Source organism: Thermus hydrothermalis, assembly GCF_022760925.1.
GTDB lineage: Bacteria > Deinococcota > Deinococci > Deinococcales > Thermaceae > Thermus > Thermus hydrothermalis.
Map to the genome: position 1 here is coordinate 1 of NZ_JAKTNT010000011.1, position 87,617 is coordinate 87,617.

At 67.5% G+C, this 87,617-nt stretch carries 86 protein-coding genes, 4 tRNA genes and 1 riboswitch; of the genes, 42 read left to right on the top strand and 48 right to left on the bottom strand.

Annotation, left to right across the window (positions count from 1 at the left end; translation table 11 throughout):
* From rpsO to L0C60_RS07885, 4 genes are all read left to right on the top strand, one after another.
* Positions 1-225: 30S ribosomal protein S15 (rpsO, locus tag L0C60_RS07870; RefSeq protein WP_243092648.1), on the top strand; the 225-nt coding region annotated here is incomplete at its 5' end.
* Between the two features lie 58 nt (positions 226-283).
* The gene (pnp, locus tag L0C60_RS07875; RefSeq protein ID WP_243092649.1) at positions 284-2,428 is read left to right on the top strand and encodes a polyribonucleotide nucleotidyltransferase; all 2,145 of its coding nucleotides are present in this window, start codon (positions 284-286) and stop codon (positions 2,426-2,428) included.
* Between the two features lie 57 nt (positions 2,429-2,485).
* Positions 2,486-4,216 (top strand): ribonuclease J, encoded by a 1,731-nt coding sequence (locus tag L0C60_RS07880; protein WP_243092650.1) that lies wholly within the window; start codon positions 2,486-2,488, stop codon positions 4,214-4,216.
* Between the two features lie 3 nt (positions 4,217-4,219).
* Positions 4,220-4,660, top strand: coding sequence for a universal stress protein (locus L0C60_RS07885; protein ID WP_243092651.1), 441 nt, complete (start codon positions 4,220-4,222; stop codon positions 4,658-4,660).
* Here L0C60_RS07885 and L0C60_RS07890 read toward each other — a convergent pair.
* Genes L0C60_RS07890 through L0C60_RS07900 form a run of 3 tightly spaced genes read right to left on the bottom strand, consistent with a single transcriptional unit; the run spans position 4,645 to position 8,485 of the window.
* Positions 4,645-5,622 carry a sodium:calcium antiporter gene (locus L0C60_RS07890; protein ID WP_234505051.1) on the bottom strand — a complete coding sequence of 326 codons (978 nt, stop codon included), beginning with the start codon at positions 5,620-5,622 and terminating at the stop codon, positions 4,645-4,647. The two genes, L0C60_RS07885 and L0C60_RS07890, sit on opposite strands and share 16 nt — an antisense overlap.
* A complete protein-coding gene (locus tag L0C60_RS07895) occupies positions 5,619-6,068 on the bottom strand; it encodes a CBS domain-containing protein (protein WP_234505049.1) in 450 nt (149 codons plus the stop codon). Before L0C60_RS07895 ends, L0C60_RS07890 begins: the two co-directional genes overlap by 4 nt.
* The gene (locus L0C60_RS07900) at positions 6,065-8,485 is read right to left on the bottom strand and encodes a cation-translocating P-type ATPase (protein ID WP_234505047.1); all 2,421 of its coding nucleotides are present in this window, start codon (positions 8,483-8,485) and stop codon (positions 6,065-6,067) included. The genes L0C60_RS07895 and L0C60_RS07900 overlap by 4 nt, the downstream gene beginning before the upstream one ends.
* 66 nt (positions 8,486-8,551) lie before the next feature.
* Between L0C60_RS07900 and L0C60_RS07905 the strand changes: the two genes are divergently transcribed.
* Complete coding sequence (locus L0C60_RS07905) at positions 8,552-9,118, top strand: thioredoxin family protein (RefSeq protein WP_234505014.1); 567 nt, start codon at positions 8,552-8,554, stop codon at positions 9,116-9,118.
* A gap of 47 nt (positions 9,119-9,165) precedes the next feature.
* Here L0C60_RS07905 and L0C60_RS07910 read toward each other — a convergent pair.
* The 3 genes from L0C60_RS07910 to L0C60_RS07920 all read right to left on the bottom strand — a co-directional run bounded on the left by L0C60_RS07910 (position 9,166) and on the right by L0C60_RS07920 (position 9,432).
* Positions 9,166-9,241, bottom strand: a tRNA-Arg gene (locus L0C60_RS07910).
* Between the two features lie 37 nt (positions 9,242-9,278).
* Positions 9,279-9,354 (bottom strand) — tRNA-Gly (locus tag L0C60_RS07915).
* Position 9,355: 1 nt separating this feature from the next.
* Positions 9,356-9,432: transfer RNA gene (locus L0C60_RS07920), tRNA-Pro, on the bottom strand.
* A 69-nt stretch (positions 9,433-9,501) separates the two neighbouring features.
* Here L0C60_RS07920 and tatA point away from each other — a divergent pair.
* On the top strand, positions 9,502-9,666 hold the full coding sequence (tatA, locus tag L0C60_RS07925) for a twin-arginine translocase TatA/TatE family subunit (RefSeq protein ID WP_018112255.1): 165 nt from the start codon (positions 9,502-9,504) through the stop codon (positions 9,664-9,666).
* Here the strand turns inward: tatA and L0C60_RS07930 are convergent.
* The 6 genes from L0C60_RS07930 to L0C60_RS07955 all read right to left on the bottom strand — a co-directional run bounded on the left by L0C60_RS07930 (position 9,663) and on the right by L0C60_RS07955 (position 14,142).
* A complete protein-coding gene (locus L0C60_RS07930) occupies positions 9,663-10,394 on the bottom strand; it encodes a formate dehydrogenase accessory sulfurtransferase FdhD (RefSeq protein WP_234505011.1) in 732 nt (243 codons plus the stop codon). The two genes, tatA and L0C60_RS07930, sit on opposite strands and share 4 nt — an antisense overlap.
* Before the next feature lie 77 nt (positions 10,395-10,471).
* Positions 10,472-11,539 carry a tetratricopeptide repeat protein gene (locus tag L0C60_RS07935; protein ID WP_234505009.1) on the bottom strand — a complete coding sequence of 356 codons (1,068 nt, stop codon included), beginning with the start codon at positions 11,537-11,539 and terminating at the stop codon, positions 10,472-10,474.
* 9 nt (positions 11,540-11,548) lie between these two features.
* Positions 11,549-12,799, bottom strand: coding sequence for an ATP-dependent protease ATPase subunit HslU (locus L0C60_RS07940; protein ID WP_234505006.1), 1,251 nt, complete (start codon positions 12,797-12,799; stop codon positions 11,549-11,551).
* Entirely contained in the window at positions 12,796-13,362 is a 567-nt protein-coding gene (hslV, locus tag L0C60_RS07945) for an ATP-dependent protease subunit HslV (protein WP_234505003.1), read from the bottom strand. The genes L0C60_RS07940 and hslV overlap by 4 nt, the downstream gene beginning before the upstream one ends.
* A 10-nt stretch (positions 13,363-13,372) precedes the next feature.
* On the bottom strand, positions 13,373-13,762 hold the full coding sequence (locus L0C60_RS07950; RefSeq protein ID WP_234505000.1) for a nucleotidyltransferase domain-containing protein: 390 nt from the start codon (positions 13,760-13,762) through the stop codon (positions 13,373-13,375).
* On the bottom strand, positions 13,759-14,142 hold the full coding sequence (locus L0C60_RS07955; protein ID WP_234504997.1) for a HEPN domain-containing protein: 384 nt from the start codon (positions 14,140-14,142) through the stop codon (positions 13,759-13,761). Before L0C60_RS07955 ends, L0C60_RS07950 begins: the two co-directional genes overlap by 4 nt.
* 66 nt (positions 14,143-14,208) lie before the next feature.
* Here L0C60_RS07955 and L0C60_RS07960 point away from each other — a divergent pair, with 66 nt between their 5' ends.
* The 6 genes from L0C60_RS07960 (at position 14,209) to L0C60_RS07985 (ending at position 20,215) form a co-directional block, all read left to right on the top strand.
* Positions 14,209-15,603, top strand: coding sequence for a sigma 54-interacting transcriptional regulator (locus L0C60_RS07960; RefSeq protein ID WP_234504995.1), 1,395 nt, complete (start codon positions 14,209-14,211; stop codon positions 15,601-15,603).
* A 73-nt stretch (positions 15,604-15,676) separates the two neighbouring features.
* Positions 15,677-16,900 (top strand): vWA domain-containing protein, encoded by a 1,224-nt coding sequence (locus tag L0C60_RS07965; RefSeq protein ID WP_234504985.1) that lies wholly within the window; start codon positions 15,677-15,679, stop codon positions 16,898-16,900.
* 19 nt (positions 16,901-16,919) lie between these two features.
* The gene (gene pyrF, locus L0C60_RS07970; protein ID WP_234504981.1) at positions 16,920-17,693 is read left to right on the top strand and encodes an orotidine-5'-phosphate decarboxylase; all 774 of its coding nucleotides are present in this window, start codon (positions 16,920-16,922) and stop codon (positions 17,691-17,693) included.
* A 5-nt stretch (positions 17,694-17,698) separates the two neighbouring features.
* Positions 17,699-18,250, top strand: coding sequence for an orotate phosphoribosyltransferase (gene pyrE, locus L0C60_RS07975; protein ID WP_234504978.1), 552 nt, complete (start codon positions 17,699-17,701; stop codon positions 18,248-18,250).
* Between the two features lies 1 nt (position 18,251).
* On the top strand, positions 18,252-19,250 hold the full coding sequence (locus tag L0C60_RS07980; RefSeq protein WP_243092652.1) for a hypothetical protein: 999 nt from the start codon (positions 18,252-18,254) through the stop codon (positions 19,248-19,250).
* Positions 19,247-20,215, top strand: a complete 969-nt coding sequence (locus L0C60_RS07985) for an NAD(P)H-dependent glycerol-3-phosphate dehydrogenase (RefSeq protein WP_234504973.1) — start codon at positions 19,247-19,249, stop codon at positions 20,213-20,215. The genes L0C60_RS07980 and L0C60_RS07985 overlap by 4 nt, the downstream gene beginning before the upstream one ends.
* Here the strand turns inward: L0C60_RS07985 and L0C60_RS07990 are convergent.
* The 10 genes from L0C60_RS07990 to gyrA all read right to left on the bottom strand — a co-directional run bounded on the left by L0C60_RS07990 (position 20,212) and on the right by gyrA (position 28,233).
* The gene (locus L0C60_RS07990) at positions 20,212-20,922 is read right to left on the bottom strand and encodes an alpha/beta fold hydrolase (protein WP_234504969.1); all 711 of its coding nucleotides are present in this window, start codon (positions 20,920-20,922) and stop codon (positions 20,212-20,214) included. The genes L0C60_RS07985 and L0C60_RS07990 overlap by 4 nt on opposite strands.
* A 10-nt stretch (positions 20,923-20,932) precedes the next feature.
* Positions 20,933-21,139 (bottom strand): hypothetical protein, encoded by a 207-nt coding sequence (locus L0C60_RS07995; RefSeq protein ID WP_234504952.1) that lies wholly within the window; start codon positions 21,137-21,139, stop codon positions 20,933-20,935.
* Positions 21,136-21,552 carry a Fe-S cluster assembly sulfur transfer protein SufU gene (sufU, locus tag L0C60_RS08000; protein WP_234504950.1) on the bottom strand — a complete coding sequence of 139 codons (417 nt, stop codon included), beginning with the start codon at positions 21,550-21,552 and terminating at the stop codon, positions 21,136-21,138. The genes L0C60_RS07995 and sufU overlap by 4 nt, the downstream gene beginning before the upstream one ends.
* A 10-nt stretch (positions 21,553-21,562) precedes the next feature.
* Positions 21,563-22,828, bottom strand: a complete 1,266-nt coding sequence (locus L0C60_RS08005) for a sensor histidine kinase (RefSeq protein WP_243092653.1) — start codon at positions 22,826-22,828, stop codon at positions 21,563-21,565.
* A gap of 6 nt (positions 22,829-22,834) precedes the next feature.
* Entirely contained in the window at positions 22,835-23,518 is a 684-nt protein-coding gene (locus L0C60_RS08010; protein WP_234504935.1) for a response regulator transcription factor, read from the bottom strand.
* Positions 23,515-23,874, bottom strand: a complete 360-nt coding sequence (locus L0C60_RS08015; protein ID WP_234504932.1) for a hypothetical protein — start codon at positions 23,872-23,874, stop codon at positions 23,515-23,517. The genes L0C60_RS08010 and L0C60_RS08015 overlap by 4 nt, the downstream gene beginning before the upstream one ends.
* A gap of 11 nt (positions 23,875-23,885) precedes the next feature.
* Positions 23,886-24,533, bottom strand: coding sequence for a DUF502 domain-containing protein (locus L0C60_RS08020; protein ID WP_234504929.1), 648 nt, complete (start codon positions 24,531-24,533; stop codon positions 23,886-23,888).
* A gap of 57 nt (positions 24,534-24,590) precedes the next feature.
* Positions 24,591-25,199, bottom strand: a complete 609-nt coding sequence (locus tag L0C60_RS08025) for a helix-turn-helix domain-containing protein (RefSeq protein ID WP_234504927.1) — start codon at positions 25,197-25,199, stop codon at positions 24,591-24,593.
* Positions 25,200-25,503: 304 nt separating this feature from the next.
* Positions 25,504-25,815 carry a divalent-cation tolerance protein CutA gene (gene cutA, locus L0C60_RS08030; RefSeq protein WP_234504925.1) on the bottom strand — a complete coding sequence of 104 codons (312 nt, stop codon included), beginning with the start codon at positions 25,813-25,815 and terminating at the stop codon, positions 25,504-25,506.
* Positions 25,816-28,233, bottom strand: a complete 2,418-nt coding sequence (gene gyrA / locus L0C60_RS08035) for a DNA gyrase subunit A (protein ID WP_234504923.1) — start codon at positions 28,231-28,233, stop codon at positions 25,816-25,818.
* Positions 28,234-28,324: 91 nt separating this feature from the next.
* Here gyrA and lepA point away from each other — a divergent pair, with 91 nt between their 5' ends.
* Both lepA and L0C60_RS08045 read left to right on the top strand, forming a co-directional pair.
* The gene (gene lepA / locus L0C60_RS08040) at positions 28,325-30,148 is read left to right on the top strand and encodes a translation elongation factor 4 (protein WP_234504920.1); all 1,824 of its coding nucleotides are present in this window, start codon (positions 28,325-28,327) and stop codon (positions 30,146-30,148) included.
* Positions 30,138-31,109, top strand: a complete 972-nt coding sequence (locus tag L0C60_RS08045) for a sensor histidine kinase (protein ID WP_234504916.1) — start codon at positions 30,138-30,140, stop codon at positions 31,107-31,109. The genes lepA and L0C60_RS08045 overlap by 11 nt, the downstream gene beginning before the upstream one ends.
* Here the strand turns inward: L0C60_RS08045 and sdaAB are convergent.
* Entirely contained in the window at positions 31,106-31,768 is a 663-nt protein-coding gene (gene sdaAB / locus L0C60_RS08050) for an L-serine ammonia-lyase, iron-sulfur-dependent subunit beta (protein ID WP_234504914.1), read from the bottom strand. The genes L0C60_RS08045 and sdaAB overlap by 4 nt on opposite strands.
* 17 nt (positions 31,769-31,785) lie before the next feature.
* On the opposite strand from sdaAB, the gene L0C60_RS08055 reads away from it, so the two are divergent.
* Genes L0C60_RS08055 through L0C60_RS08065 form a run of 3 tightly spaced genes read left to right on the top strand, consistent with a single transcriptional unit; the run spans position 31,786 to position 35,203 of the window.
* A complete protein-coding gene (locus L0C60_RS08055; protein WP_234504912.1) occupies positions 31,786-33,702 on the top strand; it encodes a hypothetical protein in 1,917 nt (638 codons plus the stop codon).
* A complete protein-coding gene (locus L0C60_RS08060; RefSeq protein ID WP_234504909.1) occupies positions 33,702-34,553 on the top strand; it encodes a dihydrodipicolinate synthase family protein in 852 nt (283 codons plus the stop codon). Before L0C60_RS08055 ends, L0C60_RS08060 begins: the two co-directional genes overlap by 1 nt.
* A complete protein-coding gene (locus L0C60_RS08065; RefSeq protein WP_243092654.1) occupies positions 34,541-35,203 on the top strand; it encodes a hypothetical protein in 663 nt (220 codons plus the stop codon). The genes L0C60_RS08060 and L0C60_RS08065 overlap by 13 nt, the downstream gene beginning before the upstream one ends.
* On the opposite strand, the gene cdd is transcribed toward L0C60_RS08065, so the two are convergent.
* On the bottom strand, positions 35,200-35,568 hold the full coding sequence (gene cdd / locus L0C60_RS08070; protein ID WP_234504905.1) for a cytidine deaminase: 369 nt from the start codon (positions 35,566-35,568) through the stop codon (positions 35,200-35,202). The two genes, L0C60_RS08065 and cdd, sit on opposite strands and share 4 nt — an antisense overlap.
* A complete protein-coding gene (locus tag L0C60_RS08075; RefSeq protein ID WP_234504903.1) occupies positions 35,555-36,880 on the bottom strand; it encodes a hemolysin family protein in 1,326 nt (441 codons plus the stop codon). The genes cdd and L0C60_RS08075 overlap by 14 nt, the downstream gene beginning before the upstream one ends.
* Before the next feature lie 82 nt (positions 36,881-36,962).
* Here L0C60_RS08075 and L0C60_RS08080 point away from each other — a divergent pair, with 82 nt between their 5' ends.
* The 8 genes from L0C60_RS08080 (at position 36,963) to acnA (ending at position 48,001) form a co-directional block, all read left to right on the top strand.
* Positions 36,963-37,397: a MarR family winged helix-turn-helix transcriptional regulator gene (locus L0C60_RS08080; RefSeq protein ID WP_234504901.1), complete on the top strand. Its 435-nt coding sequence runs from the start codon at positions 36,963-36,965 to the stop codon at positions 37,395-37,397.
* Positions 37,390-38,655 carry a TolC family protein gene (locus L0C60_RS08085; protein WP_234504899.1) on the top strand — a complete coding sequence of 422 codons (1,266 nt, stop codon included), beginning with the start codon at positions 37,390-37,392 and terminating at the stop codon, positions 38,653-38,655. The genes L0C60_RS08080 and L0C60_RS08085 overlap by 8 nt, the downstream gene beginning before the upstream one ends.
* On the top strand, positions 38,652-39,617 hold the full coding sequence (locus L0C60_RS08090; protein ID WP_234504897.1) for a TolC family protein: 966 nt from the start codon (positions 38,652-38,654) through the stop codon (positions 39,615-39,617). The genes L0C60_RS08085 and L0C60_RS08090 overlap by 4 nt, the downstream gene beginning before the upstream one ends.
* Before the next feature lie 2 nt (positions 39,618-39,619).
* Positions 39,620-40,801: an efflux RND transporter periplasmic adaptor subunit gene (locus L0C60_RS08095; RefSeq protein WP_234504894.1), complete on the top strand. Its 1,182-nt coding sequence runs from the start codon at positions 39,620-39,622 to the stop codon at positions 40,799-40,801.
* The gene (locus tag L0C60_RS08100; RefSeq protein WP_243092655.1) at positions 40,798-44,097 is read left to right on the top strand and encodes an efflux RND transporter permease subunit; all 3,300 of its coding nucleotides are present in this window, start codon (positions 40,798-40,800) and stop codon (positions 44,095-44,097) included. The genes L0C60_RS08095 and L0C60_RS08100 overlap by 4 nt, the downstream gene beginning before the upstream one ends.
* Positions 44,098-44,100: 3 nt before the next feature.
* A complete protein-coding gene (locus L0C60_RS08105; RefSeq protein ID WP_234504888.1) occupies positions 44,101-44,853 on the top strand; it encodes an alpha/beta hydrolase in 753 nt (250 codons plus the stop codon).
* 217 nt (positions 44,854-45,070) lie between these two features.
* Positions 45,071-45,196: a hypothetical protein gene (locus L0C60_RS12805; RefSeq protein ID WP_267962564.1), complete on the top strand. Its 126-nt coding sequence runs from the start codon at positions 45,071-45,073 to the stop codon at positions 45,194-45,196.
* 99 nt (positions 45,197-45,295) lie between these two features.
* On the top strand, positions 45,296-48,001 hold the full coding sequence (gene acnA / locus L0C60_RS08110; protein WP_234504885.1) for an aconitate hydratase AcnA: 2,706 nt from the start codon (positions 45,296-45,298) through the stop codon (positions 47,999-48,001).
* A 46-nt stretch (positions 48,002-48,047) separates the two neighbouring features.
* Here acnA and atpD read toward each other — a convergent pair whose 3' ends face one another.
* Genes atpD through L0C60_RS08155 form a run of 9 tightly spaced genes read right to left on the bottom strand, consistent with a single transcriptional unit; the run spans position 48,048 to position 56,420 of the window.
* Positions 48,048-48,719 (bottom strand): V-type ATP synthase subunit D, encoded by a 672-nt coding sequence (gene atpD, locus L0C60_RS08115; RefSeq protein WP_234504882.1) that lies wholly within the window; start codon positions 48,717-48,719, stop codon positions 48,048-48,050.
* A 9-nt stretch (positions 48,720-48,728) separates the two neighbouring features.
* Positions 48,729-50,165 (bottom strand): V-type ATP synthase subunit B, encoded by a 1,437-nt coding sequence (locus L0C60_RS08120; RefSeq protein ID WP_234504880.1) that lies wholly within the window; start codon positions 50,163-50,165, stop codon positions 48,729-48,731.
* 9 nt (positions 50,166-50,174) lie between these two features.
* Positions 50,175-51,911 (bottom strand): V-type ATP synthase subunit A, encoded by a 1,737-nt coding sequence (locus L0C60_RS08125; RefSeq protein ID WP_234504877.1) that lies wholly within the window; start codon positions 51,909-51,911, stop codon positions 50,175-50,177.
* 12 nt (positions 51,912-51,923) lie between these two features.
* A complete protein-coding gene (gene atpF / locus L0C60_RS08130) occupies positions 51,924-52,238 on the bottom strand; it encodes a V-type ATP synthase subunit F (RefSeq protein ID WP_234505167.1) in 315 nt (104 codons plus the stop codon).
* A gap of 2 nt (positions 52,239-52,240) precedes the next feature.
* Complete coding sequence (locus L0C60_RS08135; RefSeq protein ID WP_234504866.1) at positions 52,241-53,212, bottom strand: V-type ATPase subunit; 972 nt, start codon at positions 53,210-53,212, stop codon at positions 52,241-52,243.
* Positions 53,213-53,215: 3 nt separating this feature from the next.
* Complete coding sequence (locus L0C60_RS08140) at positions 53,216-53,782, bottom strand: V-type ATP synthase subunit E (RefSeq protein ID WP_234504864.1); 567 nt, start codon at positions 53,780-53,782, stop codon at positions 53,216-53,218.
* Between the two features lie 55 nt (positions 53,783-53,837).
* Positions 53,838-54,137 carry a F0F1 ATP synthase subunit C gene (locus L0C60_RS08145; protein ID WP_003046223.1) on the bottom strand — a complete coding sequence of 100 codons (300 nt, stop codon included), beginning with the start codon at positions 54,135-54,137 and terminating at the stop codon, positions 53,838-53,840.
* 13 nt (positions 54,138-54,150) lie between these two features.
* Positions 54,151-56,109 carry a V-type ATP synthase subunit I gene (locus L0C60_RS08150; protein WP_243092656.1) on the bottom strand — a complete coding sequence of 653 codons (1,959 nt, stop codon included), beginning with the start codon at positions 56,107-56,109 and terminating at the stop codon, positions 54,151-54,153.
* Entirely contained in the window at positions 56,106-56,420 is a 315-nt protein-coding gene (locus L0C60_RS08155) for a V-type ATPase subunit subunit G family protein (protein WP_234504857.1), read from the bottom strand. The genes L0C60_RS08150 and L0C60_RS08155 overlap by 4 nt, the downstream gene beginning before the upstream one ends.
* A 101-nt stretch (positions 56,421-56,521) precedes the next feature.
* Between L0C60_RS08155 and L0C60_RS08160 the strand changes: the two genes are divergently transcribed.
* Positions 56,522-57,667 carry a 23S rRNA (cytosine(1962)-C(5))-methyltransferase gene (locus tag L0C60_RS08160; RefSeq protein WP_234504855.1) on the top strand — a complete coding sequence of 382 codons (1,146 nt, stop codon included), beginning with the start codon at positions 56,522-56,524 and terminating at the stop codon, positions 57,665-57,667.
* Here the strand turns inward: L0C60_RS08160 and L0C60_RS08165 are convergent.
* Entirely contained in the window at positions 57,615-58,034 is a 420-nt protein-coding gene (locus L0C60_RS08165; RefSeq protein ID WP_243092657.1) for a hypothetical protein, read from the bottom strand. The genes L0C60_RS08160 and L0C60_RS08165 overlap by 53 nt on opposite strands.
* A gap of 3 nt (positions 58,035-58,037) precedes the next feature.
* On the bottom strand, positions 58,038-59,750 hold the full coding sequence (locus L0C60_RS08170) for an aldehyde ferredoxin oxidoreductase C-terminal domain-containing protein (protein WP_234504849.1): 1,713 nt from the start codon (positions 59,748-59,750) through the stop codon (positions 58,038-58,040).
* A 115-nt stretch (positions 59,751-59,865) separates the two neighbouring features.
* Here L0C60_RS08170 and L0C60_RS08175 point away from each other — a divergent pair, with 115 nt between their 5' ends.
* From L0C60_RS08175 to L0C60_RS08200, 6 genes are read left to right on the top strand one after another with little or no spacing between them, the layout of a single operon-like run.
* Positions 59,866-60,075 carry a DUF3248 domain-containing protein gene (locus L0C60_RS08175; RefSeq protein WP_234504846.1) on the top strand — a complete coding sequence of 70 codons (210 nt, stop codon included), beginning with the start codon at positions 59,866-59,868 and terminating at the stop codon, positions 60,073-60,075.
* Positions 60,072-60,443, top strand: a complete 372-nt coding sequence (locus tag L0C60_RS08180; RefSeq protein ID WP_234504843.1) for a DUF3809 family protein — start codon at positions 60,072-60,074, stop codon at positions 60,441-60,443. Before L0C60_RS08175 ends, L0C60_RS08180 begins: the two co-directional genes overlap by 4 nt.
* Before the next feature lie 20 nt (positions 60,444-60,463).
* The gene (locus tag L0C60_RS08185) at positions 60,464-61,138 is read left to right on the top strand and encodes a metal-dependent hydrolase (protein ID WP_234504840.1); all 675 of its coding nucleotides are present in this window, start codon (positions 60,464-60,466) and stop codon (positions 61,136-61,138) included.
* Positions 61,131-61,961, top strand: a complete 831-nt coding sequence (locus L0C60_RS08190; RefSeq protein ID WP_234504838.1) for a serine/threonine-protein kinase — start codon at positions 61,131-61,133, stop codon at positions 61,959-61,961. The genes L0C60_RS08185 and L0C60_RS08190 overlap by 8 nt, the downstream gene beginning before the upstream one ends.
* Complete coding sequence (locus tag L0C60_RS08195; RefSeq protein WP_234504835.1) at positions 61,961-63,859, top strand: AMP-binding protein; 1,899 nt, start codon at positions 61,961-61,963, stop codon at positions 63,857-63,859. The genes L0C60_RS08190 and L0C60_RS08195 overlap by 1 nt, the downstream gene beginning before the upstream one ends.
* Positions 63,840-66,233: a tetratricopeptide repeat protein gene (locus tag L0C60_RS08200; protein WP_234504824.1), complete on the top strand. Its 2,394-nt coding sequence runs from the start codon at positions 63,840-63,842 to the stop codon at positions 66,231-66,233. Before L0C60_RS08195 ends, L0C60_RS08200 begins: the two co-directional genes overlap by 20 nt.
* On the opposite strand, the gene murJ is transcribed toward L0C60_RS08200, so the two are convergent.
* The 9 genes from murJ to L0C60_RS08245 form a co-directional block, all read right to left on the bottom strand.
* Positions 66,181-67,668 (bottom strand): murein biosynthesis integral membrane protein MurJ, encoded by a 1,488-nt coding sequence (murJ, locus tag L0C60_RS08205; protein ID WP_234504820.1) that lies wholly within the window; start codon positions 67,666-67,668, stop codon positions 66,181-66,183. The two genes, L0C60_RS08200 and murJ, sit on opposite strands and share 53 nt — an antisense overlap.
* Positions 67,658-68,740, bottom strand: coding sequence for a PDDEXK family nuclease (locus tag L0C60_RS08210; RefSeq protein ID WP_234504818.1), 1,083 nt, complete (start codon positions 68,738-68,740; stop codon positions 67,658-67,660). The genes murJ and L0C60_RS08210 overlap by 11 nt, the downstream gene beginning before the upstream one ends.
* A gap of 30 nt (positions 68,741-68,770) precedes the next feature.
* A tRNA-Leu gene (locus tag L0C60_RS08215) sits at positions 68,771-68,858 on the bottom strand.
* Between the two features lie 18 nt (positions 68,859-68,876).
* Entirely contained in the window at positions 68,877-70,028 is a 1,152-nt protein-coding gene (locus L0C60_RS08220; protein WP_234504816.1) for an LCP family protein, read from the bottom strand.
* A gap of 35 nt (positions 70,029-70,063) precedes the next feature.
* Positions 70,064-71,410 carry a S8 family serine peptidase gene (locus L0C60_RS08225; RefSeq protein WP_341474659.1) on the bottom strand — a complete coding sequence of 449 codons (1,347 nt, stop codon included), beginning with the start codon at positions 71,408-71,410 and terminating at the stop codon, positions 70,064-70,066.
* Positions 71,411-71,436: 26 nt separating this feature from the next.
* Complete coding sequence (locus L0C60_RS08230; RefSeq protein WP_234504812.1) at positions 71,437-72,234, bottom strand: helical backbone metal receptor; 798 nt, start codon at positions 72,232-72,234, stop codon at positions 71,437-71,439.
* A complete protein-coding gene (gene hisD, locus L0C60_RS08235; RefSeq protein ID WP_234504810.1) occupies positions 72,231-73,469 on the bottom strand; it encodes a histidinol dehydrogenase in 1,239 nt (412 codons plus the stop codon). The genes L0C60_RS08230 and hisD overlap by 4 nt, the downstream gene beginning before the upstream one ends.
* 7 nt (positions 73,470-73,476) lie before the next feature.
* The gene (locus tag L0C60_RS08240; protein WP_234504808.1) at positions 73,477-74,073 is read right to left on the bottom strand and encodes a DUF3108 domain-containing protein; all 597 of its coding nucleotides are present in this window, start codon (positions 74,071-74,073) and stop codon (positions 73,477-73,479) included.
* A gap of 4 nt (positions 74,074-74,077) precedes the next feature.
* A complete protein-coding gene (locus L0C60_RS08245; RefSeq protein WP_234504806.1) occupies positions 74,078-75,136 on the bottom strand; it encodes a hypothetical protein in 1,059 nt (352 codons plus the stop codon).
* An 82-nt stretch (positions 75,137-75,218) separates the two neighbouring features.
* Here L0C60_RS08245 and L0C60_RS08250 point away from each other — a divergent pair, with 82 nt between their 5' ends.
* From L0C60_RS08250 to L0C60_RS08270, 5 genes are all read left to right on the top strand, one after another.
* On the top strand, positions 75,219-75,587 hold the full coding sequence (locus L0C60_RS08250) for a hypothetical protein (RefSeq protein WP_039458950.1): 369 nt from the start codon (positions 75,219-75,221) through the stop codon (positions 75,585-75,587).
* Positions 75,584-76,201: a uracil-DNA glycosylase gene (locus L0C60_RS08255; protein ID WP_234504805.1), complete on the top strand. Its 618-nt coding sequence runs from the start codon at positions 75,584-75,586 to the stop codon at positions 76,199-76,201. The genes L0C60_RS08250 and L0C60_RS08255 overlap by 4 nt, the downstream gene beginning before the upstream one ends.
* Positions 76,202-76,326: riboswitch (molybdenum cofactor riboswitch) on the top strand.
* Positions 76,318-77,184, top strand: a complete 867-nt coding sequence (gene modA, locus L0C60_RS08260; RefSeq protein WP_234504802.1) for a molybdate ABC transporter substrate-binding protein — start codon at positions 76,318-76,320, stop codon at positions 77,182-77,184. It overlaps the preceding riboswitch by 9 nt.
* Positions 77,185-77,862 carry a molybdate ABC transporter permease subunit gene (gene modB, locus L0C60_RS08265; protein WP_234504797.1) on the top strand — a complete coding sequence of 226 codons (678 nt, stop codon included), beginning with the start codon at positions 77,185-77,187 and terminating at the stop codon, positions 77,860-77,862. It begins immediately after the preceding gene.
* A complete protein-coding gene (locus tag L0C60_RS08270) occupies positions 77,832-78,857 on the top strand; it encodes an ABC transporter ATP-binding protein (RefSeq protein WP_234504785.1) in 1,026 nt (341 codons plus the stop codon). The genes modB and L0C60_RS08270 overlap by 31 nt, the downstream gene beginning before the upstream one ends.
* Before the next feature lie 445 nt (positions 78,858-79,302).
* Here the strand turns inward: L0C60_RS08270 and L0C60_RS08275 are convergent, their stop codons facing one another.
* A complete protein-coding gene (locus tag L0C60_RS08275) occupies positions 79,303-79,632 on the bottom strand; it encodes a hypothetical protein (RefSeq protein WP_234504770.1) in 330 nt (109 codons plus the stop codon).
* A 47-nt stretch (positions 79,633-79,679) separates the two neighbouring features.
* On the opposite strand from L0C60_RS08275, the gene hisS reads away from it, so the two are divergent.
* From hisS to asnS, 5 genes are read left to right on the top strand one after another with little or no spacing between them, the layout of a single operon-like run.
* Complete coding sequence (hisS, locus tag L0C60_RS08280) at positions 79,680-80,936, top strand: histidine--tRNA ligase (RefSeq protein ID WP_234504769.1); 1,257 nt, start codon at positions 79,680-79,682, stop codon at positions 80,934-80,936.
* 24 nt (positions 80,937-80,960) lie between these two features.
* Entirely contained in the window at positions 80,961-82,706 is a 1,746-nt protein-coding gene (aspS, locus tag L0C60_RS08285; RefSeq protein WP_243092658.1) for an aspartate--tRNA ligase, read from the top strand.
* Positions 82,699-83,592, top strand: a complete 894-nt coding sequence (locus tag L0C60_RS08290; protein WP_234504761.1) for a PhzF family phenazine biosynthesis protein — start codon at positions 82,699-82,701, stop codon at positions 83,590-83,592. The genes aspS and L0C60_RS08290 overlap by 8 nt, the downstream gene beginning before the upstream one ends.
* Complete coding sequence (locus L0C60_RS08295; protein WP_234504759.1) at positions 83,592-84,404, top strand: HAD family hydrolase; 813 nt, start codon at positions 83,592-83,594, stop codon at positions 84,402-84,404. The genes L0C60_RS08290 and L0C60_RS08295 overlap by 1 nt, the downstream gene beginning before the upstream one ends.
* Before the next feature lie 12 nt (positions 84,405-84,416).
* The gene (asnS, locus tag L0C60_RS08300; protein ID WP_234504757.1) at positions 84,417-85,733 is read left to right on the top strand and encodes an asparagine--tRNA ligase; all 1,317 of its coding nucleotides are present in this window, start codon (positions 84,417-84,419) and stop codon (positions 85,731-85,733) included.
* Here asnS and pdxT read toward each other — a convergent pair.
* Positions 85,730-86,308: a pyridoxal 5'-phosphate synthase glutaminase subunit PdxT gene (pdxT, locus tag L0C60_RS08305; protein ID WP_234504755.1), complete on the bottom strand. Its 579-nt coding sequence runs from the start codon at positions 86,306-86,308 to the stop codon at positions 85,730-85,732. The two genes, asnS and pdxT, sit on opposite strands and share 4 nt — an antisense overlap.
* A 7-nt stretch (positions 86,309-86,315) precedes the next feature.
* Positions 86,316-87,554 carry a Na+/H+ antiporter NhaA gene (gene nhaA / locus L0C60_RS08310; RefSeq protein WP_234504752.1) on the bottom strand — a complete coding sequence of 413 codons (1,239 nt, stop codon included), beginning with the start codon at positions 87,552-87,554 and terminating at the stop codon, positions 86,316-86,318.
* Between the last annotated feature and the right edge of the window lie 63 nt (positions 87,555-87,617).

The window sequence follows — 87,617 nt, forward strand, 5'->3', positions numbered from 1 at the left end:
GCCCGTTTCCCCGGGGACACGGGGAGCACCGAGGTGCAGGTGGCCCTCCTCACCCTGCGCATCAACAAGCTCTCCGAGCACCTCAAGGTGCACAAGCACGACCACCACTCCCACCGGGGCCTCCTCATGCTGGTGGGGCAACGCCGGAGGCTTCTCCGCTACCTGGAGCGGGAAGACCCCGAGCGCTATCGGGCGCTGGTTGAGAAACTGGGCTTGAGGAACTAAACTGGGGTTTAGGTCGGGGGCGGGGCCTTAGGGCTCCGCCTTTCGCTTAGAGGAACGTATGCCGCAAGCCACAGCCAACACACCCCAAGCCTTCCGTTACGAAACCCAGGTGGCGGGGCGCCCCCTGGTTCTAGAGACGGGCAAGTACGCCAAGCAGGTTTCCGGCTCCGTTTTGGTGCGCTACGGGGACACCGTGGTCCTGGCCACGGCCCAAGCCTCGGAAGAGCCCGTCCAGGCGGACTTCCTACCCCTCACCGTGGAGTTTGAGGAGCGCCACTACGCCGTGGGCAAGATCCCGGGAAGCTTCATGCGCCGGGAGGGGCGCCCCGGGGAAAAGGCCATCCTCTCCGCCCGCATGACCGATAGGCCCATCAGGCCCCTTTTCCCCAAGGGCTTCCGCCACGAGGTGCAGGTCATCCTCACGGTGCTCTCGGCGGACCAGAAGAACCCCCCGGACATCCTGGGGCCCATCGGGGCCAGCGCCGCCCTGATGCTTTCCGACATTCCCTGGGAAGGCCCCGTGGCGGCGGTGCGGGTGGGGCTCATCGGCGGGCAGTTCGTCCTAAACCCCACCCTCCAGGAGATGGAGGCAAGCCAGCTGGACCTGGTGGTGGCGGGAAGCCGGGACGCCATCCTCATGGTGGAGGCTGGGGCAGGAGAGGTGGACGAGGAAACCCTGGTCCAGGCCCTGGAGTTCGCCCATCGGGAGATGCAGCCCATCCTGGAACTCCAAGAAAGGATGGCCCAAGCGCTCGGCAAGCCCAAGATGGCCTGGACGCCCCCGGAAACCCTTTCCGAGGAGGAGAAGGAGGCCCTTTACCGCCTGGCCCTGGAGCGGGGGCTTTCCCAGGTCTTGCAGACGGCGAGCAAAGGGGAAAGGAGCCGGGCCCTCTCCGCCTTCGCCGAGGCCCTCGTGGCCGAACTCCTCCCCAAGAGGGAAGACGGCACCCCGGACGAGAGCCGAAAGCCCCTTTACGAGAGCGCCTTTGACGAGGTGGTGCGGCGGGAGCTAAGGCGCCTTGTCCTGGAGGAGGGCAAGCGGGCGGACGGCCGTGGCCCCAAGGACCTAAGGCCCATCTGGGTGGAGGTGGACGTCCTGCCTCGGGCCCACGGCTCGGCCATCTTCACCCGGGGGGAGACCCAGGTTTTGGGCACCGTGACCCTGGGCACGGGCCGGGACGAGCAGATCATTGACGACCTGGGCATTGACGAAACCGACCCCTTCCTGGTCCACTACAACTTCCCCCCCTACTCCACCGGGGAGGTCAAGCGGCTAAGGGGGGTTTCCCGCCGGGAGGTGGGCCACGGCAACCTGGCCAAGCGGGCCCTGAAGGCGGTGCTCCCGCCGCAGGAGAGCTTCCCCTACACCATCCGGGTGGTGGGGGACGTGCTGGAGTCCAACGGCTCCAGCTCCATGGCCACGGTCTGCGCCGGGTGCCTCGCCCTCATGGACGCCGGGGTGCCCATCAAGAAGCCCGTGGCCGGGGTGGCCATGGGCCTGGTGTGGGAGGGGGAGAAGGCGGTGATCCTCACGGACATCCTGGGCCTCGAGGACGCTCTTGGGGACATGGACTTCAAGGTGGCGGGCACCCGGGACGGGGTCACCGCCTTGCAGATGGACAACAAGGTGGGCGGCCTGCCCCGGGAGGTGCTCAAGGAGGCCCTGATGCAGGCCCGGGAAGCCCGGCTTCAGATCCTCTCCATCATGGAAAGCGTCCTCCCCGCCCCGCGGCCCGAGCTCAAGCCCTTCGCTCCCAGAATCCTCAGCCTCAAGGTGCCCGTGGAGAAGATCGGCCTGGTCATCGGGCCCGGCGGGAAGAACGTGCGGGCCTTGGAGGAGCTTGGGGTGGAGGTGGACATTGAGGAGGACGGGACGGTGCGCATCTACTCCGCTGACCTCGAGGCGGCGGAGAAGGCCAAGAAGCGCATAGAGGACCTCACCCGCGAGGCCAAGGTGGGCGAGGTGTACGAGGGCACCGTCACCAAGATTACCCCCTTCGGGGCCTTCATCAGCCTCTTCCCGGGCACGGAAGGCCTCCTGCACATCAGCCAGATCGCCCCGGGCCGGGTGGAGCGGGTGGAGGACCACCTCAAGGTGGGGGACGTGATCAAGGTCAAGGTCCACCGCATTGACGAGCGGGGCAAGATTGACCTGATCCGGCCCGAGCTGGAAGGCAAGATCCCCCCCAGGCGGCGGAGCTAGCCCCTGGGGGTTTCCCCCAAGCCGCAATCCCGGCCTAGCCGGGAAGATAGGAGGTTTATGGAAACGCAAGAACGCAAGCCCAGGAGAAGGCGCAAGAAGCGCCCGCAAGAGGCCCCCATAGCCCCAACGGGAAGCGCCCAGGACGCCGTGGAGATCATCCCCCTAGGGGGGATGGGGGAGATTGGCAAGAACATCACCGCCTTTCGCTTCCGCGACGAGATCTTCGTCCTGGACGGGGGGCTAGCCTTCCCCGACGAGGGGATGCCCGGGGTGGACCTCCTCATCCCCCGGGTGGACTACCTGGTGGAGAACCGGCACCGCATCAAGGCCTGGGTCCTTACCCACGGCCACGAGGACCACATCGGGGGCCTTCCCTTCATCCTGCCCATGGTCTTCGGCAAGGAGAGCCCCGTGCCCATCTACGGGGCCAAGCTCACCCTGGGGCTTTTGAAGGGCAAGCTGGAGGAGTTCGGCCTCAAACCCGGGGCCTTCAACCTGAAGGAAATCTCCCCCGACGACCGCATCCAGGTGGGGCGGTACTTCACCCTGGACCTCTTCCGGATGACCCACTCCATCCCCGACAACTCCGGGGTGGTGATCCGCACCCCCATCGGCACCATCGTGCACACCGGGGACTTCAAGCTGGACGCCACGCCCATAGACGGCAAGGTCTCCCACCTGGCCAAGGTGGCCCAAGCGGGAGCGGAGGGGGTCTTGCTCCTCATCGCCGACGCCACCAACGCCGAGCGGCCCGGCTACACCCCGAGCGAGATGGAGATCGCCAAGGAGCTGGACCGGGTGATCGGCCGGGCCCCGGGCAGGGTCTTCGTCACCACCTTCGCCAGCCACATCCACCGCATCCAGTCGGTGATCTGGGCGGCGGAGAAGTACGGGCGCAAGGTGGCCATGGAGGGGCGGAGCATGCTGAAGTTCAGCCGCATCGCCATGGAGCTGGGCTACCTGAAGGTGAAGGACCGCCTCTATACCCTGGAGGAGGTGAAGGACCTCCCCGACCACCAGGTCCTCATCCTGGCCACGGGAAGCCAAGGCCAGCCCATGTCCGTCCTCCACCGCCTGGCCTTTGAAGGCCACGCCAAAATGGCCATCAAGCCCGGGGACACGGTGATCCTCTCCTCTAGCCCCATCCCGGGGAACGAGGAGGCGGTGAACCGGGTCATCAACCGCCTTTACGCTCTGGGGGCCTACGTCCTCTACCCCCCCACCTACAAGGTCCACGCCTCGGGCCACGCCTCCCAGGAGGAGCTCAAGCTCATCCTGAACCTGACCACCCCCCGCTTCTTCCTCCCCTGGCACGGGGAGGTGCGCCACCAGGTGAACTTCAAGTGGCTGGCGGAGGGGATGAGCCGCCCCCCGGAGAAGACCCTCATCGGGGAAAACGGGGCCATCTACCGCCTCACCCGGGACTCCTTTGAGAAGGTGGGGTCGGTGCCCCACGGGGTGCTCTACGTGGACGGCCTGGGCGTGGGGGACATCACCGACGAGATTTTGGCGGACCGGCGGCACATGGCGGAGGAGGGTTTGGTGGTCATCACCGCCCTGGCGGGGGAGGACCCCGTGGTGGAGGTGGTGTCCCGGGGTTTTGTAAAGGCGGGGGAAAGGCTTCTTGGGGAGGTGCGGCGCATGGCCTTGGAAGCCCTGCAAAACGGGGTGCGGGAGAAGAAGCCCTTAGAGCGCATCCGGGACGACATCTACTACCCGGTGAAGAAGTTCTTGAAAAAGGCCACGGGCCGCGACCCCGTGATCCTGCCCGTGGTCATTGAGGGGTAGGCCGTGTACAAAAGCCTGCTTTTGCCCACGGACGGAAGCGAAGCGGCGGAGGTGGGCCTAAAGGAGGGGCTCCGCCTAGCCAAGGCCTTGGGGGCGCGGGTGAGCTTTCTCCACGCCCTGGAGCCCTTAGGGCCCAGGCTCCTTTTGGGCCCGGAGAACCTCCCCTACTACCAGGCCCTCTTGGAGGACCTGCGCCGGGCAGGGCTTAAGGCCCTGGACCAGGCCACCCGTCTAGCCGAGGAGATGGGCGTACCCTTTGCGGCCCCTCTCCTCGAGGGCCGGGCGGCGGAGGTGATCCTCAAGGAGGCGGCCCACCACGACCTCATCGTCATGGGAAGCCACGGGCGCACCGGGCTTGACCGGGCCCTCCTCGGAAGCGTGACCCTGGAAGTGGTGCGCAAAAGCCCCAAGCCCGTCCTGGTGGTGCCCTACCGCAGGGCGTAAAGCCAAGAAAGCCCGAGGAGGTAAAGGCCAAGAAGGGCCAGGGTGTCCCAGGACAGGACGGCCAGCTTCCGAAGGGCCTGGTAGCTCATCCCCACCAGGACCACGCCGTACATGGCGAAGGCCACCAAAACCGCCGCCAGGTGGCTCCCGTGGGCCTCCTGGAAGAAGTCCCCGGGGTAGAGGAGGTCATCCCAGGCCAGGATGAGGGCGTTGAAGAGGTTGGACCCCAGGACGTTCCCCACCGCCAGGTCAAAGGCCCCTAACCGGGCGGCGCTTAGCGTCACCACCACCTCAGGGAGGGAGGTGGTGGCCCCCACCAAGGCCGTGCCCACGAAGCTCGCCCCAAGACCCGTTTCCTCCGCAAGCCGTTCCGCCAAGGGGGGCAGGAGGATGGCCGCCCCCACCACCAAAGCGCCGAAGCCCACGTACCCCCGCACCACTTGGACCAGGGAAAGGTGCTCGTAATAGAGCTCCAGGCGCTCCAGCTCCGCCTGGGGCCGCCTCCTTTCGTAGAGGAAGGTGAGGCGGGTGGCCAGGAGGTAAAGCGCCAGAACGGCGGGGGCGTACCAGGAAACGGGGCCGAGGGTCGGTCCTCCCCCGAAAAGGGCAGCGCCTTGGAAGGCCAAAAGGAGAAGGGCAAACCCCACGGCCAGGGCGTGCCCCGCATGGAGGCGCCCAAGAAGAGGGACCCGTCCCCCCACAGCGTCCAGCAGGGAAAGGATCACCAGGTTGAAAAGCGTACTGCCCAACACGTCCCCCACGGCGATGTCCACAAGCCCCTGGAGGGCAGCGCTGGTACCCGTGAAGAGCTCGGGCAAGGAGGTGGTGGCCGCCACCAGGATGAGCCCCACCCAGGCCCGGCCCCAGCCCCGCTTCTCCGCCAGGGCGTCCCCGTAGTAGGCCACCCGGGCCCCGGCGAAGACCACCACCATGGCCACGCCAAGGAAGGCGAACCAGGTCATAGGCGGTCCCGAAGGAGCCGCAGGAGGTCAAAGCGGGAGATGATGCCCACAGGCCTCCCCTCCCCATCCACCACGGGCACGTGGTTGATGTCGTAGGTGAGCATGAGTTCCAAAACCCGGGCCAGGGGCTCCTCGAGGCCCACGGCGTGCACCGGGGCGGTCATGATCTCCTCCACCCGGGTCGTGCGGGCCTCCTCGAGGATCCGCTCAAGCCCGGCCCCGTCCAGGTAACGCCCAAGAAGCATGGGGGCCCGGTAGGTGGAGAAGGGAATCCCCCGCTCCTTGAGGAAGTCCGTCTCCGTGACGATGCCCCGAAGCCTCCCCTCCCCATCCACCACCAGCACGCTCCCGATGCGCCGCTCCACCATAAGCCGCGCCACCTCGTCCAAGGTAGCGCCCAAGGGCACGCTCACCACGGGGCTCACCATCACCTCTTTCGCCTTCACCGCCGCACCTCCTTTCGCCATACTAGCCGGTCCACCGCCTCCGCCAGGCCCCAGGCCAAAAGGGCCAGGGCGAGCACCAAAGCCCAAAGCCACGGGACGAGGGGCGCCGCCTCCACAAGCCCTGGGGCCAGGCTGCCCAAGGCCACCTGGAGGGCAATCCCCAAGCCCACGGCCCCGTGCAGGTAGGGGTTGGGCAGGGGGTGGAGTTGGGTGTGCCGGGCAGCGTAGGCGAAGAAGAGTTGCCCCACGGCCATGAAGTGAAAGGTGGCGCTCCGCGCCGCCTCCACCCCCACCCCCAGGGGAAGGAAGGCCAGCAGGAGAAGGGCAAGCCCCGCCTTGATCCCCCCCGTGAGGAGGACGAAGCGCAGGGAAGGCCCATCCAGAAGAGGGCTATCCTTGGGCCTGGGGGGACGCCTGAGCACCCCGGGGTTCTGGTCCAAGGCCAAGGCCAAGGCGGGGAGGCCGTCCGTTACCAGGTTGATCCAGAGGATCTGCACCGCGGTGAGGGGCAAAAGGAGGTGCCCGGCGGCGTCCCTCAGGTCCAGGGAGGCGGCGAGGACCATGCCCACCGCCACCACCAGGATCTCCGACAGGTTGGTGGAAAAGAGGAAGCGGAGAAACTTCTGGATGTTCTCGTAAATGCTCCGCCCCTCCTCAATGGCCGCCACCAAGGTGGCGAAGTTGTCGTCCAAAAGCACCAGGTCCGCCACCTCCCGGGAGACGTCCGAACCCCGCTGGCCCATGGCCACCCCCACGTCCGCCCGCTTTAGGGCCGGGGCATCGTTCACCCCGTCCCCGGTCATGGCCACCACCTCCCCCGCTTTTTGCAGGGCCTCCACAATCCGGAGCTTCTGCTCCGGCTTCACCCGGGCGAAGACGTCCACCTCCAGAAGCTCCTCATCGGTCAGGGCCTCGAGGTCCTCCCCCGTGGCCACCGTTTCCACCGGAAGGCCGATGCGCCGGGCGATGGCCAGGGCGGTGGCGGGGTGGTCCCCCGTGACCATCACCACCCGCACCCCCGCCCCCAGGATGCGCCGCACGGCCTCCGGCACCTCGGGCCGGGGCGGGTCCAGGAGCAGGACGAACCCGAGGAAAAGGAGGCCTTCCTCCCGCTCCCCTTCCCCAAAGGCCAGGGCCAGCACCCTGTACCCTTGGGCGGCGTGGGCCTCCGCCTCCTGCAAAAGGCGCTCCTTTTCCTCCTCGGTAAGCCCAAGCCTAGGGATGAGGGCCTCGGGGGCCCCTTTGAGGTAGCTCCCTTTGGGGGTGGTCACCCGCATGTACTTCCAGGCGCTGTCAAAGGGGCGCTCGGAAAGGCGGGGGTATTCCTTCCTAAGCCGCTCCACGTCCAAGCCCGCCTTCTGGGCGTAACGGAGGAGGCCAAGCTCCAAGGGGTCCCCCGCCCCCGTGGCCAGGTCGGCGTCGTTGCAGAGGACCATGGCGAGAAGCGCCCCTTCCGGGTCGGGCCCCACCACGCCCTCCACCTCCATGCGGTTTTCCGTGAGGGTGCCGGTTTTGTCCGTGGCGATCACGGTCACGCTTCCCAGGGCCTCCACCGCCGCGAGCCGCCGCACCACCGCCTTGCGGCGCGCCATCCGCTCCACCCCCAGGCTCAAGGCCAGGGTGAGGATGGCGGGAAGCCCCTCGGGCACGGCGGCCACCGCCAAGGCCACGGCGAAGAGGACCACCTTGGCGGAAAACCCCTCCACCCAAAAGCCCAGGAGGACCAGGGCCAGGGCCAGGAGAAGCACCCAGCGCGCCACCCGGTTGCCGAAGGCGTGGAGGCGGCGCTCCAAGGGGGTCTTCTCCTCCTCCATCCCGGCAAGAAGGGCGGCGATGCGCCCCATGGCGCTCTTGAGCCCGGTGCGGGTCACCTCCATAAGGGCCCGTCCCCGCACGAGGAGGGTCCCGGCGTAGACCTCCTCCCCTTCCCCCCTCTCCACGGGCACGCTTTCCCCCGTGAGGACGCTTTCGTCCACCAAGACCCCGCTCGCCTCCAGCAAGCGCCCATCGGCGGGGATGCGGTCCCCGGCCTCGAGGCGCACCACGTCCCCGGGGACCAGCTCCCGGCTCGGCAGGCGCACAAAGCGGCCGTCGCGGAGGACATAGACCATGGGCTCCGCCAGGGCCTTAAGCCGCTTTAGGGCCTCCTCCGAACGCTTTTCCTGAAAGGTACCAAGCCCAGCGTTCAGGAGGAGGATGGCCAAGATGCTCAAAGACTCTAGAGGAACCCCTCGCGCCCCCTCGGAAAGCCAAAAGAAGAGGTCAATCAGGAGGGCAAAAAGGAGGATGTAGATGAGAGGGCTTTGGAACTGGCGCAAGAACTTCCGCCAAAGGGGCTCCTCCGGCTTCTCCGGAAGGGCGTTGGGGCCGAATTCCTCTAATCGTTTCCTCGCTTCCTCCGCGGAAAGCCCTCGCATGGGCTTCAGGATACATAAGAAGCCGGGGACTTGTTGTCCCTAGCGGCCGCGGATTAGCATGAAAGCATGCTCCAGTATCCCGAGCTACCCCTAGGAAGCCCCCTTATTGATGCCGAGCTTCCCGACCCCCGGGGAGGGCGCTACCGGCTTTCCCAGTTCCAAGAGCCCCTTCTGGCCGTGGTCTTCATGTGCAACCACTGCCCTTATGTGAAGGGGTCCATCGGCGAGCTCGTGGCCCTGGCGGAAAAGTACCGAGGGAAGGTGGCCTTTGTGGGCATCAACGCCAACGATTACGAAAAGTACCCCGAGGATAGCCCCGAGGGCATGGTGGCCTTCGCCAAGGAGCACGGCATCTTCTTCCCCTACCTTCTGGACGAAAGCCAGGAGGTGGCCAAGGCCTACAAGGCCCTAAGGACCCCCGAGGTCTTCCTCTTTGACGAAAGGAGGCTTCTCCGCTACCACGGCCGGGTGAACGATAGCCCCAAGGACCCCACCCAGGTGAAAAGCCGCAACCTCGAGGCGGCCATAGAAGCCCTCCTCCAAGGCCAAGACCCCCCCCTCGCCGAGGCCCCCGCCATCGGCTGCACCATCAAGTGGAAGCCGGGCAACGAGCCCGAGGTGCGGGTGGGCTAGCGTTCTTGAGGAAAAGGCCCCGCAAGGATGCGGGGCCCAGATGGCCTTGGCGGGCCCGGAGGGATTTGAACCCCCGACCTACCGCTTAGAAGGCGGCTGCTCTGTCCCCTGAGCTACGGGCCCATAGGAGAAAGCCGGGGTGGCCTTCACCCCGGCCGCTTGGAGCGGGAGACGGGACTCGAACCCGCGACCCTCGGCTTGGAAGGCCGATGCTCTACCAACTGAGCTACTCCCGCATGGTCGGGGCGGCCCGATTTGAACGGGCGACCCCCTGCTCCCAAAGCAGGTGCGCTACCGGCCTGCGCTACGCCCCGGGGCGCGCCACCCCACAGGCCACGATAACACCTGCTCCCCAGAGGGTCAAGGCGTGCTAAGATGGGCCCATGCGCTTAGGTCCGGTGGAAATCCTCCTCATCCTCCTGGTCATCCTCCTCCTCTTCGGCGCCAAGAAGCTTCCCGAGCTCGCTCGGGGCATCGGCCAGTCGGCCCGGGAGTTCAAGAAGGGCCTACAGGAGGGCGAGGAAAAGAAGGAAGAGCCCAAGGCCTAAAGGGCCTTCTCCTCCACGGGCATCCCCCCCGGGGCGTAGAGCCGGTAGCCCGTGGGGCGCACGTAGGCCGCTAAGGCTAGACCATACTGCTTCGCCAAGGCCACGGCAGGGGCCGTGGCCCCGGTGCGGCTTGCCAGGAGCACCGCCCCCATGCCCACCGCCTTGGCCGCCATCTCCAGACTCACCCGCCCCGTGGAGGCCACGAGCACGGGCGGGGGGATGCCCTCCCTTAGCATGAACCCCGCCAGGCGGTCCACGGCGTTGTGGCGGCCGATGTCCTCGTTCAGGTAGAGGAGGCGCCCTTCCCGGTCAAAGAGGGCCGCCCCGTGGATGCCCCGGGTGCGGGCGTACGCCTGAGTGCGGGCCCGGAGCTCAGAGAGGAGGGCCAAGGGGAGCTTGGGGTCCAAAGGGACCCGGGGCAAGGGGGCTAGCCTGGGCTCCCCGTAGCGAAGCCCGGCGGCGCACCCGCTATCCCGCACCCCCAGGCCCCGCTCGGGCGCACGGGGCAGGTCCACCAAGACCATCCCCTCGGCCACACGGACCTTAACCCCTTCCAGGTCCTGGAGAACCCCGCTCAGGTAGAGGTGGCCCAGGGCCAAGTAGGCCTCGTCCCCTGGGGTGTAGCTCAAAGAGGTCCAGGGCTCGCCGTTCACCACCAGGAGGAGGCGGGCCTCCTCGGGCAGGGGGAAGGCTTCCTCGGTGAAGCGCCCCCTTTCGTACCGCCACATAGACCTCCTCACCATAGCCCTCCCTCGGCGAATAAAAAAGCCCTAGGGGCACAAACCCCCTAGGGCGCAAGGCCTGGCTAGAGCCGGCGCAGGACCTCCTCCGCTTCCTTGTAGCCCGGCTTCAGCTTGAGGGCTTCCTGGCACTGGTAGCGGGCCCCTTCCTTGTCCCCGAGCTTCTCGTTGGCCAGGCAGAGCTGGTAGCGGTACTCGGGCCGCTTGGGCTCGAGGCGCACCGCCACCGTGAGGCGGCTCTTGGCTTTTGCCGCATCCCCCAGGACCAAGTAGACCTGCCCCAGGTAGTAATAGGCGGCGGGGAAGCGCAAGGGGGCCAGAGCAATGGCGTTTTCCAAGGCCACCCCCGCCTCCTTCCAGCGGCCCAAAGCCACGTAGGCCTGGCCCAGGGTGTACCACCCCTCGGCGTCCAGGGGCTTGAGCCTGTGCCCCTCCTCCAGGACCCTCGCCGCCTCCTCCGCCCGGCCCTTGAGGAGGAGGGCCGAGGCGTAGTGGAGGCGCACGTTGCCGTCCTTGGGCGCAAGCTGCAGGGCGCGGGCGTACTCCGCAAGGGCCTCGTCCAGCCGCCCCGCCGCCAGGTAAAGCTCCGCCAGAGCCACCCGCACCTCGGGGGTATCTTGCAAGGCAAGGGCCTTCTTAAAAGCCTCTTCAGCCTTGTCCACCTGGCCCAAAAAAGCATAGACGAGGCCCCGCTGGGCAAAGAGGGGGGCGTAGCGGGGGTTCACCCGCTCCCCGTCCCGCAGGACGCTTAAGGCCTGGTCCAGGTAGGCCTTGGCCTTCTCCCGGTCTTCGCTCGCCCGGTAGAGGGCAACGTAAGCTTCGGAGAGGACCATGTACCCCCCGATGTACCGGGGGTTTTTCGCTACCAAGCCCTTGGCGTTCTCCAGGGCGGGGTTCAGGAGGCCCACCTTAAGCTGGGCCCGGGCCAGCCAGTAAAGGACATCGGGGTCCTGGGGCTTCTCCTTGGCCGCCCGTTCAAAGGCCTCGAGGGCCGCCTCGTACCGGCCCAGGGCGTAGAGCTGCACCCCTAGCCTAAGGGCATCCTGGGTGGCCGTCTGCGCCGCTGGGGGCGGAGGGGTCTGGGCCAAGGCCGGAACCGCCAGCAAGCCTAAGGTCAAAAGAAACCAGCGCATACCATCCTCCTAGAGCACGAACCGCGTCAGATCGGGCGAGGCGAAGACCTCCTCTAGCCGCTTTTCCACGTAGGCCCGGGTGATCTCCACCCGACCGAGATCCGTTTGAAAGCTTACCTCATCCAGTACCCTTTCCAAAACTGTGGCGAGCCTCCGGGCCCCGATGTCCTCGAGCTCCTGGTTGGCCCGGTGGGCTGCCTCCGCGATGGCCCAAAGGGCGTCCTCGTGGAAGACGAGCTCGGTGCCGTCTGCCTTGAGGAGCTCGGTGTACTGGCGGATAAGGGAGTTTTCCGGTTCCTTCAGGATGCGGAAAAATTCCTCCGGCCCCAAGGGGGAAAGCTCCACCCGGATGGGAAACCGCCCCTGGAGCTCGGGGATTAGGTCCGAGGGCTTGGCCACGTGGAAGGCCCCGGCGGCAATGAAGAGCACGTGCTCTGTTGAAATGGGGCCGATGCGGGTGGAAACCACCGTACCCTCCACGATGGGCAGAAGGTCCCGCTGTACCCCCTCCCCCGAAATGTCCGGGCCCACAGCGCCTTCCCGCCGCGCCACCTTGTCTATCTCGTCAATGAAGACGATGCCGTCCTCCTGGGCCCGGCGCCTGGCCTCCTCCTTGAGCTCTTCCTTGTCAATGAGGCGCTCGGCGTGCTGGTTCTTAAGCACCTCCCGGGCCTCCCGCACCGTCATGCGCTTGCGCACGGGCCGCTTGGGGAGAAGCCCTTTAAGCATCTCCCCCATGCCCCCAAACCCCTCGCCCCCCAGGACCCCCATGAAGGGCAGGGTAGCCTCCTCCTCCACCTGTACCTCCACCACGTGGGAATCCCAGCGCCCCGAGCGGACCTCGGCGAGGGAAACCCTAAGGAGGGTGGCGAGCTCTTCCTCGGCGAAGGCCAAGGCCCTTTCCTCCACCTTCTTCTTCATCTCCTCCAGCACGAGCTGGTAGCTGGCCTCCGCCAGGTCCCGCACGATGGAGTCCACGTCCCGGCCCACGTAGCCCACCTCGGTGAACTTGGTGGCCTCCACCTTGACGAAGGGAGCCCCCGCCAGGCGGGCGAGGCGGCGGGCGATCTCCGTCTTCCCCACCCCGGTGGGCCCGATCATGAGGATGTTTTTGGGCGTCACCTCCCGGGCGATCTCCGGGGGGAGCTTTTTCCTGCGGTACCGGTTCCTCAGGGCCACGGCCACCGCCCGCTTGGCCGCTTCCTGGCCCACGATGTGCTTGGAAAGCTCCCTGACGATTTCCGCCGGCGTGAGGTTCATGCTTCCCCCAACGTAAGCACCGTCACCTGGCCCGAGGTGTAGAGGTCCACCTCGGCGGCGATTTTGAGCGCCTCCTCAGCGATCTCCCTAGCGGAAAGGCCCGAGTGGCGGTAAAGGGCCTTGGCGGCGGCCAGGGCGTAGGGCCCCCCTGAGCCCACCGCCAAAAGGGGCTCCTCTGGGGTGATGACCTCGCCGCTTCCCGAAAGGAGGACCATGGTCTCCCGGTCGGCGGCCACGATCATGGCCTGGAGGTGACGGAGGACCCGGTCCGTGCGCCAAAGCTTGGCGGTTTCCACCGCCCCCTTCAGGAGGGACCCCTTGGCCTCCCTGAGCTTCTCCTCAAAGCGCTCCAAGAGGGCCAAGGCGTCCGCCACCCCGCCAGCGAAGCCCACCAGGACGCCTTCCCCCACCTCGAGCCGCCGCACCTTCACCGCAGCGCGCTTGAGCACGGTCTGGCCGAAGGTCACCTGGCCGTCCCCGGCCAAGGCGGTGATCCCGTCCTTCCGGACAGCTAGGATGGTGGTGCCGTGGATCTCCACGCCGCCAAGATACCCCTCGGCCATGAGAAGGGCGTTAGGCAAAGGGGGAAAGGGCCTTGGCCGCCTCCCCAAATCGCCTCCAAGCCCCCTCCCGCTCCCAAAGGGGCTTTCCCTCCCTAAGCGCAGCCAACACCGGCCCGTACCCTTCCCGGGCGCCCCGCAGGGCCTCCTCCCAGGTGTAGGGGAAGACCTCCACGCCCCTAAGCCCTTCTGGGCGGTAGCGCACCAGGCGCTCCGGGAAAGGGAGGGGACTTTGGGACAGGAGGAGGAAAAGGTCGGCATCGCTCATGGCGGTGGCCTCGCCCCGGGCCAGGGAACCGAAAAGGACCACCGCCAGAACCTCGGGCCGCTCCCCCAAGGCTTGGGCGGCCCTTTTCAAGGCTTCCATGCGGGCCTCTCGGTCAAAGGGAAAGATCCGCGTCACAGGTGCGCCTCCACAAACGCCAAAAAATCCTCCGCAAGCCGAACCGCTTCCACCGCTTCCGAAAGGGTGTAGTGCCTGGCCGCAGGCCCGGCCGGGTGGGCGTCGGGATAGCGCGTGGGAATGTAGTACTTGTCCAGAATCTTGGCGGCCTCCCACAAGCCCTCGGGCACACGGATGCCGGAGGGGAGGTCCGCCAAGAGGTCTAGGATAGCGTGCCCCCAGGCCACCTGGCCCCGGGAGAGATGGAGCCCTTTGAGGGCCGCCTCCGCTGCCTGTTGCGCAGCGAAGCAAGCCCAGGCATAATCCCCTAGGTCCAGGCTCCCCCGGGCGTGGCGCAGGTTGTAGCGGGCCTGCTCCAGCCCTTCCCTGGCCCGGTTCACCCCTCCATTATGGCATGGCAAGGAAGGGCACATATCCCGCCCCCCTTTCCCCCTAAACTGGGAAGGGTGAAGGCCAAGACCCTAGGCGAGCTGAAGCGCACCTACCCCCTGGAAAAGCTCAGGCGCACGGTGAAGGAGGAGGCCCGGGAAAACCTCCGGGAAAAGCTTAGGCGTGGGGAGAGGCTCTTCCCCGGCATCCACGGCTACGAGGACACGGTGATCCCCGCCCTGGTCCAGGCCATCCTGGCCAAGCAGAACTTCATCCTCCTGGGCACCCGGGGCCAGGCGAAAAGCCGCATCCTGCGAAGCCTGATTTCCCTCCTAGACGAGGAGATCCCCGCCCTGCCCACCGAGCTAAGGGATAACCCCCTTTCCCCCATCTCCCCCGAGGGGAAGAGGCTTTTGGAGGAGGCGGGGGACGAGGCCCCCATCGTCTGGGTCACTCGGGAGGAAAGGTACGTGGAAAAGCTCGCCACCCCCGACACCACCGTGGCCGACCTCCTGGGGGACATGGACCCCATCAAGGCGGCGAGGCGGGGCACGGGGATGGCGGACCTGGAGAGCATCCACTATGGCCTCCTTCCCCGGGCCAACCGGGGTATCTTCGCCGTGAACGAGCTGGCCGACCTGGCGCCCAAGGTGCAGGTGGCCCTTTTTAACATCCTCGAGGAGGGCGACATCCAGATCCGGGGCTACCCCATCCGCCTCCCCCTGGACGTCTGGCTCGTCTTCACCGCCAACCCCCAGGACTACACCGCCCGGGGCCGCATCGTCACGCCCCTTAAAGACCGCATTGGGAGCGAGATCCGCACCCACTACCCCAAGAGCCTGGAGGAAGGGGCGAGGATCAGCGCCCAGGAGGCCTACGTCCCCGAGGAGGTGGAGGTGCCCGAGTGGGTGCGGCTTTCCGTGGAGGCGGTGGCCTTCGCCGCCCGGGAGGACCGCCGGGTGGACCAGACGGCGGGGGTTTCCCAGCGCCTTTCCATCAGCCTCCTGGAGGTGGTGGCGGCCAGCGCCGAAAGGCGGGCCCTCCTCCAGGGCATCCGGCCCGTGGCCCGGCCTTTAGACCTCTACCAGGGGCTTCCCGCCATCACGGGGAAGCTGGAGTTGGAGTACGAGGGGGAGCTCCAGGGGGCGGAACGGGTGGCCAAGGAGATCGTCCAAAGGGCCTTCGGCCTTGTGCTCCCCCGCTACCGCCTGAAGACCGATGCCATCGTGGCCTATTTTGAAGAGGGCAACCTCCTCACCCTGCCCGAAGGGGACCTGGAAGGGGCCTTGGCCGCCTTAGCCGGGGTGCCGGGGCTATGGGAGGCGGCCCGGACCCTGGCGGGAGGGGACACCCCCGAGCTCCTCCTTTCCGCCGGGGAGTTCATCCTGGAGGGCCTTGTGGGCCGCAGGAAGCTCGCCCGGGGAGAGGCGAGCTACCAAGCGGCGGAAAGGGCGCGAAGCTATGGCAACTGAGCCCGCCCGGGAGAAGGGAGCGTACCCGGAAGGGAGGAGCCGAAACCCCACCAGCCCACGGGGAGGAGGCTAGATGAAGGCCATCCGGTATAGCCGCTACGAGGGGAGCCTGGACGAGCTCTCCCCCGAGGAGATCCTGGGCCTCCTGGAAGACTTCCTCCTGGACTCGGGCTTCTCCGACCCCTTCCAGCGCTACGACCCCGACCCGAACCGGAAGCCCACCCTGGAGGACCTTTACGATGCCCTCCTCGAGGCCCTCCTCAAAAACGAGCTCGTCCCCGAGGACTGGCTAAGGGAGGCCCGCTTCGCAAACCGCAAGGAGGAAACCCGGCTTTACCAGGCCATCCAAAGGATGATCCAGCGCCTCCAGGAAGCGGGCTACCTCCGCCTACCCAGCCAGGACCCCACCAACCCCGCCCAGGGAGGCCATTTGGGGGAAGCAGGGGAAACCCGCCTGGAGCTCACGGAAAAGGCCTCGGACTTCCTGGGGCTCAAAAGCCTCCGGGAACTCCTCGGGGCCCTGGGCCGCAACCCCCCAGGCCTCCACCCCACCCCCCACCACGCCCCCGGGGTGGAAAAGACCGGGGAAACCAAGCCCTGGGCCTGGGGCGACCCCCTGGAGCTCAACGTCCCGGAAACCCTGAAGAAAGTGGCCGCTAAGGGACTAGAAGCCCTGAGCCACGAGGACCTGGTGATAGACCTGGCAGAGTACACCGCCAGCATGAGCACCGTGGTCCTCCTGGACTGCTCCCACTCCATGATCCTCTACGGCGAGGACCGCTTCACCCCCGCCAAGAAGGTGGCCCTGGCCCTGGCCCACCTCATCCGCACCCAGTACCCCGGGGACCGGGTGCGCTTCGTCCTCTTCCACGACACCGCCGAAGAAATCCCCCTGGCCAAGCTCCCCCTGGCCCAGGTGGGCCCCTACCACACCAACACCAAGGCGGGGCTAGAGCTCGCCCGCACCCTCCTCCGGAAGATGGGCGGGGAGATGAAGCAAATCATCCTCATCACCGACGGCAAGCCCTCAGCCCTCACCCTCCCCAGCGGGGAGATCTACAAAAACGCCTGGGGCCTGGACCCCCTGATCCTGGCGGAAACCCTCAAGGAGGCCACCCTGGCCCGGCGGGAAGGCATCCCCATCCACACCTTCATGCTGGCCCGGGAGCCCGAGCTTCTCGCCTTCGTGAAAAAGCTTTCCCAGATCACCCGGGGCAAGGCCTACCTCACAAGCCCCAGAAACATCGGCAAATACCTGCTCCTGGACTTCCTGAACAAAAAGGTGCGGGCAAACTAAGGCCTGTATATTGAGGGGCGTGGACTTCCTCTCGGCCTTAGAGCGCCCTCCCTTGGTCCTGGGCGTGGACCCCAGGCCAAACCTTCACGGGCCCAAGCCCCTTGTCCACCTGCGGCGCTACGCCCTGGAGCTCTTTGAGGCCCTGGCGGAAAGCCTTGCCGCGGTGAAGTTCCAGCTGGCCTTCTTTGAGGCCTTGGGCCCTGAGGGGATGGCGCTCCTCTTTGAGCTGGCCAGCGCCGCCCGGGTCATGGGCCTGCCCGTCCTCTTTGACGGGAAGCGGGGGGATATCGGCTCCACGGCGGAGGCCTATGCGGAGGCGTACCTGGGCCGCTTTCCCGGTAGCGCCCTCACCGTAAACCCCTACCTGGGCCTGGACGCCCTCACCCCCTTTTTCCGGGAAGCTAAACAAAGCGGCGGTGCGGTGTTCGTCCTGGTGAAGACCTCCAACCCAGGCTCGGGCTTCCTCCAGGACCTTCCCGTGGAGGGAAAGCCCCTTTACCTCCACCTGGCGGAGGCTTTGGCCCGGGAAGGGGAGGCCCTGCGGGAAGGCCCTTGGAGCCGCGTGGGGATGGTGGTGGGGGCCACCTATCCCGAGGCCGTGCGGGCGGTGCGGGAAGTGGCCCCTTCCGCCCCCTTGCTCCTCCCCGGGGTGGGGGTCCAAGGGGGAAGGCCCCTAAAGGGGAAGGGCCTCCTCCTCGCCGCAAGCCGGGCCCTCTTTTATCCCGGGGGGAGGCCAGACCTGGAAGGAGCCAAGGAGGCGGCCAAGGAGCTCCTTTCCGCTTTGGTAGAGTAGGGGGGATGGACGTCCTGGACCTTTACCGGAGGACAGGGGCCCTTCTGGAAGGGCACTTCCTCCTGCGCTCAGGGGTACACTCCCCTCGGTTCCTGCAGTCGGCGGCCCTCCTCCAGCACCCCCTCTACGCCGAAGCGGTGGGGGAGGCCTTGGGCCGGCTCTTTGAGGACGAGAAGGTGGACTTCGTCATCGGCCCGGCCATCGGTGGGGTGATCCTCTCCTTCGTGGTGGCGCGGGCCTTGGGGGCCCGGGCCCTTTTCGCCGAGAAGGACGGCCAAGGGGGTATGACCATCCGCAAGGGGCTTACCCTGAACCCTGGGGAGCGCTTCCTGGCGGTGGAGGACGTGGTGACCACGGGGGAGAGCGTGCGGAAGGCCATCCGGGCGGCGGAGGCCCGGGGGGCGGTGTGCGTGGGGGTGGGAGCCATCGTGGACCGAAGCGGCGGCCAGGCGGCCTTTGGCGTCCCCTTCCGCGCCCTGGTCCGCCTCGAGGTGCCCCAGTACCCCCCCGAGGCCTGCCCCCTGTGCCGGGAGGGCGTTCCCCTAGAGGAGGTCTAGGTTGGTCCGCCTTTTGGCTCTTGGACTCCTCCTTTCCCTGGCCTGGGCCAAGACGGAGGTGGCCCAAAAAGCGTTGGCCGACTGGCTTGAGGGGAAGCTTTCCCCGAGGCTAGAAGAGGTCCTCCGCGCCCCTCCCGAAGAGGCGCCGAGGCTTTTGGAGCGCTACGCCCTCTTCCCCCCGCCCCCCAAAGGGCTTTCCGTGAACCGGGAAAGCCCGAAGGTGGAGGGCAACCGGGTCCTCTTCCCCGCCGCCTTGGGGGAGGAGGTGGGGGAGGTGGTGGTGGTCTTGGAGGGGGATGAGGTGCGGCGGATCTACTTCCGCCCGGAAGGGCTTGCCCTTCCCGCCTACCTCCTCACCCCCGTGGCGGGGTGGGGGTTTTTGCTCCTGAGCCTCTTCTGGGGCTTCCTCCTCCTGCAACCCTCCCCCTTCCGCGCCTGGTTCTTGGAGGCCTTGGCCCTCCTCCGGGCGCAGAAGGGGCTTTACCTCTTCACCAACCTCCTCCTCTACGGGCTTTTCGCCCTGGGAAGCCTCCTCGCCTACGGGATGCCCGAGCTCGCCCGGGCGGTGCAGGTGCTCTTCGGGGGGGCCCTCGAGACCATCGGGCTAGAGGAGGCCCTGGGGAAGGGGGTTCTGGTCCTTGCCGGGGTCATCTTCCACTGGAACTTCACCCAGGGCCTCCTCCTCACGGGGCTCCTCCCCGCCCTCTTCCTGGGCCTGCCCGTGTTGCTCCTCAACGTCCTCCGCTACTTCGCCTTCGGCTTCGCCCTCTCCCCCGCCGTGCTTGGCCCTGCCTTCCTCCCCCACCTGCCCACCCTCCTGCTGGAGCTCCAGGCCTACATCCTGGTGACCTTCGGCGGCCTCTACCTCCTCGCCAAGACCGCCCGGGGGGAGGGGTACCGGCGGGGGCTTAGGGGGCTTTTCTTGAGCCTCTACTTGGGGGCCTGGTTCCTCCTCCTCGCCGCCTGGTACGAGGCCTGGGAGGTGAGCGTTCTCCTATGAAGGTGGCCATCCTGGGCGCTGGGGCCTGGGGCACGGCTTTGGGGGTTCTCCTGGCCAGCAAGGGCATCCCCACGGCCCTCCTCGCCCGCAGAAAGGAGCATGCCGAGGCCCTTCGGGCAGGGAGGGAGAACAAGGACCACCTCCCCGGGGTGGCCCTTCCCGCCTACCTCCACCCCACCCACGACCCGGAGGAGGCCCTCTCGGGGGCGGAGTTCGCCGTGGTGGCCCTTCCCTCCAAGGCCCTGGACACCCTAAAGGACCTGCCCCGGGCCCCCTGGTACCTCTCCGCCACCAAGGGGCTTTTCTTCCGGGAAGGGGCGCTCCTCACCCCAAGCCAGGTGGTGGCCGCCCTCACGGGCCGGCCCGTGGCCGCCCTCTCCGGGCCCAACCACGCGGAGGAGGTGGCCCGCTTCCTGCCCACGGCCAGCGTGGTGGCGGGGCCCGAGGCCCTGGCCCGGCGGGCGCAGGAGGTCTTCCATAGCCCCACCTTCCGCATCTACACGAGCTCCGACCTCCGGGGGGTGGAGCTTGGCGGCGGGCTCAAGAACGTGCTCGCCCTGGCGGCGGGGATGGTGGACGGGTTAAGGCTTGGGGACAACGCCAAGGCGGCCCTCCTCACCCGGGGCCTCAGGGAGATGGTGCGCTTCGGCACCGCCCAGGGGGGGGAGGAGGCCACCTTTTACGGGCTTGCGGGCCTGGGGGACCTCCTCGCCACCGCCTATAGCCTCCACTCCCGCAACCGGGGGGCAGGGGAGAGGCTGGTGCGGGGGGAGGCCCTGGAGCGCCTCGAGGACCGGGGGGTGGTGGAGGGGCTCTATGCGGTGCAGGCCCTCATGGCCTGGCGCCGGGAGGCGGGGGTGGAGCTCCCCATCGCCGAGGCGGTCTACCGGGTGGCCTACGAGGGGCTAGACCCCCTGAAGGCCCTTTCCGAGCTCATGTCCCGGGAGCCCAAGGCGGAAGGCTAGAAGATTTCCGCCAAGAAGCCCAAGAGGGCGGTGCGGAAGGCCTTGGGGTTTTCCAGGTTGGCCAGATGCCCCGCCTCGGGCAGGATGAGGGCCCGGGCATCGGGGAGGGCCTTGGCCAGGCGCTTGGCCTCCTCCGGGGGGGTGAGCGTATCCTCCTCCCCCACCAGGACCAAGGCGGGGCGGCGCATCCCGGGGAGGAGGGGCGTGGCGTCGGGGCGCTCGGCCAAGGCCCTTAGGCTTTCCGCCACCGCCTCAGGGGCGGCCTGGAGGATGAGCTCCCTGGCCTTGGCCACCACCTCGGGCCGCTCCGCCTGGGTGGTGCGGCCCAGGTGGCTTGGGAGGAGGGCCTCGGGCAAAAAGCCCACCCCCTCTTTGAGGACCCTTTCCCTCAAGGCGTAGCGGTTCTTTTTGGCCTCCTCGGTGTCGGGCCCGGAGCGGGTGTCCGCCAGGACCAAGCCTAGAAAGCGCTCGGGGGCCTTCCGCCAAAGCTCAAAGATGAGGTAGCCCCCCATGGAAAGCCCCACGAAGACCGCCTCCTCTAGCCCCGCCTCGTCCATCTCCTTAAGGACCTTCTCCGCTGCCTGGGGGAGGCTTAGGCCCAGGTAATGGGGGGCGAGGACGGGAAGCCGTCCCCGGAAGTGGGCCACCTCCCCTTCCCACATCTGGGGGTTGTAGGGGAAGGCATGGAGGAAAACCAAGCCCCTCATGGCCCTTAGCTTATCCCGAAGCCTCCACGGGCTCCCCCTCTAGCCCCAAGGCCTTGAGCCGGGCCACCAGGGCGGGGTCCTCCACCACCACGAGGTTCTCCTTGCCCCGGGTTTCCGCCCGAAGCCTCCCTTCCCGGGCGGCCTCCTTCCAGGCCTCCATGAGGTCGGGGTGCTGGAGGAGAAGGGGCGTCACCTTGTGGGCGGGGTAGCGCCTCACCGCAAGGCCTCCTCGAGGGCGTGCCAGGCCAGGGTGGCGCACTTTACCCGGGCGGGGAGCTTGGCCACCCCCTGGAGGGCCAAAAGATCCCCCAGGGCGGGGTCGGGGGGCGCCCCCTCCACCACCATGGCCTGGAACTTCCGGGAAAGCTCCAAGGCCTCCGCCACCCTTTTCCCCTTTACCGCCTCCGTCATCATGGAGGCGCTGGCGGTGCTGATGGCGCACCCCTGGCCCTGGAAGCGAATGTCGGCGATGGTGTCCCCTTCCAGGAGGACCATCACCTCCACCTGGTCCCCGCAGGAGGGGTTCATCCCCCCTGCCCGCTTGCTGGCCTGGGGCAGGACCCCGAAGTTCTTGGGGTTCTGGTAGTGCTTCAGGATGGTCTCCCGGTAGAGCTCGTCAAGAACGCTCATTGACCCTACTTTACTCCGCCCCTCCCTCCTCCAAAAGGGGGAGGCGCACCCGGAAGACCGTGCGTCCAGGCCGGCTTTCCACGGCGATCTCCCCCCCGTGGGCCCTGGCGATGGCCTGGGCAATGGCGAGGCCCAACCCCACCCCTCCCCCAGGCCCCCGGGCGAAACGCTGGAAGAGCCTAGGAAGGAGGTCTTCGGGGATGCCGGGCCCGGAGTCCTCCACCTCCAAAAGGGCCAGGCCCCCGTCCCGCCGCAGGCGCACCCTCACCCCCTCCTTCCCGGCGGCCCGCACCCCGTTGGCGAGGAGGTTCCTGAGCATCTGCAGGAGGCGGTCGGGGTCCCCGAGGACCTCGGCCGCCTCGCCCTGGAAGGCCACCCCGTGCTCCTCCGCCGCCTCCTTGGCCAGGGCTTTTAGGTCCACGATGTGGAGGTTGAGATTCCACCCCGCCTCCCCCCTCGCCAAGGCCAGGAGGTCCTCCACCAGGCGGCGCATCCTTTCCGCCGTGGCCCTCGCCGTCCTTAGGGCCTCCTCGTCCTGGGGGTTTCGGGAAAGGCGGTCCAGGTGGCCCAGGAGGACGGTGAGGGGGGTTCTGAGTTCGTGGCTCGCCTCGGCGAGGAAGGCCCTCTCTCGCTCCTTGGCCTCCTTTAGGGCGGCCAGGAGGCCGTTCACCGCCTCCACCATGCGGCCCACCTCGTCCTTGGGGAGGTGGAGGGGGATGGGCTCCAGGCGCTCGGGGTTCCTTTGGGCGATCTCCCGGGCCGCCTCCTCCAGGGGCCGGGCTGCCAAGCGGGCCGTCAGGTAGACGAGCCCCACCCCCAGGGGGAAAAGGAAGAAGAAGGCTTCCAAAAGCGAGCGCCTGAGGGCCGCCAGGGCCAGGTCAATGGGGGCCGTGTCCTGGGTGAGGACCAGGATGCCCAAGGGGGTGCGCACCCAGGCGGCGGCGAAGCCTTCCCGGAAGGCAACCCGGGGGGCTTCCCCCGCACCCCGGAGCGCCTCCGGCCCCAGGCGGTGTTCCCGCCGGGTGAGGAGGAGGGGTTCCCCGTCTTCCGTATAGAGGTGGAGGTACACGCCCCCCGTGGCGATCAAGCTTCCCGAAAGGCCCTTCTGGTAGGCCTCTGCCGCCCTCCTTGCGTCCTCGAGGAGGCTCCTTTCCAGGTGGCCCCTCAGGGCCCGCTCCACCCCCCGGCCCGCCAGGTAGAGGGCCCCCACCAGGAAGAGGAGCCATAGGAGGCTAAAGGAGAGGAAAAGGCGCAGGCGGAAGGAAAGGGGCGGCATGGGGGTCTAGGTTTCCTCGTCCCCTTTGCCCGGGCGCACGGCGTAGCCGAGGCCCCGCACCGTGCGCAGGTACCCGTAGGCCCCTACCTCCCGGAGCTTGGCCCGCAGGTTGGCCACGTGCACGTCCAGAACGTTGGACTCCCGGCCCAAGGGACGGCCCCAGATCCTCTCCTCAATCTCCTCCCGGGGAAAGACCCTCCCGGGGCGGCTCATGAGGAGGTGGAGGAGGTCAAACTCCTTGGGGGATAGCCGCACCTCGGCCTCCCCAAAGAAGACCTGGCGGCGCTTGGGGTAAAGCTCAAGCCGGCCCACGGCGAGGACCTCGCTTCCCCCCTTGTGGCGGAGCTGCACCTGGATGCGGGCGAGGAGCTCGGCGGGGTGGAAGGGCTTCACCAGGTAGTCGTCCGCTCCCTCGGAAAGGAGGCCCACCTTGCGCTCCACGGCGTCCTGGGCGGTGAGGACCAGGATGGGGGTGTCGTCCGTGGCCCGGATGCGCCGGGCCACCTCCGCCCCGTCCAGGTCGGGAAGGCCCAGGTCCAAGACCACCAGGTCAGGCTTCCTCTCCCGGTGGCGCACCAGGCCCTCCATGCCGCTTTTGGCCCACTCCACCTGGAAGCCCGCTTCTTTGAGCTCCAGCTCCACCAACCGGGCCACCTCGGGGTCGTCCTCAATGACCAGGATGCGCTTCATGGCCAAAGCCTTTCCGGGGGGGTGAGGCCATAGGCCTCCTTGAGAAGCCTGAGAAGGCTCACCCGCTCCCTTTCCCAAACGAGGAGGACATCCCCCCGCTCCGCCACGCCGGGGAAGGCCCTAGGCTTTTCCCCGGGAAGGACGAGGAGGAGCTGCACCTCCTGCCCGGGCTTAGGGGGCACGGGGGAAGAAAGGGGGAGGAGGCGCTTCCCCTCCACCCGCCAGGCCCCGTGGAGGGTGCGCAGGTCCTGGGAAAGAAGCCTAAGCTCCGTCCCCGGGGGCAGGGCGGGGCCAAAAAGGGGGGGAAGAGCGGCCAGGGCCGCGCCGAGGAGGAGAAGCCAAGCCCAAAGGCGCATCTTCCTCCATTTTAGGGAGAGGGCTCCGCCCTTTGTGGGAGGGAGGTTAAGGGGCCTGAAGGTTTCTCGGGCAGGAGGAAGCCGGCGGAAACCACGTACTTCAGGGCGTCCTCCACGCTGATCTCCAAGGGGATCACCTCCTCCGTGGGCACCAGGATCACCATGCCGCTGGCGGGCACGGGGCTGGTGGGCACGAGGACGGCGGTGTACCCCTCGGGCAAGGGGGGCAGGCGGCTTCCCACGGGCTGGACCACGAAGCATAGGGTGTATAGCCCCCGCCTGGGGTACTCTATGACCGCCGCCCGGCTGAACTTCACCTCCTTCTGCCCGAAGAGGGTGTGGGCGATCTGCTGCACCGCCTTGTAGATGTCCCGCACCAGAGGGATGAGGAGGAGGGAGCGCTCCAGGGAAACGATGAGGCGCCGGCCTAGGTAGTTTTCCGCCAGGGTGCCCACCAGGTAGATGAGGAGGGCGGCCAGGAAGAGGCCCACGAAGGGGAGCGCCGGCTGGTACGCCCGGGGCACCTCCAGGTCCAGGAGGCGGAGAAACCCTTGGATGTAGCCCCCCGAGTAGGTGTAGACCCAGCCCAGGAAGTACAGGGTGACGAGGAGGGGCAAGAGGGTGACGAGGCCCGTGAGAAAACGTTGGCGGAGGCGCATGGCTACCAGTTTACGAAAAAGGCCCCCTGGGCTTGGGGGCCCCAGGGGCCTTCGGGTTTAGCGGCCCTCTCCCCGGCTTTGGGCGAGCTCCTTTAGGCCCTTCACGTCCTTCAGGATGATCTTGCCGTAGCCCGAGCGGATGTACCCTTCCCGGGCCAACTCGCCGATGACCTTGGTCACCGTCTCCCGGACGCTTCCCACAGCGGCGGCCAGCTCGTCGTGGGTGGCCCGTAGGACCAATCCCTCCTCCTCTTCCCGGGCCAAGGGGGTTTCGGCGAGCTCCAGAAGGGCCGCCGCCATGCGGTTTTTAAGCCTTTGCGTGGCCAGGCGCTCAATGCGGCGGTAGGACTCGGAAAGGGCCTGGGCGAGATGGGCCACCAGGTCCAAAAGCTCCTCGGGCCGGGGTTCCTTGGACAGGGCCTCCACCGCCACCTCGGTGACCGCCTCGGCGAAGTAGGTGCGCTCGGTGCCGGAGAGGGCCTCTTCCCCGAAGTATCCCCCCGGGCGCACCAGGCGCAGGGTGAGGGCGTTGCCCTCCTCGTCCACCGCCTCCAGGCGCACCAGGCCCTCGAGGACCCGGTAGACCCGGTCCCTGGGTCCCGGCACCCCGGGGTAGAGGATGACCTCCCCGGGCTTGAAGCTGAGGGTTTCGCGGGTCTGGGTCATGGCTGCCTCCTTAGCCCCAGGCTAGCACGCCCCAGGGATTTTGTAAACCTTAGGGTTGCAAAAATCCCCTGGACCACCGGGGGCCCAGGGAGCGCTTGCGGGTTATGGGCAAAGGGCGGTCCGTGGCGCCCCCGCCCCCCTGCCGCTCGTCCGGAGGGGCGTTTAGGGGAAGCCTCAGGGCGCAAGGCCCTCCCTATCCCCAAGGTCTACGGGGCGGCCAAAGGCTTGAGGCGCCTGCAACCCTCAGGGTGGACAGCGCACCCGCCCCTTCAAAGGCCTCGTGGGAAGGAAAGCGTGCCGGGGGTCATCCCGTGTTCTCCCTAAGCCACGCCAGGTAGGGCCCGTGCCCTTCGGCGATGGGCAGGGCGATGATCTCGGGCACCGTGTAGGGGTGGAGGGAGAGCACCCTTTCCTTGAGCTTGGGGAAGGCGAAGGTGGTGGTCTTGACGATAAGGAGGAGCTCCCGGTCCTCCACCACCTCCCCCTGCCAGCGGTAGACGGAGGTGAGGCCGGGGACGATGTTCACGCAGGCGGCCAAGCGCTCCTCCACCAGGGTGCGGGCCAGGATCTTCGCCACCTCCTCCGTGGGCACGGTGATGAGGACCACCTCTTCCATCTACTTCTCCTCCTCCACGGCGAAGGCGCTCGCCACCTCGTCGTCCTCGGGCAGGTTCATCACCTTGACCCCGGCGGTGGGGCGGGAGTACTGGGGGATCTCCTTCACCGGGGTGCGGATGGCCAGGCCCTTCTTGGAGAGGACCAGGAGGTCCTCCGTGCCCCGCACCTTGAGGAGAGCGGCAAGCCGCCCGGTGCGCACGCTCACCCCGTAGGTGATGACCCCCACCCCGCCCCGGCCCTGCAGCGGGTACTCGGAAAGGGGCGTGCGCTTGCCATAGCCCCGGGTGCTCACCGCCAGGAGGTCCACCATCTCGCCGGGCTTCACCGTCACCAGGGAAACCACCCGGTCCCCGGGCTTCTTAAAGCGGATGCCCGTGACGCCTTGGCTGTCCCGGCCCGTGGCCCGCACCTCCTCTAGGGGGAAGCGGATGGCCTGGCCCGCCTCCGTGGCCAGGATGGCCTCGTCCTCGGGGTCGGAGAGGGCCACGCCGATGAGCCGGTCCCCTTCCTGGAGCCTTAGGGCGATGAGGCCCGCCGAGCCCAGGTTCTGGTACTCCCTTAGGGCGGTGCGCTTCACCAGCCCCCGCTCCGTGGCGAAGACCAAGAAGCCCTCCCCGTCCAGGCCCCGCACGGAAAGGAGGGCGGCCACCTCCTCCTCTTCCGCCAGGGGCAGGAGGGTTTTCACGTGCACCCCCCGGGCCTGGCGCCCCAGCTCGGGCAGGTCGTAGACCTTGAGGCGGTAGACGCGGCCCCGGTTGGTGAAGAGGAGGAGGTCGTCGTGGGCCCCGGCCACGAAGACCTGGGTGGCCTCGTCCTCCTCCTTGGTCTTGCCCGCCAAAAGGCCCTTGCCGCCCCGCCCCTGGGCCCGGTAGGCCTCCAAGGGGAGGCGCTTGAGGAAGCCCTGGGCGGTGAGGGTGATGACCATGGGCTCGTCCTCAATGAGGTCCTCGGGGTTGAAGCTCTCCTCAAACTCGGTGATGAGGGTGCGGCGGGCGTCCCCGTACTTCTCTTTGATGCGGAGGAGGTCCTGTTTCACCTCGCCCCAAAGCCGGGTTTCGTCCTCGAGGATGGCCCTAAGCCGGGCGATCTCCTCCATGAGCCCCCGGTACTCCTCCAGGAGCTTTTCCCTTTCCAGGGCCACCAGGCGCTGGAGGCGCATGTCCAGGATGGCCTGGGCCTGGACCTCGGTGAGGCCGAAGCGCTCCATGAGGGCGGCGCGGGCCTTTTGGGCGTCCTCCGAGGCCCGGATGAGGGCGATGACCTCGTCAATGTGGTCCAGGGCAATGAGGAGCCCCTCCAGGACGTGGGCCCGCTCCTCCGCCTTCTTCAGGTCAAAGAGGCTTTTCCGCCTCAGGACCTCCTTGCGGTGGTCCAGGTAGTGGCGCATGAGGTCCAGGAGGGAGAGGACCTTGGGCTCCCCCTGGACGATGGCGAGGAGGTTCACCGTGAAGGAGGTCTGCAGGGCAGTGTGTTTGTAGAGTTGGTTGAGGACCACCTGGGGGTTCGCCCCCCGCTTGAGCTCAATGGCGATCCTCAGGCCCTGGCGGTCGGACTCATCCCGGAGGGCCACGATGTCCTCCAGTTTCTTGGCCTTGACCAGGGCGGCGATCTGGGCGATGAGGCTCGCCTTGTTCACCTGGTAGGGGATTTCCGTGACCACCAGCATGGGCCTTTGCCCCTTCTCCTCCACCCGTACCTTGGCCCGGACTTTTAGGCTTCCCCGGCCGGTGGCATAGGCCTCCTTGATCCCCTTCTTGGAAAGTTTTCCCCCTGTGGGGAAGTCGGGGCCAGGGATATAGCGCATTACCTCCTCGAGGGTGATCCCCGGGTTGTCAATCATGGCCACCAGGGCGTCCACCACCTCGGAAAGGTTGTGGGGCGGGAGGCTTGTGGCCATGCCCACGGCGATGCCGCTCGCCCCGTTCACCAGGAGGTTGGGGATGGCGGCGGGCAGGACCTCGGGCTCCTTGAGGGAGCCGTCGTAGTTGGGGCGGAAGTCCACCGTTTCCTTGTCAATCTCGGCGAGCATCTCCGCCCCAAGGTGGGAAAGTCGGGCCTCGGTGTAGCGCTGGGCGGCCGGAGGGTCCCCGTCTATGGAGCCGAAGTTGCCCTGGCCGTCCATGAGGGGGTAGCGCAGGTTCCAGGGCTGGGCCAGGCGCACCAAGGCCTCGTAGATGGCGGCGTCCCCGTGGGGGTGGTACTTGCCCATGACCTCGCCCACGATTTTGGCGCTTTTCACGTGCTTGCGCGTGGGCAAGACCCCTTCCTGGTAGGCGCCGAAGAGGATGCGCCGCTGGACCGGCTTAAGCCCGTCCCGCACGTCGGGCAGGGCCCGGTCCACGATCACGGACATGGCGTAGTTGATGAAGCTTTGCTTGAGCTCCTCGGTGATTTCTACAGGCAGGACCTGGGACATAGCGCTCCTAAGGCGTGCAGACGCCAAGTTTCATCTTACCAGGACTTGGGGTTTTACGCCTGGCTTGACTTCGCCCCCGCTACCCCGGACGATGGAAAGGATGGTAAGCCGCATCCGCAACTTCTCCATCATCGCCCACGTGGACCACGGGAAGTCCACCTTAGCCGACCGCATCCTGCAGATGACCCACGCCGTGAGCGAGCGGGAGATGCGGGAACAGTTTCTGGACTCCCTAGAGCTAGAAAGGGAGCGGGGCATCACCATCAAGGCCAGTGCGGTGCGGGTCAACTACCAGGCCAAGGACGGCCAGACCTACGTCTTCCACCTCATTGACACCCCGGGGCACGTGGACTTCACCTACGAGGTGTCCCGGGCCCTGGCGGCGGTGGAAGGGGTGCTCTTGGTGGTGGACGCAAGCCAGGGGGTGGAGGCCCAGACCATCGCCAACTTCTACCTGGCCCTAGAGCACAACCACGTGATCATCCCGGTCATTAACAAGATTGACCTGCCCAACGCCCGGCCCCTGGAGGTGGCCCTCGAGGTGGAGGAGGTCCTGGGCATCCCCGCCGACGAGGCCATCTTCGCCTCGGGCAAGACGGGGGAAGGGGTGGAGGAGATCCTCGAGGCCATCGTGAAGCGCATCCCCCCGCCCCAAGGGGACCCCGAAGCCCCCCTCAAGGCCCTCATCTTTGACTCCCTCTACGATGCCTACCAGGGCGTCATCCCCTACCTGCGCATCTTTGAGGGTACGGTGCGCCCCGGGGACAGGATCCGCATCTTCTCCACGGGGAAGGAGTTCACCGTGGACAAGGTGGGGGTCTTCACCCCGCAAGGCCTCGTGCCCACGGAAAGCCTCTCCGTGGGGGAGGTGGGCTGGCTCACCGCCGCCATCCGGGACATCCACGACGTCCAGGTGGGGGACACCATCACCCTGGCCCACCACCCCACCCCCGCCCCCTACCCCGGGTTCCGCCCCGCCAAGCCCGTGGTCTTCGCCGGGCTTTACCCGGTGGACTCCGGGGACTACAACAAGCTAAGGGACGCCCTGGAGAAGCTTAAGCTCAACGATGCCGCCCTCTCCTTTGAGCCGGAAACCTCCACCGCCTTGGGCTTTGGCTTCCGCTGCGGCTTCTTGGGCCTCCTCCACGCCGAGATCGTTCAAGAGCGGCTTGAGCGGGAGTTCGGCCTAGAACTCATCGCCACCGCCCCCAGCGTGGTCTACAAGGTGCGGCTCAAAAGCGGGGAGGAAGTGGAGATCCACAACCCCGCCGACCTTCCCGACCCCACCAAGATAGAGGAGATCCTCGAGCCTTACGTGAAGCTCACCATCTTTACCCCGGAGGAATACGTGGGGAGCATCATGCAGCTCGTGCAGGAAAAGCGGGGACGCCTCCTGAGCATGAACTACCTGCCCGGGGCCCAGAAGCGGGTGGAGCTCGTCTACGAGGCCCCCTTCGCCGAGATCCTCTACGATTTCCACGACCGCCTGAAAAGCCTCTCCCGGGGCTACGCCTCCATGGACTACGAGCAGGCGGGCTACCAGCCGGGGGACCTGGTGAAGGTGAACGTGCTGGTCCACGGGGAGGTGGTGGACGCCCTCACCTTCATCGCCCACCGGGAAAAGGCCTACAGCCTGGCCCGGGCCATCGTGGACAAGCTGGCCGAGGTGATCCCCAGGCAGCTCTTTGAGGTGCCCATCCAGGCGGCCATCGGGGGCAAGATCATCGCCCGGGCCACGGTGAAGGCCCTCAGAAAGGACGTTTTGGCCAAGTGCTACGGCGGGGACGTGACCCGGAAGAAGAAGCTCTTGGAAAAGCAAAAGGAGGGGAAGAAGCGGCTCAAGGCCATCGGCAAGGTGGAGGTGCCGCAGGAAGCCTTCCTGGCGGTGCTTTCGGCGGGAAGGGATGAGCCTTAGGGCTAGGCTAGCCCTGGTCATCGGCCTCCTGGCCTTCTTGCCCAACCTGGTCCTGGCCCTCACCCTGGGCCTCCTGGGGGAGGGTCCATGGCTTCCCCTCTTGCTTTGGCTCGCCTTTTTGGCCTTGGTTTCGGCGGGGGTGGGCTACTTCTTGGCGCAAGGGCTTTTGCGGCCTCTGGAGGAGCTCACCCGGGCCCTGGCCTACCTCTCCCTCAAGGGGGAGCTTAAGGGGCTTCGCCTTCCCGCCCCCAAAGAGCCCCCGCCGGGGGAGATTGCCCTTTTGCGCGCCCGCTTCACGGAACTCCTGGAGCGCCTCGCCGAGCTTTTGGAGGCTAGGGAGGCCTTCTACGCCGCCTTGGCCCACGACCTGAAGACGCCCTTGATCTCCGCCATCCGCGCCCTGGAATACCTGGAGAAGGCGGACGATCTTGGCAAGGAAAGGCGGCTTGCGCTCCTAAGAAACCTTAAGGAGGAGCTTTCCCGCGCCTACCGCCTCGTGGAAAACCTCCTCGCCCTCTCCCGCCTCGAGGCCCGCCCGCCCCAGGTGGAAACCCTCAACCTGAGGGCCCTGGCGGAGGACCTCCTCTTCCGCTACCAGGAGGAGGCCAAGGGGCGGGGCCTCCGCCTCTTTCTGGAAGGGGCGGGGCTTGGGCGGGGGGAGAGGCTTCTCGTGGAGCGGGCCCTCGCCAACCTCTTGGAAAACGCCCTCCGCCACGCCAAGAAGGAGGTGCGGGTGCGGGTGGAGGATGGGGCCCTATGGGTGGAGGACGACGGCCCCGGGCTTCCCCTTCCCCTCGAGGCCCTGGCCCAGCCCTTCCGCCAAGGCCCAGGCAGGCGGGGAAGCGCCGGCCTTGGCCTCTACACGGCCAAGAAGGTGGCGGAGGCCCACGGGGGGAAGCTTAGCGCTTTCCCAAGCCCCTTAGGGGGCGCCTCCTTGCGCCTGGAGCTTCCCAAGGGCTAGTCCATCACCGGGGGGATCTGCCGCACCCAGAGGATGTAGGAGAGGTAGGCCAGGTACTCCAAGGGCTTTTCCGAAAGGGGCCGGTCCATCTCCAGGCTCATCATGGCCTCCCCTCCCCGTTTTTTGCGGCTCACGGTGAGGTGGGCGATGTTCACCTCGTCGTCCGCCAGGATGCGGGCCACCCGGGCCACCACCCCCGGGGTATCCACGTTGCGGATCACCAGGGTGGGGGCGCTCCCCGTGATGCGCACCTCAAACCCGTCCAGGTCAAAGATGCGCACGAGCCCCCCGCCCAGGGAGCTTCCCGTCACCACAAGCCGCCCTCCCTCCCCTTCCAGGACCATGCGCACGGTGTTGGGGTGGACGTCCCCAAGCTCCACCTCCTTGAAGACCACCTCCACCCCTTCCGCCTCCGCCAGGGCCAGGCTCTCCTTAAGCCGCTCGTCGTCTGGCCGCAAGCCCAAGACCCCGGCCACTAGCGCGAGGTGGGTCCCGTGCCCCTTCCCGGTCTTGGCGAAGGAGCCGTGGAGGCCGAACTCCACCCGCTTGGGCTTCTCCCCGAGGAGGTGGCGGGCAAGGAGGGCCAAGCGGCAGGCCCCCGCCGTGTGGCTAGAGGAAGGCCCCACCATCACCGGCCCGATCATGTCCAATAGACCCATGCCTGTAGAATAACGCCATGCGCCTTCGCTTGGCGGCTTTGGCCCTCCTTTTGCCTTGGGCCCTGGCCCAAAGCCTCCTGGTACCCCCGGAAGCCTCCCTAGGCCAGCCCTTAACCCTGGAAGGACGGGACCTTCCCGAAGGGCGCTTCCCCTTAGAGGTGGAAGGCCCTAAGGGAACCCAGACCCAAACGGTGGAGGTGCAGGGGGGTAGTTTCCGCCTAAGCCTCACCCCGGAAGCCCCGGGGGAGTACCGGGTGCGCCTCGTCCTGCCCTCGGGGGCCTTGGAGGGGCGCTTCACCGTCCATGGCCAACCCACCCCCACCCTCACGGAAGAGGGCCTACACCTGCCCTGGGGGCTCCTTCCCTTGCCCCAAGGCCCTTGGCTCGGGCCCTTGGTCCAGGGGGAAAGGGTGTACGTGGCCCAGGGGCTTCTGGTCCTGGAGGCGGGCCTGAAGGAGCCCGGGGTGCGCTACCACTTCGCCCCCGCCAAGGTGGTGGCCCTAAGGCCAGGCCCCGAGGCCCTTCTGCAGGGGGAGAGGGTCCTGCCCGTACCCTTCCCCCCCCTTCCCTTTGAGGGGAGCGGGGAGGACCTGCGGGCGCTCGCCCCTCTCCTCCAGGCCCTAAATCCCCCCAGGCCCTGGCCCTACTTCGCCTACTGGGCCCTGGACCCCGAAAGCCTGGGCCCAGAAGACCTCGAGGCCTACCGCCAAGACCTCCTCGCCCGGGGGCACCGCCCCGAGCTCCCCTACGCCTTCCCCCCCGTCTTGGCCCTGGCGGAGGCGGCCAAGCGCCTGGAGGAGAAGGACCCCGAAAGGGCCCGCCTCCTCACGGAAACCCTCCTCCGCACAAGCCCCCTCTTCCCCGGCTCCTTGGCCTTTTTCCAGGAGCGGGCGGAGGCCCTCGAGGCCCAAGGCCTCCCCGCCCAGGCCCTGCGCCTCCGGGTAGCGGTGGAAACCCTAAGGGCCTGGTTGCCGCCTAGCCTAGAGGGGCTCTCCCTCGCCCTCGCCGTCCTGGCCGTGGCCTATCTGGTCCTCCTCCTTTACCTCGTCCTCTTCTACCTCCCCCCCCAACTCCGGGACCTGCGGAACCTGGGCGGCTTCCTGGGCGGGTTCTTCCGGCACCCCCTCCTGCGCCTGAGGCACCTTTCCCTGGCCTACGCCAGCTTTGGGGAAAGGCTCCTTGCCCTCCTCCTCCTCCTCGCCCTAGGGGCCGCCACCCTCCTCCACGGCCTGGACCAGGAAGCCCGGAAAGCCCTCTTCGCTCCCCCCCTAGACCGGGGCTCCTTGCGCACCCAAGCCGCTTTGGACTGGCTCCGCTCCCTCCCCCCCACCCCGGAAACCCAAGCCCTTCTGGGCTACGCCCTCCTGCCGGAGGCGCCCAAGGAAGCCAAGGGGCTCTTGGAGGGGAGCGGCCTGCCCTTCGCCCTGGCCCTCACGGGGGAGGAGAAGGCCCTTGCGGAGGCCTACCGGAAAGCCCCCTTAGAGGGCCCCATCCGCACCGCTTTGGGCCTGGGCACCGATCCCTGGGGGGCGAGGGAGGCGGGGCCCAGCGCCCGTACCCTTTACCTCGCCCTCTTGCAGACGGAATGGATCCGGTTTCTGCAGGACCCCTGGCGCACCTTCCTGGCCCTGCCCCTTCCCCTACCCGAGCGGGCCCGCCCCTGGGCCTTCCTGGGCTACTTCCTCCTCCTCCTCTACCACTTCTTCGCCTTCCTCCTTCCCCGGCGCAAGGGCACCGTACCCCCCACCTACGCCCTCCTCGTGCGCCTCTTCGTGCCGGGAAGCCTCGGCTTCGCCGCAGGGCTTGGCGTCCTCCTCCTCTTCCTCGCCGCTTGGGGCTTGGTGCGCCTGGGGCAAGGGGAAGGCCCCGGCCTTCTCCTTGGGGCCTACGCCCTGCACCTTTTGGGGTTAGCCTTAGGCCTGAGGAGGTCGTGATGATCCTGCCCCCCATCCCCACCCCCTTTGACCGGAAAGGAAGGCTAGACCTCGAGGCCTTCCGCGCCCTGGCCGAGGCCCTGGAACCCTTGGTGGACGGGCTTCTCATCTACGGCTCCAACGGGGAAGGGGTCCACCTCACCCCCGAGGAGCGGGGCCAAGGCCTCCGGGCCCTCCGCCCCAAGAAGCCCTTCCTGGTGGGCCTCATGGAGGAAACCCTGCCCCAGGCGGAAAGGGCCCTGGAGGAGGCCAAGGAGGTGGGGGCCATGGCCCTTTTGGCCACCCCGCCCCGCTACTACCACACAAGCCTTGGGGAAGGGCTTTCCCGCTACTACGAGGCCCTGGCGGAGCGGATGCCCCTTTTCCTCTACCACGTGCCCCAAAACACCCGGGTGGACCTCCCCTTGGGTGCGGTGGAGGCCTTGGCCCAGCACCCGGGCATCCAGGGCATCAAGGACTCCAGCGGCGACCTCTCCCGCCTCGCCTTCTACCAGGCCAAGCTCCCCGGCTTCCGCGTCTTCACCGGGCACGCCCCCACCTTCCTGGGCGCCTTGGCCCTGGGGGCGGAAGGGGGCATCCTGGCGGCGGCCAACCTGGCCCCCAGGGCCTACCGGGCCCTCCTCGCCCACTTCCGGGCAGGGCGGCTCGCCGAGGCGGAGGCCTTGCAGAAAAAACTTTTCCCCTTGGGCCACCTGCTCGCCCAAGGCGGGGTGCCCCTCCTCAAACAGGCCCTGAGGCACCTGGGTCTCCCTGCGGGCTACCCCAGGCCCCCCTACACGGCGGAAAGCCCCCTTTGGGGAAGCTTCCTTCCCGTTTTGGAAGCGCTGAAGGAGGAGGGATGGCTCCTTTGAGGTTCCTCCTGGCCCTTATCCTTTTCCTCGCCGCCTGCGCCCCCAGGCCCACCCCGCCCGCGGCCACCCTGCTTGGGGCGGAACTCCTGGGCCTGGAGCTCGCCCCCGAGCCCACCCTGGTCCTCGGCCTAAGGGTGGCCTTCCAAAACCCCAACCCCTTCCCCCTCCCCCTTGCCGCCTTCGGCACCCGGCTTAGGGTGGGGGAGGTGGTGGTCCCCCTGGACCTGAACCTGCCCCCCGGGAGGAGGGAGGAAACCCTCACCGTGCGCCTCACCCCCCGCCAGGCCCGGGCCACGGGGCAGGCCCTCCTCTCCCGGGAGGGGGTGGAGGTGGCCCTGGAAGGGAAAACCTTGGGCCAGGACCTCACCTTCTTCCGCACCCGCCTCGCCTTCCCCTTGGAGCCCCTACGGGTGCGGCGGGCCGGGGTGAACTTCTTCCTGGAAAACCCCAACCCCCTCCCCTTGCGGGTGGAGGGGCGGCTTGTGCTCCTCGGGCAAAGCCTAAGGGTGGAGGCGGACCTTCCCGCCCGGGGCGAGGGGCGGCTTCAGGTGGTGGGCTTCCGCCCGGGCCTGGAAAGGGGCTCAGGCCGGCTGGAACTCACCCTCCAGGTCCCGGGCTTCTTCCAGACCACCCTGGTGCTTTCCCTCTAGAGGCGGAAGGCCAGGGGAAGGAGCTCGCCTAGGGTCTTCTCCACGTACCCCTCGGGGCCGTGGAGAAGGACCGGGGTGTCGGGGGCCCCGAACTCCATGAGCACCTGCCGGCACCCCCCACAAGGGGGGATGGGGCCTTTGGGGCTATAGATGTGCACCCGGTCTATGCGCCTTTTCCCCGCCAGGACCATGGCCGCCACGGCGTTCCGCTCGGCGCACTGGGAAAGGGGGAAGGAGGCGTTCTCCACGTTGACCCCTAGGAAGGCCTCCCCTTCCGCCTCCACCAAGGCCACCACGGGAAAGCCCGAGTAGGGGGCGTAGGCCCGGGCCACGTGGGCCTGCAAAAGTTTCCTAACCCCCTCCATGCTCCACCAGCCTTTCCACCCGTACCCGCTCTATCCGCCTCTGGTCGGCGCTTTCCACCACGAAGCGGAAGCCCTGCCACTCCACGCTCTCCCCCACCCCGGGAATGCGGCCAAAGCGCTCGTAGAGGAAGCCGGAAAGCGTATCGTACTCCCCCTCGGGAAGCTCCACCCCCAAGGCCTCGGAAACCTCGTCCACGGGGGTCTGGGCCTGGATGGAGTAGGAGCCATCGGGCAGGCGGCGGATGGGGGCGTCCTCGGGCTCGTCGGTTTCGTCGTAGATCTCGCCCACGATCTCCTCCATCACGTCCTCCAGGGTGACGAGGCCCGCCGTGCCCCCGAACTCGTCCACCACGATGGCCAGGTGCACCTTGCGGCGGCGGAGCTCCCTAAGCAGGGTCCAGGCGTCCATGTTCTCCGGGACAAAGTAGGGAGGGTGGGCGATGGAGGCCACGGTCCTCCCCTTCAGGTCCTCCTCGCAGTAGTAGTCCAAGAGGTCCTTGGCGTAGGCCACCCCCACGATGTGGTCCACGCTTTCCCGGTAGACGGGGATGCGGCTATAGCGGTGCTCGCGGAAGAGCTGGAGGAGGTCTTCCAAGGTGGCCTCCGCCTCTATGGCCACCATCTCCACCCGGGGGGTCATGATCTCCCGCACCGGGGTTTCCTCCAACTCCAGGATGGAGTGGATCATCTCCTCCTCCTGGGCCTCAATGGTCCCCGACTCCTCTGCGCCCGCCAGAATGAGCCGAAGTTCCTCTTCCGAAACCAAGGGGGTGTTCCGGGGCTCGAGGCCCAGAAGCCGCAAAATGCCTCCCGAAACCCAGCTGAAAAACCGCCCCAGGGGGTAAAAGAGGACGGAGAGGAAGTAGATGGGCCACGCCGCCACCCGGGCCAGGGCCTCGGCGTGGTGCACGGCGATGGACTTGGGGGTGATCTCGCCGAAGAAGAGGATCAAAAAGGTCATGACCCCGGTGGCGAGCCCCACCCCCCAAGAGCCAAAGGCCCGGGTGGCCAGGTCCGTCACCAAGGCGGTGGCGGCGATGTTCACCAGGTTGTTGCCCACCAGGATGGTGGTGAGAAACCGGGTGATGTCCCGGGCAAGGAGGGTATAGGGGCCGTTCTTCGCCTCCGCCAGCTCCTTGAGTTTCCACGGGTAAAGGGCGGTGAAGGCGGTCTCGCTGGCGGAGAAAAAGGCGGAAAGGCCCAGGAAGAGGACCAGAAGAAAAAGGTCCCCAGGGCTTGGGGCTTGGGTTTGGGCCAGGGCTAGGGAACCGAAGGGGAGAAAGAAGAGCCACCGACTGGGAGGTCTGTCCATATCACCTGGGCCCATTGTACACCATGGGGGCGTGTGGCCCCGCTTGCCCTTTTTTATTGACGGCCTTATATAGTTGAAGGGTATGAATGGTCCCCCGGCATCCCTGGTGGAGGAACTCTCCCAACTGGGCTACGCCCTGATGCGCCTCCTCTTTTCCCGGGCCAAGGAGGTCTTCGCCCAGGAAGGGCTTTCCCTCCTGCAGGCGGAGGTGCTCCGCCTGGTGAAGGAAGGGGTGCGCCTTCCCTCCCGCCTGGCGGAGCATTTGGAGATCCTTCCCTCCCAGGTTTCCCACCTCCTCGCCTCCCTGGAGGAAACGGGCCTCCTCCGCCGGCATCCGGACCCTTCGGACCGGAGGCGGGTCCAGCTAGAGCTCACCCCGGAAGGGGAGGCGGTGGCCCTGCGGCTCAAGGAGGCCTGGCTCCGCGTCTTCGGCCAAACTCTGGCCCGGCTAAGCCCGGAGGAGCTTGGCACCTTCCGAACGCTCCTTGCCAAGCTTACGGAGGTGGAACGTGGCTAGGCTATGGGCGCTTGCCCTTCTCCTCGCACCAGCCCTGGCCCAGGGGGCCCTAAGCCCCCTCAAGGAGCACCCCTTAAAGCGGCAGGCCGAGGCTTACCTCCTGGCGGCGGCCAAGGCCTTGGAGGCGCAAAGCGCTCCCGTGGCCCTAAGCCTCCAAGGAAACTACGGCCGCCTGGGCTACGAGTGCACCCCCCAGGCCCTTTGCGCAAGCCTTCCCCAGGACGCCAAGGCCCTCACCCTGGCCCTGGTCCTCACCCCCTTCCCCTTTGGCGAGGCCGCCGACGGGATAGAACGGGCGCGCATCGGCCTCAGGCGGGCCGAACTTGCCTACCGCAAGACCCTCACCGCCCTCCAGGCCCAGGCGGTGGCCGCCCATGGACGCTACCGGGAAGCCCTTTTGGGGGTACGGCTGGCGGAGAAGGGCCTGGAGCTTGCCCAGCTCGCCCTGGAAGCCGCCAAAAAGCGCCAAGCGAGCCCCAAGGAGCTAAGGGAGGCGGAGCTATCCCTAAGGGAGGCGCAAAACCGGCTAGCGGAGGCGGAGCTTGGCCAAAAGCTTGCGGAGGAGGCGGCGGAGGGGCTTGTGGACCTGAAAGCCCCCCTGCCCGAAATCCCCCCGCCCCAAGGCACCACGCCCTTGAGCCTCGAGGAGGCCCGGCTGGCCTTAGCCGAGGCGAAAATCGGGGAAAGGGCCGCCTGGCGCAACCTCCTCCCCACCCTCCAGGGAAGCCTCAACCTCTACCCTTCGGGGAACGACACCCTTTCCCTAAGCCTCTCCAGCAAGGACCTGAGGCCCACCCTGGCCTACACCCGCCAGGACCCCGCCCGCCCCCCCACCACCCTCCCCGCCGGCCAGTACCGGACCACGGAGGAGCTTAGGCTTACCCTCTCCCTCACCCTCTCCCCGGGCCTCCTCTCCGCCTACGAGGCAGCCCAGGCCCAGGTGCGGGGAGCGGAGGAGGCGCTAAGGGCGGCGGAGATCCAGGCCAATCTGGACAAAGCCCGTTTGGAAAACGCCCTGAAAACCGCCGAGGCTAGCCTCACCCTCGCCCGCCTCCGCCAAGAGGCGGCGCAGAAAGCCCTGGAAGAAGCGCAAAAGCGGCTCGCCCTGGGCTTAGAAAGCCCCTTGGGCGTCCTGCAAGCGGAGCTAGGCCTACTGCAAGCGGAGCTTGGCCTACTCCAGGCGGAAAACAACCTGAGGAACCGGCGTATGGAGCTTTACCAGTTTTACGGCGAAATCCTTCCGGAGGTGGCGCAATGAAGAGGCTTCTTTGGACCCTGGCCTTGTTGGTCCCCGTCCTGGCCCAACCCCTCCCCGAGGCCCTCAAGAAGGCCCCGGAGGTGGCGGCCGTGGTCACGGCCCGGTGGGAATACGAGATGCGGCAAAAGGACCTCGCCCGCACCCTGCAAGACCCCTTGCGCACCCCCCTGGCCGAGCTCCAGGCGCGCCAGGCGGAGGCCCTGGCCAAGGCCAAGCTGGAAAGGGCCCTGGCCCAAGCGGAAAGCGATATCGTTTCCGCCTACGCCCAGGCGCGGGAGGCAAGCCTCCAGGCGGCCCTGGCGGCCAAGGCCTTGGAGGTGGCGGAGCTTGGGCTGAGGGCGGCGGAGGTGCGGGTTAAGGGCGGTGGGGCCACTAGCCTGGACCTCCTGGAGGCGCAAAACCGCGTCCTCGAGGCCCGCAAGAACCTGGAAGCCGCCAAGCGCGGGGAGGAAAGCGCCCTGGCCGCCCTCGCCAACCTGGTGGGCCCCTGGAAGCCCGAGGCCGTGGCCGAGCTTCCCCCCCTGCCCCAGGCGGGCCTGGTGGAGGCGCTTTTGGGGGCCCATGCCGACCTCTTGAACCTAAGGCAGTCCCTAGAGCTTCTCCGCTTCCAGCGGGGCCTTCTGGACGAAAGCTTCGCCCCGAGGAAGGACATGGAGGCCCTGGAGGACCAGGCGAAAACCCTGGAGGAAAACCTTAAGATCCTGGAGCGTTCCCTCCGGGTGGGCCTCGAGGCCCGCTTCGCCCAGCTCTCCCCCCTCCTCCAAGGGGTAAAGACGGCGGAAGAAGCCTACCGGGCGGCCAAGGAGCGGTACCAGGCGGAAGAAAAACGCTTCCAGGCCGGGCTTACCAGCCGCCTAGGCCTCCTGCAACAGGAGCTCGCCCTCCTCCAGGCGGAACTCGCCCTGGAGCAGGCCAAGCACGCCTACCTGAAGGCCTACTACGGCCTTCTGGCCTCGAGGTGAGCATGAAGCGCCTTTGGCTCCTCCTTCCCCTCTTCCTCGCCGCCTGCGCCCCCAAAAAGGCCGAGGCCCCCGCCCCTGAGGCCCAAGGCCCCTTGCGGGTGGAGGTGCGGGTGGTGGTGGCCGCGCCCGGGGTCCTGGAGCGGGAGAGCAAAGCCTCCGCCAGCCTCCAGGCGGAACGGGATAGCCTGGTGGCCGCCGGGGCCTCGGGCCGGGTGGTGCGCACCCTTCCGGCGGGAACCCGGGTCCAGGCGGGGGAAGGCGTGGTCTATCTGGACCCCGCCCCCTTCCAAGAAGCCCTAGAGGCGGCGCGGCTAAACCTCAAGCAGGCCGAGGCCAACCTGGAAAGGGCCAGGAACCAGCTTGCGGGAAACCGCACGGCCCTCGCCGCCCAGCTCCAGGCGGCGGAAGCCCAGCTCCAGGCGGCAAAGCGCCGCTACGAGGAGGGCAAAGCCCTCCTGGAGGCGGGCGCCCTCGCCCCCTTGGACCTCAAGGCCCTGGAGGCCAACCTCCACCAGGCGAAAAGCGCCTACGAGAACGCCAAGGAGGCCCTGGCCCGCCTGGAGCGGGCCGAGGACATCCGCCTTCTGGAACTGCAGGTGGAGGCGGCCAGGCTCCAGGTGCGCCAAGCGGAGCGGAACCTGAAAGAGAGCGTGGTCCGGGCTCCCTTTAGCGGGGAGGTGGTGGAGGTCTTCGTGAAGGAGGGCGAGTTCCTGGGGGTGGGAAGCCGCGCCTTCCGCCTGGCCACCACAGACCGGCTCCTCGCCAAGCTCTACCTGCCCCCGGAAAAGGCCCAGGCCCTCACCCCGGAAACCCCCTTCACCCTCCGGCAAAACGGCAAGGCGGTGGGGGCAAGGCTCTTGCGCAAGACCGACCTCCCCGGCCAGACCCGGCTCGTGGAGGTGGTGCTCACGCCCCTTGCCCCCCTCCTTCCCGGGCCCGCCGAGGTGCGCTACCGGGAAAGGGTGGCGGAGGGTATCCTCATCCCCGCAGGGGCGGTGCGGGCCGAGGAAGGGCAAGGGGTGGTGTACCTCCTGGAGGGCGAGCGGGCGAAGAAGCAGCCCGTGCGCCTGGTGGCCCAAGAAGGGGACAAGGCGGTGGTGGAAGGCCTTCCCGAAGGCGCTAAGGTCATCTACCCCGTCCCCGAAGGGCTAAGGGACGGGGACCCCGTGGAGGTGGTGCCGTGAGGGAAAACCCCCTGGTGGCCTTCTTCGTGGAGCGCTTCGTCTTCGCCACGGCCATCTTCGTGGGGCTCGTGCTGGTGGGGCTCCTTTTGGGCCTGGGCCTTGGGGTGGAGCTCCTTCCCCGCTTCAGCGTGCCGGTGGTGGCGGTTTCCACCAGCTACCCCGGGGCCGGCCCCGAGGAGGTGGCGGAGCAGGTTTCCAAGCCCTTAGAGGACGCCCTTTCCACCCTAAGCGGGGTGGACACCATCGGTTCCAGCTCCACGGAAGGGTTCAGCCTGGTCTTCGTCCAGTTCCAGCAGGGGGTGGACGTGGACCGGGCGGCGGTGGAGGTGAGCCAAAAGGTGGCCGCCGCCCGGGGGCAACTCCCCCGGGACGCCTCCGCCCCCGTGGTGCAGAAGTTTGACCCCTCGGCGAGCCCCATCCTTTACATCGCCCTCGAGGCCCCCGGGGAGGACCTCTCCCAGGTCCTCCGCTACGCCGAGCGCACCCTGAAGCCCAAGCTCCAGCTCGTCCAGGGGGTGGCGGACATCCGCCTCACCGGGGCCCCCAAACGGGCCATCCGCATCTACCTGGACCCCGACCGCCTCCAGGCCCTGGGCGTCTCCCCCCTCCAGGTGGTCCAAGCCCTCTCCCAGTCGGCCCTGAACCTCCCCTTGGGAAGCCTCACGGAGGGGGAAAGGCGCCTCGTCTACACCCTTAGGAACACCCCCGCCACGGCGGAGGAGGTGGCGAACCTCCTGCTGGACGCAAACCGGGGCCTACGGGTGAGGGACGTGGCCCGGGTGGCGGAGGAAAGCGATAGCCCCACCACCCTCAACCGCCTAAACGGCCGCCCCGCCGTCCTCATGGCCGTGGTGAAGACCCCAGACGCCAACGCCGTGGCCGTGGCGGACGGGGTGCGGAAGGCCCTTCAGGAAACCCCCTTACCCAAGGGGTACAAGGCGGAGGTGGCCCTGGACACCACCCGCTTCATCCGGGCGGCGGTGCAGGACACGGTGCGGGAGGCCTTCTTGGCCGCCTTGGCCGTATCCCTGGTGGTCCTCGTCTTCTTGGGAAAGCTCAACTCCGTCTTCTCCGTGATCCTGGCCATCCCCATCACCCTTTCCGGGGCCATCCTCCTCTTCGGGGTCCTGGGCTTCACCTATAACCTCATCAGCCTCCTCGCCCTCACCGTGGCGGTGGGCATCGTGGTGGACGACTCCATCGTGGTGGCGGAAAACATTGACCGCTACCGCAGGATGGGCTACGGCCTCAAGGAGGCGGTGCTGAAGGGGGCCAGCGAGGTGAGCGTGGCGGTGGCGGCGGCCACCCTAAGCCTCCTCGCCGTTTTCCTCCCCATCAGCTTCCTCCCGGGGATCATCGGCCAGATCTTCCAGCAGTTCGGCCTGGGCATGGCGGCGGCCATCGCCGTGAGCTGGTTGGAAGCCCTCCTCTTCCTCACCGTCCGCCTGGCCTACTTCCCCGACCCCGAGCCCCCGAGCCTTAAGGAGGCCCTCTTGGCCCTGCGGAAACTCCCTTCCGACCTCCGCTGGGCCTACCGAAGGGGCTACCGAGGCCCCACGGGGCTCCTTTTGGGCCTCCTCTCCGCCTTCCTCCTTTACCGGCAAGGGCTTCCCTACCTCCTTCTCCTCCCCCTCTACCCCGCCCTCCTCGCCCTCCTGCGCTACCTGGGCCGCTTCCTCTTGGACCTGGCGGGGGCCGTGGCCCGAGGCCTCCACGCCGCCGCTGAAAGTAGCCTAGAACGGCTCACGGAGGCCTACGCCCGGGCCCTAAAAGGGACCTTAGCCCGCCCAGGCTTCGTCCTAGGGCTTGCCGCCTTGGCTTTCCTTTCCATCTTTCCCATCCTGCCCCGCATCCCCTTCAACTTCACCCCCCGCTCGGACACCGGGGTCCTCACCGCCACCCTCCTCCTCCCCAAGGACACCCCCCTCTCCGTCTCCGACCGGGCGGCCAGGACCCTGGAGGCCTACTTCCTCGCCCACCCCGCCGTGGCCCAGGTGGTGACCACCGTGGGGGCAAGCGCCACGGGGGGCGCCCAGGTGGGGGACCCTTCAAGGGTGCAACTCCAGATCGTCCTCAAGCCCAAGCACGAGCGGGAGGACATCTTCACCCTCACGGAGGCCTTTAACCGCGAGGGCAAGGACCTCCTAAAAGGGTTTCCCGGGGCCGACCTCAGGGTCTTGGCCCAGACGGGGCCCGAGGCGGGGGACGCCGATCTGCAGTTCTTCCTGGTGAGCCCGGACCGGAAGCTCCTGGAGGAGCGCACGGGGGCCATCGTGGACCTCATCGCCCAAAAGCCCTACGTGCTGAACGTGAAGAGCACCCTCGAGGCCACCCAACGGGAGCGGGTCTTCGTCCCCGATCCCGCCCGGCTTTCCGGCACCGGCCTCACCCCCCAGGACGTGGCCCAGGTTTTGCGGCTATACCTTTCGGGAACCCAGGCGGCCACGGCCCGCCGGGGCGGGGAGGAGTTCCCCATCGTGGTCCAAATGGACCCCTTGCGCCTGGGGAGGGAGGGCGACCTCCTCTCCCTGCCCGTCTACGCCCCCGCCCTCCAGGCCTTCCTGCCCCTTTCCAGCCTGGGGAGTTTCCAGGAGCGTCCCGGCCCCACCCTCATCTCCCGCCGCAACCAGGCCTACGCCGCCGGAGTGAACATCAACCTACGCCCCGACGCCCCAGGAAGCTTCCAGATCCAACAGGAACTCACCCAAGAGCTCCGGGAGAAGGGGCTTTTGGGCGATGGGGTGGAGCTCGTGGCCACGGGCCTGGGGAGCTTCACCGGGGAGCTCGCCCGCCTGGCCCCTCTGGCCTTCCTCCTGGCCTTGGTCCTCAACTACCTGGTCATCGCCAGCCAGTTCAACGCCTGGCGCTACCCCCTTTACCTCCTCCTCCCCGTTCCCCTGGCCCTGGTGGGGGCCTTTTGGCTCACCTACCTCCTGGGTACGGGCCTGGACGTGATCAGCGTGCTGGGGGTGGTGATGCTCATCGGCCTCGTGACCAAGAACGCCATCCTGCTCCTGGACTTTGCCGTGAAGCGGATGCGGGAGATGCCCTTGAAGGAGGCCCTGGTGGAGGCGGCCAGGCTCAGGCTCAGGCCCATCCTCATGACCACCCTTACCGTGCTCATCATCAGCCTCCCCCTCCTCCTGGGCACGGGGGAAGGGGCGGAATACCGCAGGCCCCTTGGGGTCATCATCCTGGGCGGGCTCCTCTCCTCCACCCTCCTCACCCTCTTCGTGGTGCCCGCCGCCTTCTACGCCTTTGAGGGCCGAAGGGCCAAGGTGCCCGTCCTGAGGTGAAGCGTGGACGCCCGCAAGCTCCTCCTCCTCTTCCTCCTCGCCGCCACCCTCCTGGCCCTGGGGGTCGTGGGGGTGAGCCTCTACTTTTTGCGGCCCCTCAAGGCCGAGCCCTGGGTGAAAGAGGCCCTTAGGGGCACGGGCCTGGAGGTGAAGGAGGCCCCCTACGGGCTAGAGCTTTCCCCCAAAAGCCCCAAGGCCCTCCTCGCCTTCTACCCTGGGGCCCGGGTGGAGCCCTTGGCCTACGCCCCCGTTTTGGCCCCCGTGGCCAAGGCGGGGTACCTGGTGGTCCTCCTAAAGGTCCCCTCGGGCATCGCCCTCCTGGCCAAGGAGGCGGCCCTGAAGGCCAAGGCCGCCCACCCGGGCCTTCCCCTGTCGGTGGGGGGGCATAGCCTGGGCGGGGTGGTGGCGGCGGAGCTCGCCGCCCGGGAGAAGCTCCCCCTGGTCCTCTTCGCCAGCTACCCGGAGGGCGACCTCTCCGGGGAAAGCTTCCCCACCCTGGCCCTTTTCGGCACGGAGGATGGCCTCCTCCCTCCGGAAGAAGCCCGGGGGAAGGCAAAACTACTTCCAAAGAACGCCCGCATCGTCTTCATCCCAGGGCTCAACCATGCGGGCTTCGGCGCCTACGGCCCGCAGAAAGGCGACCGCCCGGCCCAAAGGCCCCGGGAAGCGCTTTGGCGGGAGATCCAGGAGGAGGTGCTTCTCTTCCTGGAAAGCCTAGGGTGGGACACCCCTCCCCCACCCCAGGCCCTACGCTAAGGGTATAGATCGCACCCACGAAAAGGCGCCAAGGGCCATGCGGGAAAACCTGGGAGAGGGCCTCCCCGAAGCCATTCCCCTCCTAACGGAAAAGGCCCCAGGGCTTCTTCTGGTACACGGCCGTAGCCGGAAAAGGGGGCGCTGGACGAGAGGACCCGCACCCGCATCCTTACTAGGCACCACCCTAGCCACGGGTTCATCTGCGTGCGTGAAGGCCATGGCCCACCGGGCCAAGGGCCTCGGCATTTCCAAGGAGGAGCTCCTGGAAACCCTAAAAATCGCCTGCCAGGCCCAGGCCAACGCCGTCCTAGGGCACGCCACGTCCCTTTTGGAGGTGTTATAGTGGGGAAAGCCGGGGTGGGCGCCCCCCCTCGGGAACACTTCCCCCCACAAACCGACTGCTCAAGCCCTTTGCCCCATGGGGGAAGGGAAAGGAGCCCGCATGAAGGATAGCTTCAAGACCCTGAAGACGCTAAAGACCGCAAGCGGCACCTACGGCTACTACGACCTGACCGAGCTGGAGAAGCAAGGCCTGGCGGAGGTGAGCCGCCTGCCCTTCTCCATCCGGGTCATGCTGGAAAGCCTCCTGCGGAACGAGGACGGCTACCAGGTGACGCGGGAGGACATAGAGGCCTTGGCCCGCTGGCAACCCGAACCCGGGGAGATCAACGTGCCCCTCAAGCTCGCCCGGGTGATCCTCCAGGACTTCACTGGGGTGCCGGCGGTGGTGGACCTGGCGGCCATGCGGGACGCCGTGGCCAAGCGGGGCGGGGACCCCAAGCGCATCAACCCCGTGGTGCCCGCCGACCTGGTCATTGACCACTCGGTGCAGGTGGACGCCTTCGGCACCGCCTACGCCTTCTTCTACAACGTGGAGAAGGAGTACGAGCGGAACCGGGAGCGCTACCTCCTCCTCAAGTGGGGCCAGGAAGCCCTGGAAAACTTCCGGGTGGTGCCCCCCGGCACGGGCATCGTCCACCAGGTGAACCTGGAGTACCTGGCCAAGGTGGTGATGACGGAGAAGCGGGACGGCCTCACCCTGGCCTTCCCCGATAGCCTGGTGGGCACGGACAGCCACACCACCATGGTGAACGGCCTGGGCGTCCTGGGCTGGGGCGTGGGGGGCATTGAGGCCGAGGCGGTGATGCTGGGGCAGCCCTACTACATGCTGGCCCCCAAGGTGGTGGGCTTCAAGCTTTACGGGGAGCTTCCCGAGGGGGCCACGGCCACGGACCTGGTCCTCACCATCACCGAGATCCTGCGCAAGCACGGGGTGGTGGGCAAGTTCGTGGAGTTCTACGGCCCCGGCGTGGCCAAGCTCTCCTTGGCGGACCGGGCCACCATCGCCAACATGGCCCCCGAGTACGGGGCCACCATGGGCTTCTTCCCCGTGGACGAGGAAACCCTCAACTACCTCCGCCTCACCGGCCGCCCCGAGGAGCTCGTGGCGCTGGTGGAGGCCTACACCAAGGCGGTGGGCCTCTTCCGCACCCCCGAGGCGGAGGAAAGGGTCCGGTACTCCGAGTACCTGGAGCTGGACCTCTCCACGGTGGAGCCTTCCCTGGCAGGCCCCAAGCGGCCCCAGGACCGGGTGCCCCTCAAGGAGGTGAAGAAGAGCTTCCTCGCCCACCTCACCAAGCCGGTGAAGGAGCGGGGCTTTGGCCTAAGCCCGGAGGCCCTGGGCAAGAAGGTCGTGGTCAAGCGGCAGGACGAGGAGTTTGAGCTCACCCACGGCTCCGTGGTCATCGCCGCCATCACGAGCTGCACCAACACCTCCAACCCCTCCGTCATGCTGGGGGCGGGGCTTCTTGCCAAGAAGGCGGTGGAGGCGGGGCTGGACACCAAGCCCTGGGTCAAGACCTCCCTGGCCCCCGGCTCCAAGGTGGTGACGGACTACCTGGAGAATAGCGGGCTAATGCCCTTCCTCGAGGCCCTCCGCTTCCACGTGGTGGGCTACGGGTGCACCACCTGCATCGGCAACTCCGGCCCCCTGCCCGAGGACATCGCCAAGGCGGTGGAGGAAGGGGACCTGGTGGTGGCCGCCGTCCTCTCCGGCAACCGCAACTTTGAGGGCCGCATCAACCCCCACGTGAAGGCCAACTACCTGGCGAGCCCCATGCTGGTGGTGGCCTACGCCCTGGCGGGGCGCATGGACATTGATTTCACCACCGAGCCCCTAGGCCACGACCCCAACGGCAAGCCCATTTACCTAAAGGACATCTGGCCCTCCATGGAGGAGATCCGGGAGGCCATCCAGAAGACCCTGGACCCCGAGCTCTTCAAGAAGGAGTACAGCAAGGTCTTTGAAGGGGACGAGCGCTGGCAGGCCCTCCCCGCCCCCACGGGGGAGCTCTACCAATGGGACCCCGAGAGCACCTACATCCAGAACCCGCCCTTCTTTGAGGAGCTGGGCAAGGGGCAGGTGGGGGATATCCGGGGGGCCCGGGTGCTCCTGGTCCTCGGGGACTCCGTGACCACGGACCACATCTCCCCCGCCGGGGCCATCCCCGTGAAGAGCCCCGCCGGGCAGTACCTCCTGAGCAAAGGGGTGAAGCCCGAGGACTTCAACTCCTACGGCGCCCGCCGCGGCAACCACGAGGTCATGATGCGGGGCACCTTCGCCAACATCCGCATCAAGAACCTCATGTTGGACGGGATTGAGGGGGGGTACGCCAAGAAGCTCCCCGAGGGGGATGTGGACTTCGTCTACAACGTGGCCATGCGCTACAAGGCGGAGGGCACACCCCTTTTGGTCATCGCCGGCAAGGAGTACGGCACCGGCTCCAGCCGCGACTGGGCCGCCAAGGGCACCTACCTCCTGGGGGTCAAGGCGGTGCTGGCGGAAAGCTTTGAGCGGATCCACCGCTCCAACCTGGTGGGCATGGGCGTCCTGCCCCTGGAGTTCCTCCCCGGGCAGAACCGGGAAAGCCTTGGGCTCACGGGGTACGAGGTTTACGACATCCTAGGGCTTTCGGACCTCAAGCCCAGGAAGCTTGTGGACATCGTGGCCCGCAAGGAGGACGGGAGCGAAATCCGCTTCCAGGCCATCGCCCGCCTGGACACGTGGGTGGAGGTGGACTACTACAAGAACGGGGGCATCCTCCAGACGGTGCTCCTCAACATCCTCCAAGAGGCCAAGGCGGAGTAGGGAAAAGGGCACCCCGGGGGGCTTCCCCCCGGGGTTTTCCCTTGGCTTAGAGGCCCGCCCCGATCTCCAGCTGTGGGTTCGGCCGGGTGCCCTCGGCCTCCTGTTCCCTGGCCTCAATCTTGCCCTTGATGCGCTTGAGGCGGAAGGTGTCCTCCCGCTCCCGTTGCTCTAGCACCTGCTGGATGAAGCGGATCTGGGAGCGGATGCCGGGGATCACCACCTGCTCCAGGGCGTTCACCCGCCGCGTGGTCTTCTTGATCTCCTCGCCGATTTTCTTCAGGCGGGTTTCCGTGTTGGCCACCTGGATCAGGGCCTCGGCGTAGCGCCGGAAGGCGCGGGCGGCCTCGAGGGTATAGGTGGGGGTGCCCACGGGGGAAAGCACCACCTTGTCGGAAAAGGTGACCTTGAGCCTGGGCACCTTGCTCCCCCAGACGTTCTCCACCTCCGCCTCCACCCCCTCCAGGGGCGGGACCCCAAGGCCTGCGGCGGCCACGCCCTCGGGCCCGTCAAAGGCCTGGGCCAGGAGGAGGGCGGAGTAGGCCTCCTGGGCCGCCTGGTTCAGGGCCTTCCTGGCCTCCAAAGCCTCCCGCACCAGGCCGAAGAACTCCGCCACCAGGGCGTCCCGCTTCTTCTTGAGGAGGTCCACCCCCTTCTGCGCCAGACGGAGCTGCCCCCGCCTTTGCAGAAGGTTCATCCGGGTGGGGCTGACCTGGCTCATGCCGCCTCCTTAGTCCAGGGCCTGCGGCGCGCCCCAGATCTCCTCCAGCTTCTGCCCGTAGTATTTGCCGATGTGGTCCTTGGAGATGCGCTTGAGCTCGCCCTGGGGAAGCATGGAAAGGAGGGCCCAAGCGATCTGCAGGCTCTCCTCAATGGACCGGTTCTGCTGCCCCTGGTTGATGAAGTGCTTCTCAAAGGCGTCGGCGAACTGCAGGTAGCGGCGGTCGTTCTCCGTGAGGGCATCCTCGCCGATGATGGCCACCAGCTTGCGGATGTCCACGCCGTTGGCGTAGGCGGAGTAGAGCTGGTCGGACACCTGCTTGTGGTCCTCCCGGGTCTTGCCCTTGCCCACCCCGTTGTTCATGAGGCGGGAGAGGGAGGGCAGGGGGTCAATGGGCGGGTAGATGCCCTTGCGGTGGAGCTCCCGGGAGAGCTGGATCTGCCCCTCGGTGATGTAGCCCGTGAGGTCGGGGATGGGGTGGGTGCGGTCGTCGTCGGGCATGGAGAGGATGGGGATCTGGGTCACGCTCCCCTTCTTCCCCGCCACCACCCCGGCCCGCTCGTAGATGGTGGCCAGGTCGGTGTACATGTAGCCGGGGTAGCCGCGGCGCCCAGGGATCTCCTCGCGGCTCGCCCCAATCTCCCGCAGGGCCTCGCAGTAGTTGGTCATGTCCGTGAGGATCACCAGCACGTGGTAGTCGTGCTCAAAGGCCAGGTACTCCGCCACGGTGAGGGCCATGCGGGGGGTGAGGAGGCGCTCAATGGTGGGGTCGTCCGCCTTGTTGAGGAAGAGGACGGAGCGGCTTAAGGCCCCGGTGCGCTCAAACTCCTGGATGAAGTAGGAGAGCTCCCGCTGGGTGATGCCCATGGCGGCGAAGACCACGGCGAAGGGCTCCTCCTTCTCCCCTTCCCCGGAGAGGTCGGGACGGACCGTGGCCTGCCGGGCGATCTGGGCAGCGATCTCGTTGGCGGGGAGGCCCGAGCCGGAGAAGATGGGGAGCTTCTGCCCCCGCACCAGGGTGTTCATCACGTCAATGGTGGAGATGCCCGTCTGGATGAACTCCTCCGGCTTCCTCCGGGCCACGGGGTTCAGGGGAAGGCCCACGATGGGAAGCCGCTTCTCCGGGGTGATGGGGGGAAGGCCGTCAATGGGCTTGCCGATACCGTTGAAGCGGCGGCCCAGCATCTCCTTGGAAACCCCGAGCCGGGCCACGTCCTCCACCAGGCTCACCGTGGTGGTGGCCAGGTCCAGCCCCGTGGTCTCCTCAAACACCTGGATGACGGCGTACTCCTCGGAAACCTCAATCACCTGCCCGCCGCGCACCCGGCCCGAGCCGTCCTTGATGTCCACGATGGCGCCGTAGGCCAGGTCCTTGGCGTTCTCCACGAAGAGCAGGGGACCGGAGATGTAGGTGACGCCGGTGTACTCCTTCTTCAAGAGGTCCATCTTCCCTCCCTAGGCCAGGGCTTTGAAGGCCCCTTCAATCTCCTTCATGGCTTCCTCAAAGTAGCGGGGGAACTCCTCCTCGCTCACGTAACGGGCGCGGCCGATGCGCTCAATGACGGGAAGCCCCAGGATCTCGTCAATGCTCACGCCCCGGCGGATGGCGGCCTCGGCCTCCTTGTAGAAGGAGAGGATCATTTTCATGATGCCGTAGGCCTTCCGCAGGGAGCAGTAGGCGTCCACCTCGTGGTAGGCGTTTTGCTGCAGGAAGTCCTCGCGGATGATCCGCCCCACCTCAATCACCAGGCGCTCGGCGTCCTGGAGGGCGTCCGGCCCCACCAGCTGGACGATTTCCTGAAGCCCCGCCTCCCGTTGCAGAAGCTCGGAGATGGCGTCGCGGAGCTCGGGGTAGTCGGGGGCCACGTTCTCCCGGTACCAGGGGTCCAGGGCCCCGGTGAAGAGGGAGTAGGAGCCGTTCCAGTTGATGGCCGGGAAGTGGCGCCGGAAGGCCAAGGAGGCGTCCAACCGCCAGAAGGCCCCCACGATGCGCAGGGTGGACTGGGTCACGGGCTCGGACATGTCGCCGCCCGGCGGGGAAACCGCCCCCACGATGGTCACCGCCCCCTCCTCACCCCCCAAGGTCACCACCTTGCCCGAGCGCTCGTAGAAGGCGGCCAAGCGGGCGGCCAGGTAGGGGGGGTAGCCTTCCTCGGCGGGCATCTCCTCCAAGCGGCTGGAGATCTCCCGCAAGGCCTCGGCCCAGCGGCTGGTGGAGTCGGCCATGAGGGCCACGGAGAAGCCCTGGTCGCGGAAGTACTCGGCGATGGTCACGCCCACGTAAATGCTCGCCTCGCGGGCGGCCACGGGCATGTTGGAGGTGTTGGCGATGAGCACGGTGCGGTGCATGAGGGGCCCCCCGGTCTTGGGGTCGGTGAGCTCGGGGAACTCCACCAAGACGTCCGTCATCTCGTTCCCCCGCTCCCCGCACCCCACGTAGACCACCACGTCGGCGTTGGACCACTTGGCCAGGGACTGCTGGGTCACGGTCTTACCGCTCCCGAAGGGCCCCGGGATGGCGGCGGTGCCCCCCATGGCCACGGGGAAGAGGACGTCCAGGATGCGCATCCCGGTGAGGAAGGGGGTGTTGGGGTCAAGCTTGCGTTGCACGGGGCGGGCCCGGCGCACGGGCCAGGTGTGGTACATCTTGAGCTCGGTGCCGTCCTCCAGGACCACCACCGGCTCCTCCACCGTGTACTCCCCGGCGGGCTTCACCTCCTTCACCCGGCCCCTTACATCGGGGGGCACCAGGATCTTGTGGGTGAAGTTGAACTCGGGGACCGTGCCGAGGACCATGCCCCCCTTCACCTCATCCCCGGGCTTGACCCTAGGCGTCCAGGCCCACTTCTTCTCCCGGTCCAGGGCGTGGACCACCACGCCCCGGGTGATGTAGATCCCCGTCTTCTCCTGGATGCGCTCCAGGGGGCGCTGGATGCCGTCGTAGATGCCGCCCAGCATCCCGGGGCCCAGCTCCACCGCCAAGGGAAGCCCCGTGGAAACCACGGGCTCCCCCACCTTGAGGCCCGAGGTGTCCTCGTAGACCTGGACGAAGGCGGTATCCCCGTCCAGCCGGATGATCTCCCCCACCAGCCCCTCGTGACCCACCTTGCAGATGTCGTACATGCGGGCCCCCAGCATCCCCTTGGCGATCACCGCCGGGCCCGCGATCTTCTCAATCACGCCTTGGATCATCTTCCCTCCATCCTACAACTTGATGTCAAAGCCGATGGTGCGCCGCACCAGCTCGCGCATGTAGCCTTCCACATCGGGGTTTTGGAAGGCCTCCTTCAGGCCCGCCATGGGCAGGAGGACGGGAAGGTCCTTCCCCCGCATGAGGCGCTCCACCGCCTTCTCCGGCTCGGGCAGAAGGCCCTGGTCCACGGCCACCAGGGCGTACCCCCCTTGCCCCACCAGCCTCTCCAAAAGGGCCTTGGCCTCCTCCGGGCTTTGGGCGGCGTAGGCCTCGAGGCCCGCCAAGCGAAAGCCCTGGGCGGACTCGGGATCGGCGATCACGGCGATCCTCATGCGCAGGCCACCTCCTCCTCCACCTGGGCCCGGGGCAGGCCGAAGTAGGCCCGCCGGGCCAAAAGCCTAAGCCGCATGGCCTCCCACTCCCGCTCCTTCACGTAGGCGAGGACCAGCCCCACCCCCAAGGGGTCGGAAGCCCCCTTCCGCGCCTCCTTCAGGAGCAGGCACCTCAGGCGCTTTTCCAGCTCCTTCAGGTCCCGCACCCCGGCCAAGGGGGCGAAGGGGGTGCCGGATAGCTCGTCCAAAACGGCGTAGTCCCCCTCCAAGAGCCGGGCGAAGCGCACCCGGTCCACGAACCGCCCCCCCCGGACGAAAAGCCCCTCGGGGGATACCCCCTGCCCTTGGAGCTTGAAGGCGGTGCGCAGGTTCTCGGCGTCCACCTCCAGGGCCAGGTAGTCCCGCAGGAAGGGAGCCTCGAGGGCCTTGGCCGCCTTGGCCACGTCCTCAAAGAAGCGCTTGGCCAAGAGGGCTTCCACCCGGGCAAGCTCCTGGGTTTCCCTGAGGACCGCCCGCAGGGCCCGGGCCAAGGGGTGGCCGGGAACGGAGAGGACCTGGGCCATGCCCGGGAGATCCTGCGCCTCGTAGGCTTGACGCCAAAGGGGCTCCTTGAGGGTCCCCGGCAGGAGGAGGATTTCCTCAAAGGGGCGGCCCGTGGCCTTGGCCCGCAGGAGGGCCTGCAGGTTGGTGAGGTCGTTGCGGAGCAGGAGCAGGCGCACCGCCTCCCGGGCCTCCCCGGTGACGAGGCCGGGCAGGTCCCCCACCAGCCGGGCCAGGGTACGCCCCACCGCCCGGTCCACATCGGGAAGGCCCTGCCCCGCAAGCTCCGCCCCGTAGACGCTTTCCGAAAGGAGGCGGAGGAACTCGGGGTAGGCCAGGTCCAAGGCCTCCTGGAAGAAGCTCTCCTTCAGGAGGCTCTGGCGCCTCGCCCGCACCCGGGCGTTTAGGTAGGCGAAGTCATCCGCCATGGCCTAGCCCCAAAGCACCGCGGCCACCCTGGCGGAAAGGGCGTCCCACGCCCGCTCCAGGCGGCCTTCCAAGGTGTTTTCCACCTGGGTCTTGCCCTCTTTCCCCAAGGCCCGCACCCCAAGCCGCAGGGCGGGGTCGGCCGTAAGCTCCAGGCCCCTTTCCCGGGCCAAGGGCTCCAGGTGGGGTAGGTTCTCCGGGTGGGAGGCCAAGCCCTTGGGCTCGGGCAAGGCGGAAAGGGCCTCCAAGGCGAGCTTCCTCAGGACCTCCTGCCACTCGGGCTTTTCCGGCAGGGCCGCCAAGGCCTCCCGCACCTTGGCCCGCACCGCCTCCAGCACCTCCCCCTTGGCCTCGGTGCGGGCGGTGGCCAGAAGGAGCTCCCCGGCGCTTTCCGTCCGCCGCAGGGCGGCCTGGTACTGGGCCTCGAGGGCCCGCTTCCTTGCGGCCAGAAGGGCCTCGGCCTTGGCCTCTGCCTCCTTGCGCAAGGCTTCCGCCTTGGCCTTGGCCTCCTCCAGAAGGGCGCGGATCTCCGCCTCCACCTCCTGGCTCAGAATGGCTTCCAGTTTAGACATCTTCCCTCCTTGGGAAAAAGCCCTGCCCCCGTTGGGGCAGGGCCCAAGAAGCCCCTTAGAGCTTGCCGTTCAGGATGAAGGCGATGAGGAGACCGAAGATCACCAGGGTTTCGGGCAGGAGCAGGAAGATGAGGGCGGTACCGAAGTTACCCCGGTCCTCGGCGATGGCCCCCACGCCGGCGGCCCCGATGCGGGCCTGGGCCACGCCCGTGCCCAAGGCGGCTAGGCCCACGGCGAGCCCCATGCCCACGGCGATGAGACCCCGGTCCAAGCCTCCGGAGGCCGCCGCCTCCTCCGCCGCCAAAGCCAACGCGCCGAACACCGCTACCAAAACCAGAACGAGCAGCTTCTTCATCCTTACCCTCCCTTTACTGCGTCTCGCGGACGCTTTTGAACGGCCGGTATGGCCTGCCGTTCTCCTCGTAGAAACCGAACTTGGTGAAGAACTCCACCCAGATAAGACGGATGGGCTGGAGCATGTGCCCCAAGGTGGTGAGGAGGAGGATGAGGAGGTGCAAGACGCCCGCCACCACGATGCCCAAAAGCGCCCCCAAAAGGCCCATCCGCTCCGCCATGGCGAAGCCCACGTCCGTGAGAAGGCCCGCCAGGATGCCGCCTGCGGCCCCCACGGCGTAGATACGGATGTGGGAGAGGATGTGCCCCGCCTGGGTGAAGATCTCCGGGATCATGAGCCAGATGCGGCTCATGAGGACCGCTAGCAAAAAGACGCCAAAGCCCAGGTACATGAGGCCCGCAAGCCACCCCGCCTGCAGGTTCCCCAGGTAGGAGGCGGCCAGGGCCAGGATGCCCACAAGCCCGCCCAGGTACCCCACCCCTTCCCAGAAGTGGGCCATGTGGCGGTGCTTGAGCCCCAGGTAGGCCCTGAGGATGAGCCCAAAGAAGACCACGACCACGCCGAAGGCCACGGAGAGGAGGATGAGGAGGTTGGCGGTCTTGGCGGTGTCAATGCGGGGGATGAGGATGGGGATGAGGCCCGGGTGCTCGGGGGTGCCGAAGACCCCCAGGTGCTCCAGGAAGGTGCCGAAGAACTCCCCGTAGATGAAGCCCCAGACCACCGTCCAGAAGACCATCCAGTTGAGGATGTAGACGAGCTTGCCGATCACCTGGGGCTTGAGCCTGAGGGCGAAGAGGTCAATGACCAGGGGCTCGTTCCGCTTCACGAACCCGGAAAGCCAGCGCCCAAGGAGGAGGAAGAGAAGGGCGTAGCCGATGTCCCCCACGATCATCCCGAACCAGAAGGGGAAGAAGATGGGGACCACCGGGGTGGGGTCAAGGGAGCCGTACTTGGGCGTGTTCAGGAAGCTCACCAAAAGCTCAAAGGGCTTGACCCAAGGGGGGTTGTCCAAGGCCACGGGGATGCGGTCCGCCTCGTGGTGCTCGTCCACCGGCTCAAAAGCGTAGACCACCCCCTCCTTGTGCCGGGCCAGGGCCTCCTCCACCTTGGACTTGGCCTTCACGGGCACGTAGCCCAAAAGGGCGAAGCCAAAGCGGCCCGAAGCCAACTCCTCTAGGGCCTTCAGCCGGGCCACCTCGTCCTTGGCCCGGGTCCAGAGGCTTTGCAGGGTGGAGGTGGCCTCCTTGGCCAGCTTGGCCAGGGCCTGGCGCACCTCGGATAGCTCCCTAGGCGCCGCCTCCGCCCGCTCCTTAAGCCTGCGGGCCGCCTGGGAAAGGGGAAGCTCCCCGTAGGCCCCAGGCAGGCGGAGCTCGGCGATGCCGGCCCGGGAGAGGGCGGCCTTGGCCGCCTCCAGGTCCCGGCGGTGCACCACCAAAAGGGCAGCAAGCCCCTTGGCGTAGGGCTCGCTAGCCAGGAGGAAGCGGTCTTCCAAGGCCTTTTGGAGCGCCTCCTCCACCAAGGGCAACTCCTTTTCCGTGAGGAGGAAGGGGATCACCCGGAGGAAGGGGCTTTGGTCCAAGCCCTGGGCCAAACCGGCGAGCTTCTCCAAGGGCTCCAGGTAGGCCTGGGCCAGGGAAAGCTCCTCCTCAAGCTCCTGCATCTGCCGGGAAAGCCCTTCCGCATGCCCCTGGATGGGGGCAAGGGCCTTCTCCGCCGCCTCGAGGCCCTCCGGGAAAGGCCGGGAAGGCGCCACCTCCTGGCCTAGGAGGGTAAGGGTGTGCTCGGCCCCCGCCGCCACCCCTTCCCAGCGCCTCAGCTCTTCCCTTTCCTCGGGGGAAAGCTTGTACTCCGCAAGCTCCGCCACCCGGAGGGTTTCCAGGTGCACCACCCCCGCCTGCTGCAGGCTATGGAGAAGCTCCTTGGCCCGGCCCTTGGGCCCGGCTAGGAGCAGCTTCTCCATGGGAGCGATCACGGCAAGACCTCCTTGAGCACCAGGCTCACCGCCTCCTCCAGGCGGGCCATGCCCTTCTCCTTCACCGCCTGGGCCTCGGCCTCCGCCCGCTTGCGGTACTGGGCCAGGAGGGCTTCGGTTTCCCTGGCCTCCTTTTCCTTGAACTCCGCCTCCAAGGCCTTGGCCTTGGCCTCCGCCTCCTCCAGGAGGGCCTTGGCCTCGGCCTCCGCCCGCTTAAGGAGGTCCTCCGCCTCCTTCTTGGCGGCCTCGAGGCGGGCAAGGAGCTCTTTCTCCTTCTCCGCTAGGGTCTTGATAAGTCCCAGGCCTCCCATCGCCCCTCCTTATGTGAAAACATGCGCAAAGTGCGCCCGCCGGTCATGATACCGGCCACGGGGGCAAGCGTCAACCAACCCCGCCTAAGTATACTGAAGCGGTGAGGATTCTCGTCAACGAACGCGGGGCCGCCCGCCTCCTAGCCCGCCACTTATGGGTATTCCGCCGCGATGTGGTTTCGGGGCCCGACACGCCGGGGCTTTACCCCGTCTACTGGGGCAAGCGCTTCCTGGCCTTGGCCCTCTACAACCCCCAAAGCGACCTCACCGTGCGGGCCTTCCGCTTCCGGCCCGCCCTGGACCCGGTGGAAGCCCTCCTGGAGAACCTGGACCGCGCCATAAAGCGCCGCCTGCCCCACCTGGAAAGGGAGCCCGAAGGGGGCTTCCGCTTGAGCCACGCCGAGGGGGACTTCCTCCCGGGGCTCGTGGTGGACTACTACGCCGGCCACGCCGTGGTCCAGGCCACGGCCCACGCCTGGGAAGCCCTTTTGCCCCAGGTGGCGGAAAGGCTTAGGCCCCTGGCCAAAAGCGTCCTGGCGAAGAACGACGCCAAGAGCCGGGAACTGGAGGGGCTTTCCCTCTACGTCCGCCCCCTCTTGGGAGAGGTGCCCAAGCAGGTGGCGGTGCGGGAAGGGAAGGTGCGCTACCTGGTGGACCTCCTGGAGGGGCAGAAGACGGGGGCCTACCTGGACCAGCGGGACAACCGCATCCTCATGGAGGCGTTTCAGGGGGAAAGGGCCCTGGACGTCTTCAGCTACGCCGGAAGCTTCGGCCTCCACCTGGCCCTGGGCTTCAAGGAGGTCATCAGCGTGGACACCTCGGCGGAAGCCCTCCAGCGGGCCCAGGAAAACGCCCGCCTCAACGGCCTAAGCCTCCAAACGGTGGAGGCCAACGCCTTTGACTACTTGAGGGGTCTGGAGAAGGCGGGGGAGCGGTTTGACCTCATCGTCCTAGACCCTCCCGCCTTCGCCAAGGGGAAGAAGGACGTGGAGCGGGCCTATAGGGCCTACAAGGAGGTGAACCTGAGGGCCATCAAGCTCCTCAAGGAGGGGGGCATCCTGGCCACGGCGAGCTGCAGCCACCACCTCACCGAACCCCTCTTCTACGAGATGCTCCGGGAGGCGGCCCAGGACGCCCACCGCACCCTCCGCGTCCTGGAGAAGCGGGGCCAGGGCTTTGACCACCCCGTCCTCCTCAACCATCCGGAAACCCACTACCTGAAGTTCGCCCTTCTAGAAGTGCTCTGAGGCGCTCGGCCAGGGCCTCGAGCTCGGGGAGGGGCAAGGGGAGGTTCTCCCCGTCCTCCAAGAGGAGGAAAAGGGCCTTCCTGGCCCGGGCCAAAGGCCCCCCCGGCCAAAGGCCCACCTCCACCCCCGCCACCCGCTCCCAGGGCACGGTCCGGGCCAGGCCCAAGGGGGGCTTGAGGACGAGGCGCCCGGGGTAAAGGCAAACCCGCCACCCGAGGCGGAGGCGCCACCAGGGGTAGAGGAGGAGCCAAAACCACCCCGGGGCCTCCCCCAGGGCCCAGGCCCCGGCCAGAAGGCCTATCCCCCCGTAGAAGGCGAGGGGGGAAAGCCCGGCGAAAGAAGCCTCCCAAAGAGGCCTTTCCCGCACGGGCTACCCCTCCCCGTGGAGCCTGGCGTAGAGGGGGGAGAGGTCCTCAGGGCGGAAGCGGGCAGTGTAGTTCTTGGGCGGCACCGGCTCCTCGTAGAAGAAGGCGGGGAGGCGGTCGTCCTCGTGGGTGAAGCCCGCCTGGTGGTTGAAGCGGTGCTCTAGCCGCAAGACCTCCTCCCCAAGCTCCTGCCAGAAGGCGGGGGTAAGGCGGGTGCCGAGGGCGGCGTTAATGCTTTCCACCATGAAGGCCACCTGCTTGTTGGTGACGCTCCCCCCGAAGACGCAAAGCCCCAGGCTGTCGTTGGCGGCGGCGTTCACCTGGGCCTGGTAGCTGGCCTCGAGGATCTCCTCAGGCTTCATGGCCCGGGTTTCCAGGCGGGGGGCGTTGCCCGCCGTGTGGTCCGCCCCCTGGGCGGTGACCATCATGGTGATGCCCGTGGCCTCCACCACCCGGGGGTCGTAGGCGCTGATGGCCTGGCGCTTGATGACGGGGATGCGCCCCACCCCCAAGGCCTCCCCAAGCCGCGCCGTGCCCTGGGCGAGAAGGCGCGCCTCCTCGCTTGGGGCGTAGAGGGCTTTGAGCTTGGCCTCCATGAAGGCGTAGTCCCCCCAGTCGGCCAGGCCCTTTTCCATGTAGAGGGCGAGGCTTGCCCCGGTTTCAATGGTGTCAATCCCCAGGTCGTTGGCCAGGCGGTTGAGCCTTGCCAGCTGGTCCGGGTCGGAAAGGCCGCAGTTGGTGCCGAGGAGGCCGATGGTTTCGTATTCCATAGGGGAGACCACCTCCTCCCCCTTCTCGTCCACGATGACGTTGGAACACTGGATCACGCACCCCGGCATGCAGGCGTGGGTGTGCTTGCCTCCCCGGGCCTTGTTGAGGGGGGCGATGTACTGCCCGCCCATGCGGAAGGCCTCCGGAGGGGCCATGCGCCCCTCGCGGAAATTGCGCACGGGAAGCCCCCCAAAGGCGTTTTGGAAGTCCGCCATGCCCATGGTGCCGATGGCGTTGTAGAACTGCATGACCAGGGGGTCTTCCCGGAGGAGCTTGGCGTAGCGGCGCACCCCCTCCAGGACCTTGGGCTTGTCAAAGACCTCCACCCTCCCCGGCACCTCCACCACGATGGCCTTAACCCGTTTGGACCCCATGACCGCCCCCACCCCGCCCCGGGCGGCAAGGCGGGAGGGACGGCCGTCTATATCGGAAAAGGCGATGCCCGCAAGGAGCCCCAAGTACTCCCCCACGGGCCCCAAGAGGGCGAAGGCGATCTTTTGGCCGTAGGCGGCGAAAAGCCTCCTTGCCGCCTCAAAGTTCCCCAGGCCCAGGAGCCCCTCCGCCGGGTCAAAGAAGACCTCCCCCTCCTTGGTAAGGCGCACCACCACCCACTCGGGGCTTTGCCCCTCCAGGACCAGGTGGGCCACCTTGAGCTGCCCCAGGGCGTAGCCGAAGGTGCCGCCCCCGTTGGCCTCCTTGATGCCTAAGGTGAGGGGGCTACGGGTGCCCACGCTGGTGCGGTTGGCGTTGGAAAACCCCGTGCCCGCCAGGGGGCCTATGGCGAAGACCAAGGGGTTTTCCGGGGAAAGGGGGTCAAAGCGGTAGGCCTCCCGCTCCCAAAGGATCCTCCCCGTGCGGTACCGCCCGCCCCACGCCACCTCCTCGGGGGGGACCTCCTGCCAACGGGCCCGTTTCGCCGAAAGGTCCAGGTAAAGCGACCGCCACATCTTGCCCTCCGTCCCTAAGGCGAGTCTACACGTCTGGACGCCTGTACCGCCCAACCCCTCCCCACGTTTCCGTGCCCCTACTTCCTTATCCCGTATAAGGAGGTAGGCTATAGGGGTGGAGAAGGACCTCCTGGACCTCCTCGGCCAGCACCTGGTGTGGCGCATCGGCCGCGCCGAGGAGGAGGACGTGCTCATCGTGCGGGTGGGCCTGGCCTCGGCCACGCCCCGCTTCCGCGAGCTTCCCCGGCTCCTCAACGTTCCCGATGCCGAGGTGGCCCGCCTCCTAAAGGAGGGCCGGGTACGGGTGGAGTGGGTGGAGGGATGAAGGCCAGGCTCCGGCTTCACCTAAACGGCACCCCGCCCCAGGGGCTTCCCCTCGAGGTCCACTTCCAGGGCCCGGAGCTCCGTGGGGTGCTGCGCCAGGACAACCCGGTGCTCGGGGAACTGGTCCTCCCCTTCGCCTCGAGGGTGGAAGGGAACCGCCTCCTGGCCCTGCCCCTCCCTCCCCCCTCCCTCCGGGTGGAGGGCTCGGTCAACGGGGCCCCAGGGGGGTGGGAACTGGAGCTGGAGCTCACCCTGGTCCTGCCGGAGGGAAAAAGCTGGGGCGAGCGGGCCTTTGCCAAAATCCTGGAAGCCCTCTTCCACCGCCAGCTGGAGCGTGCCCTTTCCGCCCAGGCCATTTCTCCGGTATAGTGCCCCTAAAGGAGGTGGCTATGCTGGAAATCCGGTACCTGGGCCACTCGGCGGTCTGGCTTTCCGACGGCAGAACCAAGGTCATCATAGACCCCTTCCTCACGGGCAACCCCCTGGCGGCGGCCTCCGTGGCCGAGGTCCAGGCCGACCTCATCCTGGTGACCCACGCCCACGGGGACCACTTCGGAGACGCCGTGGCCCTTTCCAAGAAGGGCGGGGTGGTGGTCTCCACCTTTGAGATCGCCACCTACGCCGAGAAACACGGGGCCAAGAGCGTCCCCATGAACATCGGGGGCACGTACCGCTTTGAGGGCGGGCGGCTCCAGTGGACCCCCGCCTGGCACTCCTCCAGCTTCCCCGACGGCACCTACGGGGGGATGCCCATGGGGGTCATCCTGGAGCTTGGGGGTAAGCGCATCTACCACGCCGGGGACACCGCCCTCTTCTCGGACATGCGCCTCATCGGGGAAGTGGGCCTGGACCTCGCCTTCTTGCCCATCGGGGACCACTTCACCATGGGGCCCGAGGACGCCCTGAAGGCCCTGGACCTCCTCAAGCCCAAGAAGGTGGTGCCCATCCACTACAACACCTTCCCCCCCATCCAGCAAGACGGGGAAGCCTTCGCCCAAAAGGCCAGGGAGCGGGGCGTGGAGGGGCACGCCCTGAAGCCGGGAGGGGTCTTGGTCCTTGAATAGCCTGAAGCGCAAGGACTTTCGCCTCCTCATGCTCCTGGGCCTGGGCCAGACGGCCCAGGTCTACCTGGCGGAGGCCCCTGGCCTGGGGAAGGTGGCCTTGAAGCTCCCCAAAAAGGAGGTGCGCCAGGACCCCAGGCTTTCCGAGCGCTTCGCCCGGGAGGTGACCTTCTCCCTCTCCCTCAAGCACCCCCACCTGGTGCGGGGGCTGGCGGGGGTGCCCTTGGGGGAGGAGGCCTTCTTGGCCCTGGAGTACCTGGAGGAGGGCACCCTAGAGGAACGCCTCCACCGCGGCCCCCTGCCCCGGGAGGAGGCGGTAAAAGCGCTTTTGCAGGTGGGGGAGGCCCTTTTGTACCTGCACGAGAAGGGCTTTTTGCACCAGGACGTGAAGCCCTCCAACGTCTTCGTCCAGGGGGAGCACTACAAGCTGGGCGACCTCGGCACCCTGCGCCCCTTGGAGGACCCGAGCCCCGAGTACGCCGGAAGCCCCCACTACCTGGCCCCCGAGCTCTTCCTGGGTAGCCGTCCAAGCCCCAAGAGCGAGGCCTACGCCTTCGGGGTCATGGCCTACGAGCTCCTCACCGGCAGGCGCCCCTTCAAGGGGGAAACCCTGGAAGAGCTACGCCAGGCCCACCTCCTCCTGCCCCCACCCCCCACGAGCCTCCCCTCCAGGCTGGACCGGGCCCTGAGGCGCCTCCTCGCCAAGAACCCCGAGGAGCGCCTGGACCTGAAGGCGTTTTTGGATGTGCTCCGCCACCCCCAAGGCCCGCCCACGGAGCCTAAGGAGCCCCCCAAGCCCAAGCGCTTTCCCTTTTGGAGGAAGTGATGGAACCCGTCTGGTACCCAGACCCTAAGGAAGCCCAGAACACCCGGATTTACCGCTTCATGGAGGCCCTGGGCTTCCCGGACTACGAGGCCTTCTACCGCTACAGCGTGGAGGAGGCGGAGGACTTCTACCGCCAGTTCTTCGCCCACCTGGGCATCCCGTGGCGGAGGCCCTACGAAAGGGTTGTAGAAGGGGGCTTCCCCTTCCCCCGCTTTTTCGTGGGGGGAACGCTTAACCTGGTGGACGCCGTCTTCCGCCACCCGGAGGACCGCCTGGCCCTCCTCCACGAGACGGAGGACGGCCAGGTGCGCCCCCTCACCTACGGGGAACTGAGGGCGGAGGTGGCCCGGGTGGCGGCGGGGCTTAAGGCGCTCGGGGTGGGCCGGGGGGAACGGGTGGGGATCTGGATGCCCATGGGCCTCGAGGCGGCCACCCTCCTCCTCGCCACCTGCTGGCTTGGGGCCATCGCCATCCCCATCTTCTCCGGGTACGCCGCCGAGGCCGCCGCCATCCGCCTAAAGGATGCCGAGGCCAGGCTCCTCGCCGTCCAGGACGGCTTCTTCCGGCGGGGAAGAAGGGTGGAGCTTCTAGGAGAGGCCCGGAAAGCCCAGGCCCTTTCGGGCACGGAACGCCTCCTGGTGGTGCGGCGGCTCGGCCTTCCCCTGGAGGGAAGCGAGGCGGACTACGCCCATCTGGGCGGTACGGCCTCCCCCCCGGAGGCGATGGAGAGCATGGACCCCTTCATGCTCATCTACACCTCCGGGACCACGGGCCGGCCCAAGGGCACCGTGCACTACCACGCCGGCTTCCCCCTGAAGGCCGCCTTGGACATGGCCCTCCTCTTTGACCTGCGGGAGGAGGACCGCCTCTTCTGGTTCACGGACCTGGGCTGGATGATGGGGCCTTGGGCCATCCTGGGGGGGCTCATCCTCGGGGGCACGGTCTTCCTCTACGACGGGGCCCCCGACTACCCCGGCCCCGAAAGGCTTTGGCGGATGGTGGAGGCCCACCGCCTCACCCACCTGGGCCTCTCCCCCACCCTGGTGCGGGCCCTCATCCCCTTTGGGGAAGCGCCCATCAAAGCCCACGAACTCTCCTCCCTAAGGGTCTTGGGCTCCACGGGGGAGCCCTGGAACCTGGAGCCCTACCTCTGGTTCTTCCGGGTGGTGGGGGAGGAGAAGCGGCCCATCGTCAACTACTCCGGGGGCACGGAGATCTCGGGGGGCATCCTGGGGAACGTCCTCCTAAGGCCCATCAAGCCCATGGGGTTCAACACCGCCGTACCCGGGATGAAGGCCGCCGTCCTGGACGAGACGGGAAGGCCGGTGAAGGGCCAGGTGGGGGAACTCGCCGTCCTCGCCCCCTGGCCTGGCATGACCAAAGGCTTCTGGCGGGACGAGGCCCGTTACCTGGACACCTACTTCGCCAAGGTGCCCGGCGTCTGGGTCCACGGGGACTTCGCCCTCCTGGACGAGGAGGGGCACTACTTCATCCTGGGGCGGAGCGACGATACCCTGAAGGTGGCGGGCAAGCGGGTAGGCCCGGCGGAGGTGGAGACGGCGGCCCTAAACCACCCCGCCCTCAAGGAGGCGGCCGCCATCGGGGTGCCCCACCCCGTGAAGGGGGAGGCCATCGTCCTCTTCGCCGTGCTCAAACCCGGCATCGCCCCAGACCCGGAGCTGGCGGAGGCGGTGGCGGAGAAGGTGGCCGAGGCCTTGGGCAAGCCCCTCAAGCCCGAACGGGTTCTTTTCGTCCCCGACCTCCCCAAAACCCGGAACGCCAAGGTCATGCGCCGGGTGGTGCGGGCCGCCTACCTGGGCCAGGACCCCGGGGACCTCTCCGCCCTGGAAAACCCCGAGGCGGTGGAGGCCATTCGCCGTGCGGCGCAGGGCGGCTAAGCTCCTCCTCTTCCTGGGCCTTGCCCTGGCCCAACCCCTGGAGGAGGGCCGCACCCTCTACGCCCGGGGGGAGATGGCCGCCGCCTTGGAGGCGCTTTCCCCTCTCCTCCAGGACCACGACCCCCCGGAAGAAGCGCTCCTCCTTGCCGGCTTCGCCCAGTACCGGCTCGGCCGCTTCCAGGAGGCCCTTTTCACCTTTAGCCGCCTGGTGGGCCTCCTGAAGGGGGGAGGCGAGGCCCTTTACGGCTTTGGGTTGGCCCTTCGCGCCCTAGGGGACCTGGAAGGGGCGCGAAGCGCCCTCCTCGCCGCCTCCCGCCAGGGCTACAAGGAGGCGGAAGCCCTCCTCAAGACCCTGCCCCCACCCCCACCCCCAAGCCCCAAGGCCCGCAAGGCCCCCCCTCCCTTCGCCGCCCGGGAAGGGCGCTTCTTTGTGGCGGGCAAGCCCTTCCGGGTGCGGGGGGTGAACCTAGGGGTAGCCCTCCCCGGCGGCTTCCCCGCCGAGTTCCCCGAGGAGGAGGCGCTTTACCGGGCCTGGCTGGAACTCCTCTCCGCCATGGGGGCCAACGCCGTGCGCACCTACACCCTGCTCCCGCCCGCCTTCTACCGCGCCCTCCTCCACCACAACCGCCTCCACGAAGACCGCCCCCTCTACCTCTTCCAAGGGGTCTGGACGGAGCTTCCCGAGGAGGAGGGGTATCCCGACTGGGAAGGCCCCTTCCTGGAGAAGTTCCTCCTGGAGGGGCGGGAGGTCCTGGACGCCCTCCACGGCAACCTCCGCCGCCCCCCACGCCCGGGCCACGCCCACGGGGACTACACCGCCGACGTATCCCCCTGGACCCTGGGCCTCCTGGTGGGGCGGGAGTTTGAGCCCTACTCCGTGGCGGCCTACAACCGGAGGCACCCCGGGAGAACCTACCGGGGTCGCTTCCTGGAAGCCCTCCCCGGGGCAAGCCCCTTTGAGACCTACCTGGCCGAGGTCTTGGACCGGCTCGCCGTCTACGAGTGGGAAACCTACGGGACGGTGCGGCCCCTTTCCGTTTCCAACTGGCCCACCCTGGACCCCCTCCACCATCCCACGGAAAGCACCCGGGAGGAGGAGGCGGCCCTGAGGCGGGCTCGAGGCGAAAGGGTACCGGAAGAAGGGGTGGTCCGGGAGTTCAACAACGACGAAGTAAGCCTGGATATGGCCAAAATCCGCCCCCTTCCCGGTAGCCCCGTCACCACCTTCGCCAACTACCACGCCTACCCCTACTACCCTGACTTCATGAACCTAGACCCCTCCTACGCGCAAAGCCAAGGGCCCTTTGGCCCATCCCGGTACCACGGCTACCTAAAGGCGCTCCGCCAACACCACGGAGACCAACCCGTCCTCATTGGGGAAATCGGTCTCCCCACCAGCCGGGGCATCGCCCACTTCAATCCCGAGGGCCGGCACCACGGCGGCCATTCGGAAGAAGCCCAGGCGGAGGGCCTACTCCGCCTCCTTGAGGAGGCAGAAGCCGCCGGAATGGCAGGCACTTTGGTCTTCGCCCTTATGGACGAGTGGTTCAAGCGCAACTGGCTCTTTATGGAGTGGGAGGCCTCCGAACGCGACCCCTTCTGGCACAACCTCCTGGACCCCGAGGAGAACTACGGCCTCCTCGCCGCCACCGCCAAGGGGGGCTTCCGCTTGGACGGCAAAGGGGAAGAGTGGGAGGGTGTGCCCTTTTTGCTCCGGGAGGAGGGACGCTTCCTAAAAGCCCACGCCGATGCGGAGTACCTCTGGCTCCTCTACCGGGGGCCCCTACCCTTGCGCCTTTACCTGGATACGGTGCCCGGGGGCGTGGGGGTGGCGGAGGGGTTTGGGGCGGAGTTCTTCCTGGAGGTGGGCGCCGAAGGGAGAAGGCTCCTCGTGGAGAAAGGCTACTATCCCTTTGAGGAAAGGGACTTGGGGCGTAACGGAACCGAGTTTCTCCTCTTCCGGGGCCCCACCAAGCCCGGGGAGGGCCCCTTCGTCCCCTTCCTCCTGGAGCCCAACCGCCGCCGCACGGGCCGGGACGGCACCGACTACCCCAGGGTGGTCTACGAGCTTGGCCGCCTCAAAGAGGGCCAGGACCCCCCGGGGGCGCGGGACCCCACGGCGGACTACGCCTTGGGGGAAGGAGGCCTCCTGGAACTCCGCCTCCCCTGGGGCATGCTCCTCGTGGCCGACCCAAGCCAGCGCCTGGCTTGGTATGCCCCCGAGCCCCTTCCCATAGCGGGCATCGGGCTTCTTTTGCCCGGGGGAAAGCCCATCCGCTTTACCTGGCCCACCTGGGAGGAGCCCGCCTTCGCCCTAAGGCTCAAGCCCCTCTATTTCCGGCTGAAAGAAGCCTGGCAAGGGCTTCCCGAATAGGCAGGCCCAATAGGCTCCCCACCAGGACGAACACCCCAACCCCCGCCGCCCCGCCCAGGACCAAGGACCCAAAGGCGGCCAAGGGGTTTTCCGCCCGGACCCAGACCCCAAGGCCTAGGCCGGGCAGTGCGGCCAAAAGCCCCGCCAGGTAAGCCTTTCCCAAATAGCGGGGCAAAGCCCCAACCCTCACCCCCTCCCGGGCGAGGAGCCGGAGGTAGAGGGCCAAGCCGAGCCACCCCGCCAAGGCCGTGGCCAGGTTGAGGAGGAAAAGCCCGGCGTCCCTAAGGAGCCAGTAGCCCAAGGTATTGGCCAGGAAGACCAAGGCGCTCGCCCCCACCGCCTCCCGCACCCGTCCTAAGGCGTAGAGGCCCCGGAGCAAGAAGGTGTTCACCCCCCAAGGGAGCACCGCCAGGCCCATGGCGGAGAGGACCTGGGCGCTATAGGCCCGGTTTTCCGGGGTAAGGGGGCCGAAGAGGCCAAAGAGGAGGACCACGACGAAGGGAGCCAACCCCACCAAAAGCCCACCCGCCAAGGAAAGGAGCAGGGCGAAGCGGCGGATGGGGGCTTCCAGGAAGCGGGCGAGCTCTTTTCCCTTCAGGGCGCTCATCCGGGGGAAGTAGGCGATGGCCGGGCTCGTGGCCAGGAGGCCCAGGGCCATCTGGAAGACCACCTCGGCGTTGTAAAACCCCGTGACCGCCGCCGGGGGGTAGCGGGTGAGGATGTTGGTGAGGACGAGGTTCAGGAACTGCCGCAAGGAGGTGGTGAAGGCGAAGGGCCCCATGCGGAGAAGCGCCGTGCCCAGGGCGGGGTGCCAGCGCCACTCCAGGCGGAGCCCCTTCAGGAAGGGAAGCTGGATGGCGGCCTGCAAAAGCCCACCGAGGGCCACGGAAAGGCCCAGGAAGGTGGGGTTCCCAGGGAAGAGGGCCATGAGGCCGATGGCCGCCAGGTTGAAGGCGATGGGGCCTAGGGCATAAGGGAGGAAGCGCTCGTCCGCCTGCAATAGGGCGGAGAAGAGGGCGGCCATGGAGATACCCAGGAGGAAGGGGAGGAGGAGCCGGGTGAGGTAGACCACCTGTTGGAAGGCCCCTTCCTCCCTCAGGTGGCTACCTTCCGCCACCAAAAGCTCCACCACGAAGGGGGCGAGGAGGTAGCCCAGGCCCAGGACGAGGAGGTTCACCCCGAGGAGGAAGGCGGCGAAGCGGCGGGCGAAGGCCTGGGCCTCTTCCGGGGGCAGGCTTTTCAGGATTGGAATGAGGGCGTTTTGCACCGCCCCCTCGGCCAAGAGCTCCCGGAGGAGGTTCGGCACCCGGTAGGCCACGTTGAAGGCGTCCTTGAGGGCATCGGGGTAAAGGGCGTTGAAGACCGCCTGGCGCAGGAGGCCCAAGACCCTCGAGGCCAAGGTGCCCCCCATGACCAGGAGGACCTTACGCAGCATTGCCCTCCAGGACCTCCTGGAACGCCTCCACGAAGTTCGCCTGGTTCACCACGGTAAGGCCATGAAGGGCGGAAAGCTCCTTGGCCCGCCCCTTATCCATGCCCAGAAGGACCAGGAAGCTTTCCCGGGCGGAAAGGCCCAGAACCTTTTTGAGCCCGGCGTACTTGGCGATGTGGGCCTGGAAGTCCCCCGTCTTGGCCTCAAACCAATAGACCCGGTCCCCCACCCGCACCAACACGTCCAGCTCCATGGCGTCCCCGCCCGGCAGGGTCACCTGGTAGCCCATCGCCACCTCGTGGGGCAGGTTCTTGGAGCGGAGGAACTTCCTAAGCCGCTCGGCCACGTAGCGCTCCAGCCAACCCCCCGTGAGGAAGTTCTGCACAAAGCCCTCGGTGCTGGCCTTGGCCCGGATGCGCCTTTCCTCGCTCTTGTAGTGGTAGCTGGTGAGGAAGGCGTACTGCTTGAGCATGGTGCAGAACTGGGTGGAGTTGGCGATCTCCTCCTGGCTCGCCTCCGCCAAGGAGAGCTCAAACTGGCGCTTGGTGGAAAGGCTTTGTTTCAGGCGCTCGTAAAGCTTCTCTAGGCTAGGGTAGCGGTCGCCCAGGAAGAGGGAAAGCCTTGTGAGGACCTTCTCCTTCTCCTCATCCTCTTGGGGCTTTTTCACCACCTGGATGCCCAGACCCCTAAGCCACTCCTCTATGGAGGCGAACTTCTTCGCCCGAGCGGGCTCCTGGGGCCTGGGCGCCTCTTGGGGCTTGGGGAGTTCTTTGGGAGGCGGGGGCTCCTTGAGGAGACGCCACATCTCCCCGGCCAGGGCGAAGAAGCGGGCCCGCACGGGGTCTTCGGCCCCCTCGAGGCCAGGGGGCGTGAGGCCCGAACGCAAGGCCTCCAGAAGCCACGCCTCCAAGGCCTCCCGCAGGGCTTCCCGGGCGGCCTCGAGGTGGGAGGCCTCCACCTTTAGGCCAAGCTCTGGGAGCTCCGCCACGAAACGCCCCGGCCCCAGGAGGTCGTACCTGGCCTGGGCCATGGTCCTTTCCAAAAAGCGGGTGAGAACGCCCACGAGCCCTAGCATAAAGGAAGGCCCCGGAACCGGGGCCAGACGTGGTGCCGGGGACGGGACTCGAACCCGTACGGGGGTAACCCCCCAGCGGATTTTAAGTCCGCAGCGTCTACCGTTCCGCCACCCCGGCGGGCGAGCTCCATCCTACTCAAAAGGAGGCGTCCCCGCCAAGCCGCAAGGTGAGGTCCGCCCCCAAGACCGCCTCCCCCGAGATCCGGTAAGGCACCCCGAGCTCCTCGGAAAGGGCCTTCGCCAGGAGGCCAGGCCCGTTTTCCAGCACCTCGGTGCGGGAAGGGGCCAGGTCTATGGGGTGGAGGAGCACCCTAAGGCCCAGGGCGTGAAGCCGCTCCCGCGCCCTTTCCGCCAGGGCCTCCTGCCCAGGCCCGTAGACCACGGCCACGAGCTTCCCCGAAAGCGAAGCCTCCCCCCCTTCCCCCTTCCCGGCGAAGTAGAGGGCGAGGAGCTCGGCCAAGGCTTCCCGGTCCACCTGCCAACCTCCCCCGCCGAAGCGCCCCGGAAGGAGGAGGCTCACGAGCTCGGGGCGCTTCATGGTGAAGCCGAGGATGGCCCCCCGTTCCTTTCGGGTGAGGTCGGTCTGCACGTAAGGCTCCACCGCCGCCACCACCCGCGGGAGGCGAAGGAGCCCTTTGGGGGAAAGGACTTCCTCCTTTACGGCGTGGAAGAAGGCCTGTTGCCGCTGGATGCGCCCGATGTCCCCCAGGGCGTCCTTGCGGAAGCGCAGGTACCCTTCCGCCTGTGCCCCGTTTAGCACCTGGCAACCCGGCTCCAGGTCAATGGAAAGGCCTGCGGCGCTATCCCGGTAGCGCATGGGCTTCTCCACGCACACCCGCACCCCCCCCAGGGCGTCCACCGCCCTCCGCAGGGCCTCGGTGCTCACCACCACGTAGCGCTCCGCCCGCACCCCCGTGAGGGCCGCCACCGCCTCCTTCATGAGCCCGGGCCCCCCCAAGGGGCTATAGGCGTTCACCTTGTGCCACCCGTAGCCGGGCAGGCTCACCCAGGTATCCCGGGGAATGGAAAGGACCACCACCCGCCCCGCCCAAGGGTCCAGGCGGACCAGGAGGATGGCGTCCGCCAGGCCCCGGAAGCGCTCGGGGGCCCTCTTGTGGTAGCCCGAGTACTCTGGGCTAGAGCCATAGACGAGAAGCGTGAGGGGCTCCCTTAGGCCCTCCGGGGAGGGCAACGCCCCCTGGCGCACCGCGGGCCCCAAAAGGGGGTAGGCCCAAAGGCCTAGGGCCAATAGGAGGGCGAGAAGGCCAAGGAGGAAGAAGCGCCGCACAGAGGGCTAGTGTACACCCCCGTGGGTGAGGCGGATTAGGGGAAGCAATGGGTGGCGTCCGCCATCACCCGGTCCGCCCGCACCAGGCCGAAGCCGTAACCTGTGTCGTGCCCCTGGGGCCCCAAGTCTTCTGCTGTCTGGATCAGGCATTGCTCCACCTGATCTGGCCTAGGCCAATCCCCGTGCGCTGCCCGATAGGCGCTCATGTAAAGGGCTGCCACACCCGCCACCATGGGGCTAGCGAAGGAGGTGCCAGAAAGCGTGTCGGACTCACCACCCGGGAAGAGGACGTGCACCCCCTTCCCGGGGGTCACAAGGTCCAGCTCCGGCCCGCAGTTGGAAAAGGTGGCCTTGTTCTTGCTGTTATCCACGGCACCCACAGCGATAACCGAGGGAGAGGCCGCAGGGTACCGTATCCAATCCGTCCCATCGTTGCCCGCTGCCGCCACCAGGACTACACCCTGGCTTCTAGCGTTTCGCAGCGAATTTTCCAGTACGCTATCGGAAGCGGGCCCACCCAGTGAAAGGTTGATGACTTTTGCCCCTAGGTTTACCGCCAAGTCTACCGCTTGCCTGACCGTGGCAGTAGTCATCTGCCCATCGCTAGAGCGGGCCACCTTAAGGGGAAGAACCTTGCCCTTCCACGTGACGCCCGCCATGTCTAAAGCATTATTGGTTGCTGCTCCAAGAACCGAAGCTACTGCCAAGCCGTGACCTCTTTCATTTGATGAAGGTATGTCATCCGTAGGGTCCTGGTCATCATCAGCCACGTCCAGGTTGAAACCTTGAGGGAGATACCACCTACCTTCCATATCCGGGTGAGGGAGGTACCCCGTATCCACCACGGCGATAATCAGGCTGGGGTCCCCTGTGCTCCTCCCCCAGGCGGACTCGAGGCCCATGAGGTTGTTGAGTTGGGGGCGTTGTTCGCTGCGATACAACGGATCGTTGGGAACAGAGGGGGCAGATATCTGAAGGGGTTCATAGATATAGTTCGGCTGCACCCACCGGGCTCCTGCCCGCAAGAGTGCCTCCGCCTTCACCCGCTCCTGCCCTGGGGAAACCCGGACCCGCAAAACCCCTCCCCGAAGGGCTTCCAAAGGTTCCACACCCGCCACCTGGGCCGTAAGGCTCTGGGGAGCAACGCCATCCGTGAGCACCAAAAGCTCCCCTGGGACATGGGGGTAGCTAAAGTCGGCAAGGCCCCGAGGCGTCTCCCGCACTCCCAAGCTTTGGGTGGCCAGGGTCTGGGTCGTAGCCCGGGGCGTGCAGGTGGTCGCCTGTGGTGGAGGCGGGGGTGGGGGACTTTGCACGCAAGCGCCCAAGAGAAGCAAGGACAAGGCTAAACCGCTCCTTAAGGTAAGCCCCTTCATGCCCCTCATCCTACCCCCGCTCTGCTGCCGTTGCCTTAAGCCTGCCCTAAGGTTTCCTCCACCCGACTCGCCAACTTTTCCAAGAAATCAAAGAACATGGGCCCGTAGTGGGCGAGCTCGTCCCCGTCCGTGGCCGCCACGGGGAAGGTCCAGCCCCGCGCCTCGGCCAGGGCCTTGGCCTTGGCCAAGGGGTTCTTCCCCCAGGGCTTGGGCTCATAGAGGAAGAGGTCAGGCTTCCTCCGGGCCACCTCCTCCAGGTCGGGGGCGAAGTAGGCCTGGGGCACGTCCAGGAAGATGGGCTCTAGCCCCAGGTGGAGGAGGGCCTGGGCGATGTAGCTCCCCCGGCCCACGGTGATGGGCCCGCCCAGGTCCATCTCAAAGTAGACCCTCAGGCGAAACCGGCCCCTAAGGGCGGCGTAGCGCTCGGCCAGGCGGTGGGCAAGCCCCGTGGCCTCGGCCTCGAGGCCCAAGAGGTGCCCCAAGGTGGAGAGATTTTCCAGGATGCCGTAGGGGCTCGTGGGGAGGGGCACGGCGTAGACGGGAAAGCCCTCCTCCTTAAGCCTCAGGGCCTGCTCCCGCTGCACCCCCGTGGAGAGGAGGACCAGGTCGGGCTTAAGGCTCCTCAGGAGCTCCAGGCGGGTCTTGGTGTAGGAGGCCACCACGGGCAGGGAGAGGACCTGGGCCGGGCGGTGGCAGAAGGCGCTCCGGCCCACGAGCCTATCCCCCACCCCCAGGGCGAAAAGGGCGTCCGTGAGGTTCGGGGCCAGGCTCACGATGCGCCCGAAATGGTCGGGAAGGTCCACGGGTCCCAAAAGCTCGTGAAAAAGCCTCATCGCCTCAGGTCCAAGGAGCGGGCGTGGCCCTCCAAGCCCTCCGCCCGGGCGAGCACCGCCCCCTTGGCGGCAAGCTCCTTCACCGCCCTATCCCCTAAGCCCACCACAGGGATGACCTTCAGGAAGTCCCGCACGCTAAGGCCCCCTTGGAAGCGGGCGGTGCCCGAGGTGGGCATTACGTGGCTGGGCCCGGCGATGTAGTCCCCTAGGGCCTCGGGGCTTCCCTCCCCCAGGAAGACCCCCCCGGCGTTTTGCACCTTCCCTAGCCAAGGAAGGGGGTCGGCCAAGGCCAGGCAGAGGTGCTCGGGGGCGTAGAGGTTAGCGAGCGCAAAGGCTTCCTCCAGGTCCCGGGTGAGGACAAGCCCCCCCCGCTCCAGGGCCCTCTTGGCGATCTCCGCCCGGGGAAGCTCGGAAAGCTGCCGGTAAAGCTCCGCCTCCACCTTTTCCAAAAGGGCCAGGTCCGGGGAAAGGAGCCAGGGCTCGGAATCGGGCCCGTGCTCCGCCTGGGCCAAGAGGTCGGCGGCGAGGAGCTTGGGCGAGGCGGAGCCATCCGCCACCACCAGGGTTTCCGTGGGGCCTGCCAGGCCATCCAGGCCCACCACCCCGTAGACCAGGCGCTTGGCCGCCACCACGTAGGCGTTCCCCGGGCCCACGATCTTGTCCACCCGGGGTATGCGCCCCGTGCCGTAGGCCATGGCGGCGATGGCCTGGGCCCCGCCCATGGCGAAAAGCCGGTCCGCCCCCGCCACCCAGGCGGCGGCCAGGACCCCGGGGTGCACCCGGGGCGGGCTCGCCACCAAGACCTCCGCCACCCCCGCCACCTTGGCGGGCACCACGGCCATGAGGAGGCTGGAGAGGAGGGGGGCGCTCCCCCCGGGGACGTACACCCCCACCCGGGTAAGGGGCCGCACCAGCTGGCCCAAGACCCCCGCTTCCTCGGCCTTCAGAAACCCCCCCCGGGCCTCCTCCCGGTAGAAGGCCTCAATCCGCTCTTTGGCGGTTTCCAAGGCGTCCCGGAGGTCCGGGTCCAGGTCATCGTAGGCCTCCCGCCAGGCCTTCTTGGGGATCTCCTCCACGGGGTAGCCGTCCAGGTCCAGGCTCAGGCGGTCCAGGGCGGCATCCCCCTCCTCCCGAACCGCATGGAGGATGCCCCGGACGATCTCCTCCACCGTGGGGTCAAAGGATAACCCCCGGCGGGCGAAGCGCTCCCTCACCTCCTCAGCGCGGTAAATCATGCCTCCACTATACCCAGCGGCGGCGCTTCCTCACCTCTTCCACGCCTTCCAGCACCGCCTCAAACACGTGGTCGCCCACCTGCTGGGCCATCCGCACGGGCAAGCCCTCCTCCAGCTCCACCAGGCTCAGGCCCGGGCGCAGGCGGTAGTGTTGGCGAAGCCGCCCCTCCACCTCGAGGTCCGAAAGCCGCTCCACGTACGCCCTACCCCCCGGCATGGGGAAGCGGGCCACCTCCCCGGGCAGAAGGGATAGCCGGGGCAGGTAGAGGACCAGGGAAAGGGGGTCGTGGTAGGGGGTGAGGTAGGGCAAGGCCAGGCTCTCCTTGCCCTGGCTCACCAGGACCACCCCCTCCTCCTCCAGGCGCTCCACGGTGAAGACCCTGGCCTCCCGCGCCTCCACCCGTTCGGCGAAGTAGCGGGAGTAGCCCTCGGGGTCCGTTTCCGTCTGCCAGCGAAGCCGGACCTTGGGCAGGGGAAGGAGAAGCTCGGCGGTCAGGGTGGCCCGCACGCCCCCTTCCCCCGGGCGCACCTCCAAGCGCCCTTCCCCAGCGGGCTCCCCGGCGAAGAAATAGCGGTAGCGGTAAAGGGCGGGGCGCTCGGTCATGGCCTTAGCGTACCTTGATGGTGAGGGGTGGGCCAGGCACCTCCAGGAGGTAGTCCACGGGGTCCCGGCCCGGGACCCGGATGCGCAGGCGGTAGACGCCCTTCTGGTCAAACTCCACCCGGCCCGGCGCCGTTAGGAGGAGCTGGCCTGTGGGCAGGCGGGAGCCTGGGGGGGCCTCGAGGAGGAAGACCTCCGCCTTTTCCGTGGGGGGGTCGGTGCGGAACTCCATCACGTATGCCCCCCCTGAACCCCCGCGGGGAAGCAAGAGGATAACCCCTCCAAGAAGCCCCAAGGCCAAAAGCAAGAGGAGGAGAACCCCCCTCCGGGAAGGGGAAGCGGGCTTGGGTTCCACCACGGGGAAGGAGGGAAGCTCGGGCTCCTCTATGCGGATCACCTTAGGGCGGCTTGGGGGAGGCTCTGGCGGGCCCTCTCCCGCCCCGTCCACCTTGGGCGCCGCTTCCTCTACTTCTTGGGGCTCCACGGGAAGGCGCTTGCGGCCTGGAGCCTCCGGCTCGGGCAGGGGCGCAGGGGGTGGGATGGACCCCTCTTCCCAAAGGGCCTCTAGCCCCACCTCTTTCCGCTCAAGCCGCTCCAGGGTGTCCCGCAAGGGGAACTCGGCGTAGCGCTCGCCCAAAAGCGCCCGGGCCAGGGCCACCAAGGCCCCTTCCGGCTCCCCCGCCAAGGCCTCCATGCCCGCCCCCGCTAACCAGATGCGCTTGCCCTTCACTAAGAAAAGCTCCGGGGGTGGGGCAAGCCAAAATCCCTTGGCCTTTAAGGTGAGGAGGAGCGCCGCCACCTCCTTAAGCCAGTGCGCCGCCCGCTCCGGGTCCGCCACCCCCAGGTACTGGGCGAGGGGCACCGCCCCTATGGGCCACTCCAGGACCCAGGCCTCGGGAAGAACCTGCAAAACCGGAAGAAGCCCCTCCCCCTCCAGGGGCTTGCCCTGCGCCCCTTGGAGAACCATCACCGGCATGCCGGTGCGGGTGTCTTGGCCCTCGTAAACGGTAATGGCTCCAATACGGGCGAGAATGCGCCTTAGCCAATATGCGCCCAAAACCTCCATCCCCCCAAGTATACGCACCCCCCCATGAGGAGGCTTATAATCTGCCAAAGAAGGCCGGGCCTTTGGCCGGAAAGGAGCGGGGATGGAGTTCAAGATCACGCTGACCACGGAGGAGATCGTTCGGGGCTTGAAGCACTACCGCCGCATCGCCAAGCAGGATGTCCTCCGGGCGCCGGAAACGCCCAACCCGGAGGTCTTCCGCCGCCACGCCGAGGCGCGCCGCGAGGTCTACGCCAAGCTGGCGGAGGTGGCGGAGGCCGAGGGGCCCGAGGCGGTGGTCCAGTACGCCCTGGAGCTCTACAAGTCCCTGCCCTTCGTCACCGGCACCCCGGAGGACGCCTATCCGGAAATCAAGGGCCAGGAGAACGCCTTGGAAAACTTCTTCCTCATGATCGGCCTGGACCCCAAGATCCGCCGGGAAGCCCGCAAGGCCCGTAAGTCCCTGCAATGACCCTGGAACTCCTGAGGGCCCAGGCCCAGACCTGCACCGCCTGCCGCCTGGCGGAGGGCCGCACCCAGGTGGTTTTCGGCGAGGGCAACCCCGACGCCCAGCTCATGATCGTGGGGGAAGGCCCGGGGGAGGAGGAGGACAAGACGGGCCGCCCCTTCGTGGGCAAGGCGGGGCAACTCTTAAACCGCATCCTCGAGGCCGCCGGCATCCGCCGGGAGGAGATCTACATCACCAACATCGTCAAGTGCCGCCCCCCGGGAAACCGCACCCCCCTGCCCGACGAGGCCAAGATCTGCACGGACAAGTGGCTTTTGAAGCAGATTGAACTCATCGCCCCCCAGATCATCGTCCCCTTGGGGGCGGTGGCGGCGGAGTTCTTCCTTGGGGAAAAGGTTTCCATCACCAAGGTGCGGGGCAAGTGGTACGAGTGGCATGGCATCCGGGTCTTCCCCATGTTCCACCCCGCCTACCTCCTTAGGAACCCAAGCCGCGCCCCCGGAAGCCCCAAGCACCTCACCTGGCTGGACATCCAGGAGGTGAAGCGGGCCCTGGACGCCCTCCCTCCCAAGGAGCGCCGGCAGATCAAGGCGGTGAGCCAAGAGCCCTTGCTATAGAATGGACGCCGCCTCCGAGCCCGGATAGACCCTCAGGGCCTTCCGGGCCGGGCCTTTGGGCCCCGGGGTGGCGGGGGCAACCCCGCCGCCTGCCGCGGTGGCAAAGGAGGTAATCCATGCGCTTCTGGATTTGGTTCCCCTTTGTCCTGATGGGCGCCCTGGCCCAAAGCGTGCGGGTGGTGGCGGCGAGCGACCTGACCTACGCCCTAGGGGAACTCGCCCGTACCTTTGAGGCGCGCCACCCGGGAACGGAGGTCCTCCTCACCTTCGGCTCCTCGGGAAAACTTTACGCCCAGCTTGCCCAGGGCCTCGAGGCGGACCTCTTCTTCTCGGCGGAAAGCCTTTACCCCAAGCTCCTGGAGGAGAAGGGCCTGGCGGAGCCCGGCACCCAGCGCCTCTACGCCCTCGGCCGCCTTGCCCTCTGGCTGGACCGGCGGCTCGGCCTAAAGCCCAAACCCGAGGCCCTGAAAGACCCGAAGGTTACCCAGCTCGCCCTGGCCAACCCCATCCACGCTCCTTACGGCCGAGCCGCCCTCACCCTTCTTGAGCGCTACGGCCTCCTTCGGCGCAAGGACCTGACCCTACCCGGGATCTCCAAACCCTTCCGGGCCCTTTCCTGGGCGGAGATCCCTTGGGAACGCCTTACCCAAGGGGTGGAGGCCTACTGGGACACCGCCCCCTTGGCCCAAGGCAAACCCCACTTCCGGTTCGTCTACGGGGAAAACATCGCCCATACCGCCCAGCTCGCCCTGTCCGCCACGGGGGCGGGGATCTTGGCCCTGCCCCTGGTCCTCCACGAAAGCCTCTCCGGCCCCGGGGTGTACTGGGTGCCCCCCTGGGGAAGCCACCTGGCCCTGGAGCAGAGCTACGTAATCCTCAAAGGTAGGGCCAGGCCCGAGGTCCTGGCCTTTCACCGCTTCGTGGGAAGCCAAGAGGGTAGGGCTATCCTAAGGCGCTACGGCTTCCTGCTTCCCGGAGAGTAGATGCCCGAGCCCGAGTTCTTCCTCGCCCTCCGCCTCTCCCTCCTGGTGGCCTCCTTGAGCGCAGGGCTTCTCCTCCTTTTGGGAACCCCCCTCGCCTGGCTCCTCGCCTTCCGCGACTTCCCGGGAAAAGCCCTGTTGGAGGCGGTCTTCCTCCTCCCCCTCGTCCTACCCCCCACGGTCCTCGGCTTCTACCTCCTCCTCTTCCTGGGGCCCGAGGGGCCTTGGACCAAGCTCATCGGGGTTTCCTGGGCCTTCCGCCTGGAGGGGCTTCTCTTCGCCAGCGTCCTCTTTAGCCTCCCCTTCGCCCTCACCGCCTACCGGGAAGCCTTCTTGAGCCTGGACCGGAGCCTCCTGGAGGTGGCCCGCACCCTGGGGGTGCCCCGGCTAAAGGTCTACGCCCGGGTGGTCTTCCCCCTGGTCTGGCCCGGCCTCCTCTCGGGCACCCTCCTGGCCTTCGCCCACACCCTGGGGGAGTTCGGGGTGGTGCTCATGGTGGGGGGGTCCATCCCCGGGAAAACCCAGATGGTGAGCATCTACCTCTACGACCTGGTCCAGGCCCTGCGCTTCGCCGAGGCGGCCAAAGCCTCCCTCTTCCTCCTCCTCCTTAGCCTCCTCATCCTGCTTGGGGTGCGGCTTCTGGAAAGGAGGTGGCGGGCGTGGAGGTCCACTACCGGATAAGGCGCCCCGTGGCCCTGGAGGTGCGCTTCCGCATCCGGGGCTTCACCCTCCTCCTCGGGCGAAGCGGCGTGGGCAAGACCACCCTCCTCAAGGCCCTGGCGGGCCTCCTCCCCGCCGAGGGCACGCCCTATGGGGGCCTCCCCCCAGAGAAGCGGCCCATCGGCTACCTGCCCCAAGACCTGGCCCTTTTTCCTCACATGGCCGCCTGGGAGAACGTGGCCTTTCCCCTAAAGGGAAAGGAGGCTAAGGCCAAGGCTTTTGCCCTCCTGGAGCGGGTGGGGCTTTTGGCCCACGCCCACAAGCGCCCCAGCGCCCTCTCCGGCGGGCAGAAGCAGCGGGTGGCCCTGGCCCGGGCCCTGGCGCGCAACCCCGAGCTCCTCCTCCTGGACGAGCCCACGAGCGCCCTGGACCCCCTCACCAAGGACCAGGTGGTGGCGGAGCTCATCGCCCTCATCCGCCAAGAAGGCCTCCCCGCCCTGGCGGTGAGCCACGACCCCACCTTGGCGGGGCTGGCGGACTGGCTCGTGGTGCTGGGGCGGAAGGGGGTGCTCCAGGAGGGCCCCCCGGAAGGGGTCATGGCCGCCCCCGAAAGGGTGGAGGTGGCCCGGCTTCTCGGCTACCAAAACCTTTTCCCCGCCCGGGTGGGGGAAGGGGGCGTGGTGGTGAAAGGCGTCCCGCTAAAGCTTCCCCTTCCCCCCTGGGCCCGGCCCGGGGAGCTGGTTTGGCTTGGGGTGCGGGCGGAGGAGGTCATGGTGGTGCGGGAAGACCGCCCGCCCCCCCAAGAGAACGTGCTGGAGGGCGTTCTAGAAAGCCTTCACCCCCAGGGCCTGGCCTACCGGGGGCGCTTTCTTGGGCCCATACCCCTGGTGCTCCTCCTTCCTCGGCACGTGCAGGAAAGGCTCCGCCTCGAGCCCGGCAAGCGAATCCGGGTGGCCCTGAAGCCCCGTTACCTGCACCTGATGCCGGGCGAGGCGGAGGAGGTCCTGGAGGGCTAGGCCGAACTTGTGGCGCAAGCCCTTCAGGTAAAACCGGGCCCTATGGGGGGGAATGCCGAGGGCCTCCGCCAGGGCCTTCGCTTCCGGGGCCACCCCTTGGCCCAAAACCCCAAGGGCCGCCCTCTCCCCCGGCAAAAGCGCAAGGCCCAAGCGCCCCCTAAGCCCCTCCAGCAGGGTGCTCGGCCGGTCCTGACGGGTGAGGAAGGCGCAACGCCTCGGGTCATAGGCCCGAAGGCCCCCGGGCGTGGGCCAGAGGAAAACCTCCCCTTGCGCCAGGTGCTCCAGGTCCGCCAGCGCTAACCCATCTCCCCTGTTCCAGGAAACCCGCCAACCCGCTTTGCCAAGCGCCCCCGCCACCAAGGCGTAAAGCGCCAGGTTTTGCGTGAACACCACCACCCGCATCCATCCCCCCTTTTTGTCCGAGGTCCTAAGGCCGCACGTCCGCTTAAGCCCGGCAGAAGGGGGGCGCCCGGGGGCTCAGGACCTGGGGAAGGGGGGCGGGGTAGCCCGGTAGCCGCGCGGGCCGCACCCGGCCCACCGCCAGGGGGCGGGGCGGGGCAGGGGCTTCCACCACCGGGCCGCCCGGGGCCACCTGGAGGCCGCAGAGGGGGGAGTGCTCCACCACCGCCTCTTCCCCAGGGGCCTGGCAGAGGTCGCCCCGCAACCCCGGGTTCTGCAGCTGCATGAGGTAAAGCTGCAGGGCCACCCCGGTGGAGGCGGCGAGGGTGAGGAGGACGTAGAGCAGGGCTAACAACCCCCTCCCCTTCCCGGTCATGAGAAGAGGATAGCACCCAAGGCTCCTACCCCGTAAAGTGGAAGGGTATGGCCGTCCGGGGCACCAAGGACCTTTTCGGCAAGGAGCTTCGGCTCCACCAGCACATCGTGGCCACCGCCCGGCGGGTCCTCGAGGCGGCGGGGGCCATGGAGCTCATCACCCCCGTCTTTGAGGAAACCCAGGTGTTTGAAAAGGGGGTAGGGGCCGCCACGGACATCGTGCGCAAGGAGATGTTCACCTTCCAAGACCGGGGCGGGCGCTCCCTCACCCTGCGCCCCGAGGGCACCGCCGCCATGGTGCGGGCCTATCTGGAGCACGGGATGAAGGTCTGGCCCCAGCCCGTGCGGCTTTGGATGGCAGGCCCCATGTTCCGGGCGGAAAGGCCCCAGAAAGGGCGCTACCGCCAGTTCCACCAGGTGAACTACGAGGCCCTGGGCTCGGAAAGCCCCATCCTGGACGCCGAAGCCGTGGTGCTCCTCTACGAAAGCCTCAAGGAGCTGGGCCTAAGGCGCCTTTCCGTGAAGCTCTCCTCCGTAGGGGATCCGGAGGACCGGGCCCGGTACAACGCCTACCTGCGGGAGGTCTTGGGGCCCTATCGGGATGCGCTTTCCGAGGACTCCCAGGAGCGGCTTGACCTCAACCCCATGCGCATCCTGGACTCCAAGGACGAGAAGGACCAGGCCCTTTTGCGGGAGCTCAAGGTGCGGCCCATGCTGGACTTCCTGGGGGAGGAGGCCTTGGCCCACCTGAAGGCGGTGGAACGCCACCTAAACCGGCTTGGCGTGCCCTACGAGCTAGAGCCCGCCTTGGTGCGGGGCCTGGACTACTACGTGCGCACCGCCTTTGAGGTGCACCACGAGGAGATCGGGGCCCAGTCCGCCCTGGGGGGCGGGGGGCGGTACGATGGGCTTTCCGAGCTCCTCGGGGGGCCAAGGGTGCCGGGGGTGGGCTTCGCCTTCGGCGTGGAGCGGGTGGCCCTGGCCCTCGAGGCGGAGGGCTTCGGCCTGCCCGAGGGAAAGGGCCCCGACCTCTACCTCATCCCCCTCACGGAGGAGGCGGTGGCCGAGGCCTTCTACCTGGCGGAGCGCCTGCGGCCCAGGCTCCGGGTGGAGTACGCCCTAAGCCCCAAGAAACCGGGCAAGGGGGTGGAGGAGGCCCTGAAGCGGAACGCTGCCTTCGCCGGCTTCCTGGGCGAGGACGAGCTTAGGGCGGGAGAGGTAACCCTAAAGCGCCTTGCCACCGGGGAACAGGTGCGGCTTCCCCAGACGGAAGCCCTCGGTTTCCTCCTTTCCGCCTTAGCGTGAGGACTTGGTAAGCTTGGGGGGATTATGCGCCGCACCCACTACGCCGGAAGCCTTAGGGAAGAGCATGCGGGAGAGGAGGTGGTCCTGGAGGGCTGGGTGAACCGCCGCCGGGACCTGGGGGGCCTCATCTTTTTGGACCTCCGGGACCGGGAAGGCCTAGTGCAGCTCGTGGCCCATCCGGATAGCCCCGCCTACGCCGTGGCCGAACGGGTGCGCTCCGAGTGGGTGGTGCGGGCCAAGGGCCGGGTGCGCCTCCGCCCTGAGCCCAACCCCCGCCTGCCCACGGGCCGGGTGGAGGTGGAGCTAGAGGCCCTAGAGGTCTTGGCCGAGGCCAAGACCCCGCCCTTCCCGGTGGACGCCGGCTGGCGGGGAGAGGAGGACAAGGAGGCTTCCGAAGAACTTCGCCTAAAGTACCGCTACCTGGACCTCCGCAGGAAGCGGATGCAGGAGAACCTGCGCCTGCGCCACCGGGTCATCAAGGCCATTTGGGACTTCCTGGACCGGGAAGGTTTCGTCCAGGTGGAAACCCCCTTCCTCACCAAGAGCACCCCGGAAGGGGCCCGGGACTTCCTCGTCCCCTACCGCCACCAACCGGGCCTCTTTTACGCCCTGCCCCAGTCCCCCCAGCTTTTCAAGCAGATGCTCATGGTGGCGGGGTTGGACCGCTACTTCCAGATCGCCCGTTGCTTCCGGGACGAGGACCTGCGCGCCGACCGCCAGCCCGACTTCACCCAGTTGGACCTGGAGATGAGCTTCGTGGAGGTGGAGGACATCCTCACCCTCAACGAGCGCCTCATGGCCCACGTCTTCCGGGAGGCCTTGGGCCTGGACCTCCCCCTCCCCTTCCCCCGCCTCCCCTACTCGGAGGCCATGGAGCGCTACGGCTCGGACAAGCCCGACCTGCGCTTCGGGCTTGAGCTAAAGGAGGTGGGCCACCTCTTCCGGGATAGCCCCTTCCAACTCTTCCAACAGGCGGAAAGCGTGAAGGCCCTCTCCGCCCCCAAGGCCCTTTCCCGGAAGGAGGTGGCCGAGCTGGAAGAGGTGGCCAAGCGCCACGGGGCGGGGGGGCTCGCCTTCGCCCGGGTGGAGGAGGGGGGCTTCTCCGGGGGCGTGGCCAAGTTCTTGGATCCGGTGCGGGAAGCCCTCCTCCAGGCCACGGGAGCCAGGCCCGGGGACACCCTTCTCTTCGTGGCGGCAAGCCGCAAGGTGGCGGCGGAGGCCCTGGGGCAGGTGCGCCTCGCCCTGGCCGACCTCTTGGCCTTGCCCCGGGAAGGCTTCCGCTTCCTTTGGGTGGTGGACTTTCCCCTTTTGGAGTGGGACGAGGCGCGGGGAGCTTGGACCTACATGCACCACCCCTTCACGAGCCCCCACCCCGAGGACCTGCCCCTTTTGGACACGGCACCGGGCCAGGTTAGGGCCCTGGCCTACGACCTGGTCCTGAACGGGGTGGAGGTGGGGGGCGGGTCCATCCGCATCCACGACCCCGCCCTACAGGCCAAGATGTTCACCCTCCTGGGCATCGGCGAGGAGGAGCAGAGGGAGAAGTTTGGGTTTTTCCTCGAGGCCCTCACCTACGGGGCCCCGCCCCACGGGGGCATCGCCTGGGGCCTGGACCGCCTCCTGGCCCTCATGACCGGTAGCCCCTCCATCCGCGAGGTCATCGCCTTCCCCAAGAACAAGGAGGGCAAGGACCCCTTGACCGGGGCCCCAAGCCCCGTGCCCGAGGAGCAACTCCGGGAACTGGGCCTTATGGTGATCCGCCATGGCTAGGATCCCCTACGTTCTCGTGGACGCCTTCGCCCCCACCCCGGGGGCGGGAAACCGCGTGGCCATCGTCTTGGACGCCCGGGGGATGAGCGGGGAGGAGATGCGCCAGGTGGCGAAAAGGCTTTCCGAGCCCGAAACCGCCTTTCTCACCGAAAGGCAGGGCACCGTCTTCGCCGTGCGCTTCTTCACGCCGGGGGGAGAGGTGGAGTTTTCCGGCCACGCCGCCGTGGCCCTGGGCCTGGCCCTGGTGCGCTTGGGCCTCGCCCCCGAGGGCACCGAGCGCCTCATCCTCCACACCCCAGCGGAAGCCCTCCCGGTGGAGATCGCCTACGAGGCGGGGGAGCCCAGGAAGGCCTGGGTGCGGGGGCCCACCCCGAGGTTCCGGGACCTGCCCCCCTTCCAGGCCCTGAAGGAGGTCCTCGAGGCCTTGGGCTCCGATGAGCGCTACCTCCACCGGGGCCTGCCCTACGGGGTGGCCTACACGGGGCTTTGGAGCCTTTTCGTCCCCTTGGTGGCCCCGGGGGTGGTGGACGCCCTGGAGCCGGACATGGCCCTCCTGGCCGAGATTTCCCGGAAACTAGAGGTGGCCACGGTCCACGCCTACGCCCCCATGGGGCCAAGGAGCTTCTACGCCCGGGACTTCGCCCCCCTCCTCGGCATCCCCGAGGACCCGGTGACGGGCTCGGCCAACGCCGCCCTGGGGGCGCTTCTGGCCCGGGCGGGGGTGGTGCCGAAGCGGGAAGGGAGGGTCCACCTTTCCATCTACCAGGGCCACCGCTTGGGCAACCCGGGGATGGTGGAGGTGGAGGTGGAGTATAGCCCCACGGGGGTTCCCCTTGCCGTGAGGCTGGGGGGTGAGGCGGCCATCGTGGCCACGGGCGAGCTCTGATGGTGCGCCTGGTCTTCGTGGACGTGGACGGCACCCTGGTGGGGAAGGAGGGGGTACCCCCGTGCGTCTGGCCGGCGGTGGAGGCGGCCAAGGCCCGGGGCCTGCGCCTCGCCCTCCTCACGGGCCGCCCGGGGCGGGGGGAAGCCCTGCGCCTGGCCCGGCGGCTTGACCCCGAGGGCCTCCACGTCTTTGAGTCGGGGGCGGTGGTCCTCTCCCTTTCCCAAGACCCCCACGAGCCCCAGGCGAGGCCCTTTTTCGTGGCGGCCTTGCCCGAGGAGGCGGCCAAGAAAGCGGTGCGCCTCGCCCGGAGGCTTTCCCTCCCCTTGGAGGGCTACACCGCCGACGGGGGCTTTTTCGTGGAAGGGGATAGCCCCCTCCTCGAGGCCCACCAAAGGCTTTTGGGGGTGGAGGCGGAGGGGGCGGACCTCCTAGGGCTAACAAGCCCCTTGGTACGCCTCCAGGTGTTGGCTGGGCCCGAGGCGCCTTTGGGAGCCTTTTTGGATGCCTTGCCCGAGGAGCTTTCCGCCCACGTGGCCGAAAGCCCCAAGATGCCCGGGGTGCGCTTCGTTTCCCTCACCCGAAGGGGCGTGGGCAAGCTTTTGGGGGCCCGCTTGGTGGCGGAGGCCTATGGGCTAGACCTTCTGGCCTGCGCCATGGTGGGGGATGGGGAGAACGACCTCGAGGTCCTCCAGGCGGTGGGCCTCGGCATCGCCATGGGGAACGCCCCGCTAAGCGTAAAGCAGGCGGCCAAGCGGGTGGTGGCCCCCGTGGACGCCTGCGGCCTGGCGGAAGCCCTGGCCGCCCTCGGGTAAACTCCAGGGCGTATGCGGGTCTTCATTGACGAGATCGCCCAGTACAAGGACCAGGAGGTGGAGCTCAGGGGCTGGCTCTACCAGAAGCGCTCCAAGGGCAAGATCCACTTCCTCATCCTCCGGGACGGCACCGGCTTCCTCCAGGCCACGGTGGTGAAGGGGGAGGTGCCGGAGGAGGTCTTCACCCAGGCGGACCACTTGCCCCAGGAAACCGCCCTTAAGGTGTTTGGCCGGGTGCGGGAGGACTCGAGGGCCCCGGGCGGGTACGAACTTTTGCTAAAGGGCCTGGAGGTGGTGAGCCTGCCCCAGGGGGAATACCCCATCGGCCCCAAGGAGCACGGCATTGACTTCCTCATGGACCACCGCCACCTCTGGCTCCGCCACCGCCGCCCCTTCGCCGTGATGCGCATCCGGGACGAGGTGGAGCGGGCCATCCACGACTTCTTTAGCGAACGGGGTTTCCTGCGCTTTGACGCCCCCATCCTCACCCCGAGCGCCGTGGAGGGCACCACGGAGCTCTTTGAGGTGGAGCTCTTTGACGGGGAAAAGGCCTACCTCTCCCAGTCGGGCCAGCTCTACGCCGAGGCCGGGGCCCTGGCCTACGCCAAGGTCTACACCTTCGGCCCCACGTTCCGGGCGGAACGCTCCAAGACCCGGCGCCACCTCCTGGAGTTCTGGATGGTGGAGCCCGAGGTGGCCTTCATGACCCACGAGGAGAACATGGCCCTCCAGGAGGAGCTGGTGCGCTACCTGGTGGCCCGGGTGCTGGAGAGGCGGGCGCGGGAGCTGGAGATGCTAGACCGCGACCCCAAGGCCCTGGAACCCGCCGCCCAAGGGAACTACCCCCGCCTCACCTACAAGGAGGCGGTGGCCCTGGTGAACCGCCTGAGCCAGGAGGACCCCGAGGTGCCCCCTCTCCCCTACGGCGAGGACTTCGGCGCCCCCCACGAGGCCGCCTTGAGCCGGCAGTTTGACCGCCCCGTCTTCGTGGAGCGCTACCCCGCCCGCATCAAGGCCTTCTACATGGAGCCGGACCCCCAAGACCCCGAGCTCGTCCTCAACGACGATCTCCTGGCCCCCGAGGGCTACGGGGAGATCATCGGGGGAAGCCAAAGGATCCACGACCTGGAACTCCTAAGGCGGAAGATCCGGGAGTTCGGCCTACCCGAGGAGGTTTACGGGTGGTACCTGGACCTCCGCCGCTTCGGGAGCGTGCCCCATTCGGGCTTCGGGCTCGGCCTGGAGCGCACCGTGGCCTGGATCTGCGGCCTGGCCCACGTGCGGGAAGCCATCCCCTTTCCCCGGATGTATACCCGTATGCGGCCCTAGAGGCCAGCGAGTTCCAAGAAGTAGCGGTGAATGCGCAGGTCCGGGGTGAGCTCGGGGTGGAAGGCGCTGGCAAGGATCTTTCCCTGCCGCACCAAGACGGGGAGGCCTTGGAGTTCCGCCAGCACCTCCACCCCCTCCCCCAGCCGGCGGAAGACCGGGGCGCGGATGAAGACCCCGTGGAAGGGCTCGGAAAAGCCCCGGATGAAGAGGTCCTCTTCAAAGCTCTCCACCTGGCGGCCAAAAGCGTTCCGCTCCACCGCCACGTCCAAGACACCCAGGCGGGGTTGCTCGGGGTAGCCTAGGATCTCCCGGGCAAGCCATATGGCCCCGGCGCAGGTGCCAAAAACCGCCAGGCTCCCCTCCGCCACCCGTTGCCGCACGGCCTCCTCGAGGCCATACTCCCGGGCCAGCTTGCCGATGGTGGTGGACTCCCCGCCAGGCACGATGAGGGCCTTGAGCCCCTCCAGGTGCTCCTTCTTCCGCACCTCCTTTGCCTCTATCCCCAGGCGCTTAAGCGCCTCCTTGTGCTCGCGGAAATCCCCTTGCAGGGCTAGGACGCCAACCACGCCCCTCATCCTGGACCTAGGCTTCGGACCTGTCAAGGGAAGCTCGCACCAAAAGAACACCCACTAACCCGGCCACTAGAGAAGCGGAGAGTACCCCCACCTTGGCTTGGTCCAGCATCCCCCCTTCAAAGGCCAAGCCAGCAATGAAAAGGGCCATGGTAAAGCCAATGCCTGCCAAAAAGCCCACACCCACAATGGACTTTAGGTTCACCCCTTCGGGCAAGGCGCCCAAACCCAACCGCAACGCTAGCCAGGAAGCAAAGAAGATTCCCAAAGGTTTCCCCAAGAGAAGACCCAAGATTATCCCCCAGGCCACGGAACCAAACCCCAGCCCCTGCAAGGCAACCCCAGCATTAAAAAATGCAAAAACCGGCAACACCCCAAAGGCTACCCAAGGGTGAAGGGTGTGTTCCAGACGGTGCAAGGGGCTTTGCGCTTCCTCCACCTGCTCCTCGAGGCCTTCCAACTCCCCCTCCAGCTCCTCGGGGTCCTGGGCAGAGGTAGTCCCCTGGAAAGCCCTAGCCCGCCGCAGAGGGACAGCCAAAGCCAAAAGCACCCCGGCCAAGGTAGCATGAAGACCTGACTGGAGGACAAAATACCACAGAAGTAACCCCAGAAGCATGTAGGGCCAAAGATGCCACACCCCTAGGCGATTGAGCAGAAGAGCAAAACCCAGGATCAGGACCGCCAGGATCAAGGGAAGGGATTCTAAGCCCCCGGTGTAGAAGAGGGCAATCACCAAAACCGCCCCCAGGTCATCTACTATGGCTAAGGCAGTGAGAAAGAGCTTAAGTCCCAGAGGCACCCGAGGTACCAGAGCCAAAACCCCCAAGGCAAAGGCGATGTCCGTGGCCATGGGTACTCCCCAGCCACGAGCCTCGGGCAGACTGGGATTGATTGCCAGGTACAAAAAGGCCGGCAGGATCATCCCCCCTACCGCCCCTGCCAAGGCTAGCCCAGCCCTCCTGGGATTCTTAAGCTCGCCAGAAACAAGTTCACGCTTAAGCTCCAGTCCCACCAGTAGGAAGAAAAACGCCATGAGGAGGTCGTTGACCCAAAGAAGCAGCGGCTTTTCCAATGAAAACTCGCCAAAACGAACACCCACCAGAACTTCTCGTAGCCCAAAATAGACCGTGGCCGCCGGAGTGTTGGCCAGTATAAATGCCAGAAGAGCCGCCAAGAAGAGGACCAGCCCTCCTTTGGCCTCACTTTCAAGAAACTGCTCTAGTAGCCTGGGATACCTGCGCACGGGCATGGGATTACTATAACCCAAGTTGCTACCTATCCCCTGGATCTGAAAAAATAGTGGCCGCTATGC

What these genes read in the sequence shown, in the direction of transcription:
- L0C60_RS08010 (WP_234504935.1), bottom strand. Translation starts at nt 23,518, where the DNA reads ATGAAGCGCATCCTGGTCATTGAGGACGACCCCGAGGTGGCCCGGTTG.
- L0C60_RS08225 (WP_341474659.1), bottom strand. Translation starts at nt 71,410, where the DNA reads ATGAGGGGCATGAAGGGGCTTACCTTAAGGAGCGGTTTAGCCTTGTCC.
- L0C60_RS08145 (WP_003046223.1), bottom strand. Translation starts at nt 54,137, where the DNA reads ATGAAGAAGCTGCTCGTTCTGGTTTTGGTAGCGGTGTTCGGCGCGTTG.
- L0C60_RS08240 (WP_234504808.1), bottom strand. Translation starts at nt 74,073, where the DNA reads ATGACCGAGCGCCCCGCCCTTTACCGCTACCGCTATTTCTTCGCCGGG.
- L0C60_RS08255 (WP_234504805.1), top strand. Translation starts at nt 75,584, where the DNA reads ATGACCCTGGAACTCCTGAGGGCCCAGGCCCAGACCTGCACCGCCTGC.
- L0C60_RS07890 (WP_234505051.1), bottom strand. Translation starts at nt 5,622, where the DNA reads ATGACCTGGTTCGCCTTCCTTGGCGTGGCCATGGTGGTGGTCTTCGCC.
- L0C60_RS08015 (WP_234504932.1), bottom strand. Translation starts at nt 23,874, where the DNA reads ATGCGCCTTTGGGCTTGGCTTCTCCTCCTCGGCGCGGCCCTGGCCGCT.
- L0C60_RS08245 (WP_234504806.1), bottom strand. Translation starts at nt 75,136, where the DNA reads ATGGAGGTTTTGGGCGCATATTGGCTAAGGCGCATTCTCGCCCGTATT.
- L0C60_RS08090 (WP_234504897.1), top strand. Translation starts at nt 38,652, where the DNA reads ATGAAGAGGCTTCTTTGGACCCTGGCCTTGTTGGTCCCCGTCCTGGCC.
- cutA (WP_234504925.1), bottom strand. Translation starts at nt 25,815, where the DNA reads ATGGAAGAGGTGGTCCTCATCACCGTGCCCACGGAGGAGGTGGCGAAG.
- L0C60_RS08250 (WP_039458950.1), top strand. Translation starts at nt 75,219, where the DNA reads ATGGAGTTCAAGATCACGCTGACCACGGAGGAGATCGTTCGGGGCTTG.
- L0C60_RS12805 (WP_267962564.1), top strand. Translation starts at nt 45,071, where the DNA reads ATGGCCCACCGGGCCAAGGGCCTCGGCATTTCCAAGGAGGAGCTCCTG.
- L0C60_RS08180 (WP_234504843.1), top strand. Translation starts at nt 60,072, where the DNA reads ATGAAGGCCAGGCTCCGGCTTCACCTAAACGGCACCCCGCCCCAGGGG.
- L0C60_RS08170 (WP_234504849.1), bottom strand. Translation starts at nt 59,750, where the DNA reads ATGTGGCGGTCGCTTTACCTGGACCTTTCGGCGAAACGGGCCCGTTGG.
- hisS (WP_234504769.1), top strand. Translation starts at nt 79,680, where the DNA reads ATGGCCGTCCGGGGCACCAAGGACCTTTTCGGCAAGGAGCTTCGGCTC.
- sdaAB (WP_234504914.1), bottom strand. Translation starts at nt 31,768, where the DNA reads ATGGGTCTATTGGACATGATCGGGCCGGTGATGGTGGGGCCTTCCTCT.
- L0C60_RS08025 (WP_234504927.1), bottom strand. Translation starts at nt 25,199, where the DNA reads ATGACCCAGACCCGCGAAACCCTCAGCTTCAAGCCCGGGGAGGTCATC.
- L0C60_RS07900 (WP_234505047.1), bottom strand. Translation starts at nt 8,485, where the DNA reads ATGCGAGGGCTTTCCGCGGAGGAAGCGAGGAAACGATTAGAGGAATTC.
- murJ (WP_234504820.1), bottom strand. Translation starts at nt 67,668, where the DNA reads ATGCTGCGTAAGGTCCTCCTGGTCATGGGGGGCACCTTGGCCTCGAGG.
- sufU (WP_234504950.1), bottom strand. Translation starts at nt 21,552, where the DNA reads ATGAGCGTTCTTGACGAGCTCTACCGGGAGACCATCCTGAAGCACTAC.
- L0C60_RS07930 (WP_234505011.1), bottom strand. Translation starts at nt 10,394, where the DNA reads ATGTGGCGGTACGAAAGGGGGCGCTTCACCGAGGAAGCCTTCCCCCTG.
- modB (WP_234504797.1), top strand. Translation starts at nt 77,185, where the DNA reads ATGCCCGAGCCCGAGTTCTTCCTCGCCCTCCGCCTCTCCCTCCTGGTG.
- L0C60_RS08135 (WP_234504866.1), bottom strand. Translation starts at nt 53,212, where the DNA reads ATGGCGGATGACTTCGCCTACCTAAACGCCCGGGTGCGGGCGAGGCGC.
- L0C60_RS08095 (WP_234504894.1), top strand. Translation starts at nt 39,620, where the DNA reads ATGAAGCGCCTTTGGCTCCTCCTTCCCCTCTTCCTCGCCGCCTGCGCC.
- L0C60_RS08210 (WP_234504818.1), bottom strand. Translation starts at nt 68,740, where the DNA reads ATGCTAGGGCTCGTGGGCGTTCTCACCCGCTTTTTGGAAAGGACCATG.
- hisD (WP_234504810.1), bottom strand. Translation starts at nt 73,469, where the DNA reads ATGATTTACCGCGCTGAGGAGGTGAGGGAGCGCTTCGCCCGCCGGGGG.
- cdd (WP_234504905.1), bottom strand. Translation starts at nt 35,568, where the DNA reads ATGGAGGGGGTTAGGAAACTTTTGCAGGCCCACGTGGCCCGGGCCTAC.
- L0C60_RS07965 (WP_234504985.1), top strand. Translation starts at nt 15,677, where the DNA reads ATGAAGGCCATCCGGTATAGCCGCTACGAGGGGAGCCTGGACGAGCTC.
- L0C60_RS08045 (WP_234504916.1), top strand. Translation starts at nt 30,138, where the DNA reads ATGAGCCTTAGGGCTAGGCTAGCCCTGGTCATCGGCCTCCTGGCCTTC.
- pnp (WP_243092649.1), top strand. Translation starts at nt 284, where the DNA reads ATGCCGCAAGCCACAGCCAACACACCCCAAGCCTTCCGTTACGAAACC.
- pdxT (WP_234504755.1), bottom strand. Translation starts at nt 86,308, where the DNA reads ATGAGGGGCGTGGTTGGCGTCCTAGCCCTGCAAGGGGATTTCCGCGAG.
- gyrA (WP_234504923.1), bottom strand. Translation starts at nt 28,233, where the DNA reads ATGTCCCAGGTCCTGCCTGTAGAAATCACCGAGGAGCTCAAGCAAAGC.
- L0C60_RS08140 (WP_234504864.1), bottom strand. Translation starts at nt 53,782, where the DNA reads ATGTCTAAACTGGAAGCCATTCTGAGCCAGGAGGTGGAGGCGGAGATC.
- L0C60_RS08075 (WP_234504903.1), bottom strand. Translation starts at nt 36,880, where the DNA reads ATGGACAGACCTCCCAGTCGGTGGCTCTTCTTTCTCCCCTTCGGTTCC.
- L0C60_RS08290 (WP_234504761.1), top strand. Translation starts at nt 82,699, where the DNA reads ATGGCTAGGATCCCCTACGTTCTCGTGGACGCCTTCGCCCCCACCCCG.
- L0C60_RS08230 (WP_234504812.1), bottom strand. Translation starts at nt 72,234, where the DNA reads ATGAGGCTTTTTCACGAGCTTTTGGGACCCGTGGACCTTCCCGACCAT.
- modA (WP_234504802.1), top strand. Translation starts at nt 76,318, where the DNA reads ATGCGCTTCTGGATTTGGTTCCCCTTTGTCCTGATGGGCGCCCTGGCC.
- aspS (WP_243092658.1), top strand. Translation starts at nt 80,961, where the DNA reads ATGCGCCGCACCCACTACGCCGGAAGCCTTAGGGAAGAGCATGCGGGA.
- L0C60_RS08155 (WP_234504857.1), bottom strand. Translation starts at nt 56,420, where the DNA reads ATGGGAGGCCTGGGACTTATCAAGACCCTAGCGGAGAAGGAGAAAGAG.
- nhaA (WP_234504752.1), bottom strand. Translation starts at nt 87,554, where the DNA reads ATGCCCGTGCGCAGGTATCCCAGGCTACTAGAGCAGTTTCTTGAAAGT.
- L0C60_RS08295 (WP_234504759.1), top strand. Translation starts at nt 83,592, where the DNA reads ATGGTGCGCCTGGTCTTCGTGGACGTGGACGGCACCCTGGTGGGGAAG.
- asnS (WP_234504757.1), top strand. Translation starts at nt 84,417, where the DNA reads ATGCGGGTCTTCATTGACGAGATCGCCCAGTACAAGGACCAGGAGGTG.
- L0C60_RS08060 (WP_234504909.1), top strand. Translation starts at nt 33,702, where the DNA reads ATGATCCTGCCCCCCATCCCCACCCCCTTTGACCGGAAAGGAAGGCTA.
- L0C60_RS07905 (WP_234505014.1), top strand. Translation starts at nt 8,552, where the DNA reads ATGCTCCAGTATCCCGAGCTACCCCTAGGAAGCCCCCTTATTGATGCC.
- tatA (WP_018112255.1), top strand. Translation starts at nt 9,502, where the DNA reads ATGCGCTTAGGTCCGGTGGAAATCCTCCTCATCCTCCTGGTCATCCTC.
- acnA (WP_234504885.1), top strand. Translation starts at nt 45,296, where the DNA reads ATGAAGGATAGCTTCAAGACCCTGAAGACGCTAAAGACCGCAAGCGGC.
- lepA (WP_234504920.1), top strand. Translation starts at nt 28,325, where the DNA reads ATGGAAAGGATGGTAAGCCGCATCCGCAACTTCTCCATCATCGCCCAC.
- L0C60_RS08185 (WP_234504840.1), top strand. Translation starts at nt 60,464, where the DNA reads ATGCTGGAAATCCGGTACCTGGGCCACTCGGCGGTCTGGCTTTCCGAC.
- L0C60_RS07940 (WP_234505006.1), bottom strand. Translation starts at nt 12,799, where the DNA reads ATGAACCTCACGCCGGCGGAAATCGTCAGGGAGCTTTCCAAGCACATC.
- L0C60_RS08020 (WP_234504929.1), bottom strand. Translation starts at nt 24,533, where the DNA reads ATGCGCCTCCGCCAACGTTTTCTCACGGGCCTCGTCACCCTCTTGCCC.
- L0C60_RS07880 (WP_243092650.1), top strand. Translation starts at nt 2,486, where the DNA reads ATGGAAACGCAAGAACGCAAGCCCAGGAGAAGGCGCAAGAAGCGCCCG.
- L0C60_RS08065 (WP_243092654.1), top strand. Translation starts at nt 34,541, where the DNA reads ATGGCTCCTTTGAGGTTCCTCCTGGCCCTTATCCTTTTCCTCGCCGCC.
- L0C60_RS08005 (WP_243092653.1), bottom strand. Translation starts at nt 22,828, where the DNA reads ATGCCGCCCCTTTCCTTCCGCCTGCGCCTTTTCCTCTCCTTTAGCCTC.
- L0C60_RS07990 (WP_234504969.1), bottom strand. Translation starts at nt 20,922, where the DNA reads ATGAGGGGCTTGGTTTTCCTCCATGCCTTCCCCTACAACCCCCAGATG.
- L0C60_RS07985 (WP_234504973.1), top strand. Translation starts at nt 19,247, where the DNA reads ATGAAGGTGGCCATCCTGGGCGCTGGGGCCTGGGGCACGGCTTTGGGG.
- pyrE (WP_234504978.1), top strand. Translation starts at nt 17,699, where the DNA reads ATGGACGTCCTGGACCTTTACCGGAGGACAGGGGCCCTTCTGGAAGGG.
- L0C60_RS07935 (WP_234505009.1), bottom strand. Translation starts at nt 11,539, where the DNA reads ATGCGCTGGTTTCTTTTGACCTTAGGCTTGCTGGCGGTTCCGGCCTTG.
- L0C60_RS08275 (WP_234504770.1), bottom strand. Translation starts at nt 79,632, where the DNA reads ATGACCGGGAAGGGGAGGGGGTTGTTAGCCCTGCTCTACGTCCTCCTC.
- hslV (WP_234505003.1), bottom strand. Translation starts at nt 13,362, where the DNA reads ATGGCCGAGGGGTATCTTGGCGGCGTGGAGATCCACGGCACCACCATC.
- L0C60_RS08120 (WP_234504880.1), bottom strand. Translation starts at nt 50,165, where the DNA reads ATGGACCTCTTGAAGAAGGAGTACACCGGCGTCACCTACATCTCCGGT.
- atpD (WP_234504882.1), bottom strand. Translation starts at nt 48,719, where the DNA reads ATGAGCCAGGTCAGCCCCACCCGGATGAACCTTCTGCAAAGGCGGGGG.
- L0C60_RS08080 (WP_234504901.1), top strand. Translation starts at nt 36,963, where the DNA reads ATGAATGGTCCCCCGGCATCCCTGGTGGAGGAACTCTCCCAACTGGGC.
- L0C60_RS08195 (WP_234504835.1), top strand. Translation starts at nt 61,961, where the DNA reads ATGGAACCCGTCTGGTACCCAGACCCTAAGGAAGCCCAGAACACCCGG.
- L0C60_RS08055 (WP_234504912.1), top strand. Translation starts at nt 31,786, where the DNA reads ATGCGCCTTCGCTTGGCGGCTTTGGCCCTCCTTTTGCCTTGGGCCCTG.
- L0C60_RS08125 (WP_234504877.1), bottom strand. Translation starts at nt 51,911, where the DNA reads ATGATCCAAGGCGTGATTGAGAAGATCGCGGGCCCGGCGGTGATCGCC.